This is a genomic window from Halobellus sp. H-GB7, from assembly GCF_030848585.1.
Classification (GTDB): Archaea; Halobacteriota; Halobacteria; order Halobacteriales; family Haloferacaceae; genus Haloquadratum; species Haloquadratum inordinatus.
On record NZ_JAVDDW010000008.1, the window covers coordinates 1 to 114,059 of the forward strand.

Below are 114,059 nucleotides of genomic sequence, written 5' to 3' on the forward strand. Positions count from 1 at the left end.
ATCACTACTTATACTAATCCCTATCACTCCCTCGTCGATCGTTCCAGTTCTATCGTCACGATGCTCCCTTGCGGATCGTTCTCTTCGAACGACAGGTGCCCGTTCGACCGCGTGACGATCCAGTACACGAACCACAGGCCGAGCCCGGTCCCGTGAGACAGCGACCCGATCTCGGCCTCTCCCAGCAGTGTCTCGCGCTCTACAGCGGGGATACCCGGACCAGTATCGGCGACCTGGATCCGAACTGTGTCGGTGTGGCTTTCGACTCGCAGCGTGACCCCTGGATGCGCTTGCTCCGCGTGCACAGCAGCGTTCTCGAGTAACTCCCCCACTGCCCGTTCGACGCCCGGCATCGCGACGACAGCCGTCTCCTCGGGACAGTCTATCTCGACAGTCACGTGTGCTTCAGGATACTCCTGTCGGAACTGCTGCACCTGTGTCCGGAGGTGGTCGACGAGCGAGATCGGACGCGGGGACTCCGACGTCCCGATGAGATCCAGAATGTCACGGTATGTCTCGGCGAGTGACAACATCCCTTCGCTGGTCTGTTCGATCTGTGCCGCATCCGCTGCAGTCTTCCCAGTGGCGGCCGATTGGATGGCACGCGCCTTCCCGAGGACCACGTTCATATCGTTTCGCAGATTATGTCGCAGAACTCGCGAGAGTACTTTGAGTTGCCGTTCACGCTCTTTGAGCGGCGTGATATCTGTCTGAATAGCGACGAACTCTTCGACGGTGCCGGACCCGTCGGTAGTCGGTGCGATCGTCTGATGGGCGTGATAGAGCGCGCCGCTCTTTTTTTCGTTGAGTATGTTCTCGTCCCACATGTCACCCGCCAGAATCGTCTCCCACAAGTCGGCGAAGTAGTCATCAGACATCTGTCCGGAGTCGAGCAACTTCGGCGTCTGACCGAGAGCCTCCTCGGGCGCGTAACCGGTTACCTCCTCGAATGCGGGATTGACGTACTCGATCGTGCCGTCGTGATCGGTAATGTAGATAGCGTGCCCGGCCGTGTCGATCGCGCGGCGGAAACGCCTGAGATTCTGTTCGCGATCTTTCCGTTCGGTCACGTCGCGTGCCGTGAACAGGACGAGATCGGACTCCTCGGTCGGATGCTGGAGTGGGGCCGTCCGCGCTTCGTACCACGCGGGCTGTTCGTCGGGCCGTTCGACAGGGTACTCGATGCGCTCGCTGTCGCCTGTTCGGTGTGTCGTCTCGGCCGCCTCCTGGATCGCAGTCGCTGCCTCGTCAGATAGGAGCTCGTCGAGCGGACGGTCTACGGAGGCTGCCGCCTCCTCATCCGGGAACGTTTCAGTCCCAGCGAGTATCTCGCGACACCGACCGGCCTCATCGACGAGGAAAATCGTGTCCGGCGATCCCTCGAGGACGGCTTGGAGACGGTTTTGATTTGCGCGGAGTTCGTCGTTGATCGTTTGCATCCGGTCTTTGAGGGCTGCTTCTTGGCGGACATACTGCAGCAGATAGAGAACGAGTACAACTGTGAGTATACTTACAATAAACCCCGGCACCTCGCGGAGCCCCGGTGGTGCACCTATCACCGTGAGGGCCTGCCGAATCGCCATCAGAGAGAGCAGTCCGGTGAAGAATACGAACCGCCGGTCACCGACTTGGCGTAACAGAAACAGTGAGAGAACGACTCCCAACACGCGTAACAGGAGCGACAGTAGAAGTGGTAGATTCGCATCAAACATCTCCTGAACGCTATACGCTTCTGACACAGGTGATAAAAACCCGGTGTATCCTTCGAGTCCCCTGTCGGCTGGTAGTACTACCACTGCGTCGTAAGACCAACAACGAATAGATATCTGCGTGGGCACAAATCAATATGGGCGCGGGGCGTAGCAGACGATAATGAGTAAGAAGACGCTGCCCGATCTCAACGTAACCGACGAATGGGCTGCGGCAATGGAGGGGCGAACGGTGAAAGATCGGGTGTATAAGGTCGCCACGACACTGACGTCGCCGACGACCGTCGCGGACATCGCAAACCGGGCTGACTGCACGAAGGAGGGAGCACGCTCACATCTGGAATGGTTCGTCGAACTCGGTGTTCTCGATAAAGTCGCAGCGAACCCGGCACTCTTTGTGCGGAATGAAGCGTACTTCGAGTTCCGCCGAGCAACCGAGCTCACACGCGAGTTTGAGACGGTCGAGGCGATCGGAGACGCAATCAATGCGTACCGTGATCGAGAGCAGGAACTGGCAGCGCAGTTCGAGGCGACCGCCCCGGAAGCGGTCGTCCACTCCGACGTCGAGTCCGAGGACCTAGATGATACCTACGACGCGCTGAGCGAGTGGCGCACAGTAACGCGTCGGCTTCGTGAACTCCACGAGGCAAAGCTTCGTCTCGAATCGGGGTCGAGTCCCGCATCTGCATCGCCTCTCCCCTGAAACGGAAACGATAGATGGGCCAGTCTGACGAGAAACGAAGAACTACAACCTGGAGCAGATCGATACAGCCCGGCTCGAGCCTCGATTTCGGATGAATGGTGATTTCAACAACCAGTACATCGAGACGTGGGATAGCGAGCAGTGGGCGTGCCGCTGGGACCGCCATCCGAACACGCACAATATCCTAGACTATTCACAGAGAGGTGACGACCGCGATTGGGTGGCACCGCAGTGAGACCGATCCGCTCAGTTCGGAACGGGAAGCGAGGGCAGCGGAATATCCAGGATCCAGTAGAGACGAACGTCGCCTAAGAGCGCGGCGAGAAGCACCAGGAGTCCGCCGAAGGTGAAGACCAAATACCAGAGCACGTAATGGTGGAACACATCCAGCAACAGCGCTGCCACCGGTGCGATCAGCCCCACGATCCAGAGCACGAGAAAGAGTTCTCCGGCGTTCTGTGGACCGAGGACTGGCGAGAGAATCACGCCGAGTAAGTACGCCGAAAGCGCCGTCGAGAGCCACCCATAGGGGAGCGGAAAGAGCAGTCCGAAAAGACCCTCTGGGGCGCGCTGGAGCCGTTGTTTGACGCTCACGGCGGTGTAGAGGTACTTCCCCCAGCAGATGACCCAGGCGTACTTGAGCTTGAGATAGAGCTGCCTCGTTCGAAGCCAGACAACTCGGTTGGGATCCCGATATTGCTCACCCAGGCGGGTATAGTAACGACTGGCAAATAGCCCGCCGATGACGGCGACTCCGGCTGCGAGAATCCACGGCGCGGACGAGAGCAATCCACGACCAAGTCCGGTGACGACGCGTTCGATGCGTTCGGATACTGTGGGGGGCGGCGGCTGCTGTGTGATCGAGAGATCAATTGCACGTCCCTGTCCGCCGGCTTTGTCGTCACCGAAGTAGTAGACTGCCTCCCCGGTGACGGCGTACTCGCCTGGGCTATTGGGGCGGATGAAGATCGTCGTGCCTGCCGTCTCGCCGGGGTCGAGATGTACCGTCCGGGTGAACTGACTCGACCCCGCGTCCACGTTACGGGCGCCTGAGACGGCGACACCGCTCGGTGCTTCCAGGATCAACTGCACCGTCAGCGGCTCGGAGTTCGTGACGTAATTCGTCGCGCTATACTGAAATACCGCATACTCCTCGGGACCGACCACAGTGCGAGAGCTTCGTAAGTAGATATTGACCCGCTTTGTGTCGATATCAAGTGGTTCTGCGGTCGTGTTTTCGGTGGTGTTGGCACTACTGCTCGCGTTGGCTGTGTCGTCGGCCGCCACTACCACGCCGGCGCCGAGAGAACTGACCAGCAGGAGGACCACGATGAGACCGACCCCGAAGCGGTATGTCTCTCCGGGCCGTCTTCGTGACACGTTCTGCAGTAGGTTCGTTCGGTAGTGTAAATATACCGGACGGTACGTTGTCGTTACGACGTCACCGTGATCGGGATTTGGACGCTTCGTGACTCTCTGTTTTCTGTATCGTCCCCGAAGTAGTACACCGCATAGCCAGTGATCGTATGCTTTCTAGGTTCGTTCGGCTCGATTTGGATGCGGAGCCCCTTGGACTCTCCTGGGTCAAGGACAAACGTGGACGTATACTGTCCCTGGCCGCTCTCGATTAACGCACCTCCCGTCACGGACGCCCCGGTTGGATTGAATCACACCAGCCGTTACCTCCTCAATATTTGTCAGGTACCGTCTGCTGAATATAGAGGATGTAGTCAGCTAGTTTTGGTAACCACACGTACACGTACTGAAGGAAGACCGCTTGCATTGGAGAGAGAGAGAGAACACGATCTCAAAATCCTTACATCTGTTCTTGACACATTACGACTAATGGAAGACGGTACAACTCCACAAGAGAACGATAAGCACGGATCCGAGTGGTATCGGACGCTCGTTGAGGAGGTGAACGATCTCGCAACAGTTGTCGATCCCGACGGGACGATAACCTACGTCAGTCCGGCTGTCACACGGGTCCTCGGCTACAACCCCGACGAATTGGTTGGCCAAGCAGGATATGAGTTCGTCCATCCCGAAGACCGGGAACGAAACGCCGACGCGCTGGAGACCGTTCTCTCGAACCCGTCTAAATCCGAGATTGTCGAAGTCCGATTCCGCCACGCCGATGGCTCGTGGCGCTGGATCGAAGCCACAATGCGGAATCGACTTGACGGTGACATCATCGATGGGATTCTCCTTAGCAGTCGGGATATCACTGAACGAAAGGAGTACGAGGCCGAAGCCCGGGAACTCGCCGAAGAGTACGAAGCCCTCTTGAACAACGTCGAGGATGCTATCTTTCTCATCAATGTCGAAGAAGGTGAGGATAGTGTCCGATTTGAATTCGAACGTCTCAGCCCCTCCTACGAGCGCCAAACCGGAATTACGACAGAGGAAGTGCAGGGCCAGACACCACGTGATGTGTTCAGTGAGGAGCAGGGAGCGGAGTTAGAAGCGAACTATCACCGCTGTGTCAACGCTGGCGAACCAATCTCGTACCAAGAGGAACTCCAGGTCGGCGAAGGAGCACGCTTCTGGCAGACGAAGCTTGCGCCGGTGGTCAATGATGGTGAAATCACGCGCCTGATTGGAGTCACTCGGAACGTGACTGAACGCGTCGAACGAGAGCGACAATTACGCCAGCAGAACGAGCGCCTCGAAGAGTTTTCGAGTGTTGTTTCCCACGATTTGCGGAACCCGCTCAACGTCGCACAAGGTCGTGCAACGCTCCTTGCCGAGCAGGTCGAAAGCGATCATCTCGATCCACTCGTCCAAGCGCTCGACCGGATGGAGGCAATCGTTGAGGACACGTTGACGCTTGCTCGCCAGGGCAACACGATAAGCGAAACCGAGTCGATCAATCTAACTGATCTCGTTGGCAAATGTTGGGGGACAGTAGACACGGAGGACGCGACTATCGAGATCGTCGATGAGATGACCTTCCAGGGCGATCCCGACCGGTTACGGCACGTTTTCGAGAACCTGTTCCGCAACGCTGTTGAACACGGTGGGCCGGACGTGACCATCCGTGTCGGATGTCACGATGAAACGGACATCTACGTCGAAGATGATGGGCCAGGAATTCCAGTCGAAAAACGTGAGGAAGTGTTCGACCCCGGCCATTCGTCGGCACAGGGTGGGACTGGTTTCGGGTTGACTATCGTCAAACGAATCGTGCAAGCCCACGGCTGGGAGGTGTCTATAACCGATGGGACCGATGGCGGAGCACGATTTGAGATTGAGACGGCAGAACAGAGAGAGTTCGTGTGAGTGTATAGACAAGGTCTGTCACCTATGCACCGAGAAGTGCGGTCTTAAATCGATGGTAGTGTGTACGAGATACGCGCGGGGTATTCAGCACGCACCTATGAACATCACTTGTATCTGATAGAATCTTCACCGTTCAACTGAAGCGGTAGCGCGGAGCCCCCGTCCTCAAGGAGCGCGTCAGCGCGAGTAGGGCGGGGTAGTTGACTACGCATACGTTCCACGCGTCTTCTGCTGAGTTTCAGCATCCGCGTGGAAGTCTACTCTTGAGAACTCGAGCAGCTACCCAACAGAGAGACCACCGTTTCCAGTGCTTTCCAGAAAATGACCGTCACCGTGAGCGCAACACTAGCGGTTGTTCTCACTAACTGACTATTCTACGGACCAATTCGAAGATATACGTCTTTAATCTTTCCTATATTATTAGATATATTCTAGAGGAGTGGGCTAGTGGGAAGAGAAAGCACTGGAAACACCACTCTCTCTGTGTGGGCTATAGAGCGACCGTTGAGTAAACGGCTATTCCACTCACACATCGTGGATTCGGCTATTCTACCCCGGAAGCACTGGAAACGGTGGTGTCTGACGGAGCACTGGAAATGGCGGTGAGGGGACCCGAAGAACCAAATACCAAGCACTGGAAACGGCACTCTGTCAATAAGCACTGGAAACAGTGGGTGGGTGAGGCCACCGGAAACGTCGGTCACTATGTCAGAAATAAGTTTCACGCCGGACGACTCGCTGTACCGGAACCGCGATAGTCTGTCCGAGGACTACACGCCGTCGACGATCGTCGGACGAGACAACGAGATCTCCCAGTATCACGCCGCCCTCCAGCCGGTGATCAACGGCGAACGACCGAACAATATCTTCCTCTACGGGAAGACCGGCGTCGGCAAGACGGCCGTGACGTCGTACCTGCTCGGCCAGCTGCAGGATGACTCCGAGAAGTTCGACGTCGATCTCACCGTCATCTCGCTCAACTGTGAAGGACTCAACTCGAGCTACCAGGTCGCCGTCAACCTCGTGAACAAGATTCGAACCCCAGAACACCACATCTCGAAGACGGGCCACCCGCAGTACGAGGTGTACGAGTTCCTCTGGAACGAACTCGATGACCTCGGGGGGACCGTCTTGATCGTCCTCGACGAGGTTGACAACATCGGCGAGAGTGACAGCATCCTCTATCAGATCCCACGTGCCCGGAGCAACGGGAACATCAACGACGCGAAGGTCGGGATCATCGGTATCTCGAACGACCTCGCGTTCCGGGAGAACCTCTCACCGAAGGTCCGCTCCAGCCTCTGTGAGAAATCAATCTCGTTCCCGCCGTACGACGCCACCGAACTCGAGGCGGTCCTGGAACAACGCGCTGAGGTTGCCTTCCACGAGGGCGCCCTCGGGGATGGCGTGATCCAACTGTGCGCTGCCTACGGTGCCCAGGACGCAGGTGACGCCCGGAAGGCGCTTGACCTCCTCCGGGGAGCGGGCGATATCGCCCGGGCTGAGAACGCCGATACCGTCACCACGACCCACGTGAAAAACGCTCGCGACGAATTGGAACGTGAAGAGTTGATGGACGGGATTGCTGATCTCGCCGATCACCAGCAGCTCGTTCTCTATGCGCTTACGACCCTCGAGGCCGAGAGTGAGACGCCTGCTCGGTCCCAGACCGTCTACCAGCGATATCAAGAACTCGCTGAGGTTGCCGCCCTCGACAGCCGGACGAGCCGACGCGTTCGGGACTTTCTCGCTGATCTCTCGACGCTCAGCATCGTCGTTTCGTCACAGCGCAATGATGGCCTCTCCGGCGGGCAGTACCGAGAGCACAAACTCAAACACGACGTCGAAACGGTGCTCAGTGCGATGTCTGATCTGATTGAACGCGTCGGAATTCACCAGAGTGTCCGACAGACGATCGCGGACTCTGACCGTGTGATGATTTCGACGACGTTCGATTCCTGAGTGCCTGTCAGATATAGAGAGGTACCGATAGAACTGGATAGTTCGTTGCTGATTATTCGCTCGCTCGTCGGGGGCAAACGAAAAAGCCAAAGTGATAGTCACACGAGGTACTGGGAAGTTATGGTTCTTTCCTATCATAAGCGTCCGAGGGGACCTGATTTTGATACTACTCGGTGGTCGAGTGGTACGAAGGGGCTGGCTTGTGTGGGTGATTGGATGGTTTTCATTCACCGGGCAGTCGACAGAGTACGCAGGGTGGTCTGCGGGAAGAGGTACATCAGGGAGACTACGGATCGCGTATCCACCGGGGCGGTGACGTAATGTCAAGTGTACCTAAACTATGGGCAGTGATGCTATCTCTGATGATAGTATCGTCGACATTTGTCGGTGTCGTGGCCTTTTCAGGAACTGTAGATGCGGCCACGACCACGTCACAACTGGATTTCTCCTCTATCTACAATCAAGACGTTGTATATGGAACTAAAGATACCACTGATGGAGATTTTGATGGTGGCGATCGGTCACTACCCTCCTCTTCAGCAGCCGTCGCCGAGGGACGATCAAGCGACTATGGTTTACCTGACGACGGTGTGTTCGCAGCAGAAACGGACGTTCACCCGAAATTCGACCTTGCAGATTTCAATTCAGACGATTCGAATGCGTGGCAGACGACTGGCACGGGAAGCAAAACCGCTCCAGTCACCAATGATAAGTACGAGACTGTTCACGTTATCGCATCTGCTGGTGGTGCCGGCGTAGGGAGCCCGGCAAAATTCGAAGTAAAACTGCACTACGACGATGGTTCGACGGAGACATCCCAAGAGTTCACTGCTCCCGACTGGTATAACAATTCGTATAATCCATCTGGTGTATATTTTCTCCGAAATGGGATGGATCGATATTCAAGTGCAAACGGCTACCAAAATGAAAACGATCCGGCTATCTGGGGGTATGCCGTGTCGGCAAATGCGAGCAAAACACTCACAGAGGTTACAATCAATGTAACCGAAAACCAGGCCGATGCATTCAATTTCTTCGGCGGTGCTGCCACCACTCAAACGAGTACCGAAACGAACAGTGCTCCGTCGGCGAGCGATGACTCGGCATCGACCGACGAGGACACGAGCGTGACTGTCGACGTCGTGAGCAACGATACCGACCCTGACGGTGACAATTTGGACGTGGACACCATCGTGAACCTTCCGAGTCACGGGACGGCGAAGATTACTGGGTCCAGCAGTGACAAAATCGAATTCACCCCGGGCACTGACAAGAACAGCGACGTGGACATCACCTACCGAGTGAAAGACGGGAACGGTGGTACTGATACGGCGACGTTGAGTGTCACAGTCAACGCTATCGATGACGCTCCGACGGTTCCCGACGATAGCTCCCAGAGTACTGACGAGGACAGCACGGTGTCTGTCCCCGACGGAGACAGCGCGGACTTACTGGAGCTCGCCAGTGACCCCGACGCTGGGGACACCCTCACGATTTCGAAGATCGATGGGAAGAGCTTCTCAGATGGTAAAACAGTCACGCTCGGATCTGGTGCGACGGTGGCCGTCTACAGTAACGGGAGCTGGAGTTACAATCCCAACGGCCAGTTCGAAGCCCTCGGCAGCGGCGACAGTTCTACCGACAGTTACACGTATGCCATCCAAGACACCGACGGCGACTCCAATCAGGGCACAGTGACGGTCACTATCAACGGCCGCAACGACGCGCCAGTGGCCGTCGCAAGCAGTAACGCGACCAGCATCAACGACGGCAATGCCGTCGCTTTCGACGCAACCGGATCGAGTGACGTCGACGGCGACACGCTCACCTACGACTGGGATGTCGACGGGGACGGGGCCGACGAGTATACAGACTCCGTCAAACCAGAACACACGTACACGCAGACGGGCTCGTACACGGTAACGCTGACGGCCGACGACGGGTCGGCGATGACGACCGACACGCTGACCATTACTGTCCGCGACGGGACGCCGACGAACCCGTCCAGTGGCGGAGGTGATGGTGTTTCGACAGGGTTCTCGATTGATGAACAGGATACTGAAACCACGACCAAAGATGGAGAGATGCAGGCCACTATTACTGGGTACAAAATCGGGGATACATTATCTATCCCGACCGAAAACGCAGATACGAACACAATAACAGTTGAGCAAGTAAACGTCTCCTTCGATATGGGGACAAACGCCCCGAACGATATGAAGATCCAAGCCGGAGCGAAACCACCACAAGGCGTCCCCGAATACAGTAATGCTGAGCAGACGGATTACGTGAGTATTACCATCGACGGTAATCTCGCAGACAAAGTCACAAACGGTGAAATTACAGTGCGGCTTGCGGAAGAACGGATGCCTGATGACCCGTCAGTAGTCGACATTTATCACACGAACGGCGAGACGTGGAATCAAGCTGAAAGGACGTATCTCGGCAACAATACGTATAAGATCCACACACGGAGTTTCTCGACGTTCGTTGTCGTTGTAGAGCATACAACTGAACAAACAACGACAACCGCCAACAGCGCCCAGACTATTACGTCAACGCCGACACCAACGGTGACTGAACCTGCAACATCAATTGATATGACAACTAAAACAACGTCGGCATCAACGACAACGGGAACGTCTACACCAGGGTTCGGAATTGTATTAGCATTTGTCTCGCTGCTGGGTGGGGCTCTTCTCTTACGTAGACGGTAGCCGTCATTCGTCATTCCAAAGATTGGATCTTGTGTATTAATGCAAGAAACATCGCCGGAGTGTGCTGAATCCAGGTTATGTATCTCGCACGTCATAATTGGCAGATTCCGGGAAGTTCAATCGATAAGCAGTATGGGCATCACCTGTATTGAGAGATCTCTGTGTAGGTGTGCGAATGCTTCTATGATCCAGAATACTAGAGCTGGATGAATCGGCCGGGGACAAATACGATGGTGGGCTAATGATGAATCATTGATGCTCGTGTCCCGCTCCCACCAGTCGTCTCTGCGTCGCTCATTCGCGGAGCGGCACGGCTTCGCTCCACAGTTCCTGAAACTGACGTTCGAATTCGTCGACGATGTCACTGTCGTTTACCGCAACCACGCCGATACGGTCTATGGCTCTCTGTGGATGGGGGATGTCGATGGTCGTTACCGTCTGGTCGATTATATCAAAGGATACTGAGACCTCTGGAAGTACTCTGATTCGCACCTCTGCTACGTGTTCTTCGGCGGTATCAAAGAGCGATTTCGGGGTCGTTTCGAGTACTTGCTCACTGATGAGTAATGAGACAGAGATACCTGACTGTGCTCCATCAAAAAACGCCTCAACTTCTCGTTTGAATGTCTCCCACGGAGCTGACTCATAAGGTGGCCCAACGATGGCGTGAACTGAATTCGTCGCTGTCTCCATATGTTCCTGGAGAGCTGTCTGCATCTCTTCACTGCCGAGTGTGCCAAGCCAGATGCTCGCGTCAGTCGGCAACGTTGGCAGGAGATTTGAACGGACAGAGTTAGCCACATTACGATACCGGGCCCACTCCTGTTGTAGTTCGGCGGTGCGCTCGGCAAGGAGCCTATCAACGACGGTGTCAGGCTGTTCTGCGATGTATCGGGTTGGCTCAGTCGATTGTGTTCGAATGAGCTGCCGAGCTTGGAGGTTGTTGAGTACATCATAAATACGACCCTTGGGTACGCCACTTGCAGCCGAAATGTCTGTTGCCGTCGCTGCACCGGTGACCAGTAGCGCCCGGTAGACTTTCTCTTCGTAGCTCGACAGTCCAAGTTCACCGAGTTCAGTCATCGAGGATTGTTACTGTATTCCGATAGTTAGTATGTGCGTGTCGTTTTCGATGTTGATTGGATTCCTTCTACGCGGCTTTATTGCCTTTTCTCTGCTGTGTTTCGATTTTTTGTGATGCCAGTTTCACAGCGGACCCGCGAAATCCGATGGAAAGAGTAGCTCTACTCAATGCCGACGATGATCGATCTCAACAAATCCGACGTCAAAGTTGCGGGTCCACTCGCACCTGCGGAAGAAATGGCCCACAAGTGGCAGTTGGTTTCAGAATCATCATATCCAACAGAACAGCAGCGACAGATATGAATCCATATGTGCTACTAGCCGGCGCGATTGTGTCCGAACTAATTGGAACGACCTCGCTTAAGCTCTCAGATGGGTTTTCAAACCTGCTACCGAGTCTTGGTGTCGTCGCCGGGTATGGACTTGCTTTTTATCTAGTTTCAGTAACTCTGGAAGACTTGCCCATCGGAGTCGTTTATGGAACGTGGGCCGCTCTCGGCATCGTTGGTGTCGCAGGTATCGGCGTTCTCGTGTTCGACGAGCCTCTCGATTCAGCCGGTATCATCGGTATTCTGTTTATCCTCATCGGCGTGTATTGGGTTAACATCGTCTCTAAAATGTCCGTTCACTGATTTGGCGTTTGATGGATGTCTGGCGAGTTCGGTACACCCCGCAACCTCTCTGCTACACTCTGCGTGTGATTCTCTTTCTCTCTTGCCTATACTTCAGATGAGCGTGGGCACAGGCGCCAGCCTCCGCGTTGGTTGACGAGTAGCCTGCTACCACCGCCTCCTCTACCCGAACAGTCTCCTGTGAGTAACCCGTACTTGCTGGTGATGCAGAACTCACGGCGACCGATTGCGCCAGCCGAACAAGATGTCCTCGACCATCTTGAGGCGTACGTCGATGCAGCGGACACTGACTCGATCGCACGTGAGACAGCGATCGCGTACCTCACAGAGCAGGGACTCGCCCGTGCCGATGCGAGTGACATAATCGAGCAGCTGCTCCTGAAGGGGTATCTCTATGAGGTCGGTGAGGAGCTCCGGATCCCACCACGCTGGTGATGGTTCGGGATCCGATTGGAGCGTGAGATCAGTTGTACTCTCCTTGAGCGGAACAATGATGCGGCGTCGAAACCCGTGAGCTCGTCGATCCGCTGCTCTAACTTTCCATTCTCCTGTTGATACAGTCTGTTCTCTTTACTGCTATTCCGTTCACCTACTGAATATTTATATAGCATCAAGGTATAGCCAAACACTGTATGCTATACCTACAGGGTGGTGGCAATGCCTAAAACTCGCCGTGTTGCTGTCTACCTCGATAAGGGTGGCACGGGGAAGACGACGAGCGCCGCTCACCTCGGCGCTGCACTGGATGCGGGTGGCCACGACGTCTTACTCGTCGACCTGGCTGGGAAGCAGGGCGATCTCGCCAAAGAACTCGGCGTCGACGATCAACTCCAGGCCGATATCGCCAACGAAGATGACTTCCCGAACGTCGCGACGACGATGGGGAACCGCTGGGGGGACGTCGCAGAGATGGTCGGGACAGACGAGGCGGTCGACCGACTTGTCTATCCGACCGAAACCGGGGTTGATCTGATCCCAGCTCATCCAGATCTTGATGGCCTCGATGCTGACCTCGGAAACGTCGACGACGTCGACGATCGCTACTCGCGATTCCGACGGTTCCTCGACGACTACGTCGAACCGCTGGATCGCTGGGATGTTGTTATCCTGGATATGCCTGGTCTCGCAAACAACATCACCTACAATGGCTTGTGGGCAGCGCAAAACGTCGTGACACCAGTCCTGATGGGCTCGTTCGAGTACTCACAAGCCCAGCGCCTCCAGGAAGACCTCGAAAAGATTCGCTCCAACTACGGGGAAGACGTCCGCCTTCAGATGTTGATTCCCAACCAGTTCGACCGCCGGACAAACTTACACGCTGAGAAGTTGGCGGCGTTCCAAGACGAGTTCGGCGAGTTGCTCGCACCGGAGTACGTCGTCGACTCCCAGCAGATCCGAACGGCAACAGAAGAGGGACAGACTCTCTTCGACATCCCGGATGACGAACTCCTGAAGACAGGTAAAGACGCGCGAGACGCATTCGCAACCAACGCGGCAGAACTCTACAACCGACTCACCGATGACTGACGACGACCTTGAGAAACTCCGACAAGAAGAATCGCACGGCAACCGACTCGATCGTGACGACCCCAGCGCTCAGCCAGACTTCGTCGACGCGCTTGATGAGGCGCTCGAAGCTGTCGAGAACGGCGAGACAGGAGACACGATTACGGCGTACGACCCAACGCTTGCGGCTGTGCTACGGGCGCTCGAAGAGGATGACCGCCTTGACGATGTCTTCGAGCAACTTCAGGAGGCGTACGACGGCAACTCCGGACTCGACTCCGCATCCCGAAGTGCGATCATCCGACTGGCAGTGCGTGTTGGCCTCCAAGAGGGAACTGCGGATGTGATGGATGATCTCCGGGAGGCGATCAACCGCCGGCAGTCACCGACTGTATAATATACATTTAGCATATAGGTTTCTGCTATATGTATTGGCTATAGGTATATCTATGTCCTATACAATTTGGCTATTGGTATAGTGTATATTGGGCCCCTCGGTTGTTCTGGGGGGCTAGATCCACTTCCTTCCTCAACAGAGACCGACCAGCCCTCACTCACACAGCCACTAGAAAGTCGAGCACAGTGAATTTAGCCTACGACTGGCCGGGAGCCTCCGTCCCGGAGAAGCTCCCTATCTCTACGCGCATCCGACGCGACCACGGCGTTTTATGCGTTCAGCGGAGTCAATACACGTGGATCCTGATACCGTCCGAGACACGTGGACAAACCGGCCGGGGGAATACTCCCCTTCCTACTACGCGTACTATGGTTCGGATGAGACGAGTACGTTGATTCACGATCTCCTTAGTGGCTACCTGGACCGTGACGCAGCCATCCTCGAGCTGGGCTGTGGTTCGGGCCGGCATCTTGCACACCTCGCCGATCACGGCTTCGAGAATCTCTCGGGTGTCGACATCAATGCCGAGGCATTCGACGTGATGAGGGAGCACTACCCCCGACTCGCTACGGACGGAACATTTCACTGCAGTCCAATTGAGGATATTATCACAGACTTCGACGACGGAGAGTTCGACGCGGTCTACACGGTCGAAACGCTACAGCACCTGCATCCCGATGTCGAATGGGTCTTCGAGGAGGTGGCCCGAATCACCGACAACATCCTCATCACGACGGAGACCGAGGAACCAGTTCACGAGTCCTCATCGCCCGACGTCGACGTGAATTATGTTGACGACGACACCCCCCTATACTACCGGGACTGGAGTCGCATCTTCACCTCGCTAGGGCTCGTTGAAGTTGATATGGTTCGTGGTGACAGAGACACCACGCGGACCTTTCGTGCATCCCGCTAACTGGTTGTGCCTGTTCTTCCGCGGTGAGTGAAGTACTTCGCCCTGCTCTACCTGTAAGTAAACCTAGAGAGTCGCTAGTGATTGCTCCGAAGATTTGTCACGTCCATCAGGTCGGCAAGAAGTCGCGCTTGGAAGTCTGAATCGGCGACGACAAGCTCACTCCCTGTAGACCGGGCAGTCGCCGCAATCAGCAGATCTCGCGTTGCCATCCGCTCGCCGTCATCCATCAGTTGGTCTTGCATTCGCCCTGCCTCAAGAACGATCTGCTCGTTCAGGTCAAGGGAGCGAACACCGCCGAAATCTTGTCGGACGCTGACGACATCAGTCTCGCCCGACCCGACTCGTCCGTCAACCACCTCAAAGACACAGATCGTGGACGTGAGGTACGGCTGAGAACAGTTGTCAACGTACTCAACGACGTCCGGGACGCCCTCAAGGAGATCGATAATGACCGACGAATCGAGGAACGTCACTGGTCAAAACTCTCCCGCGAACGCTTGACTGCGTCACGCGCGCGGTCTGCCTCTTCTTTGCTCCACGCGCCGATGTTGATCGGCCGCTCACTCTGCGCGAGTCGCTCCAACAGTTCGTCGAACGTCTCATTGTCTCGCTTGAGACTCTCGAGCATCGCTTTCGTATCATCGGAGACTCGGATGGATGTGCTCATATGTATACGGTCTGTATACATACACATCTACCTTACGCCGGTTTTCTGCCACTTTGGGTCTCTCGACTGTTCTTACCGTTGATCCGTGCCTGTCGTGATCAACAGCAATCTTCCTTCGAGATTTTCATAGCTTTCACGCCGGACTCTCTTTACAGCGGATGACGCACCCTCATTCAACAATGTCCATCGACCGAGATACCTTCGAGAACACGAGCGAGGACGAACTTGAGGAACTCTCCGTCCCCGATCAGGTCCTCGGATTTCTCGCCGCCAACGAGGATCGGGCGTTTAAGGCGCGCGAGATCGCCTCCCAGATCGGCGTCGACGAAGGGGCAGTCAGCACCGCGCTCTCACGGTTGAAGGATCGTGAGCTGGTCGAACACAAGGCCACGTACTGGGCAGTGGCTGATGACGCTGAGCGACTCGAGGGATACAGCGGGTACGAACGAGCAACAGCTCTGTTCAACGACCAACTGGGTGCGGAGGACAAGGATTCCTGGCGCGAGCACGCACCGCAGGAACCCCACCCGAGCGTCGAGGACGAACAGTGACCGACGCAGAGACACCGATCTTCGAGCGGGGCGACGTCGTCTACGGTGATGATCCGTTCAAGGCTGAGGAAGCCGCTCGGCCCTGGCTTATCCCCTCGAACCACGAAGGCCGTCCGTTCCACGGCGATCAGTATCTCGCGCGTATCTGGTATCATCGTAGCCCATAGATTCGCTTTCATACCAATCCCATACCTCTGCGGATCGAGGATCTCTGGACCTCCGACCGGCTACCATAATCCCGATCAGTCTACCACTGAATCACCTTCTTCACGTTCGTGAACCCAGACCGTCGAAATTCGGGTCCCCTCAACGTTCGTCACCTCAACGACGTACCCGTCGACCGCAACGCGATCGCCACGTTCTGGCGCACGGTTGAGTTGTTCGATTACCAGTCCACCGATCGTTTCGACCTCTTCACTTGTGAACTCTCCCTCGATTATGTCGTTGATTTTCGATAGCGGGACGCCCCCGTCAATGTCGAACCCCTCATCGCCACGCCGGCGAATCGAGGGTTCACGCTCGTCCATATCAAACTCATCCCGGAGGTCTCCAACGAGCGCTTCGACGACATCTTCAACCGTTGCAATCCCCTCAAATGCCCCCCACTCGTCGATAACTGCGACCATCTGCTGTTGATCTTCCTTGAACTGTCTTAGGAGATCGCTCAGTGCCATCGTCTCGGGTGCGATGACGATTTCGCGGGCGATGTCGCCGACTACCTCGGCGTCACCGTCCTCCACCTCCGCTCGGAGCACATCCTTGACGTCGACGAATCCGATCACTTGGTCGCCGTCGTCGGCATCAAGAACGGGATAGCGCGTATGACCTGCCTCGAGGATGATCGACTGGAGGTCTGAGAGCGAGGCATCGGCGGGAACGCTCACCACGTCCGGTCGTGGAACCATGACCTCCCGCACCACGATGTCGTCGAGGTCGAAGACCCGCTCGATCATCTTCACCTCTGCAACGTCAATGTCTCCTTCCTCGCCGGATCGAGTCAGCACCCGAAGGAGCTCCCGCTCGCCGAGCGTCTCGTCCGTTTCGGAGGCGGGTGGCACGCCGAGTGCTTGCGTGAATGCGTTGGCAGCCCCGTTGAAGACGACGATCCCGGGATAGAGGATGTAATAGAAGACCTTCATCGGCGGGGCGAGGAACAGGGAGAGTCGCTCAGTTTGGGCGATTGCGAGCGTCTTCGGCGCGAGTTCACCGAAGACGACGTGGAGGAACGTGATGATACTGAAGCCGATTGCGAAAGCGACGAGATGGATGAGACCTGCCGGGAGAATCGGTTCCAGTACGGGTTCGATGAGCGCCGCCACGGCTGGTTCGCCGACCCACCCCAACCCGAGCGAGGCGATGGTGATGCCGAGTTGCGTCGTCGCGAGATAATCGTCAAGGCTCACCATCACTTCTTGGAGCGTCCCCGCGCCGGAGCGTCCCTCCTCAGCAAGTTGTTCGACCGATGTCCCTCGTATCCGGACGAAGGCGAACTCTGAAGCGACAAAAAAGCCGTTCAACACCACCAGAGCCAGCGCAAGGACGACCTGCGCCAGCGAGAGCGCGACATTTACCATCGGTGGTGCTGGGAGCTAGGGTTGCTCGATTGTCGTGTGTCCATATGGGGGCCTCTCGTTCCATCTACTAAAATCATTTAAAACAACTTCAAAGCGAACTGACTGTTGTGAGTATCGAATCAGTCTTGTATCTCTCCTCATCGAGACTGCTGTTGAACATCAGCTGAACTCACTCTCTGAGGGCACCGTAAGACGGAGATCTATCCGCCTGATATTCGGCGGCAGAGGGTTTAATTCTCATATCACAACTCGGAATCAATATTTTAATGCGCACTTACTCTCTAACTCTTGCATCCCGTTTCTGTCAGAGGTTGATACTACCGCCCGATTGATGAGGGGAAGAAGGGAAACACTCGCAAGGAGAGAGTTGACGCTACACTGATAGGGTTATCGTAAGTCTTCATAGATTTCTCGCCAGACGATACGGCGAGAATCTCCGAATAGTTACGATAATCCCTATGAGTGGCTACGCTGCTGGAAGTCTCGAAGAGTTGTCCATATAGTTGGGTGTGTGACAAGAATAGCAGCCTGGAGAGCCATCTGGGGCAGTTTCCGCCGATCGAATCGGTCAAATTCACGCATCACAGCCCTGCTAAACCCTCTGTAATCTCAAATTCCAAACACGAACAATAGTTGAGACTAGCTATCTCAATGCATAGACGACATCGCGCTCGCGCGCGATGTCTTCGATTAGCTCGGCTGGAAACAGGGAAGTCAACCGCCGTCGTATGAGATCCGGGGAGAGTTGCTTGAACACATTCTCTCCCCACGCGGTCTCCAACGATAGCTTCGTCACCAGAGCGCTGCCTGTTGGTTTCTCTGCTTAACCGAACACGGATGGAGTCAAGTCTGTAGTTGGACCGGCCAGCGGACTGATCTTGAAGAGATGGCCGACGGAGCAGTCCGTTCAGCCTGTCGCGAGTCGCTCCTCGTCAAGTAGGCGAATTATTGGTGCTTGGGCCCCGAGCCGGTTCACTCTGATTGCTGCTCACGACGAGCCAGATATCCGGCCACGGCGCCGACACTTGCCGCACCAACTGCTGCACCGAAGCCGGGCGCACTGGACGAGGACGTCGGCTCCGGACCTGTCGTGTCTTCCGGTTCGGCAGCGGTCGTTAATGTTGGCGTCTGGGTCGGTGTCGGCGTAGGGGGCTCAGTCGTTAGAATCCCTTTCGACCAATAGATCCGATTTTCGCCCGGGACGAACCGCGAAAGCAGCAGCGATGATTCGTCGACCAGTGCGGTAGAGGTCCACAGTTCGGCTCCGTCTGCCGTGTCGAAGGCGTGGATCTTCCGGTTCCCGACCAATACGGTATCGCCAGCAACGCAGGGTTTCTGAAACTCGAGGCCGTACTGATTCGTCGTGACGGGAACGTTCCAGTCCCGTTGGCCGTTCGTGAGATCGAGCGCGTAGAGGTTTCCGTCGCCACTCGCGACGTAGACGCTCCCGTCTGCTGCCGCCGGAGGAGTTCCGATCTGCCCGGCCGTCTTGAACCGCCACTGCTCCTCGTAAGTCTCAAGATCCACTGCGTGGACACGAGGCCCGCTGGTGACGAGGATCGTCTCGTCCACGATGACCGGTGGAGTGAACGTCTCGCCACCGATGCCGAGAAGCCAACTCTTCTCGCCTGACTCGATGTCGAAAGCGTACAGGCCACCGCTTCTCACGGTGATGTAGACCTTCCCGTTGGCAACTGCTGGCGCCCGCTGTGGGATGTCGTGATTCATATCGTTGACCATCGTGTCCCACTCAAGCTCGCCATCCTCAGCGTCGAGCGCCACGACGGCCGCTTTCTGCCGGCAGGGATAACAGCCATAGGTGGTCTGGCCCAGAACGATGACGGTGCCGTCGGCGACTGTAACACTCGTCTGGCCCGCCAGCCCATCGACAACTCGGTTCCACTGTCGCTGCCCAGTCTCGACGTCGACAGCGAACACGTTGCCGTTGTCTGGAACCGGCACGTAGATCGTTCCGTCAGCGATTGCGGGCGTGGATTTCGTTCGACCGCCGGTGTCGAACCGCCAGACTTCCTCACCTGTCTGCTTGTCAAGAGCGTAAAGTTGGTCGGAGACGCCGTAGACGTGTTTGTCGCCGACGACGATCGAGCTGGGGTCGAGTACGTCATTTCCGGATGCGGTGTTCCAGTTTGCGAGTTGCCGAGGCGTCTCGGTCGCTGAGGGAAGTTCCGTCTTGTTGCTCGTGTTGGTTTGACTCCCTCCGTACGTCCCCCACGTCGCCCTGCGCCCCTGCTGGCTGCCTCTCGCTCGTGTGGCTGTGAGAGTACTTCCAGCACCGAACGCTATTGCACCGGCAAATCCTCTGAGAAAGTCTCGTCGTTTGACCATATGCGACTCTGGTTCATCTCGTTCTTTTAATATTTTGATACTGGCCTATTGGATCCACGGACTGCGTTGGGGTGTGTCGTCAAAACGATTGAAATGAAGCGGAAGAAGTGTTTCTGTGCAAACTCCCTCCTTCCGCTTTGTCAAACAAGCCGTGTTGATCGCACGAATACTTTCCCAGCGTGATAGACGATCGTTCTCAAAGCGCGGGGGCGTCGTCATCGACCGCCGATATTCGTTGAGACGTCACCGTAGTTTTGAGCGCGGCGGCGAACGGTTTCAACTCGTCACATTAGGTGCCAAATCGACTGTTTCAGATCTCTCTTACACTCATAGCTGTCTTGTCAATCGGTACCGCCACGCAAAGAAATTATCAGTATTCTAGTGGTTGGTATAATTTGAGATCCCGAAAACGTGTGCTTCCCCAGTCGCCATACTCTGTATAGCGATATAAAATTCATACACTTCTTCTATGGCAATATTCTCGCGCTATAGCTGCTGTATTGACTGATTACGGCAGATTAGATTCTGAGTTTTCCCACTTAACATTAGAACAGTAGTGTGCAGTGGCTATTAGTGGGTCGCCACTGTATGCGAAGCACAGATGGTAGATCTCGCTCAGAACGACGCTACCCCCGCGGATCGCGGCAGCGAGACAACGCTCCAGGACGCCGCTCGCCTGTATCTCGGAGCTCAGGACTCTGGCGTCTATGCGAGCAACGCCACGCACATCCTGGAGCGCTGGATCGGATGGGCTGAAGACCGCGGGGTGAGGAACATCGACGAGGTCTCGAAGCGACTGCTCACGAACTACGCGACGCGGCTCCGACGCCGAACCGAGAGCAATGCGATCGCCGCGTCGACGGCACAGAACTACTTCGACGTCGTCGCCGGCCTGCTGACGTACGCAGCCCGGCGCGATTGGCTCCAATCGAATCCTGCCCGCACCGAGGCTGCAGAGAACGAGCTTCCAGCTGTAGATGACGGGGGGCGAACGACGCAACAATTCTGGTCACCGGCGACGCGAGAAGAGATCGTCCGCTGGGCTGACTGGCGGGCCGAAGATGCCCTCGACCACGACTGGATGGATGGCGAGGCCGCCGTTCGAGACCGCGCACTCGTGGCGATCTTCGCCTATTCGGGCGTACGCGGCAGCGAGGTCGTGCGTGATCCACGTGATGATCGGCGCGATGGTCTCAATTGGGACAATGTCGACTTCGACGGTGCCAAGCTGGAGGTCTACGGGAAGGGGATGAAAACACAACACGCCCCGTTCCCTGAACGAGCCCGCCGGTTCGTCCGAGCGCACAAGCGACGTCAGAATCCACCAGACGAGTCGTGGCCGGTGTTTCGGACCCGACACCTTCCGACGCTCTACGGCGGCTTGCCTGACGACGTCGAGGGTGTGACGCCCGCGAACGTCCTCGACCTCTACCGTGAACACGAGATCACGCCGCCGACGCTGTCCACGTCGGGAGCACGCTCGATCATCGAAGCACTCTGCGAAGAGTCAGGCATCCGGGAAGACGGTGAAAAACTGCGTCCTCACGGAGCTCGGCGCGGCCTCGGTGACACGCTCTATAGACGCAATCCCGAGTTGGCACAGCAAGCGCTCCGGCATCAGTCGATCGATGTCACCAACGAGAGCTACCGTCACGTTCAGACTGGTGAAGTGTCGGAAGGAATCGACGACGTGCTCGAATGACTGCTACTATTTAGGGTGTCATAGAGCCCTTGTCACAGCGGTTTTTTTTTTTTATAATCTCATAGTCGAATCAGCACATTCTCTCCCCACGCGGTCTCCAACGATAGCTTCGTCAATCGAGCGCAGTCTCTTGATTTGTCGTCTTAACCGAACACGGATGCATCCGTGTTCAGTTAAGCCCGATCCGACGGTTCTGGAGGGTTTGAGTATCGGTCGATTCCGCCGTCTACACCCGGCTCAGGCAATCTCGAACCCCATAGAATATTACTGGGAGTGTTAACCGAACACGGATGGTCTTTTCACCAGACACGCTCCCGGAACAACTCGTGAGACCCCGTTAACGAGCAGGCGTAGGTCACGGTCGTTGTGCAGTGAACCCAGTCCGCTGCTGATCGCGGGCAAGTCTACTCAGTGAGAGGTAGCACGATACCGAACACAAACGGAGACAACAGTGCGACAACAACGCCAATTCCTGCGATCGCCACCAACAATGTATGTTCCCACGGCGGGATCGCCATCCCAGCAGTTTTGAGGCCAAACTCTCCGAGTTCCCCGGCTACGAACATACCAAGCCCCAATAAGAATCCGAGTTTCGTAAGCTGTGAGTATTCGAGCTTACCATATCGCCCGTGCATATAACCGAGTCCACGTTTCAATAGCAAGTAGATTTCTATTTGGAAAATCGTGGGGGCAATCACTTCCGATTCGAAATTGGACAGGGCTTTGCGCTCGGAATCCTCCTCCCTCCCTACTCACTCGTTTCGCTCGAGTGGTCAGCGCAATAGCTGAATATTCGGACAGCGTATTCTCTCTGATGAAGCGATCACGTCGGGTTGAGCTTGTTGAGCATCTGCCGGATGCAGAGTTAGATAGGGCGATTGACGAGGCACAGAAGGCGGACGAGACAGAGTGATCACTGAAACAACTGAATATGCAGCGACGTGTGGTGCAGATCCCTCGCTCCGAGTGAAACACCTCGATTCGTTCACTGGGTCTCCCACTCGTTTCAGCAGTTTCGAGGCGGAGCCCCCGGCCTCAAGGAGCGAGTGCTTCCGACCAGTCGGAAGGACGACGCGAGTAGGCCGGGGAGGAAGCCGACAACTCCGGCACAGACCACGGACTGTAGCCGCCCGTTCTCCCCAACGTTAATAAACTACCGTCTACCCATCTGACGTATGGAGGTGCGGCGCACTGTTCCAGTCAAACTCGACGTGGACAGCCACGACGCCGCCCTTCTCCGCGAAACAGTTGATGAGTTTTTGTTGGCTGCCAACTACGTCGTGGACCACGCTTGGCAGGGCGAATACAAGACGACCAGCAAGGCACAGTTGCAGGAGGAAACCTACGACGAGGTACGCGACCGGACACGGTTGCACGCGAATCTCGTCCAGAACGCCCGCAACAAGGCCGCCGACGCCGTACAGGGCGTCGTCGCTCGCTGGAAACAGGGCGAGTACGCTGGCAAACCACACTTCTCGCAACCGACTGCCGTCTACGACAAGCGGTGCGCCACGTTCCACGACGAGTACGTGTCGCTGGCGACCGTAGATGGACGTATCGAAGTCGAGTACGTTCTGCCAGACGAGGACCGTGACACACCTCACAGCCGGTATCTCGACAACGACGACTACGAGGTGACGGGCGCAGAACTCCACAACACGGACGGCGAGTGGTCCCTTCATCTTCGCACAAAGGCGGAGGTGGAGTTCGACACGCCGGAGCAGGCAACGACCGAGCACAGCACAGTCCTCGGCGTTGACCTCGGCGTGAACCAACTCGCGGTCACTTCGACGGGCACGTTCTGGAGCGGTCACGAGTTCGACCACTGGCGGCGCGAGTATGAGAACCGGCGGGCGTCACTCCAGCGGTGTGGGTCACGCCACGCCCACGAGAACATCCAGTCGGTCGGTCGAAAAGAAACGGGGCGGTTCACGATGATGCTCCACCGGATTGCCAACGGCATCATCGAAGAAGCCGCCGAGAACGGGTGTACAGTCGTCGCGTTCGAGGCGTTGACCGGCATCCGTGACCGACTGCCCGGCGCATCGTGGGGGCACAAGTGGGCGTTCGAGCGGTTATACGAGTACGTCGCATACAAAGCCGAGATGCACGGCATCGACGTAGAGCAAGTGGACCCGGAGAACACCTCACGCCGTTGTTCACACTGTGGATTCACGCACCCGTACAACCGCGACGGCGAGAAGTTCGAGTGTCTGAAATGCGGCTACGAGAACCACGCCGACTACAACGCGGCCAAGAACATCGGACTGCGGTATCTCCGCCGTAACCAAACTGGGGACGGCGGAGGCGCACCCGTAGGCGTGCGCTTGAATCGCGGGATGATGAACGCGAACGGAGAATATGAATCTCCTGCCGAAGATTCCGGCCAGAGCGGGAGTCCACGCGAAAGCCCCACCCTCAACGAAGCGAACGGCCAAGCCGTGAGCGAGTAGGGTGGGGTAGTTTACGCGGCCTCCCTCGAGACAGCTACGTGAACCCGTGGACTGTCGTTTCGATCCGTCACGCAGACATCGAGGCAACAGAAGGCCGGCTTCTCGAAGAGACAACGGACACGATCGCCCAAGAAGCAGCAGGCTATCTTGGCGTGCCGTAGCCGCTCGAGCACTTCTTGACTCCGCTGGTGGGTACGGACGGGTCTGCGACTTCCGACGAATAAAATAGTGATCCGACTGCGCTATGCCTGCGGCGTTGGTTCTTGCCCTTCGGCGAGCAGCGCTTGCAGGGTTTCCTCACCAGTTGGCAGCTGCTGAACCAGCACGCCCACACCCAGACTGACTGCGAGAAGCAGACCTGCCCACTCGGTTGGATTGCCGGCTGCGAGCGCGTTGAGCGCCCCACTCTGGGTCAGCAGTCCGAGAGCGAGCAGACCTGTTAGGAGCCAGGAGGCGGCGATCTTCGATGCCGTCACCTTGCTTAGCGGATATTTGAACACTGGATGTGCCCGGAGAAGTCCATCTTTCAGCCGCGCCCAGGAGATGCCGCGGAGGGCGTTGTATGCGAAGACACCGATGATTCCGGGGACCATCTTCACGGAATCCGAGACTGAGTTGCCATTCTCGTCGAGGATCTCGATGACCTCCTTCACCTCGACTCGAATTTTGGCCTTCTCTCCATCGAATTCCATCAGCTCGCGAATCTCTTTGTCAATGACGACGCTTCCGCGCTCGTTTATATAGGCAATTGTCTCTTCACCCATCGTGTGACCTTCGTCTCCGAGAATACTCTGAAATGTTATATCTCTAATGGATGTCCAAGTGACACTTCTGCTCACTCCTACCTGTTCTATATCAGAAAGCAGATCTTTCTGATTGAATCCGATTCCCTCAAATACAATCTGACTTGTATTGAGTAGGTCCGAATGAATCAGACCTACCCATCCCAGATCTATTCATATCGGGGGGTAAAAATGAACTTACCATTCTCGAACCTCCTCGCAGTAATGCGATTACAGAATAAAAGCACTGAATTAAACGAATCTCCTCCAGAATAATTGCTCTCTCCGTCTCTCTTGATTCATTTCTCTGTTTAATCAGAACAAGAACTATATGGCTCAATCCACTTGCTCAAATCAAGTCCACTTGTACAAAGTGGGTGGACGAAACTATGTCAGGAAACGAAATAGTCAACGCATACGTCTCGATGCCAAAGCAGATGAAAGACCGCGGAATGAATGCCGAGGGGTACAGCAGCGGCTCCGAGTATTTCCGTGCGATGATAACAGCTGGTGAGTCCACCCTTGCGGACCTTGACCCACGTATGCTCAACGGCACAGATAGCAACACACAATCGGCCGCGAGTGAACTCGATGCGATCATCCTCGAGGCGCTGACTGGTGACTTTGCCGAACTTGACGACATCCTCGAAAACGGCCTCCAGCAACAGATCTCGGAGCGACTCCTCGAACTTGCTGCCACCGAAGATTCGCCGGTCGAACAGAATGGCTTCGAATTCCGAATCAATGAGTGACGCCCACTACGGGACGGTCCGCCACGGTAGCGACCCGGACCAACCGCCCCTGGATTGGTTCGTCGAGAAGCGCCACGGCCACTCGGCCGATGCTAGCCGACGGCTTATCGAGAACCGAGTCGACCTATTCCGTGACTGGCTGTCCGATGATCTCTCCTGGATCATCTACGAGGATGATGACGACGATACCATCGCCGCAAAGCGCGACCAGTGGGGTGACGCACTCCCCCACGAGCGTGACGTGAGCTGGACGACTGGTGGTCTCCGCCCACAGGATCTCTCGATCGATCACGCGCATCTGTACTTCCAGGCACTGTCTGCGTATCCTAACTACAGAGGGTCATCTGAACTTGGCAACGTCAAAACCATTCGCCAGTTCTACGAATTCTGCCTGAAGCGCGGTCATTCGTGGTTCACAGAAACTGGTAACCCGATTGAACTCGCCCTCGACGAAGGTGGCGACAAGATCATCGGCAGCACAGCATCGCGGAACCCAGAAATCATCTCTGTGAGCGATATGAGCGAATACATCCGCTCGTTCAATCACCCGCTCTGGGAGGCACTTACCGCGTTCTTGGCGAAAACGACGGCCCGGAGAGGCGTGACCCACAATCTCGACCTACAGGACATCTACCTTGATCACCCTGCTTGTGACTGGAACACCCACCAAGCGCTCCGGCACAAAGACCGCCCTTTCCTCTATATCCCACCGGAACCAGAAGAGGGTGAATACTGGAACGAACGGAACCGGCTCCCCAAGGCCTCTAACAAAACTAGCGTCCAACGGACTATCCCCATCGACACAGAACTTCGCGATCTCCTCGTTCGGTGGCTCGCTGTACATCCAGGACCACTCACTAGCGACACTCCGCTCTTCGTCAGCCTGACCGACAACTGGGGGCAACGCATCCATCCACAGACAGTCCAGCAACGAATCAGACGACACTCTGAGGATCTTGGCTACTGGTACGAAGCCTACGACGACGACAACATCAATGTCCACTACTTCCGCCACTGGGCGACCTCGGTGCTCGATGAGCGCCTCGAGGCGACCACGAACGGAAGCCACGCAACAACCACCAAACTCCTCCGTGGCGACGAAGAGGACACGATGGACAACTACACCCACTGGTCCGACGCTCGCGTTGAGCGCTACCTCGAGGTCTGTCCTACGTTCTACGGATGAGCAAGGCGAGTGCCTCGGGACTTGACCCCAAGGTACTTTACGAGTGAACTGATGCGCAACTTGGATGTCTCAGTGTAGGTCCTGCTTTCGTCGACGTCCACTGTCCTGTGCTGTGACTCAGACTTCAAGATCACTCCACAGCCAACTTCGGGTGTCGTGATCGACTGATCATTCGTACAGAACTCACGGTGCACCGCTGCCGATTACGCGCCCGCGCGTAGTCCAGTAAAGTAAGTCAACCCCGGGGGGTTCCGATCGCCATCTACGCTATTTTACAAACGTCTAATTATCCGCTAACCCCTCGTGATTCGGGCTCTCCTGACTACCTACTCTTCGACTCGAATGCCGCAGTACCAGTATCATTACAATACGTGGACACACATCTGGTGCTATGCCCTCCAGACGTGAAGTGATAGCAGGTGTTGCCGCCACCGTGACTGCGACCGCTGGCTGTCTCGGTGATGAAGAACTCATCGCGCGGTGTTCCAGTCGAGGCGTGGGCAGCGGTTCGCAATATCTTCGAAGGATTGCTCCAATACGGGGTGAAGAACAGGTCTCTCTCGGGATACTCGTTTCCGACCAAACCGTTACTGAAGAACGGTACCACGCAGTCAGGATACGAGATAGTGATGGCGACCTCGTCGCGTCAGTTCCACTTATGAGCAATCGGGGGATGAGCAGTCTTGACCCCGAGGACTACTCCGTGTTTGGCTCCAGCAGTGGCGAACTCTACGCGGTACCGTTGGGCCCCCCACCGGTTCACGGTGAATACACGGTCTCGTTGACTGACCCGGATGCCGAGCAAATCGCAACCACAAGTGTTCGGTTTAATTGCTACGCAGAGGGCGAAACGCTTCCATAACTGAGGCGTTCGCCGTGCTGACTCAACCCTCTGTAGTGAGCAATTCCTGTGTAGCAGGGTGTCATAGAAGACTCCCCACACCCACACAGGAATCGTTCACTACAGAAGAGAGACGTATCGCCCAGCACAGGAGTCACTCTATCACGCGCTCGCGCTCGGTCGTCTGCTGCTCCAGTTCTTCCGTTTTGATGAGTTGGTCGAGACGCTGCTCAAACGCTTCGTCATCAAGTTCACCTTCCGCATACCGTCGCCGAAGCGTTTCAATTGGCGTTTCGTTCGCTTCGTCTGTCCGCTGACCGTCCTGTAGACTGTCCACAGGGGCCGCATTCGCCTGACGAACGACCCCTCGTACCAATTGTCCGGCGACCCCAAGCGTTACAGTACTGAGCAAGAGGAACAAGAGTCCTGCCGCGACGTTTCCAGATAATCCAACGACTCCGAGTACGAGTGCTGGGACACCAATCAAACAGGCGACGATGGCAGTCGCAGTTCGACCAGCGGGACTTTGGGGGGCATATTGGTGGACCAATTCAAACATAATTGTTTCGTAACTAGTTCACAACTTAACTATCTCGGAAACGGAACAAGGATTCGATCAAGAAACGAATTTAAGATTTGTGTAGAGAGGTAGGACATTGGTCAACGCGCAACCAAATTCTCACGGTCAATTCAGCTGTCGAGCCGTGAAATAAACACCGTGGCACCTCTTCTATGATACCCTGTTCGTCTGTGTGAGCAGACTGGATGCCGGGTACAACGGCAAAACTCAATTCTGTTGGGACTATACCCCAACATAGGGGAAATGCCTGCAACGGTCGTGTACCGGGAGGAAGACGAGAAACCGGACGGAAGTCGGTACGAGATGGTCGCGTGGCAGGTCCCGGTGAGCGAGGACTTCCCGGAGGGGCTGAAGTACAGCTTCCAGTATATGACGCTGGCGGCAACACGCTCCTGCGGTACGACAACGCGCCCTACCACCTAGATGTCGGTCGGCATCATCGGCACCCACCCGAGGGCGACATCACGAAGTTGGAGTTCACAGGTCTCTCCGACCTGATCGACAGCTTCCAGAACGAGGTGAACGAAATCTATGAGCAACGAACCGACTGACACCGAACCCACGCACGACGAATTCACGCCCGACCCGGACGAGGTCGAATACCCTTCGACCCTCCGCATCACGTCGCTCCCAGCGGAGCAGGCGCAGAGAGCTGCCATTGAGCGCGCTGAACGGTGGGAGCAAGGCGAGGAGGTACCGCACGTCGTCAACTTCGAAGACCGCGCACGGCTCCGCCGGCTACTCACTGATAAGCGGATGGAGCTGCTCGAAGCGGTGATGGAGCAGCCGCCCGGAAGTATCCGCGCGTTAGCCGACCGTCTCGGCCGTGATGTGCACGACGTCCACGACGATCTGCACTTGCTGGCCGAGTACGACATCATCCACTTCGAGGAGGACGGTCGCGCGAAGAAGCCGTACGTCCCTTACGACACGGTTCGGATCGAGGTCGAGTTCGGCCTACCGCGCGGCGAAGGCTCAGAATCGCCCGCATCGGCGTAGCCGGCGTTCTGGAAGGGCGTCTTCTTAGCCCTAACCCACCCTCGTGTCCAGAAACCAGGTCTCGCGACGATCTTTTCTGCCGTGTTTCTCACTACCTAGCGTGTCGTACAGAGTGTCATAGAAGACTTCCCACACAGGAATCGTTCACTATAGAGGGTGTATGCAGCAGTTGGTTGTCGTTTGTTTCTTCTCGTCAGCAACAAAATAGCCGTAGGTAGGTCTGAGAGCTTCTCATCAACGACGAGACCCAGGTCTCTGAGTACCCCTCAGAGCAATATTTTATAGAAACGAACCAGTAGTAAGAGATGTGGTCCCGCCCACGGTGAACCATTATGATGGATGACGATCTCACCTTCGAACGACACGGGGACGATCTAGGTGGCTTCCGGTACGACGAGGAGTTCGACCTCGACCAGCTCGGTCGCGCCGATGGTGACGTGATGAGCGTCTCGAACGATGACGACCACATGGACGTCATCGAGTACAACGAGGACTTCGGGATGGAGCACCACCGTATCGAAGGGAAGCCCGGGGAGGACATTCGGGACTTCCTCAACGAGTAGTGACCGACGGTCTCAATTTTTCGTTAACAGCAGTAGCAGAGTATTCGTTACTGGACGATACTTAGCGATTCGACGCCGGCTTCTTGACCAATGCGTGCTCTGTACTGAACGAATCCGATTCTGGTGTGTGACCTGCCAGACCATCTTGGTCTGAGAGTCTGCTGCACAAGTCACAACACGACTGCTAGAAATGATATACAGTCCACCAATCACCCGGGCTTAGGCGTTCCCAGCCCGATTCATACAGTGCTGCTGCACCCAGACAATGGGCTGCAGCTATTCCTGGGTATGACTGACTCCACCTCCGAACCGGCGCCGCGCCGTCCGGCGCTGAACCGACTCCGAGATGAACAACGCAGAGCACTGCAGACGTTCCGTGAGGACGGATTTGCCTCAAGACAACAGCTCCTCGAGTGGCTTCACACCTTCCAGTACCGCACGCTCGGGCGTGTGGCCGACTGGGTGTACTTTCTGCTCCCAACGAAGGACGTGACTGTCACGTGCTGTCTGAACAACGCCGCGGCGCGGAAGCGCCACCACCCACGATCGTTCCTGGATGCGGACCAGCGGGCAGCCGAACGTCGACGGCAGGCCGCCAAGCATCTCCGCCCGGCCTGTCGGAAAGCACTTCGACAGCTCCGCACACAGGCCGCCGAGTACGTCGACAATGACGATCCCGCTCCGGATCCGGACATATCCCCATATTCGGTGCTGCGCCCGGTTCTCGACGAGTATCAACAACGGCAACAGATCCGTCTACAGCGCTGGTTCGATGGCTTCGACTCAGTCTCGGAGCTCGCCGAGTGGATCCACGACTTCGACTACGACACGCTGGGAGAGATCGAGAATATCCCGGGCGGCGAGGAATTCGACTACGAGCTACTCGAGCAACGAACAGCCAGACGAGTTGCGTTGGGCGACAGCGACGCCTACGCTCGCGAGCGTGAGCAACTGGCTGCCAGATATCTGCTGCCCGCGTGCAACCGCGCCGTCCGTGAACTCGCCGTGAACGCTGGTGAAGCAACCGACCAGAACTCCTCGGAGATCTATGTCCCGTCAGGGTGATCGCCGAGTGCCAGAACGCCCACCCACATCGCCTCGTGGTCACGGATCCCGGCTCTGGACAGCTCTCTATCGAATCGGGAACCTTCCTCGACCGGCTCGAATCGCCGATCGAGGCGTTGGGGTTCGACGAACTCCAGGACGTTCCGGGTGGCAAAGAGCCCACGATAACCGGAGGAGCCGGCCAGATCACCGTGGCGCGCCTCCCCGTCGACGGCGAGCAGGCCACCCCGGTCGATCCTACCCCGGGTGTGGGTGCTGCTGATTGAATTGCCCATTTGCCAATTGGCTCGCCGTCTCGTTTCGTTCGGCCTTTAAGTACAGGGGTGACCGCCGGGAACCGGCCGGTATCCGGGGCAAAACCGCCGCAACTATCAGATATCCGAGTAGCTACGCACGCGCGTAAATAGTTATACTCTCAAGGGTGTCCCCCGTGCGGTGGGGGGCCACCGCAGGCGACCAACCGTGCGAGCGGGCGTGCTCTCGCGCCTGCATTTTATATACGGCCGAGCGGCCGCACGCGGGCGATATGAATTCCGGAAGCGTGCGCGCCGGCGCAGCAACCGCACGCTTGCGCGGGCGCTGAATTCGCACACGCGACAGCGCGTTCGTTTGTGCGCTCACGAATGTCTGCGTGTGGGCACGGATGCGTGGCCGTCGCGATGCTCGCGATCGTGCTTGCGTGTGCGCTTGTGTTCGCGTGGACGTCGTCTCCCTGTGGACGTCTGCTGAGACGATTGGAATGACGACTTGCGTGAGACGGCGAACCCCCGAAGTGCTTTGCGCTTAGGTACGATAAGAGGAGATATGGCAAGAGCCGGCCCAGGCGATACGGACGCTCTTGAGCGAGAAATCCGGTTACTGAAAAACCCGGATGGACAGTGGGCGGCTCGTGACCTCCGTGTCGGCGTGACAGCACAAGGAGGGAGTCGGCGAGCTGCACTCGACAACCTCGACGCCGTCGTCGACGCGGTCGAAGGCGATGGTGGTCATCCGCCGACTGACGATGAGATTCGCGATCTCGGTGTCGACCCCGAAGTCGCTCGGACACAAGGTGACGAGCTTTCTGACGTCCTCCAGTAGCGATGGTGACGTGGGATTTTTTCGGTGGAGATGTTTATTAGTCGTTGACTGTGCGGTTCTCTGGAGGCAGGTCGATCTTGATAACCTTTTCTGAGGAGACGGTCGTAGTGGTTCTGTCATCGTCCCCGGCTTCGAAGGTGAAGGTGCCATCCCCACCGCGTTCAATTGAGCTCTCGTTGAGTTCTATTTGGGTGGCTTGGTCAGCTGCAAGCTTCGTGGTGTTTTCTTCGCTATTCGTATTCTGATTGTGTTCCGTACCGTTGAGGCCGTAGTCGCCGGCGTCGATCGTGATGGCGCTGGAGGCGTTGAGCTTCACCGGTTCATCGATGTAGATGACCTGCTCTTCCGACAGGTTGACGTCAGCGAGGACTCGCGCCCCGCTGGACTCATCAATCGGAGCAATCGTGACGTGGCTCACATCTTCGTCTAACCCAGAGGCCCAGACCTCAAAGTGGACAGTGACATCGTCTGCAAAGTAGCTCCGAACCGTATCATTCGCCCAGGCTGTCTCGATAGCGTGATCGACCTCTTCATCGCTCATCTCTCTGGAGTTGATTACATCGACAGTGTAGTTGGCGGGCAATGCAACATCTGACGCTGTGTCGGCCGTAGGTGCGCCCATTGCGGCGACGACACTGCCTGTAACGAGGGCGAGCAGTGCGGCGACCGCAAGGACGGCAAGTTTCGTGCGCATAGTACGTAATTCTCCTCGTAGTGTGGAGTCACCACCGAAGCCTCCAAACACCGGAGGGGTGGTGCTCTCCAGGTAGACCATTAGATGAAAGACCTGAAAGTGATTGATTGGAAATGAATTGCAGAATCGGTTGGGAACCCGTTTCAGCCGGTCGTTAAGCGAGAATTAGGTAAGGACGACGACGTTGCCCATCCCCTTGCGCTTCCGTTCGGCCACCTCCTTGCTTTCGAGGGTATCCAAGGTACGGCTGACCGTGGCCTTGGACAACTCGGTTTCCTCGACGATATCCCGTTGTGGAACTTCACCACCGGCTTCAAGCACGACGGTATAGACGATTTCCTCGTTGTTGTGTAACCGATCAGCCGTCTCTTCCCACCGGGCCTCAGGGTTCGGTGTATCATATCGGACAGTACCGCTGCCGTGTCCGTCACCAACTTCTTGCCGTGTCGGTGGGTGTTCTCCGCTATTTTCGGTGGTTTGTGGTCTCGATGACTCGGTTGCTGGGACTATAGTAGTGTGATCGTGGACTAAGAGGTAGGTGCCGCTGGCACCGAGGAGAGAGGCTGCGACCGTGATGAGGGAGACATCAGTATAGGTGAAGTATTGGCCGAGTTGGGTAGTCTGTGCGCTGTTATCACCGATGGAGACCATAACCGGTGAGGGTGTGATCAGTTGGACGGCAAGCACCAAGACCGCGGCGACGAATATGGCCGCCGCAATAAGACGCTTACCGTGGAGGGCTGACAGGTCCATATGAACAGGGTTAGTGAGGACTCTGTCTAATTCGTATCGCTTTTTCGCTGTAAAACCAGGGTGAAATGCCTGTGAAACGCATTTCCAATTGTTTTCCAACCGGTTTCACGCAGCACTAATGTGTTCTTTCACCCAAGTTCAAGATACGAATGAAATCCGGTCTGTGGTCTCGTCTCACCCTGTTGGTGGTCCTCGCCGCCCTCGGTGTCGGGCTTGCTGTCCTCGGCACCGCGGCCGGTGCGACTGTCCCCCTCGCCGCCTCCGGGCCGGGCGCAGCGTTCGTCGTGTCTGAAGACAACGTCACCTTTGAACAAGGGGATCAGCAGGCTATCGTCCTTGACAATATGACCCGGATCGACAGTATCGAAATCGACCAACAAGGCAGTGGAACCTACCAGGTGAACACGGAGACCAAGGACCCACTGACGGACAGTGAACGCAGCCAAGCCAAAGCAATTGCCCGAGACAACGCGACCGTACAACAGGCACTTCAGGACTTAGACCAGTACGAACTGACCGTTGAACCGGTCCACAAACTGACCGTGGACTCTGTCCAGACTATGACCCTCACCGGCCTCAATAGTACCTCAATGGACAGTGAGACAGCTGCGGGAGAGAAGACGTTCTCCCTCACGGTTGAAGACAGTGACAAGACAGGAACAGTCACAATCGACCGCGATCCCGAATACGTCGAAGACGAGGCCGCTGTCAGGATCCGCGACCCTGCTACTGGCGAGACGTGTTACTCTGCTACAGTTGACTTGGAAAACGAGACCGTCACCGATACCACTGACTGGTGTTCGGGGTAACGCTGGTCGTCCTACAGGAAAGAAGCATTGTGGCGGGATTTCAATACTAATCGTTGATCAAGTCATCGCCCTTGGGTAAGTTACTTGCCGTGCCTCCGCCCGTGGAGCTGCTTTTCGACTTCGTCACTACTGGTCGCATCCACGGCTACTGCAACGAGGTCGTCGTGATGCTGTTCGATGACATCCGTTAGCTGGCGTGCGGTTCTGAGTTTGTATCGAACTTCTGGATCATCGACTTCCGCTGTCGCGTCCGCAAGGAGGGCGTCGATTGCATCGACGGGTGTGTCCGCCATATCGGGTCCTAGTCTGCGCCACAAAAATAACATTTGGAAAACACACTCAGTCGTGAGTGAGGACACACAGTGCTGCGGTTTGACGCAATAACTGCTCCGAGACAGCCAGATCTCTGCTCTTAGGTGTCGCGAACACTCGGTGGCAGAAACCGCGGCTCGTCACTCTCACCGTCATCGTACCACAGGACGTCGTCGCCGGCCTCGATCCCATAGCGGGCGGCGATCTCGCTGGGGATCGTGATCGTGTAACTGCCGTTGGCCTCCTGGACGGCACGCGTGTCTGCGAACAACTCCGTGAGGGACTCCGACATATCCTGTTCCTCGTGTGGAACCCACTTGATCCCTGTTAAGACAGTAGATCCCTGAGGCATCCAATGGGTCTGTAATGGACTCTCCGGTGATTCTCCGATTTCATAGTCTTTGCCTCCTGTTGTGGGTGTATGCTGCTTTCCACCAGCATTCCCACGTCCCGACCACGAGCAGGTGATTCGCGATGATGGACTGTGTCCGATTGCAAGACGGCGGCGCCTCCTACCGCCTCACGGTTCCGGCACGGATGGTCGAGGCGTGCGGGCTCGTGGCCAAAGAGACCGAAGATGCGTCCGTCGCAGAATCGGAACTCATCGTCGACGATCCGATGGTGCTGCTCGAACTCGACGAGTCGGAGGGAATGCTCACGGCGCAACTCCCCGAGCCGCCGGAGGATCCTCCCGAACCTGAAGCCGCGGAACCGACGCTGACCGACGTCGAACGGAAAGTCCTCGAGCAGGCCGACAGCCAGGCGGACTGATGCGCACGGAGATTCCGGTCCCGATTCAGAGCCTGCCGGAGTATGGCTTGCGACTACGCAGTCAGCGCGGGTGGGCGTTGCATCGCTTCCCGGAGCCTGATCCGTCAGATCCGACTGCGGCGATCCCGGCGTGTGTGGCCAACGACGACCCAGGCGCGTTGATCTCGGAGGACCCGGCGGACTACTTCCGCGCGAAACTGGATCTGACGATTCGCTCCCGGCGGTACTCGCTGTGTTCGCGGCCGTCTTGCTTCGGGCGCTTGACGGCCGTGGATGGGGTGAGTTGGGACGAGGCGGCGGCCGGCGATCGGGCTGGGCCAGCAGTCGTGCAACAGCACGAAGCTGACTGAGTCCTTCCGGTTCTTCTCTCGAAGCTGCTGATGCAGACTCAAATCGCAAGACAGTGCCGATTATGAGTCATTTTGAAGCCGTTTTGCTACTCCTTGGTCGTAGAGTCGTATGTAGCGGCCTGTCTGTTTCGCTGCATTCGGTGCTCTAAGCTACTGTCGAGCTTGATGCCTTTCGTCCCACTGCGCGCCTAGATCCGATACAATTGTCTTGTGATGTTCTCTTGCGGACACTCGCCCCGATTATGAATGGACGACCTTGGTGAATCCCTCAATCGGTGATATATTTCAGCAGTCCTCTGAATACACAGTGCGAGTCGGGGATGCGTTGGATTTGAGATTACCCTTCTGTAGACTGGTACTTCCCAAACGCGTACTCTAAAGCGAACAGAACTATCCCCATCGTGAGTGCTTGCAAGACATAGAATTCCTGACCCAGCAGTAAACCAACTATGAGAACGCCAATAGCCGCTGACGCTCCCAAGAGGATTGCATAACGAACCCGGGAGAGGTTCCTGGCCCATTGGTCGGCTTGGTAGAAATACTGTCTCACAGCAGTCATACGTCAGTTGTAGTGTGTCTCGGTAAATAGGCTATGAAAGTTGTCAGCTGGGCCTGCCGGTGATAGACTCACAGTAGTGGCCAGTTTAGGCCTATGTTGTAGACATATCAGATTAGCAGATTTTCCCCCGCTTGCCCGGTTTGAAGTCAGCCTCGCGGAGCGCGTGCAGCGTTTCGAGACCGGTGAGCCGGAACCCAGCGGGGTCGCCGAGGTGGTAGGGGAGTTCGTGTTTGAGGGCGGCCCAGAGGTTGTGAAGTACCTCGGGGTCAAGCCCCGAGGCACTCGCCTTGCTCATTTGTAGAACAACTGTGCAGCACCGAAGTAGATCGCTCGAGCCAACCGGTTCGAGGAGTGGCACTTCCCCTGAAAGGTATGTTTGAGCCGGCGTATGGCCGTCTCAATCTTCCACCGGTGTCAGTACTGGTGGCCAAGCCCCACTTTCACGCTTAGACACGAGGAAGTATATTGATGGAGTTCCTTGATTACCGATGGAAGATCAACTGCCCACCACGAACTGACCTAGGATGAATTTGAAATAGCCAATTAAAACTCACATATGCCCGAAACATCGATTCAGCGGCCGAATACAGCCCCACGGTGGCCAGCCTATATTATGTTTTGTGGATTGATTTGTATCTTACTAGGAATTGCTGGTCCCTTTATGGCCCCTCAACATCCGTTAATAGTCGACGCTTCGAGCGTAATTGGGTATATTGGGTTGTTTCTGGTACTGACTGGGTTTCTTATCCACATCTCTATCGACTAGTCTGGGAAAGAGGAAAATAGCGGACGCAGAGAACCAACAGCACTCAACAGAGCCTATGTATTAGGTGACCCCCCACGACCTGGAGGCCGTGACATCCGCCCACCGGATGGTTGGCCTGCCAAGGCAGGGCGTCCCGGTTCCAACCCGCACTCAGAGAGAACCGGCGAGACACCGGGGTAGTCTCTCTTTCGCTCTCGCTATAGGACAGTGGCCTGGTCACGCAGGCCCCGTCGGAATCGGTGTCACTGCCGTGTGATGAACAGACTGAGTTCGCCACTACTTCTTGTCTGTTGGGGACTGACTTTTCACAGATTCCGTAGCAGTTTCCAGTACGTTGAGCTACAACAAAAACGTTCGATTGGTCATCCAGACTGGCCTCAATACGGTGGTTTTCTTCGCCAGAGTGTCCGCTCAACCTCCGCCTGTTCGCTCCTCGGTTCCGACTGGAGTCGGAACACTCGTCACTCACGGGAAAGCAGGGGTATGCGCTCGTATCTCTATCACTATCTCAATTTCGTGCAGTCGTAGTCGAAGGTGACTTTGCTCGAACCGCATACACACTTGACGTACGATCTATGCGAGTCATCATAGTTGGCGCGGGACGCGTCGGTCGTAGCCTCGCCGAACAACTGGTGGACCGGGGCGAAAGTGTCGTTATTATCGATACCGACCAGCGAGCCGTTGAAACAGCACGGGGTGCTGGGTTCACTACCCATCACGGTGATGGAACTGATACGAGTGTCCTTCAGAGTGCTGGAATTGAGAATGCTAAAACTGTCGCCGCAACGACGGCCAACGACGATGTGAACTTGCTCATCGCGCAGCTCACAAACTCTAAATTCGATGTCGAGACTATCATTGCTCGCGTGAATACGCCAGATAATGTCGAAGCGTTCGAGGAGCTTGGCGTCCGCGCAATCTCGGCGAGCGATGCGATCGCTCAGGAGATGGATAACGCGATTGAGCGACCTGCACTATCGGAATGGATGACTGATCTCGGCCGGGATAAAGACGTTCAGGAGATCGAAGTTACGGCGGAGTGGTTGATTGGGAAATCAATCCGTGAACTTGATGAGTGCCTTCCGGATGGTGTCCTGGTCGCGCTCGTCAGCTGTGATGGTGATGCACAGATTCCCAAACCAGATCTGACGCTGCAGCACGGTACCCGCCTAACATTCGTTGGTCAACGGGATACTGTTCGCAGCGCGATTGCACAGTGCCACCCTCAGTGAGCGTTCGCTGAGGATGGAAACACAACGAGGAGTCTCCCTTTTCGCTTTACTGGACCCCTCGATAGAGGATGTACACGACGAACACCCCGAGATATGCAATCGCAAGCGTCTCGGTGACGAGAGACCGATTCAGAACGATAATCAAACCAATAATGAGGGGACCAAGCAACAGCAGCGAATCGAAGATGCGGTCATCGGCACCAGCTTCGAACACAGAGGAAAGAACCGGAAGACTGTCCAGTTTCATTGGTAGAGTCCTCCGCGCTTGAAGATTGTTCGGAGCATCACGAGTACGGGAATGATCTCGAGCCGCCCGATCCACATATGGAAGAGAAACACGATCTTTCCAATCGTCGGGAGTGACTCAGGCCCCGTAATTCCCGACGAGAGACCCACGTTCCCCTGTGCGCTAGCTACCTCGAACACGACGTTGGCGAGTGAATACTCTCCTGACGGGAGCGTGAGAAGTAGTATGAAGGTACCGACGACCAGGAAGGTAATCCAAAGGACGACGATGATTGCTGCCTCCATAAATTCGCGGCTCGCTTCATCCTCATTCAGTCGCCGGCCGTTAATTTGCAGTCGGCGCACGGCAGTCTCGGGGTAGAAGACATCCGCAATCTGATACCGAATTCCCTTCGCGAGCGTCAGTCCACGAATGAGTTTGATGCCGCCGGCAGTTGATCCAGCAGCACCACCAACAAACATCCCGAATGTGACCGTCAATTGAGCGTACGAGGGCCACCGGCCAAGTGCAACATTGGTCGAATCGACAGCCGTCTGGAATCCGGTACAGGTGGCAGCCGAGACGAACTGGAACAGGCCATAGCGCAAAGCAGCGAAGGGTGTCCCATAGGGACCAGCGTAGTAGAGGAAGCCCCACAACAACGCCGACCCAATACTCATATAACCAAATACCCACCGCGTCTGAAGATCCGAATAGAAGTTTCGGAGATCTCCTCGGAGGATGAGATAATGTACCGGAAACGCGATGCTGCCCAGCAGCATAACCGGAATCAACACGAAGTCGATCAGGGCGCTATCGTAGGTCGCAATCGAGTTGTCTGTAATTGAGAACCCACCGGTTGCGAGGCCGGTCATCCCGTGATTGATCGCCCCCCAGATCGGCATCCCCGCGAGCCACAGCGCGAGGATAGAAACGAACGTGAACAGAATGAAAATCCACCAGATCGTCCTAACCGTCGAGACAATGCTTGGGTGAATCTTCTCCGAGCGAGCCTCGCTTTCATAAAGCGTCAGTGACCCGCTCCCAGGGCGTGAGAGGATCGCTGTCGTCAAAACGATTACTCCGACCCCACCGACCCATTCGGTGAACGTCCGCCACCACTGGAGTGTGCGTGGGAGCACTTCCTCATTATCGGTCATCGTGAGTCCTGTACCCGTGAAGCCACTCATACTCTCGAAGACGGCGTTGAGCGGCTCGGTAAACGCTGCCAGAGTCGCTGTCTGAGCGGGTGTTGTAAATCCTGATACGCCGAGTTGGACGCTCCAGGCAATCAACAGGAATGGCAACGAGCCGAAGAGGCCAACGGAAAACCATCCTAACGCGGCGACAATCATCCCGTGGAACCGGCTCGGTGCTTCAGCGTCCTTGAATCGTCGAAAGAGCAGCCAGCCAATTCCTAACGGAATGATAGCGGAGACCAGCAATGCCGGGAGCGCATAGTACTCTCCCCAGAGGAGAGGTACAGCGAGCGAGACTAGCATCAGCCCGCCAAGCGCTTCCAAGATGCGACCGATATCTCGGCCGACAGTTGCAATGGCTCCGTTCATTCGTTCTCCGTATTTGCGATCAGAGTTGCCGAGATGTTCTCGGAATTCGACATTATCAGCCTACTGGGAGTGATCTTCATAGTGCCCAAAGATGTCCGTAACCTCTGGATCAGCACCGACACCAGAGTACACTGTCAGCAGGTCGCCTTTCTTGATGGTTGTATTCCCGCGAGGAGTGATCGGGTGATCATCGCCTTCACGTTCGATCGCAACAACGAGCATCTCGGCAGTAATCAGTCCCTCCTGTGTAGCTTCTTGGAGCGTCTTCCCTGCGATAGGTGCCTCTTCGGTGACCTCGATTTCGAACACCTCTGCATTTTCACCAATACGCATATAATCGACAATTGCCGGCCGCGCTACAGCCCGGTAGAGATACTCAGCAATGAGCTGTTGAGGATTTTCCATTGTGTTGACACCAATCTGTTTGAACAACCCCATATGCTCCGGGTTGTGGACGACCGAGAGGATCGCAGGAATTTCGAACTCTTTTGCGAGCAGGCAGGTCATCACGTTAGTTGCATCTTGATCAGTCGTCGAGATGAGTGCGTCAGCCCGCTCAGCACCAGCATCCTCTAGCGTTTCTTTTGTTGTGGCGTCAGCATTCAATACCAAGCAATCAAACTGATCTGCCGCCTGATTCGCGCGCTTTTCATCGCGCTCGATAGCGACGACTTCGTTTCCAAACTGCGTCGCAATATCAATAAGCGGTGTGCCAATATCTCCGGCGCCGATGACGATGATGTACATAGTGGTTAGACCTCCAATCTCCGCATCAGTGCTTCACGAATTGACATCGGAGATTCCTCCTCTCCGCGTGCCATCACGACCGTTTGCGATAGTTCTGCGCCGATTTTCTCCGGGAGCGATCCAAATACAGCCTGCGAAACCGTCCCCGAACGTGTCGCACCGACGCAGACCGTGTCGTATTCCTGAGCGACCTCGATAATAGCCTGTTCGGTATCTTCGGCAACTTCCACTTTGGTATCGTACGACATATATTCAATTCCGGCGCGTTCAGCTAACTCGGCAATCACTGCTTCACCACGCTCAGTTGGCGAGAGGTCTTCATCACTGTCGTTCTCGGGAGATTGCACATTAAGCAGCGTCAACGAGGCATCATCAGCTGCAGAGACGAATTCGGCAGCACGCCGGGCTGCGACCGGCGCGTGTGGGCCCTCGCCAGCGAGCGCAATAATATCCCCTTCTCCGCGCCCACCTTCGGATCCGAGCTTTACCAGCGTCGCATCACACGGGGCACGTCCAATGACAGGATCGATTGTCGATCCGAGGACGTGTTCACGCCGACTTCGCGTCCCTTGCCAGCCAAGAAGGACGTGATCGGCGTTTTCTTCTTCAATCACATCCAGAATGACGGACCCAGCACTTCGCCCCGCAATTGCCCGGGTTCGGAGCCCGATATCGAGTTCAGATGCGATATCGCGGGCAGAATCAAGCAATGCCTGCTGTCGCTCAACCCGTTCCTCCTCGAATGTTAGATCCTGAGAGAGCGACGTCTGGGGTGGAACCTCAATGACGTTCACGGCGATTACCTCGGCGCGTTCGTCTTCGTGAGCGTGTGCGCTCGCTGCTGCCATTTTGAGGAGATCGCGTTCGGTCTCCGGATTCGCGACCGGGACGACGACGCGATAGCGACCTTCGCCGCCTTCCATTGCTTCTGGTTCAGGAGCAATTGCTTCACCGACCAAGCTCGCACTGAGTGCCCGATTGCGTGCATATCCGAAATACCAGAGCACACCGAAGACGACGATAACAGTACCGATAGCCTGGACAATAAAGTTCATTTGTACCAGAATCACAAGACAGGCCACGAATCCCAGAATTGGCACAATAGGATACAGACCTATCGGGATCTTGAACGACGGATCGTACGCATCTGGGTTTGCCCGGCGCAACACGACGACAGCAACGTGGACGAGGGCGTACGTCACGAGGTACATAAAACTCGCCACCTCGGCGAGTGTTCCGACCCCAACGCCGACCGCGATCAGGACGAGCGTGATAATTCCCGTAACCGTAATCGCCCGGTACGGCGTCCGGAACCGTTCGTGAACCTCGTTGAGCCAGTTGACGAGGATCCGATCACGACCCATCGCGAAGTTGACTCGAGCAGCTGAAAGAATGCTGGCATTCGCACTCGAAACCGTCGCAAGCACAGCTCCGACGATCATTACCAGCGCTCCGATTGCCCCCATAAATTCGGTCGCAACATCGGCAACCGGAATCTGGGATGTCGCAAGAGCTTCAATCGAAAGCGTTCCCGTCGAAACGAACATCACGCCCACGTACATCAGCGTCGGCGTTACCACGGCTGCGATCATCGCGAGCGGAAGGTTTCGGCTCGGGTTTTTGATCTCCTCGGCACTCGTCGCAATGACCTCGAAGCCGATGAACGAAACATAGACTGTTCCGATCGTCGCTGCAACTGCGGGCCACCCATTAGGGTTGAATTCACCGAGCGTCGGCCCACTGATGATACCCAGAGCGAGGAAGGCGAGAATAAGTCCAACAAGCGATAGGACGATGACGTTCTGGAGCGCACCGGTTTCTTTGACGCCATAGTAGTTGACGCCAGTCAGCAACGCTGCCATTACGAGTGCTGCGACAGTAATGCCGATCTGCCCCCAGCCAGCAAGGAACCCAATGTACTGGCCGAGTCCCGGCAGAAGGTATTGGCCGAAGCCAATCATATAGAATGCTGAAGCGAACGTCAGCCCAGCCCACATCCCCCAGCCGACGATACTTCCGAAGAATGGGCCGAGCGCTCGATTGACGTAGTAGTAACTGCCGCCTGCTTTCGGCATTCCGGTCGCCAATTCCGAGAGGGAGAGAGCCGCTAACAACGACACCAACCCTCCACCGAAGAAGGAGACCATACTAGCGGGACCGGCCTGCTCGGCAGCGATGCTCGGGAGAACGAAAATCCCTGCACCAATCATTGTCCCGAGACCGATCGTGTAGGCCTCGAGGAAGCCGAGATCACGGGCGAGTTCTTGCTCGGTCTCACTCATACGATACCACCAGTGTTACGCGCGTCGCTACGTGTATGCATATTCAAATTAGCTCTCCGATCATTTGTTTTCGGTCTCTTCTGGGAGTGCAATAACGGGCAGATCTGCCTCCGTGATCAGTTTGAGCGCCGTGTCACCGGACAAGAACTGGACGAGACGGTTTCCACCACGAGGACGAAACGCGATAGCGCTGGCATCCACATCCGCTGCGACGTCGAGGATCGCAGCAACGACATCTCGACGGTATGCAGTTTCGGTGTCAATCTCCGGGATGGTTCCACGAAACGCACCATATGCCTCCGAAGCCCGTTGTTCAGCCTGTTCGAGAGGGAGCTTGTCGGGAACTCCTTCTCCTTTCTCGATTACGTGGACGACGGTTACGTGGCCATAGTCATAGTCATCGAGTATCTGGGCCGTTTCACGTGCATCCTCTTCGTCTACAACCGGGACGAGAAGACGCTTTGTCAGTGACTTTGTCATCGCTTACTCCCCCGTCTCAGACTGGGAGATGTGCTTATTGCCACAATGAGGGCAGACAGATGCATTTTTATCGAGGCGGGCCCCGCAGGAATCACAGCGAATTTGTTCCGAATTATGGACATCTCCGAGGTACGCCCAGTGCAGTGATTCTGCTCCATCTGGCTGCGATTCTCGGTGGACGTGGTATAGTGAGACAATATCCGTGTTAACTCCAGGACCATCCGGATTCGGTGGATGCTTACGCACGAGTGCGTACACTCCATAGTTCTCAATTTGGAGGACCTCTCCAGCCGCGGTCGCCTCAATCTCCTCTTCAATGGGGACACGAAGCGCGTCAATACGGCGTTCAACGTACGAGAGAACGGCTTTCAGCTCAGGGAGTTCTAACGAGTCGATCCGTTGGATTAGCGCCTCAGGTAAGGTATCCGGTACCTCTGGTTCATCGTGCGGATCACTCATACTCACATCACCATTGTTCAAAAGCAACCTGGTGCTTGTCTAGTGCACGACGCAAACCGTGTGAGTACTGCCATAAGTACGGTTTAGACGTACTTTCGGTGAAGGAAGCAAGTTGGCGGATGGTTCTGTGGCTCGGACTAGCCCGTGTACCGATCCCAATTGACGTTGCAGCAAGCGTGAACTGTGAGACCATATTGGTTGCCATACTACGATAAGATAAATATTCTCCGCTTTTACAAACGATTCAGTAGATGAAGTGGAGAAATATTTCTATTCGTTCTTCTAGTGTGTTACGGATTCTATCGCGGGTATAGCGGACTTCTGGCTATCAAAATCTTGCTAGAATCGGAAACTGTGCCAGAAATTAATCAGACACCAAACGGTAATTTAAAAGACGATACGGACCTAATCCTGGAGTATAAATATGTCTCTTCAGATCGATACCGTCGACGAACGAATTCTGTATTATCTGTCGCAGGAGGCCCGCCACACATCTGCACCCGATATCGCGGAGAAAGTCGATGTTTCAGCGCCGACTGTGCGGAATCGAATTCGTCGTCTCGAAGAAGCGGGCGTAATCCAAGGATATCATACCGATATTAATTATCAGAAGGTTGGAGGACGGCTCACAAACCATTACGTCTGCAGTACGGGATCTCGTGACCGGGAGGAGATGGCCCAACGAGTCCTCGATGTACCAGGCGTGATAAATATCCGAGAGATTATGTCTGGCAAAGGCGATCTCCGGATTACAGTTGTTGGGACAGATACCGACGATCTCACGCGAATTGCACAAGAAATTACATCACTTGGTATCGAGATTGACGACGAGGATCTAATCCACCGAGAGTATTTTCGCCCCTATTCCCCCTTCGGCCCCCGTGATGAAGAGTTGGCATCACCAGTCACTGGTGTTGCAGGGCTTGCTGGCGATACAGATGTCATTGAAGTTATTGTCAGAAAAGAAGCGCCAATTGCGGAAAAGACGCTCCAAGAAGCGAACGAAGAGGGACTCATTCCTTCAGATGTGTTGGTCGTCAGAATCAATCGTGATGAAGGGACTATTACGCCAACAGGACAGACCGTGATTAAAGAGAACGATTTTGTTACAATCCACTCCCGGTCCGGGGTTACTGAAGAGACGTTGACTACGTTCACTGGCCAGTGATCCGTTACAGTGGTAGCGAGGCGAAAGCCCATCCCTTCACAGTAGATGCCGAAGTTCGGAAGGGAATCACTCGGTGACCTCCTCCACGGCCTTCAGGCCGTGGCATCCGGCCACTGGATGACCGGCCTGCCGAAGCAGGACGTGACGGTTCCAACCCGCACTCAGAGGGAACCAGCAGCAGACCGGCGAAACTCTCGTTTTCTCTCTCGCTGTAGGGCTGTGGCCCGGTCACGCAGGTCCCATCGGAATCGATGTCATTGCCGTGTGACGAACAGACCGCGTTCGTCACTGCCCCTTGTCTGTTGGGGGCCAGCATCTCACCGATTCCGTAGCAGTTTCTGGTAGGTCGGGCCACGGCAAAACTTTCGGTCGGTCACCCAGCCCGACCACAGTCCGGTGGTTTTTCCCACAGAGTGTCCGCTTGGTCCCCGCCTGTTCACTCCTTGGTTCCGACTCGGCGTCGGAACACTCTCGCCTCGCGGGCGGGGTTTTCGCCTCGAATAGCAGATAAGTGAGGTAACGCTTGGAGAAACAAATGATTCAACTCTTGCGATAGTTTACCTGTCTTAAGGGAAAGGTAATATGGGACCTTCGTCATCTCGTACTGCCCGAATTGCGGGTGCTCTAGAGAGAGGCCTCAAAAGATCTGTCTTCATCGGTATCCGAGGGATGCTTGTGGCCGGGACAGTGGCGGTTGGCTGCCTATTCATCGGCAGTGTGCTCACTGTCATAAATAGCCCGCTGGCACCAGATGCCTTTTTATCTATCGAGAGTGATCCATATTTTTATCTCTCAGCAGCTATCGTCTCGATATTCATCGTCCAAGCGACCGGCTCGCTGATCTTGTATAAATTCCTCACCGGTATCGAGGACCAGCGGTCTCAGTTCGTTATTTTAATGAGTTATATCGGATTGGGTTCTGGAGGGGCAGCCCTCCGGTTTACTCTCCCACAGTCGATCGAGTTTATCCTCCACCTTCTGTGACCAGCAAGAGTGTTTCTAGTCAACTACCACGGGCGCAGTGGACCGTGTTATAGGCTGAACAGGCGCAATACCACGGCGTTCACGCCGTGGATACGCGCCGTCACTTGGGAGAGCATCAACGTTCGACAGCACTCTGAGTTTCAGAATACTGGCGTGTAAGTGACAGGCAACCCTACTAACGGGTAGGAATCGGTCGGAGCGGATTCCGAACCGTCCTATGGAGGCGGCCTGTCCGCCCGCGTAACGAGGTCAATAGTGGGCTCGCCGCGGTCGTATCGGGTGATTCTCGGTGTTCACGGGTCAGCAGAGCGTCTGAAGGAACTGAGTGTTGGAACCTGTTCCATCAGGTCTGCCAATAGGAACGAGTGAGGAGTACAAAGACAGGGAATATCTCTAGTCGGCCCACCCACATCAGGAATACCATCAAGAGTTTCGAACTCCGGGGGAACGGCAGAAAGCTGTTCATCGGTCCGACCAATCCTATGCCCGGCCCGACGTTGCCCAACGTCGCGGCGACTGCACTTGTCGCTTCGAACGCTGTCAGACTTTCACCTGAAATGCCGATGGTGATTATTATGAGAGTCCCGAGGGCGAAGATAACGAGATAGAGGACAGTAAACGTGAAAATCCCTCGAATCGCTGTCTCATCGATAACTTGACTTCCAAGCCGAACAGGCTTGACGACTTCCGGATGGGCCGCAGTAACCAGCTCCCGGCGAAGCGCTTTCAGCATTACGATCCACCTGATTACTTTGATACTACCGCCGGTACTCCCCGCTGAGCCGCCAATGAACATCGCGAACAAGAGAACGAACTTGGTCTGTTGTCCCCAGAGATTGAAGTCCATACTTGCGTAGCCAGTCGTCGTGACGATAGATGCAATCTGAAAGGCTGCATGCCGGACGGCCGGCTCAACGCCTCCTGTGAGCATCTCGCTCCCAAAATTCGTGAATAGTAGCCCTGCAACGAGTGCGGTGAGGATACCGATAACGCCAATATAGCCCTTCACTTCGACATCGTTCCTCACGGTCTGGAGGTCGCGGTTCCAGAGATGCCAGAACAATGCAAAGTTCGTCCCCGCTGCGATCATAAACGGAATAATGAACCACTGGACAATTGCGGTGAACGCCTCAATCGATCGGGCTTCCGGTGAGAACCCGCCTGTCGGCATCGTGGTGAAGCCGTGTGCGATCGCATTGTACAGCGTCATCTCGGGGGCTAGTCCCACACGGTGAAACGCGTATAGTCCGACGATTTCGAGGATTGTAAGACCGACATATAGTCCCCAGAGTGCGCGTGCTGTTTCAGCGATTCGGGGGGTAAGTTTCTCAAGTCCAGGGCCAGGAGCTTCCGCATCCATCAGCTGGGCTCCGCCAACGGAGAGTTCTGGGAGAATCGCGATCGCAAGAATGACGATTCCCATCCCTCCAAGCCACTGAGTCTCCTGTCTCCACATCATCAGTGCGCGGGAATGGTTCTCGAAGGAGATACTCCCCATAACTGTGGACCCCGTGGTTGTGAATCCACTCATCGTCTCGAACAGCGCGTTAACTGGGAAACGGAGTGTCGAACTCGCCCCATAGGACGTGAAAGCCCCTTCGATCACGTAGGGGACCGCACCAACTACGCTAACTAGGAGCCACGTCAGCGCCACCATAAGGAACGCTTCGCGCGGTCCGAGAGCATCTGCAGGATCGTTATGCGTCTGTTCCAGCCCCCAGCCCACGCTAAACGCAATAACGATCGTCGCGAGAAATGTCGAGAGCCCACGGCCATAATAAAGCGAGAGTATGACAGGAAACAGTAACGGAATGGTGAGCCACTTTATAACACTCCCTGTTAGACTAGTAGCTGCCCGCCAATCAGCTCGTATTCTTGATATCATTACTCAATTGACTTGCCGTCTGCATCCAGTAATGAACCCGACTTTCCTGTCCACATATCTATAACTAAATTGAAGGTTTGAAAATATGTAAATTTTAATATAATTTCACTAATCAACGTGTATTTTTGTGTAGAGCCTGAGCGACACTGGATTTGGGCCTGTAAGCACCCAATCTCTGATTGTCTGAGCCACATCCCGAATTACTCTTGATTCCATTGGCTCACTCAGAGGAATTAGTCCTTCGCTCTTGTGTAGCAGGGTTACTGTCGGGTTGGATGTATTTCAGCCGTCCCAGCCGCCATACTCCGTGGCAAACTCACGTCCGGTGCACTCGTCAGGAGTCAACCCAAACAAGCGGAACTCAACGTCCTCGAAGGGAATCCCCCAGACACCGAGATCAGGCGGGAACTCTGCGTTTGCGGCTAGGCTGGCGTATGCTTGCTCTGTGTCGGCGTCCTCGATCTCGTAGATCTCGCCCGTCACAACGACACTCCGCCAGATCGCGGGGTCGTCTGCGTCTTGCTCGTACACTGTGAGACAGACGTTCGGGTTGGATTCGATCGCTTCACTCTTCCGGCTGCTGTAGCCGCCACCCCACTGCATCGGAAAGACCATCTCTTCTGCATCGTAGCCGAAGGAGATCGGAATCGCATACGGTTGTGTGCCGTCGACCAGTGCCAGCACGCCGATGCCATTTCGAATGAGCACTTCATCGATTTCCGTGTCGTCGAGGCGTCTCACTATATCAGAGATCCCATTCCACTCGCCTAAAGATTTCTCGCCGACTGGCTGGTTGCGGGTCTGGCGCCGGGGTGCTGTGGGCGAGAAATAGGTGCATAATGGTGTTACACACGCGAGAGAGGCATCCACGACCAGTGTAGCTTCAAGCCTGAACGTGTGAGTTCTCGTGGCTGATATTCATACCAAATACGAGGAACTTCTCTGACGCCGTGCAAGATACAGGGTGCGAATTGACCGCTGACTTTTTGTCAGATAAGATATATTTTTATGAACAGTCTGCTGAATACAGCGTGCGTATGTTGCAGAGCGATTCGCCCTGAATCGCTTGTGAAGTTGATATACATAGTTACCGTCGAGGCCTATTACAAAATGTGGGCCGGGGGTGCAAGACGTAGAGGTTTGATGCAGTGCGACGGGAACGGCCCACGAACGGAACGTGCCCTATCCAGGCAGCTGGACGGCCATATTCAACGCTTGTGGGAGCAGGACACTGATGAAGATCTGGGTCCACATTGCGAACGTCGTCGGGTACGTTTTCGTGTTTTTGACGTGTGAGAGCGTTTCCTGAGCCTCTTCGTATCGCTCTCGATCATCGATGTTCGAGAGCTTGGCGTCATACGGGTCGTCTACGGCCTCCTTGAGTTCTTGCTCTAGCGACCGAATTTTCTCTTCTTTTTTCTGTTTCATAATCGAATGCGTCCGGTACATTGAATAGGCGATTGTCACCACGCCGACAATCCAGACAGCCGAGAGCGCCACTTGGAAGACCGGACCCGGCGGTGGATACGGTGTGGACAGAAACTGCGAGAGGAGCACCGGCGTGTGCGTTTGCAGGAACCAGAGGAGCAGGATTGCCGTGTAGATGTAGTACGAGCGTTTGAGGAGTTCCCCGACCGGTTCGAACCCACCCAGATTCCGGGGGTCATAATAAAAGAGGCCGAAATCAGCTTTCGCAATCCGCCGTGGGATGACGAGATGCACAGCGACGTAGGAGATCCCGAGTTCGAACAGGATCGGGATGATGATGAGCGGAAAACTGACCGTCTGTGCGTACAGCACCAGGCCAATGCCACTGATATCGAGAAGCCGGGGAATTCCCATCACGAACACGAGGAATGTGTAGTAGATGATGAGTGTAGCGACGTATCCTATGACTCTGATCCGGAACGAAACGAGTCCGTCAAACTGACTCCGAATCGATGGGTCGATATCAAGATCGCCGTCGGCGATTCCGAGATTGATCACGGCGTCGGAATAACTGCGGTGGATATACCTGAGTCCGATGACACCAAGAATTGTCATCGCCGGGATTGCTAGTGAGTTCGGCTGTGCGAGCCACGAACTCTTGCCGGAGACGAGGTAGTTGTACACGTCAAACAGGCCATACTCGATGACGAGTCCGACTGCAACTAACAGGTACGGTGGATAGAAACTCGGTCCGGGGAGTGCTTCTGAAAGCCTGCCGAACCCAAACTTCTCTGCGATAATTTCAATCAGTAACCGGTCTCGATACGTCTCCTCATCGGTCATAGTCTGGAGTTGATATCCCAGTTATATATACCTAAGTTCTCTTGTAGTGTACTTGATCCGAGGATTTATCGATATCCCGGGAGACGACGATTAGACATTGAATTGTTATTTCTCGACTCTTGTATAGTCGGTTAACTGTAAAGTTGCAGGTCGCACCCAGCGTGATTGTCGGTTTACACTTATTAATAGTGCTGCATAGATGCTATATCGGTCACGCCCTTCCTGTCTCAAACAAGCCAGGCATCACCACTGCGACCGGGAGGATGAGCACCGTGATACCCAACAGCAATAGCGGCCCGAACTGTGGATCAATGCCGAGAACCGATGCGACCGCTGTCGCGATTGGGCGTGTCTCGTTCTCAAGGCCTTGGCCAGCGATCCCAGTCGATGCGATCGCGATGCCGGCCGTGATGAGGGCTGGCGGGCCACCCGCTTTCAGCGCACGGACGGGCCGATTTGAGGGACCCTGCTTAGACATCTACGATGACTTCCTGGTAAATTGGCAGACTCATTGTACAAATCAATTGATGAACTCTCGGGCAAGCGGGTACTCCCACGGCGTTCAGAAGATCGTTGATCGTTGCGACGAGTGTGAAGAGGCTTGTCCGAAGCCACGTCAGGCCGGCAGCGAACAGTAACACCGTCCCCAGCAGGCCGACGATATTGGCGAGTGGTCCGGGGAGGGGAGACCACGAGACCATCTCCCCGCCAACTGTCATCGTATCGGCACCCAAGAGGAACGTCAGGAAGGCGGCGAGACTGAGAAGCAACACTGAGACGGGCCAGTTCAATGCATTTCGGGCGTTCGCTTTGATGAATGTGTGATATGCGTGAGTCGGTCGATGCTCAGTGCGTCTTGGAAGTAGAGTAGTTCAATCGTCCGCTGCGGACTCGGCAGTCTCTGTGGTCTTAGCGTCAGTATTTCGAGCGAGGTCCTCGACTAGTGCATCGACAGCGTCGTCGATATCTGCAATTTGGTCAGTTTGGTCGTCGATAGTGTCTGCGATTTCTGCAGTGGATGATGCGATTTGATCGGCTGCGGCCGTCGTCTGGTCGACCATACTGGCAACTTCCTCCGTCGATGCCGCTTGCTGATCAGTTGCATTGGCAACCTCAGTGATACCCTCGCTGACCTCCGACACGGCCCCGTGGATGTCGTCAAGAATTTCGACGGCTTCGTCAACCGTTGCGATTCCATCCTCAATGCGGGCGTTGTTTTCTTCGAGTGACTTCACTGCGCTCTGGGTGTTCTCCTGCACGTCGTAAACCATTTCTTCGATCTCGCTGGCGTGCTCCTGTGATTCTTCAGCGAGTTCTTTGACCTCGTTCGCGACGACTGCGAACCCCTCGCCTGCGTCGCCGGCTCGCGCGGCCTCAATGGAGGCGTTCAATGCCAATATATTCGTTTGGTCTGCAATATCGTTGATTACCTCTACAATCTCGTCAATTTCGACGACACTATTCTGAATCTGTCCAACGTCGTCAGAGACGTCAGTGGCGGCTTGCTGTATCTCGGCCATCGATGCTTTGACTTCCGAGGCGGCGTCCTGCCCGTCGTCAGCGAGCTCTTTCGCCTGTTGACTGGCTGCTGAAACCTCTTCCGAAGAGGAGGCGATTTCTTCGACGGCTGCCGAGAGGTTGGAGACTTCCTCGGCAACCTCTTCCATTCCTTCGTACTGCTCGGCGGTTCCATCCCGAATTTCACCGATACGCCTGGCAATTTCGACAGATGACTCGTGTAATTCTGCCAGAGAGGTTTGGACTTCGCTCGCACCCTCGTGATCGTATCCTTCTTCTGCGTCGATGCCTTCCTCAATGTCGTCGATCTCTGTATCGAGATCGTCCCCGATGTCGTCGGAAATCTGTTGGTCGAGTGCTGCCGAAGAGCTCCCGTCATTCGACATAGTCATAGGTGGAAAGGATGTCTCACTGATCAACCTAGGCCTGCAAGAATCAGATATGAAAATTCTATCTGCCAGTGATCTCAAATTAAGCTGCTATCTCTCAAATCTGCCGTTTGGCTGTAGCTGCCTCAAAGTCGGCCTCGCGCAACCCGTGGAGTAACTTATCTAGTCCAGGTCAGGGATGCGCCCAGCCTGGAGGTTATAATCCGATGGGGGCCGGCCGAGGAAAGGTGACTGAAGTGGTCATTTCAGTTTTGTCAAGATTAAGATATTGATATGAGCACTGTCCAATATGGATTCAGCACTCGCCTCCTCCGTAGCTGGTTGTAGTGTGATGACGACTGACGGTGTCGAACTCGGTACCGTAGAGAACATCACAGTCAACGTCAAGACGGGAAATCTTGAGCACCTCCGTCTTGATCCGGACGGTCAGCAGACTCGCGGCTTCAAGCGAAACGACGAGGGACAGCTCCTCATTCCGGCTGATCGAATCGAAGCAAAACATGATTACCTGCTCATTGCTCCACCACGATCAGAGTAGAAGCAGTCAGTCCAAATTTGCCTTCTCAGGAGATCGCAGTCAGGCGCGTGAGTGGGTTCTAGATGTCGCTATCGCTGGAAAGTGGGCGGTGTTCTGATCGTCGATCGCCAGTTAGCGAGCCTATTCAGGATGATCAGCACCTAACTGTTCCACGTCACGACTGATGACAACGAAGTGTTCAGTGTGCCCCTGATCGAGACGCCTGATATTGATCTCTACGGGGAACGTCGATCCATCACGACATCGGTAGGTGCTGTCCACTCGTTTGCTTTCTCCGGGCCGCATTTGTTTCCAGAGTGATGTCGCTTCGTCCGGTTCAAGTTCTGTGTCAAGATCCCACACGGCCATATCAGTCAGTTCTGCTTCACTGTAGCCGGTCCGCTCGCTGAGCTGCGGGTTAGGATTGGTGACATCCTCCCGCGCCTAAAGACGCGGGCCTCCCACCCGGTGTTGGCCGGGCAGGTCAATCCTGAAGGTTGGGAGTCTAAGGTTTGCTGGACAGTCAGCAGTGGCTTTGCCACGAAGCCGTTACTCGTACCCTGTAAAGGGCTTCGAGCTACCTGTTGTTTAACGACTGTCGGCGTGGGCGGCTTACCTTTTGATTTCGGCTACGAACCGTGGCAAACACCGAGTCAACTGCCAGTTCTCCACGCACAGTGCGTAGTACGTGGCTTGTGACTTAAATCGTCGGATTCATCTGGTGGCTGAAGCCACCAGTATTTTCCTCGAATCTCTATAAGCCGACGGAAAAACTAGTTCGGCGACGGCTCAGTCGTTTCGGGTGGGAATCTCACCGGCCGGCACGATTTCACATTCGGGTAGATCAGCCAGCACGTCTTCGGGGCCTGGCGGGGCGTACACCGCAAGCAGTTGCAGCGTCTCCCAGCCGGTGTTTGTGGTTCCGTGCTCGACGCCCGCCGGAATGTAGATCATCTCGCCGGGCCCAACCTCCTTCGTTTCACCGGCGACGGTCTGCTCGCCTTCGCCGCTGATGAAGTAGAGGATCTCGTCGCTGTCGGGGTGAGTGTGGATATCGTGACCCTTGCCGGGTTCGAGGTTTACCACGCCGGCACTGAGTCGTTCCGATCCGTTCACGTCCGGGGTCGCCATCCACTTCAGGGTCCCCCAGTCGAACAACTGTGTCGAGACGTCTCCGCTACTGATGAAGTTCTCTTCTGGCATTACTACGAAATGCTATGTGTTGCCAGTGAAGTATAATTCTACCGACGGTTAGGGACCTGATCCGGATTTTTGACCAGTGTGAGTCTAGTTACGAGCGATAGGTAACGAGACTTATTAGTCAAGGTCATAGCTCATTCCATCGAGATAACTCAATCTTGCTTTTTCACCACAATATTCAATATCTGTCCGTCGGTTGGTATCAATTGGCTATGAAGTTCACACGTGAGGAGTCGCTCACACGACTCGAAGCAACGGTATCGGGTGGCGAACCGATCATCGGTGCGGGGGCGGGGACGGGCATCTCTGCGAAGTTTGCCGAGCGCGGCGGTGTCGACTTGCTCATCATCTACAACAGCGGCCGTTACCGGATGAACGGTCGCGGATCGCTGGCCGGTCTCCTACCCTACGGTGACGCCAACGAGATCGTCGTCGATATGGGCCACGAGGTCATCCCGGTCGTCGAGGATACACCTGTTCTGGCGGGCGTCAACGGGACAGATCCGTTCCGCGAGATGGACGTGTTCATCGAGGACCTCAAGCGGCGGGGCTTCTCGGGCGTCCAGAACTTCCCGACAGTTGGCCTCATCGACGAAGATAGCCAGTTCCGTCAGAACATCGAGGAGACGGGTATGGGCTACGACAAGGAGGTCGATATGATCCAGGAGGCCGCCGAGCAGGATATGCTGACCTGTCCGTACGTCTTCAGCGAGGCGCAGGCCCGCGAGATGGCCGAGGCTGGCGCGGACGTCATCGTCTCGCATATGGGCCTGACCACTTCCGGGGACATCGGCGCGGAGACAGCGCTCGATCTCGAAACGGCGGCCGAGCGCGTGCAGGCTCACCACGATGCCGCCAAAGACGTAAACGACGATGTGATGGTCATCTGCCACGGCGGCCCGATTGCCTGGCCTGACGACGCCGAGTACGTCCTCAACAACACCGAGGGTGTGGTCGGTTTCTTCGGCGCGTCCAGTCTCGAACGCCTCCCCACCGAAGAGGCCATCCAGAACCAGGCCCGCGAGTTCAAGGAGATCGAGTTCTAGTATGGCCGTCGTTATCATCGGCACGCTGGACACAAAGAGCGAAGAACTCGGCTTCGCCCGCGACGTGATCAAAGCGCAAGGCGTCGACGTTCACATCGTCGACGTCGGCGTGATGGGAGATCCCGCATTCGAGCCGGACACGTCAGCGAGCGAGGTGGCTGAAGCCGCCGGCACGACGCTGGATCACCTCCGGGACAATGCAGACCGCGGCGAAGCGATGGAAGCGATGGGCGACGGTGCAGCTGCTGTCGCCGAACAACTCCACGATGAGGGCGTCCTCGACGGCGTCCTCGGCCTCGGTGGGTCGGGTAACACCTCCATCGCGACGACAGCTATGCGGGCGCTGCCCGTCGGCGTGCCCAAACTGATGGTCTCAACGATGGCTTCGGGCGACACCGAACCCTACGTCGGGTCCCGCGACATCGCGATGATGTACTCGGTCGCCGACATCGAGGGACTGAACCAACTATCCCGACAGGTCATCGCCAACGCCGCACTCGGGGTAGTCGGGATGGTTGCCAACGAACCGGACGTCGAGGTCGAGGACCGACCGACCATCGGAATGACGATGTTCGGCGTCACGACGCCCTGCGTCCAGGCGGCCCGCAAGATCCTCGAAGCGAAGGGCTACGAGACCATCGTCTTCCACGCAACTGGAACCGGGGGCAAGGCGATGGAGTCGCTGATTGAGGAGGGCATCATCGACGGCGTGCTGGACGTCACCACCACGGAGTGGGCCGACGAACTTGTCGGCGGTGTTCTCAGTGCCGGCCCTGAGCGACTCGATGCCGCGGGCAAGGCGGGCATCCCGCAGGTGGTCTCGACCGGGGCACTCGATATGGTGAACTTCGGGCCGCGTGAGTCCGTACCCGAGGAGTTCGAGGGGCGGCAGTTCCACGTCCACAACCCGCAGGTGACACTTATGCGGACGACGCCCGAGGAAAACGCCGAACTCGGCGAGATCATCGCCGACAAACTCAACGCTGCGACCGGTCCGACCGCGCTCGTCCTGCCGATGGCGGGCGTCTCGATGATCGACGTCGAGGGCGAGGACTTCTACGATCCCGAAGCCGACGCGGCGCTGTTCGACGCCCTGCGCGAGAACCTCGACTCGGATGTCGAACTCGTCGAGATGGACACCGACATCAACGACGAGGCATTCGCGGAGACACTCGTGGAGACACTGGATGGGTATATGCGCGCGGCGGGTCTCGGTCCCGAGACGTAAGATCGGCCTGTACGGCCGCGATCACGTCCGACTCGGTCACCACTGATAGCTCCACGACGAAGACTGCGCATTCGGACTCGTTGTCGTCATCGTCTCGTTCTTCAGCTGAGACGGACACGTCTGGCGTCTTCTTGTCGCTGTGTCGGACAGCGTTGTGCAACAGGTTGCGACGCACCGAGGTGGCTATCTCGTCGGCTCGGGCGCTTGTGACTTCTCCCACGAGTAAAGTCGTTGACTTTCTCCTTGACCTCGTGTAAATGGCAGATACGGAGTCTCTCACCGCCGACAAGAGCTCTTCTCGAAAGCCCTAATTGTATACTCGAATCCCAAAGGACAAACGTCGCTCCCCCCTACAAACAGTTATGAGCGAGTCAAAAGACACGGACGCCGGGCCAAAAATATCAGTTGCAGTCGTTGATAAGACACACGCGAACGAGATCCCGGACAATATTGACTCAGAACTGTATACGACAACCAGACCAGAGTCATCGTTGGTTGAGTTTACCGTCGACCCTGACAGTGAGCTGGCAGAGGCACTCAGGCGGAACGGATTCGACGTGTGAAATAATATACTGGTGAGCGCTTTCTGTTGAGGTGGACTCGTCGACGTTCTTCCCGAGTGGCGCTTCTGACCTGGTTCTTGTCCACAGCAGGATCTCACCCAGTACAGGTCAAATCTATCCGAATCAGATCAGGGTCCGCCTGCAAGACATTGCGGTACGTGCAGCAATCAGAACCGCTGTACCACGAGAAACGGTCGGAAGACTCTGGACGGAGAGCTGACCTGGCTGTAACATAGTTCGGTTGGGATAACTTGAGTATGATACCGCACATTATATCCGAACGGCGTCGTTCGATAGGCTGAATGGTCTCACTGTTGCTGATCGCTGGAATCGCCGTAGCAGTGTTCGTGGGGTTCAATATCGGCGGTTCATCGACAGGCGTAGCATTCGGGCCGGCGGTCGGTTCGCGTCTCACTCGGAAAGCGACTGCCGCGGCGCTGTTCGTCGGGTTCTCATTCCTCGGTGCGTGGACCGTCGGTCGAAAAGTCATCACGACTATGAGCAGCAGTATCGTTCCAGCGGTCCAGTTCACGCCTATCGCGAGCGTCGTCGTCCTGTTCTTCACTGGACTTTCGTTGCTCGTGTCGAATCTGTACGGTGTTCCGGCCTCGACGTCGATGACGGCCGTCGGAGCTATCGTCGGACTGGGCCTTGCATCGGGGACGCTCAACCAGGCGCTGATGTTCGTCATCGTCTCGGCGTGGATTGTCGCACCGCTGTTGAGTTTCGTTGTCGGACTCGTGATCGGACGGTACATCTATCCGTATTTCGATCGCTACGTCGCATTCACGGAGTTCGATCTTCACTTCATCCAACTCGATCGCTCGGGGATGATTCCACGCCCGTACTTGAACAACAATGCCACCCTGCAGGACATCGTCGGGTCGCTCTCGGTAATTCTCATTGCCTGCTATATGGCCTTTTCTGCGGGCGCCTCGAATGCGGCGAACGCTGTCGCCCCGCTTGTTGGCTCGGGCGGGTCGCTCACGGTTGATCAGGGAATCCTACTCGCGGTGGCGGCTTTCGGGGTGGGCAGTTTCACCATCGCTCGCCGCACGCTGGAGACGGTGGGCGACGACATTACCGAACTCCCGATCCTCGCATCACTCATTGTCTCCGTGGTGGGCGCGACGGTCATCACGATGCTGTCCTACCTCGGCATCCCTGCGAGTCTCGCAGTGAGTACGACCTCGACGATCATCGGACTCGGCTGGGGGCGAGCGAGTCGGGCGGCGACACTGGCGGAGCTAGCGACGCCGAAACCCAGGCCTGCGGCGGAGGACGTCGAGATCGCCACGGGGGCGTTGGCCACGTCACGGGCCGAGGAGGTACCCGCTAGTCCAACGATCGGGGATATCGCTCGACACGAAGCACCGGCGGAGAAGCCAGCGGAGTTACCGGAGGTGCCAGAGGTTGGTGAAAAGGGGTCGGTCGACCTCGATCAAAAGAGCCTCTTCGACCCAGCGGCGGCCAAACGCATCGTTTCGATGTGGGTCTTGACGCCCTCGCTGGCGGTGGGCGCCTCCTACCCCGTGTTTCTGATCTTGTAGTGTGACTCGCTAGGATCTCTTCGTGAAGCAGTTACCGCTCAGAACCCATATTGCTAGTAGTTGAGACGATAGTACTACTTGTACGTCTTCATTCCGAAGGCTCGCACGGGAACGCAGCACTTCCATTCAACGAGGTCCAGCAGTCGAGGTCCCCTTGAGAATAGATCCGTGGCTATCGTTGTAGAATCTGTTTTCCTCACGACACCAACAATATTGCTAGCAGCAGGGTTTCGACGCGAGATCCGACGACCACAAAATTAGACTTGTCTAATCTCTATTTTTGATACAAACTACTATATATTTTGCCGCACACCGACTAGCCGACAATGAATGACACGGGACAGTCGCAACCGAAGTACAGCGTCTCACGCAGAAGAGCCATTACTGGGGGTACAGGACTTCTCGCCGCTAGCCTCGCCGGATGTACTGGTAGGTCCAGTAGCAACGATACCGAACCTACGAACGGCTCAGGAAACGATGGCGCGAATGGCGACGGCCCTGCCGTCGCAGTTGCGTCCTTTTTCAGTTTCTACGACTTTGCTCGGAATATCGTCGACGGGACGCCCATCCAAGTGAACAATCTCGTTCCGACCGGATTGCACGGTCACGGGTGGGAGCCGAACGCGAGCGTCACGAAAGACATCATCGAAGCGGATGCGTTTCTCCACGTTGGTCCGGGATTCCAGCCGTGGGCCGACCGTGCGATTCAGACGCTCAAAGACGACGACGTCGACACGCAATTGATCAACGTCCGCGAGGGCGTCGAACTGGTCGAGCTCGCGGCGACTCTGGACCCCGAGGAGGAAGGCGTCGGGAAGCAACAGGGTAAAGATCCGCACTTCTGGCTTGATCCCGACCGGGCGAAGAAATCGGTCGACAACATCGCCGATGGATTCGCTAGACTCGCTCCCGACCAGGAACGGTCGCTTCAGGCGAACGCCGAGACGTACAAATCCGACGTCCTCGAACAAATTGATCAGGACTACCAGGCCATTTTCGACGCGGCAGACCGAGATGTGGTGCAACTGGCGGCGCACAACGCCTTCCAGTACATCGGCGTCACGTACGACGTACAGATGGTTCCACTTGTGACGAACCTCGCAGCCAGTGGCGACGTCAAGCCCTCGGACATCGCCGATGCGAAGGGAGTCATCAAGGAGAACGATATCCAGTACATCGCCAACGGTGTCTTCGAGTCGCGGAAGCCAGCGAAGCAACTACTCGATGAAACACAGGTAGAGGGGTACCTTCCTGTTACCCCGTACGCGGGGGTCCGAGAGGACTGGGTCGAGAACAACTGGGGGTACAAGGAAATCGCCTACAACATCAATATGCCCACGTTCGAGGTTGTGCTCGGCAACAAACAGCCCGAGGAAGCCGGTCCCGATGGCTGGGCAGACGAGTGGATGAACTTCGAGTGAACCTCTAATGCGCACACAAACCTCTGCGAGCCCCACGAGTTCGGGAACGGCAAGCAGCACCGAGTCGGCCATCGAACTATCCGATGTCGACTTCGGATACACCTCTTCCCCGGTGGTCGAGGAGATCTCTCTTCGGATCGACCCCGGCGAGTACGTTGCGGTCGTCGGTCCGAACGGGTCGGGGAAATCGACGCTGATGCAGTTGATGTTAGGGTTGCTCCGACCGGACGAGGGAGTTGCTCGGCTCTTTGGCGAACCCTCACATCAGTTCGACGACGGCGAGCGGATCGGCTACGTCGCCCAGCATGCCAGCGCCTCGAAAGAGATGCCGATCACCGTCCGCGAAGTCGTAAAGATGGGTCGGTTCCCGCATGTCGGCTTTGGTCGCCTCTCCAGTGAGGACTGGGATATCGTAGATCGGGCGCTTGATACGGTCGGTATGGCGGCGTTTTCCAATCGTCGTGTGACACAGTTGTCGGGCGGTCAGCGCCAGCGGGCATTCATCGCCCGTGCGCTCGCCAGCGAGGCCGACCTGCTCGTCCTCGACGAGCCGACTGTCGGGGTCGATATGGAATCAGTTGAGGCGTTCTACAATCTCTTGGATTCACTGAACAGCAACGGTATCACGGTCCTGCTCATCGAACACGACTTGGGCGCAGTTACCGAACACGCCGACCGCGTCATCTGTCTCAACCGGGAGATATACTTCGACGGATCAGCCAACGAGTTCGTCGAGAGTGACGCCCTGGCTCGCGCATTTGGCACCACAGCGAATCTGCTGGGTGGGTCTCGATGACTTACCTATCTGTTGTTCCGCTTCAAGCGGGGCTGTTGGACGGTGTGTTCGGTCCATTTTACTGGTTCCTGAATTACTGGTCGGAGGTTATGTCGTGGGTTGCCGGCCAGACAGGCCTCGAAATACTCCAGTACGGCTTTATGCACCGGGCAATCTTGGTCGGTCTCTGTATCGGGGTGATGGCACCCCTGATCGGGACGTTCCTCGTTCACCGGCAACTGGCGCTGATCGGTGACGCACTCGCCCACACTGGCTTTGCTGGTGTCGCTGTGGGATTATTCCTCAACGCGGTCCTCGACCTCGGCGTCTCGCCATATCTGACTGCAGTGGTCGTTTCGATGATCGCGGCCCTGTTTATCGAACTCATTTCGGAGGCGACAGACGCTTACAATGACGTTTCGATGGCAATTGTGCTCTCGACGGGCTTCGCGTTGGGGACGGTCCTAATCAGCATCAACGCCGGTGGGCTCGCCGTCGGCGTGAATCAGTTCCTCTTCGGGAACCTCGCGACGGTCTCGCAGGACAGTGCAGCGATACTCCTGCTGTTATTCGTCATCATCATCGGCGTGGTCGGACTGACGCGCAACCAATTACTGTACGTCACCTTCGACGAGACGGCAGCAGCTGTGTCTGGCCTCTCGGTCAGTTGGTACAACCGCATTATGGTGTTGCTGACAGCGATGGTCGTGGTCGGCGCAATGCAGATTATGGGGGTCATCCTCGTGGCCGCGATGCTCGTCGTGCCTGTCGCTGGCGCGTCACAGGTCTCTCGGAGCTTCAACGAATCGATACTCGTGTCGGTCGTACTCGCCGAACTGGCCGTCGTCCTCGGCATCGGTGTCTCCTACTATGCCGAGGCGACTGCTGGGGGCGTGATCGTCCTGCTCGCAGTCGCGATCTACGTGGCCGCCGTCGTGCTCGGAAAACTACAGGCGGCCACCGGTGAGGAAGACACCCCTGAGATGGGCAGCATCGACGTAAGCGACGCCAAACCGAGTGACGACTGACGGCCGCTTCCACAACGAGCCTGTGCGGTGACTCGCGAAGTGAACCTCGGTTGAGATAAGCGTAGCTGTTGACCAGCTCGAAGTTCTGAGGGCAGCTTTGCGGTGGCGTTGTTTCTCTCACTGCTGCCACAAACATCTTCAGGTATTATATCACTCCATTGACCCGAGTGAGGCCAATATGCGTATCCAGCCCGCCCATCCGAAATCTGTTTTGATAAACCGGGTGAAAAACTTCGGATCTTTTGCGCGTCCAGCCCGAATCAGAACTGTGGAGTACGAAATCGGGCCGGAGGAATCGGTCAGCACAGCCGTCGTACGCGCGGTGAGTGCAGTTGTTGGCTGTGAAACACACTCTCTCCGACCGCTGGCGGATGTAATCGATCCGACTGCGTTAGATACGTTGTTCGACCCGCAGTACGACGGTACACCTCGGACAGGCGGACGCCTCTCGTTCGTGTACAACGATTGTTGCATCACGATTGACAATGGTGAGTATCTCACTCTCCAGTTGCTCGAAGACCGTATCTGCGATGAACGCGATCACAAACTCTCTGACAGTTGCGTCCGCTGACGGAGTAGCTAACAGTCGCTCGTCGGGGGATTACTGCTTGGGATCACGGGCGGTCAACAACCCCTGTGCCATAAGTCGCCGGGCGATAACGACCAGGCCATTCCCGAATCCTTCACCGAATATCGCTTGTTCCTCCTTAGTGTCGGGCATAAGCGAACTCACAAGAATCGTCGAGCGGTCGATCAGAAGGAGCCGGCCGATCGCCGTCTCGTTTTCAGTAGCTTCCTCGCCGTGTAGCCACTCGAGGCCAGAGATGAACGTCGTAGCGCCCGGCACGGCCGTCTGGATCTGCTCTTGAATCGACTCCGTCAGCGCGCCGATGAGAAGGTCGACCCCGTTACCGACGTCGTTGAGTCTGGCAACGAGATCCTCGGTCAGCAGTGACTCGTCGCCGACGACGAGAACGACCTCATCGGCCGCGTCCTCGATGAGTTGGTCCGTCCGATTTTCGATCGCGTCCCGCCCAGACATCGCCCATATCTGCTGGACAGGCGTCTCGTCGTCCTGCTCGATGATTTCGACCGTGTCCAGCGCATCGTGGAGTCGCTCGACGCGGTCTTCGTACTGGTCGCGCAGGGTCTCGGTCGCCTCGTCGAGCGGAACCGCCCGGAACTGCTGCGGGCTCGAATGCTGGATCTCGACGAGACCTTGTGCCTCCAGTACTCGAATCGCGTCGTATACCCGTGTTCGCGGAACCTCTGTCATCTCACTCAATTGCTTCGCTGTACCCGTGTGGAGACGGGACAAGCCAACGAAGCATCGCGCCTCGTATTCTTTCAAGCCGAGTTGCTGGAGGACTTCGATTCCTTCCTCCAGACTATTATTATTGGTCATGTGTCCCAACCTCACGGGGGAGTGCCCCAGTGACTCTCTGATAATTTACTCCCGACACGGATAGGTATTGTCACTCCTTTCATAACGGCTAGTGCGGATGCGACGTGATACGGGCAATATAAGCGTCTGAACTCGCCGCATAGATTGCCCTCTAGAATTTGTTGTGATGAATCTAGTTACAGCAGATAACTCCAGATTTCACCGCGTGAGAGCACAAATAAACGGGAGATTAGAATAGTCACCCGTTTAATCACAAAAGAGATATACGGGGTGGAAGCTAAACTCTTCATCGGCACGCAGTCCAGTTCTGTGTCCCAACTACCGTACTGTTGCGTGTCGGCCCGGCCGCTCTCCGTGGCTGGGCTCACAATGACCCACATCGATGAGCAATGATCCAGTCGAAGACCCACAGACCGCCGCGATCGAGCAACTCGAACGGTTCGGGTTGAGTGCCTACGCCGCACGGACGTTCGTCGCGCTTGCGAGCCTCGGCACGGGGACAGCCAGAGACGTCAGCCAAGTGTCGGAGGTGCCACGCACTCGAGTATACGACGCCATCGACGAGTTACACGACCGGGGACTCGTCGATATCCTCCAGTCGTCGCCTAAGCAGTTCTGGGCGATCTCCGCCGAAACCGCGAGTCGGACGTTCGAACACGAGCTACAGCACCGCACGGAAATCCTCCGGACGGCGCTGAGTGAACTCGAACCCATCGAACGACGGGCCGAACAGCGTGGCGTCTGGACAGTAAACGGGCAGACGGCGGTTACGGAACGGGTCCTGGAGTTCTTCTCCAACGCGGACGATGAAATCGTCTATATGACCGTCGAAGGGCTGCTTACCGAGGACCTGATCGAGGGGTTAGGTGAAGCCGCAGAGCGGGGCGTTTCGATCAAACTGGCCGGGGTGTCGACGGAGGTCCAGGAACGCATTCAGGACGAGATCCCCGGCGCGACGATGTTCGAGTCGCTCTGGGTCTGGTCAGACACGTCGGCGGGACGGCTCATGATGGTCGACGGGCGAAAAACCCTCGTGAGCGCGCTCGTCAACGGCGCGGACGCGAGTCTGTCCGATCCGCGGTCGGAGACCGCCATCTGGGGCGAGGGTGACACGAACAGTCTGGTCGTGATTTTGAAGGCGATCTTCACCTGGCGACTCGACGCGGAGGAGCGAACTTGACGGAATCCAATCCGTAGATAAACCATCCATATGAATCCATACCATCAGAACCGACGTGGCCGGGTACCCGCATCAACGTACTGGCGGAATCACTCATGACTACCTCCGATAGAGGGGAAGATCACGGCTCGGTTACCGACGCGGACGGTGACATTCAGGCTGAGTACGACTGGTCGTCGGTAACCCCGAGTACAGCGGTCATCGAGACCGTCGCAATCGCGACGAACAGGGAGCCCACGGCACTCGAACCGTTGTACAAGTCAGTCGATGTGGACGCGTTAGATGCGCTGCTCGCTTCCGACGGGTTCCATTCGACTGGCAGAGTCACTACCGTTTCGTTCGCGTTCGCTGGCTATGATGTAACTGTTCAGAACAACGGGGTAGTCGTCGTCCAGCCGACCGAGCCGCGACACGAATCGGAGTAACACCGGACGAATCCGATACCGAATCATCGACTCGGAAGACTCGATGTCTCTCGTGGGAGACATTGACGTCAGGGACTCGGCAGCGACACTTCTTCAAGGAGCGAATCGAGTACTGTTTCGACCTGTTCGTCAGGGTGGTACCGGACGGCACCGGTTGTATGTTCGAACTCGACGACACCGTAGTCCGCTAACTTCGGCAGGTGGGAATGTTGGAGTTGGATGGCGAGTTCTTCACGGTCCTGCTGTGGACCGTTTTTGGAGTCGGAAGCTCGACTGGATATCTGCTCGACGAGGTCGTCGAACGTCGTGGTTCCGTTAGCCTCGTGGCGCAGGTGGTGAATGATCCGACGTCGATGCTGGTCGGCAACGAGCTGGAGACACCTGTCGAGATCGTGGTTCGTCATAATACACTACTCTCTACCGAGGTCGATCAATTATGCCGATTTTTACACGTGAGAAAATTTTGATTATGTGAGTTACACTCACTGAGTGCACATATCTGCAGTAGTAGTACATTGATCGTCGTAGGCTCTCGAAGCCTACGTCACTCAGTTAATCAAAAAATGTCTACTCGTTAAAATGTCGTTACTTGATTCAGTGGGAGAGCGTTCGTTCCGGTATCCGCTCATCAGCGGAGAGATCACATATGGTACGAAATCCGTTCCGATCGCGTCGAAAAACGCGGCGCCGAGCACGAGAAGCGGTTGACGCCGAGAAGGCGAAAAACGTTCTTTCGGAAGCCGCCGAGGAAGATGTCGAGCCAGATGCTGAGGCTGCAGAGGCACTGAGAGAGGCGGCAGCCGAGGAAACAGCCGAAGTCGCCGAATCGGCGGCGCGCCGCGCCCGCCGCCGCGGTCGAAAAAACATCACTTCCGAGGACGTTGCACAGGCGAACGAACGACATCAAGACCGCGAAGAACGTGGGCGGCGCCGATAACGACCAATCACATCCCCGCCAGGTCCTCCCGAGCGACTAAACGATGCCAGAATGCAACGACTGCGGCGCGTTCGTAACGTCACGATTTGCCCGTGTCTTCGGGGACAACGAGGACAACATCTATGGCTGCCGCGCCTGCCTGCCAGTCACAGCACTGGTCGAGGGACATGCGTCACGGGATACCTCGTGACGCCGATGAATGCTTCCGATCTCGATCGACGCCCGGTGTCGGTGCGGTAATCACCACCAATAATGACAAACCCACGCAACTTCGTTTCAGAATCAACGCTCTACGTATGCCGTGATTGTGGAGACGGCATCGAAGATCCCAACACGAACAACTGTCCTCACTGTGGTGGACCGTTGGTGAACAGTACAGTCCCGCACGATTAGTAGTGAAGTACCTCGGGGACAAGCCCCGAGGCTTCACCGTTTTGTCCAGACCGTCCAGAAACGGACGGATGGACGCAGGCGAATTTAATTCCCCTCGACCTTCCCGAGATGGGTCGGCTGGAATTCACACCCGAACGTGCGATGCGTCCGTGAGGGTCGGCGGCTCCACCCCGCCCGACAACTCCCGTCGCACCGCGCCAAAGACGCGGGTTTTGAGAGGAGTCGCATTTCCAAATTGTCTCAGTCAGCGTTGGGTTAAGATCTTTAACCCATCTTTGTGGGTTTCTGACTGTATCAACTGTACGAACCGTGATTTGGTTAATCTTTCGACGGCCTTCACCCTCGCGGTCAAGCCCCGAGGCACTCGGCCTGCTCCGCCTGTAGAATCTTGCGGAAGCTCACACATTCATCGTCGTCCTCGGGACATAGACTCGTCCGCTAAGGGTTCTCTGCGGAACCTCTGGACGGCGGCTCAACGAATGGTCGCGGGTTCGTCATACTGTCGGACAGAACTCTGTGAAAATCATCGGCACCCCGTGGGTGCCAATATGATTCACGAACTGCTGTCCGACAGTATCAGCTTGGGTCCAAAGTAGCTTTCACCCACATAATCAAAATCCGCCCCGTTATAAAATTCGAGAACACTATCCACCTGACGGCCCTACTTACTGGCGAATGACCAATCTCGTAGAGAGTATGAAAATACCAGCTTCGGAACGCGAATCTTCGGAGGTTGTCGCAGTGCTCGATAGGATTGAGGGTTGCGTCAAGGAAATCAGTCGCGGGTTTGAACGATGGGACGACCCCTACGCCCGGGGACCGGGTCTCTATTTCGTCGTTGAGCGTGGTTCAGTCGCCGAGTTCACGGACCCGATGGGGACGAACCGCTGGCCGGTCGAAGACTGTGCCAGTGTATTCGATGAAGCCGATGCATTCCTCAAGACGGCACGAGGTGTCGCCTTTTCCTGCGACGGCGCAGTTATCATCCACAACGACGGGACGATCCAAGAGGAGATGGTCCGGGTCAATCAGCTATCGACAGCTGAACGGGCACAGACCGGCGAACTTCCCTATGCGGGATGGATGGGGACCCGCCATATGAGTGCGCTGGAAACCGCGACCCGCGAGGAAGTGGTCGCGGCGATCACGCTCAGCGAGGAGGACGGACGAGTGACGACGTTCATTGACGATGGGTTCGAGGACTATCAACGGACATAGGTGACGGAGAGGGCCGTGTGAGTGACTGACCTACGATTGTGAATCCCCGCAGCCGTCGATTCGGGCTTGTTACTCACGTTTCTCGGCGGGCTGACTCTCGTCGTGGCGGCTTTGGGGTTGGCAACTAGGATTCTCACGCCTACCATCTCTGCGTCGTTGTACTCGTCGCCATCGTCACGGCTGTAATGACGCCGCCACTGCTCCGGCGTGGGCTCTGTACCTTGGGCTCTGTACCTACCAGTAGCGGTGATTTTGTCGATTGGCTCTCACCGTACAGTAGTTGCGTTACGAGAAGACATACCGTCTTTTCACGGTGGCTTCACGACCCAGTCGGCGACTGGTTTTATCGTGCTAAATGAGGATGTCTATCACGATACGCGATGGTGGGCAACGGAGCCGCTGTTCAAGTCGGTATTCTTGTTGCGACAGTTGCGGGACTCTGGATCGGGGCCCGACTCCTCGTCGACTCCGTGGTCCGGCTGGCCCGTCGATTCGGGTTGTCGGAGCTCACTATCGGCCTCACCATCGTCGCCGCCGGCACCTCCACTCCGGAGTTGGTGGTCACCGCTGACGCGGCACTGGCCGATCTGGGGGCGATCGCAGTCGGCAACGTCGTCGGGTCGAACATCTACAATCTCGCGTTCATACTTGGCGTCGTTTCGCTGGTTCGGGTCATCCCGATCGAGCGGTCGCTGGTCCACCGCGACGGTGTGGCTCTGGTCGCAAGCACACTCCTCGGTGCCGCAGTTATGTTCGACCGCACGGTGTTCCGTGTCGAGGGTACCGTACTCCTCGTCTCGTTCGTCGCCTACACGGCGTACCTGCTCCTGACTGATGCCGGCCCCTCGGACACGGATCCCGGTCCCGAGAAACAGGGCATACCGACGGCGCTGACCGAACGTGTGACGTTCCGTGGACGCGATGCGGTCCTGCTGGTGCTGGGGGTCGCCGTGGTTCTGGTGAGCGGCGACCTGATGGTGGGGGCAGCCTCCACGCTGGCGTGGGCAGCGGGTATCCCCGACTCGGTCATCGGCGGCACCATCGTCGCTGCGGGCACCTCGACGCCGGAATTCGCCGTCTCGCTGGTGGCGATGCGGCAACGACGGCTCGGAGTGTCCGTCGGGAACGTCGTCGGGAGCAGCGTCTTCAACGTGCTCGGTGTGTTAGGCGTGGCGGCAGTCATCCGGCCGCTGTCGTTTGGGTCCGTCGCGCTCGAGTCCATCGCATGGCTTATCGTCGTCACCGTGGTCATAGTCGCTGCGCTGTGGACGGGCCGACAGCTCTCGCGGCCGGAGGGAGCGTTGTTCGCTGTGTCGGAGGTCGGACGGTGGGCCCTGGGACTGCTGGGTCTGGTCGGATGAGAGACGCTCGGCCGCGATGAGCGTTCCTGCTGCAACCACAGTTTCTGTCGAGCGCGCCGTTGAATTAGGCTGCCCTACCCGAGTAAGGTCTGTTGTAAGTCACTCAGCAGCGAGCCGCGGGAGTACACCGATCTACGACGAAACCGACGTTTGTTCTTCCGGTTCCGCGGCAGGTTCGTCCTCGACGGCATCGTCGGCTCTCTCGAAGTTCGGCTCACCGTCCTTGACCGCCTTGGCCTGCTGTTCTAGCCCTGCGACGTCCATCTCGGCGGCCTTCTCGATCTCGCCAAGAATCTCCTTGATGTCGTCGAGTCCGAGGAGTTCGCGAGTTTCGGGGTCGAATTCCAGGCTGTCCAACCGCTGCCCACTGGCCGCCACATCGCTCCCAGTGAGGTGTTTGCCGTAGCGTCCGACCAGCGAGGTGAGTTCCTGCGGGAGGACGAACGTCGTCGACTCTCCCTGACCGATCGCTTCGAGCGTCTCCATTCCCTTGTCGATGATCGCACGCTCGCCCATCGACTCGGCGGATTTTGCGCGCAGCACCGTCGAAATCGCGTCGCCCTGTGCTTCGAGGATCTGGCTCTGTTTTTCGCCTTGCGCTCGAATGATGTTTGACTGTTTGTCCCCTTCGGCCTTCTCGACCGCACTCCGACGCTGGCCCTGTGCTTCGAGGATCGTCGCCCGGCGTCTCCGCTCCGCGCCGGTTTGCTGTTCCATCGCCTGCTGAACCTCCTGGCTGGGGTTGACCTCTCGAACCTCGACGGACTCGACGCGGATTCCCCATTCGTCGGTGGGTTCGTCTAGTTCCTTGCGGATGCGAGTGTTGATCTCCTGACGCTTGTTAAGCGTGTCGTCCAGTTCCATATCGCCGATTACTGCCCGGAGCGTGGTCTGAGCGAGATTCGAGACCGCCGTCTTGTAGTCTTCGACCTCCAGAAACGCCCTCTTCGCATCCATCACACGGAGATAGACGACCGCATCCGCAGTCACGGGAGAGTTGTCCCGTGTGATCGCCTCCTGGCGAGGCACGTCCATCGTCTGAGTACGCATATCGAACGTGTACGTGCGCGAGACGAACGGGGGAATGAAGTTGATGCCCGGTTCGAGCAGGCTGCGATACTCGCCGAACACGGTGAGCGCCTGTTTGTCGTAGGCGTCCACGAACCGCACCATCTGCCAGACCGTCACCACTGCAAGCAGCAGTACGAGCAGGCCGACGATCCCGAATCCAAGAGTAGAGATCTGCAGCGTGATCAGGTCATTCATATGGTCTGTGTTCAGTCCGCAACCGTATCAAGAGACGCCATTTTCACACTCGTCCGGCTTTTGATTATGTGGGAAACACGAACGCCCCCAGACTCGTGGCTCTTCAGCCGTCCCGTGTGCGCATCCGCCGACCGTATCACGACTGGTCGCGGTCGGCCGCAGACACACCGTCCACCAGAGGTGTCAAGAAGAAGCGAAGACGGCCCCGACGCGGTCGGCAACAAGCACTTACCTCGGCATCGACGGCGAGCCCATCAGAACGAAATGTTGGATTCGTCCCTAGGCCCTAACTCTCCTCTGGGAGGGTTAGCACCACGGTCGTCGTAGAATTTGCGTCCGATGTACTCGTCGCTTACGTTACCGATGATGGTCGTGAACAACTCGTCGGCCGACGCGTACGTCTCCTGTCCGACGGGTCCAATAATCGTAGAGATCGTTTCAGTTCCCTGAGCGTCGGGTGCCTCGATTTCGACCGCTCCGATACGCCTGATGACTGAATCTTGGCCGATCGGAAACGTGAGTTCCTCTTCGAGAGATGCGAGCAGGTGACTTATTTTCATAGGACAGCTAAACTACCGTTTCTCGGCCACCTCAATTGACAGCATTTTACTAATCGAGACGCTTTTTGATTAACCGAGTCACTTGGCTTCTCACCTCGTTGACGGTGACAGTGTGAATCGCCTCGGGGTCAGGCCCCGGGGCATTCGCCTCGGCCGCCTGTAACCTACCCTCCCCTACTTCGCTCGGGATCTAAGGACCCGCTCGCTCGTTGAGGGAAGGGCTTTCGCGTGGACTCCCGTTCTACGCCTCACCAGAGGCAGGAGAGTTGTACTCCCCACTCACGTTCAGCGTCCCTCGATTCAAGCGCACGTCTACGGGTGCGCCTCCATCGTCTGCGTTTTGCCGACGTTGACGAGACGCGGGAGTGATCACTGTAACTGCTGAATATGAGTAAACACCGTTCTTGCTGGATATGGAAGCCCTTGAAACTGGATTACTGCACTGCTTCACTCGCCGTCTGCTGGCACCCCTATTTGATATTCACAACTAGCGCAGACCACTCGAGCGTCTCGTTCGCACACCAGAAATCTCTGATTTCTGGGGACGCCTCCGCCTTGACTTAGGTGAATGTGGACTATTGTAACAGTGTACCAGTTGTCGCCGATCCGGGGTCGGCGACTTACCGAAATGACGTACAACAATCCTCACCATTGCCGGGTAGGTCGGCCGTTGGGTAACGCAGAGGTGGTCAATCTCGTTCGTGAGCTAAACTGCGCGGACTAGGCGCCAGTACGTCGTCCGAATACCCGACGACTGCTCCGAGCTCGATGGCCACACCGACGAGCGTCCACACAGTTATCCGAATTGGGCGCCTATCTCAGAGTATGCCAGACGACGAACGGGGCCGAGACGAGAACTCAGACGACGAACAGCGAAAACAGCCAGAGCGGAAGCGAGAGGATGTGCGCGACCGCGCCAATGAAGATCGAGCGATGAGCGGTGAGCCTGGTGGAAGGCTTGGTGACCTCGATGAGGCACTCGAAACTCAAGGCTATCCAACCACGACGGATGAACTGGTCGAGGCCTTCGGCGACTACGAGATCGAAACGCAAGGTGGGACGGAATCCCTCGAAGAAGTGCTTGCTCCAACCGAAGATCAAACGTACGACTCCGCCGATGATGTTCGAAGCCGGTTACTGGGACTGATACATCGTTGACATCCTCCTCGCGTTCACGCGGAGGAATCCCGAGCGGTGGGAGTTTCAGGTTTGGAGTCCAATCACCGGACTACCAGACCTTTCGGGCACGGGTAGTCCCACAGCATCGGACTGGTGGACCGCTGGCGGTGCCAAGCCGCCGGTACCCCTATCCTCGACCGTGTTTGGCGTCTCGGTGTTGTTTTTGCCACGGGGGCGCCAGCAGGCGTCAGCAGACTCGGGGGTATCGTCTGGTTTGCTTCGAGCAGTCGGCACGGGCACACGCTTCGAGCATATGTGTTCACCGACTGCCCTTTCGGATACTGCCTCGTTAGGTGGGCGGACAGGCCGCCTCCGAAGGACGGTTCGGAATCCGCTCCGTTCCGACCGATTCCTACCTCGATATAGGTTGGCCTGTCACTTAAACGTCACCGTGGGGAACTCAGGAAAACCGTTTGAACAGTGGTCTGTTGCCCGGTGTGACGGCGCGTATCCACGGCCTGGAGGCCGTGGTATTGCGCCTGTTCCGCGTATAATATGCGTACATACTGAAAAAAGCAAGTGAGCTAATAAGATGTATTCGAGCCACTTCCCACCCACTTGGCTCGGAGAATAGCTCCAGAAGCTGGATGCCTCGCATACCTATACAGAGTGATTCAGGGCTCGAACCGGATGACGAGGTGGTCGACTGCCAATCCATACACAGTCATCTTTCTGCCCTTTTCAGAATACCACGTATCGACGGGCTCGACGAATTCCGCCTCACAGAGCTGGTCAATGTGGTAACGCACGTTCTGGAGCGACGTCCCCGCATCTTCCGCAATCGCAGAGACGGGTTTCGGGCCGTCTCGGAGCGTCCGGAGGATTTGCTGGGCTGTCTCCGACGCGATCGCCGAAAGCGCCGCTCCTGAGCCCGTCCCGTCGACGACAATCTCAGTCCGAGTTGAGCAGGAATGCTCGACCGGTTTTCGGGTCGGTAATAGACTCGCCATTAGGCTAGCAGTGTCGGGGGCCCGTCGTTCGGATCCTGCCGAATGGGATGCGTCTGATCAACGTCGCCGCTTGCAGGGACGTGTCTCCCCGCGACAACGCGCGCGGTACACCTCCCGCAGTTTCTCTGTCTCTCATTTCAACTCACGTTTGGGGACTCGGATATATGAGATGGCAGGCGGAGTTTCTCAGCCTGAAATTCCCCCGGTGAGAGGGGCAAGACCAGACTGCAACGTGCGAGCGAGGATTAAAGACGGGTGCAAACACGGGAAGAGCCACAAGCTCAAGCGCGTGAGTGAAGCGAGTACGCGATGAGCAAGACACCGAGAAACTGCAGACTCCGCGTTATGAGTGTCAACGGCTGCTGGTACTGGAGGCCAAGGTAGCCTTCACGAAGGAGTAGTGATCCGAGGAAGGCGATGCTGAATGCGGCCGTCGTCAACAAGAGGAGGCCCAACGAGAGCGCTTGCATCGCTCGGCTATCGTGACGTCGGTAGCCCCGATACGCCTGGTAGCCGACGTAGCCACCAAGGAGTGTCGATGCAAACGCCAGCGCGACGATCAGCCACTCGACGAGAGCTGAAGCCGCCAGCATATCAGAGATTCTCCCACATCTTTGCGAAGCGATCAGCAGTATCGTCTTCGTGCTGTCCAGGGAATGTTTCGGGGTCGGCTCGCGTTACGGCAGCCTCGAAGTCACCGTCATCCAGCGATACAGACACCTCGTCGAGTGTGGCGGCGTACACGCTGTAGTGATTACCATCGGGTTGGAGTTCCGTCCGTTCTTCGAGGAAATCCTGTTTTTTGAGCCGTTCGATCCGCCGGTAGACGGTGGGCTTGGACATTTCACACTGCTCGGCGAGTTGCTGTGCAGACATTGGCTTGACACTCGTTGCGGAGAGGATCTCCCGGGCGTACTCGTCACTGAGAACATCCAGAAGGGCACCGAGGTCCGGGTCCTCACTCACGTGTTGACAGCATGACGACCGGCTGTATAAAAACCCCCACAGATTTCTGATCCAGAGAATCCGTGTGGAAACTGAAGAGAGCACACAGAGTTTGCCGGCTGACTGGGAACAGAGCCCCGCTATGTACTGATAGGGATTATCGTAACTGTTCGGAGATTCTCGCCGTATCGTCCGGCGAGAAATCTATGGAGACGTACGATAATCCCTATGAGAGCTATCTCAGGACGTTGGACAACCAACCGAGCGAGCAACAGTGATCAGTTGATCCGTCTCGACGCTAGTCCCACGGACGGTGTATCGATACTGATCACACGTCCACGACAGCGAGGTCGTGGGCCCACGGTCGAGCGTTGCAGGCCGACCGTCGATAGTCAGATCACGTTCGTCCGGATCGGGGGCATACGTGAAATTGTATTTCGCTATCGTGAGTTGACGGCCCTCGGTCGCGTACCGGAGGCCGACGCCGTGCACCCGGCCGGTGGTTCGAGTGGCGTACGTTACGCGGAACGGCGATGGGACCGTTGGGTCGGGGACCGCGATCGAGCTTTCTGCCTTGAGACGGTCGACACTACGGAACCACTCCGTGTCAGGGGTCTGTAGCCGATCGACCGAGGTGTCAGCTCCGAACTCCGGTTGGAACGTGTCTGCAGACACCTGCGCGTCGAACGTGACGTTCGTATAGGTGGTCGTAACCGATCGCTGGACGCTATCGGTTCGCCAAACCGTCTGAGTCCGGAGCGGATAGAACCGCTCCGAGTCGAGCCAGATCCGCTGTCGGTATGCCGTCTCGCTGCGATTTGTTGGGGGAGAAAGCTCCACCACGAAGGTGTCTCGGCCGTCGATCGAGTCACGTTCGATATACTGGACGCGGTAGCCGTCGGCGGCTGGCGCGGGTCGCAGACTACCGCGACGCGGCACCGTGGGAAGCGGGGCGACGTCGGGTTGCTGCGGGCGGCCTGCTGCATCAGTCAACCCAGCCGCTGCAACGATCGCCTGCAGACGGGCAGCCCTCCCTGTGGTCGGTGGACCGGTGAGGTTGATGACCGTGACACGCTCTCTATCATTGTCGTAGAGCCAGAGCACCGAGCCGTTTGAGATACGTCGTTCGTTTCGGTGAGGCCCAGTCTCGCGGAACTGGACGCGCTCGCGGTCTGTCCCTGGGACGAGGATCACATCCGCAACAGTTCGTGTAGTGGCGTTGTTCTGCTCAACAACGACAGAACGAGTTGCACTGACACTCTCGACCGATTGATATCGGTCGCTCACGTTCGCGGTGACCTGCGGTTCACTGTCAGTGACCGCCACTCCAGACGCCCACAATCCTGAGGAGAGTACAGCAGCAAACAGCAGGAGGGCGATGAGTGTGCGTCGGCTCACTGGGAGGGCATCGGTGCTCATAGGGTGCTAGTCGTACAACTACGTGCTGTGACCGGCAGTGATTAAGTCTTGCCGGTCAGCCACGGCCGGGGAAACAGTCACGAATCAGATATTTGTGCCGTCGTGCAGTAGAATTCATCCCGTGTGCTACAAGAACCATCGTCCAGAGCGATTCCCCCACAGAGCCGCCTACACCTAACGTAATGTAGTCAGAGAGACGGAGGTTCCAGAAAATGTTTTACACCGCTACCCGATGGCAACGGTGATGCCCTCCCTGACACGCCGCCGGGCCCTCCTCGCGGTTGCATCCGGGGTCGCCGCACTCGCTGGGTGTTCCAGCGAGGCTGATCCCCCGATGATCGACCCCCAGAGCGATCACAACACGATCGAGGACTACGAAGTGCGCCAGGTCCGCAACGAGGATGGTGTCGTATTGTTCGCCCACGGAGCGGAGTTGCCGACGCCGAGCGACGAAGGGCGTGGTCGGTCTGCCCGTCACGGTCGAAGCGTCATCGTCTCCGAAGACGACCTCGCCGAACTCAGGTTCGGCGACGTGCAAGAGGCCGAACGACTCCGCTCGTTCGTCACGGAGACGGACTTCGGCTCGTCGTCGGTATACCTGCTCTCGATGCCCGTTGAGGCCTGCTATGAGATCCGCCTCCAGTCGGCGACAGTCGAGTGGGACGAGCTGAAACGTGACGACCTCCAGCCGCACGCCGACTTCTGCCGAACGCACCGCCCTGCTGACGTCGAATGCAGCGTCGAGGAAACCCACACTGTCGGATTCGCGATCCGACTGCCCGTCGCCGCCGAGCAGTCCTCGGGAATGGGGCGGGGGATGTCGAGTTCTTGTCGACCCTCTCCCCGCGGAGAGTATTTCAACGCCACGGTGACGCCCGCAAGCGGGGGTGGCGGCGAATGAGGTCGCGTCGAAACGTGCTCGCCGGACTCGGAACTATCGGCGTCACCGGGCTGGCCGGGTGTGCAGCCCTGCCGTTCGGGAACGACCACTCCGACAACGAGGACGTGTCGCTGTCAACTGAGGATATCGGGTCGCTCGCGTGGCCCGAGTCGCCGTTCCCAGTCGCAGTTCCACCGAGCCTGGTGAACGCACACCGCGATCGAACCCGGGAGTTACTCGCCGCAGTTCCGTCCGACCCGTCTGTACCCAATGGGGCCGTCTCTGAGGAGGTGCAATCGGACCGCGAACGCACCGCGAATCAGCTTGATGATGAACCGGACGAGTCTTGGCCGACCGAGAAACTCTCGACGTGGCGCGAGCGGCGGAACGAGGCCGCGTGCGTTCTGGGAACCTACCGCGCCGCGACAGGCAAAGACGACGCAGAGGCGCTCACAGAACGGCAGCAGGGGGTGCGCGACGATCTCGCGTCCTTCGTTGCCGACCACGAGTACCGCGCGTCGTCACCGTTAGAAGCGGTGCTCGCACACGCACCAATAGAAGAATTGGTAGGAGACTGTCGCCGACACGTCCGTCCCGCCCCGGCGTATCCGTCCGATCCGGTCGCCAGTCCGTTCCAGGCGGGGGACGCCGTCGGACGCGTTGAACTCGCCCGTGCAACGCTCGCGGACGCCCGTCGGCTGCGGGAAGCGTACCTGGGCGAGCGCTCCGAGACGACCGCGCAGTGGACAGCACTGATCGACGCGTCGAGGCGCTTCGAATACGCGGCGTCGCGCACACGCTCGTCTGTTACCGACTTTCTCGACCGCGAGGAATCACCGTTCCGCACCGACCTCGACGGAACGGCAGGTCGGTGGTTGTTCAGACGGGCCAGCGGATACCTCGAGGCGAAGACCGAGGAAGCGCGGGAGCATCGAGACGACGGCCAATTCGCGGCCGCCGTTATCGAAGCCGGGCAAATACTGGCGGGCGTCGAGGCGCTTCGAGCGACGATCAACGGAATTCGTGACGGTGCATATCTGGGTGAAGTGACGACTGAGTCGGTCTCGCGAACGGCCGATCGGGCGCGGGAAGCAATTACCGCGATCGGAGAGAGTGAAAATCCGAGAGTGGCAGCCCAGATCGTTCGACCGACGATCGGGACCTTCGAGTACGTCACCGATCTCACCGCGGAGCATTACGCCGACGCCGTGCGTGTTGAAGGCGATTTAGCTTGGGCTGAACTCTACGCGCGCGCTGTTCCCGCCGCGGCCGAGTTCGTGGTCGAACGGCTCGGATAGCTACTCCATCAGTATCTGATTCGGATTCATCGGGGCGATACGTCGCGATGATTTGACCGTATTGAGCGAATCCTGCTTCAGGAGGGGATCCTCTACACGCGCTCTGCAATAATAACGACGCTACTGTTGTGGTGATAACGAGTCGGAGCCTTCTGCCTGCAGTTATGGGCTGCGGGTCAAGACTCTGCCGTGCTCCCCTCGTGCCCGTACATCGTCCCCGCCAAGATCAAAACGAGTCGCAGGGCATAAAAGATAGCTGCTTTATCATATATTCTAAGAAGACATATTTTCTAAGAGAGCCATAGAAAATAGCTTTACAACAGCTTTAGAATGTGTATAGATATAATAGAATTAGTATTATTAATACTATAAGACAGTAAAAATATAAATAAGTGGCTGACACTACTAATGCACGTTTGGCTCTCGCAACCGCCGAACCATTCGACCTAAGACTTGCTGGACCGCTGCTTACCCCCCTCTCTATTCTAAAATAACACTCGTACGTATGTTACCCTTATATCGCCTCTATAAAGTGTTCCCCCGCTGCTCTAACAAGTGTACAGATGTTTTCCTTCCTCGTACGTATAGTGCGATAAGGGCGAGTGGAAGCCACTAGACACACCTCGAATTGGACACGACGGAGGATAATCGGCCCTGGACGGCGATCGATCGGCGACGACTGGAACTGTTCACCAAGGCCAAACGTATATCGCGTCCGGATACGGCAGGAAGAATCCGTTGTACATTCCAAGGATGGCGTACTGTTGCAAAAAGAGAGCGCTAGAAGGCCTGATTTCCTGCTTTATGCGAATTGCTACTATCCCATCTCGCTTCGAGTCCCGTACGAGGTATTTGGTCCTCGCGAACATTCAACTATGATCGCGGTTCGTCCTGAATCAAAATAGACCACGAAAACCGGGGAAAGAAGCGGCCTGCTCCGAACATTCGGCAAGTGCGAACGATCAGACTTGCGTCGCGTTAACTTCGATAACGTTCGCTGCCCCCTCTACGATCTCCGGCAGTTCCTCGTGAAACCGATCTCCCTTAAATCGGCTCGTTGGGCCTGATATGCTGATCGCGCCACAGACGCTGCCGTTGGGATGTTTGATCGGTGCCGCGATGCATCGCAGACCCTGGAGAATCTCCTCGTCGTCGAACGCGACGCCTTCCTCACGGATCGTCTCTAACTCGTCGAACAGCTCCTCGCGTGAGGAGATGGTCTTGTTCGTCCGTTGAGGGAGCCCGTGTCGGGCGATGATGGCGTCAATTTCGTCGGCCGAGAGCTGCGAGAGAATCGATTTCCCGAGTGCGGTGCAGTGGAGGAGCTTCCGGTTCCCCGTGTAGGAGGCCGTCTGGATCGCGTTCTCTCCGCGTGCCTTGTGGAGATAGACGCCGCGACCGTGTTCTTCGACCATAAACTGCGCTACCTCCCCCGTCTCCTCGGCCAACCGCTCGACTTCTTCTTTTGCGACTTCGTAGATGTCGACTTGCCCTTTCGCGTACTCTCCGATGTCGACGAACCGAAGACTCACTTCGTAGACGCCGTCGTTCTTGACGACGAACTCGTTGGCCGCGAGCGTCGACAGGTGGCTGTGGATAGTGGCCTTCGAGCGGTCTAACGCTTCGGCCAACTCGGAGACACCCGCCCCGTCCATTTCACGCAACGCTTCGAGGATATCACAGGATATCTGTACCGCCTGTACGTGCCGGCCCGATCCGGCCTCGGTTGGGATCTTGCTCATATAGTGTGCTATGAAGAGGTTTCACTTAATTGTTCGCGAGAAGCAAACGGCTGGTCCAGCGGTGACAAACGGACGCTCAGGCCGTGATCGTGTCTGCTTTTTCGTCGAGTTCGCTGTTCTTGACGGCGGCTCCGGTCCGGCCGTCGAAGATGTGAATCTTCCCCTCGGGGAAGACGACGTGCACGTCCTCGCCTGAGGAGATTCTTATCTCGCCGTCGATGCTGGCCGTGTACGTCTGGTCGCCAATCTCGAAGTAGGCGTAGGTGACCTCCCCCATCGGCTCGACGACCTCGATTGTCGTCTGAATGGCGTTCTCCGCGTCGGCATCGGCGATCTGGATGTGTTCGGGACGAATTCCGAGCGTGAGGTCTTGACTGGCGGTTTCCAGTTCGTCTGACGTCGTCGCTGAGATCTGGTAGCTGAACTCGTCGTGTTCGAGCGTCTCACCGTCGTGTTTGACCGAGAGGAAGTTCATCGACGGCGACCCGATGAAGCCAGCGACGAACCGGTTCTTCGGGCGGTGGTAGCACTCCAGTGGCTCGCCGATCTGCTGGAGCTCGCCGCCGTCAAGGATGGCGATGCGGTCGCCCATCGTCATCGCCTCGGTCTGGTCGTGGGTGACGTAGATCGTCGTGATCCCCATATCCTGTTGGAGTTGCTGGATCTCGGTGCGCATCGTCGTCCGAAGCTTCGCGTCAAGGTTCGAGAGCGGCTCGTCCATCAGGAACACTTCCGGCTCCCGGATGATCGCGCGGCCGAGCGCGACTCGCTGCTGCTGACCGCCGGAGAGGTCTCCGGGTTCTTTCTCCAACAGCTCACCAATTTCGAGCAGTTCCGCGGTCTCTTCGACACGCTCGTTGATTTCGCCTTTCGATAGATCAGTCGTAATCTTCAGCCCGTAGCCGATGTTCTTTCGCACGGACATATGCGGGTAGAGTGCGTAGTTCTGGAACACCATCGCCATATCCCGCTCTTTGGGCTTGCGGTGGGTGATGTCGCGATCCTCGAGTAGTATCTGGCCGGAGGTCGTCTGTTCGAGGCCGGCGATACACCGCAGCGTCGTCGACTTTCCACAGCCGGATGGACCGACCAGTACGAGGAACTCGCCGTCTTGGATGTCGAGGTCGAGATCGTTGACAGCGACGATCTCGTTACCGCCCGATTCGAAGACCTTCGTCAGTTCGTTGAGTTGTAAGCGTCCCATTGTGTCACCGTGGTTCGTTGTGGCACAATTTAGGACCTCCCCTAATAAATTCACCCCTCAGCGGCGGCCTCACACGACGATCGTGAGCCGCGTCCCGTCACCCGTCCACTCGCCCGGCTCTGGCTCTGAACCGACTGCAGTGTGCTGAGAACCGTCGACAACGACCTCGTCTGGATCGGCATCCTGCACCGTGATCGTCGTCCGGGCTGCGGTGACTCCGCCGGTGTCGACCGACAGCGTTCCCGCCGCTTCCTCGACTGTGATCTCCAGTAGCTCGTCGGCGTCGACGTCGTAGAACCGCCCGCTCGCTTTCGCCTCCGCGAGCGTCGCCTCCAGTTCGAGCGCCGCAGGCGTCCCCGGCTGGATAGACTGCGTGGGTTCACGCTGCGGCACGACGCTGCCGGCACGCACGAAGATCGGCATCTCGTCGAGTGCGACGTCGATCTCGACGGTTCGTTCGCCAGCGTAGCGCTCTCCGCTCCGGTACTCGCGCCACTCTCCGTCCGGTAGGTACACCGAGCGAGTGCCGGCGTTCGTGAAGACTGGTGCCACGAGTATGTCCTCGCCGAGCAGATACTGTGTGTCCATTCGGTGGACAGCCGGATCGTCCTGGTATTCCAACACGAGGGGTCGAACGACGGGCAAACCGGTTCGTGCGGCGATCTCGGCGTACGTATAGAGGTAGGGAATCAGCCGGTAGCGCAGTTCCGCGTACTCTCTGAAGATGTCGAGGGCCTCGTCGCCGAACTCCCACGGCTCCCGTGGGGTCGTTCCGTGGCAGCGGGCGTTCGAGGAGAGCAACCCGAACTGCGCCCAGCGAGTGTAGACTGCCGTACTCGGCGTTCCGCGGAAGCCGCCGATGTCGTGGCTCCAAAATGCGATTCCCGAGAGCGACGCCGAGAGCCCGCCACGGAGGGCGGCACCCATCCCGTTCCAACTCGTCTGCGGATCGCCACCCCAGTGCATCGGGAACGCTTGACTTCCGGTCCAGGCGGAACGACCCCAGACGAGGGCTTCCTCAGGCCCGTTGACCTCGCCGACGACCTCGTATACGGCCTCGTTGTAGAGGTACGGGTATAGGTTGTGCATCGTCGTCCCGGTCTTTCCGTTCTCGAAGACGGCGTCCTCGGGCACGTACTCGCCGTAGTCGGTCTTGAACACGGACACGCCTTGTTCCAGCAGCCGCCGGTGTTTGTCTTTCCACCACTCCACTGCCTCGGGATCTGTGAAGTCCACCAGCGCCCCGCGGTAGTCGCCCTGACACGTGTGGTCCATCACGTAGGGTTTCCCGGAGCCGTCGGTGACGAAGTACCCTTCCTGGGCGCCCGCCTCGAATGCGTCGGTCTCGACAGGTACGTGCGGATGCTCCCACAGCGAGAGGCGAAAGTCGCTCTCGCGGAGTTGCGAGATCATCTCTTCGGGCTCGGGGAACTGGTCGGTGTCCCACTCGAGGTCCGTCGACTTGTTCTCACGCATCCAGAAGGGATCTAAGTGGAGGACGTCGCTGGGGATCGACTCCGCACGCAGTCGCTCGGCGACGGATTCGAGCTCCTCCCGAGACTCATACCCTAGCCGTGACATCCAGGTGCCAAAAGACCACTTCGGCGGGCGGGCGGGCCGTCCCGTGACGGCGGTGTATCGCTGGATGATGTCGCGGAACTCCGGCCCATAGAAGAATACGAACGCGAATTCGTCGTCGGAAACCGACATCGTTCCCGACGCCACAGAGGTTTTGCCGAAGTCGTAGTGGACGCGCGCCGTGGTATCGACCAAGAGCCCGTATCCGTTTGTCGAGAGGTGAAACGGGATATTCTTGTACGCCCGCTCGGTTTCGGTTCCGAGCGGTTCCTCGTGCCACAGATCCAGTTCGCGCCCGCGCCGGTCGAACTCGACGAACTGCTCGCCCGCACCGTAGATTTTCTCGTCCGGCGAGAGGCGGAACGCAGTACCCGTCTGCGTCACCTTTCGTGGGTTGTGGTTGATCTCCTCTTGGGTGAACCCGAGGGGATCGACGCGTTGCCGCCCAAACACGTCCGGGTCGAACCGTTGTTCCTCGAAGACGGTCTCGTCGGTGTCCGCGTCCGAGACGACGAACGACCACGTATCGAGTCCGACCGCGATTCGCAGTGCTCCCGTGTCGATCGTGAGCGTCTCCTCGACCTCGGTCACCTCGAAGTCGGGCGACTCCGAGAGCGCATCGGAGTTCAGCCGCGGGTAGTCGCTGTCGGTCGCGACCTCCGGGTTCGCCTGCAACTCGAATCGGAAGGTTCGCGGGCCGTAGATCGTCAATTCAACCGGGACAGTCCGCTGCGTGACGGTTTCGGGGGCTGCTATCTCACAGTCGAAACGGACGGTTTGGTCGCCGACGGTGTACGCCGCCACCGAGTCGACGGTAATGCGCTCGCTTGTCATCCTACCCTGGAGGGGGTCTCTCTGGTTATTAAAACTACCCCGTCCGGAGTGGGGGTTTTTGCCGTCTCCGGGCGAACGGTTGGATATTCATCGATGACTGCTCCACCTGATCTCGACACGCTCGTCGGCGAGATGGCGCTGGAATCGAAAGTCGCACAGCTCGGGACCGTTCGGATCGGATCGCTGCTGGAGGATAGTGCATTCTCCCCAGCGCTGGCACGCGAGGTGATTCCTCACGGTGTCGGCCGAGTCACTCGAATCGGTCGCGAGAGCGGACTCCCACCGCGTGCACTCGCCGCCGCCATCGCGGACCTCCAATCGTTCCTGCGCACTGAGACGCCACACGGTATTCCCGCGTTCGTGCGCGAAGAGAGTCTCTGCGGGTACGCCGGCCGCAAGGGTGCGACGGTTCCGCAGGCGATCGGCATCGCGAGCAGTTGGGACCCCACGCTCGCACGCGAGGTCGCGTCGGCCGTCGGTGACCAACTGCGGGCCGTCGGGTGTCAACTCACGCTCTCGCCGGTGGCGGACTTGGGCGTCGAGCCGCGCTGGGGTCGAATCGAGGAGACGTTCGGGGAAGACCCCGCTCTGGCGGCCACGATGACCCAGCACGTGGTCGACGGTCTGGCAGACGCGAACGTCGATGCGACGCTCAAGCACTTCGTCGGTCACGGCCGACCCGCGGGCGGGCGGAACCGCGCTCGACCGACCGCGTCGCTCAACGAGATGCGCGATGCAGACCTCGTCCCGTTTCGTGCGGGCATCGACGCCGGGGCGGCGTCCGTAATGGCCGCGTACAACACCGTCGACGGCGTCCCGTGTCACGCTAACGAGCGGTTGCTCACCGATCTGGTGCGCGAGCAGTGGGGGTTCCGAGGTACTGTCGTCTCTGACGGTCGGGGAATCGAGATGCTCGCCGACGACTACGAAGTCGCTTCGACTCGACGGGAGGCTGGCGTCCGCGCCTTGACGGCGGGCGTCGACGTCGAACTCCCCGAGACGGAGTGCTTCGGCGACCGACTCGTCGCTGCCGTTCGAGACGGCGACGTCGACGAATCGCTCGTCGACAGAGCGCTTCGGCGGCATCTCCGGCAGAAAGTCGAAGCCGGACTGTTCACCGACGACTCGCCGGAGCCCGCGAGTGCCACTGATGCGTTCGAGACAGACGCGGTCCGACGACTGACTCGGCGTGCCGCCAGACGCTCGCAGGTCCTCCTCGATAACGACGGCACGCTCCCGGTGTCGGCCGATGCAACTGTAGCACTCGTCGGGCCGAACGCGGACGCCCCGCGGAACCTCTTGGGGAATTATTCGTACGCTGGCGCGGAGAACGCCGACGGAGGCGTCGACATCGTGACGCCACGCGCGGCACTGCGGGACCGCGTCGCGGCCGTCAAATACGCTCCGGGTTGTGGGGTCCGAGCGACCGCCGAGGACGACATCGACGCGGCCGTCACAGTGGCTCGCGAAGCAGACGTCGTCGTCGCCTGTATCGGTGGGCAGTCTGGCATCGACGTCGAACGCGACTCGCCTGGGACGGCGGGCGAAGCGCTGGACCGCGCCGAACTCGGTCTCCCCGGCCGGCAGACGGAGTTAGTGCGCCGGGTGGCAGCGACGGGAACACCCGTCGTCGCTGTCCTCGTCAGCGGCCGGCCACTGGCCGTCCCCGAAGTGGTCGACCGCGCGGCAGCGACGATCGCCGCGTGGCTTCCGGGTCACGAGGGAGGCGCCGCCATCGCTGACGTGATCCTCGGGACAGATCCCGGTGGCCGACTCCCGGTGTCTGTGCCTCGCACTGTCGGGCAACTTCCGGTCGAGTATCGACAGGATTCCGTCTCTCGTGGCGAGTACGTCTTCACGCCCGGCGGTCCGCTGTTCCCGTTCGGACACGGCCAGAGCTACGCCGACTTCGAGTACGAATCACTCACCGTTTCCACGTCCGCGCTGGCACCCGAATCTCCGATCACCGCGTCGGTCGGCGTGCAGAACATCGCCGACCGGAAGGGGACGGAGGTGGTACAACTGTACGCACGCCATCGAGGCGGACACACCGTTCGGCCGACTCGTGAGCTGGTCGGATTCGCTCGTGTCGACCTCGACGCAGACGAACGTGCGACCGTCTCCTTCGAGCTGTCGGCTGCGACGCTCGGCGCACACGACGCTGACGGACGGTTCGTTCTCGAACCGGGGCGCGTCGAACTCGCTGTCGGGCGATCTGTCACAGATCTGCGAACACGCGAGTCGATCGAAGTGACTGGTGAGACGACTGTGTTGCGCCGTCGGTCGCCACTCGCTGACGCCAGTGTTGCCTTCCCGTAGTTCACCACAATCTTTAATCGGGCAATCCACGATTGCCAAGGCGATGACGCAAGACGACCAACCGGACTACCGCATTCCTCAGGGTGGCGGTGTACCCTGGCGAGATATGGGGATGGAGGAGACGCACCGACCGCCCGAACGCGACATCGAGATTACGGCGATCGAGACGATGGCTATCGCGGGCAACTTCACGTGGGGCATCGTCAAGGTCGAGACCGACGCCGACGTCTACGGGCTCGGGGAGACGTTCCGCGCGGAGGCCGCACTCGATATGGCCGGGCGGATGGAGGTCGACCTGGAAGGGGAGAACCCGCTCGACACCGACCGGATTCGCGAACTCCTCGAACAGCGGTACACAGGCACTGGCCGCATCGGACAAGCCGCCTTCACTGCGATCGAGACGGCCTGTTACGACATCAAGGGAAAACTGTTCGACGTCCCGGTGTACGAACTGCTGGGCGGGAAGTACCGCGACGAGATCAAGATCTACTGCGATACGCACGGCGGCGAGTCCCTCGGCGAAGCGAGCGAACACGAACCGACCGACGTCTACACGCCGGAGTCGTACGCCCGCGCGGCCCGGGAGGTCGTCGACGAGGGGTTCGAGGCGCTGAAGTTCGACTTGGACGTCCCGACGCACGCCGAATACGACGAAGCCAACCGACGGATGGACAACGCGGCGCTCGAACACAAGGTCAGCCTCGTCGAGGCTGTCCGCGACGAGATCGGCTACGACGTCGACCTCGGAATGGACCTCCATTGGAACTTCACCACTGAGACGGCCATTCGACTGGGGAAGAAACTGGAACGGTTCGATCTCGCGTGGATCGAAGACCCTGTCCCACCGGAGAAGACCGAATCGCAAAAGCGCGTCACCCAGGCGCTCAACACGCCGGTTTTGACCGGCGAGAATCTCGTCACGACCAGTCAGTTCAACGATGCTGCGCGCGAAGGGATGATGGACATCGCAGCCCCCGACGTGAACAAGTGCGGTGGCCTCGGCGAGTACGTCGACATCGCGACGGTGTGTGACCTGTACGGCATTCCGATCGCCTCACACAATATCTCGAGCCCGCTCGGGACGATCGCCGGCGCGCACGTCTCGGCAGCGATCCCCAACTTCCTGTGTATGGAGTGGCACTCCCGCGACGTTCCGTGGTGGAACGAGATGTGCACGCGAGTCGAGGGCTCTGGCCCGATCCTCGAAGACGGCTACATCGACGTGCCCGAGGGTCCCGGCCTCGGTGTCGAGTTGAACCGCGACCTCTGTGAGCAGTACCTCGTCGACGGCTACGATCTCATCGTCTGAGTCCACTGATGTCGAAGTACACTGTCGTCGTTACGGATCACGATTTCGCGGATCTCTCGATCGAGCGGGACGGGTTGTCGGACATTGCTGAGGTGGTCGAATTGACCGAGGGAGTCGGCAAGGAAGCCGCAAACCCACACGCGACGCTCGCTGAGGCGGACGCCGTGATCAACCTCCGCTACGACCTCGATGCGGCCGCGATCGATGCGTTCGATAGCTGTCAGGTCATCTCGCGCTACGGGATCGGCGTCGATAACATCGACACCGAGGCCGCCGCCGAGCGTGACATCCCCGTCACGAACGTCCCGGACTACTGTCTGGAGGAAGTCTCGATGCACGCTCTTTCGATGTTCCTCGCCCTCTCGCGGGGACTCACAAACTACGACTCCAATGTTGCGGTCGGGGGCTGGGACCGCGACGCCGCGGTTCCGATCCACCGGTTCTCGACGCAGACCGTCGGCGTCGTCGGCTATGGGGCAATCGGCCGCGCCGTCGGCGAGCGCGCGGCCGCACTGGGTGCCGATGTCGTCGCTAGCGACCCGTTCCTCACCCAAGACGACGTCGCAGACGACCCCGCGACCTTGCTGGAGTTCGAGGAAGTGCTGGCACGGTCAGATTTCATCACCGTCCACTCTCCGCTGACGCCTGAGACACGAGGTCTCTTCGACGCCGACGCCTTCGCCCAGATGGCCGATTCGGCGTACTTCGTCAACGTCGCCCGGGGGCCGATCGTAGACGACGATGCCCTCCTCGACGCGCTGTATGACGACGAAATCGCCGGTGCCGGACTCGATGTGTTCCCCGAGGAACCACCCACACCGGACCACCCGCTCCGCGATCATCCCGACGTGATTACGACGCCCCACGTCGCGTGGTACAGCGAGGAAGCCAACGAGCAGCGTCGCCACACAGTCACCGACATCGTTCGGACCGTCTTGGAGGGCGGCGAGCCTGAGAACGTCGTCAACGACTAACTCGGCTGTCTCTCTCTTCGACGTCGGCGCTCTTTGTCGGTCCGTCTCTCCTGCCTCCCCGATCGCGACGCTCTGACACAGAGTACGCGACTCAGAATGTCGAAAAAACGCAGCGCCTGACCGATTCAGGCTTTTCCTGTCGCCGTAAGCCCTTCCACGACCTTCCGCTGGAAGAACAGCATAAACAGGATGAGCGGTATCACGGACATAAACACGGCCGCCGAGATCGTACCCCAGGGGTACTGGAACTCACCTTGATAGAGCGCGATGCCGACGGTGATCGTCCGCATCGAATCCTCCGTCATAAACGTCAGCGCGAAGAGGAACTCGTTCCACGCGTAGATGAACACGATAATCGCCGCGGTCGCCATCGCCGGCGCGGACACCGGCAAGATGATTCGGAACAGCACGCCGATCCGTGACAGACCGTCCATCAGCCCGGCTTCTTCGAGCGAGTCAGGCAACTCCTTGAAGTACGCCTGGAAGATCCAGACGGCGAAGGGCAACTGGAATGCGGCGTAGGGAATGATGAGACCGAGATAGTTGTTGAGAAGCCCCCACGAGCGCGCAAGGCTGAACAGCGGAATCAGTCGCGCGATGAAGGGGAGCATCGCCGTCCCGAGGATGAGCAAGAGAACGGGAAGCTTGAACCGGAAGCGGAGCCGCGAAAGCGCGTATCCGGCGAGCGAGCCGAGCAACACGTCCAAGACGGCGGTGCCGGTCGCGACGATCGCACTGTTGAGGAGGTACCGGAAGAACGGTGCGCCCTCGATAGCTGCGCGGTAATTCGCGAGCGTCGGATTCCGCGGAATGTACTCGACGGGGAAGGTGACGACGTTCCCCGGTTGTTTGAGTGACGTAATAAACATCCAGAGGATGGGGAACACAGAGACGAGAGCAATGATGAAGATACTCCCGTAGAAGCCGACCTTCTTACCGACCCACTGGAACCGTTCGATTTCGAGGGTGTTCGAGTCGTAGCTCATCTCAGCGCACCTCCGGTTCGTAGAGAGTCCCGACGTACACCATCGCGATCGCGAGGGCGATGAGAGTGATGATGGTCGCCGTCGCCGCGCCCTCGCCGAAGTTGAGTCGGTTGAACGTCAACTGGTGATCGAACAGCACGAGCGTGGTCGTCGCTGAGGCCGGCCCGCCGCCGGTCAGTCCGAAGGGCAGACCGAACGCCTGGAACGCCGGCAGCGTCCGGAAGATGAGCGCCACGAGGAGCGTCGGCTTCAGGAGCGGCAGCGTGATGTCCCAAAACTGCCGGATCCGGGAAGCGCCGTCCATCCGTGCGGCCTCGTAGAGGTGGTCCGGGATCGACTGGAGGCCGGCGAGTAAGATCAGCGCCATGAACGAACTCGTCTTCCAGATCGTGATAAAGAGCATCGCATACAGCGCGGTGTCCGGCTTCGCCAGGAAGGGGAACGGCTGCTGAAGGATCCCGACACGAATCAGCAGGTCGTTGATGACGCCGTACTGCCCGTTGAACATCCACGCCCAGATGCGTGCGTTGATCACGGTCGGAATCGCCCACGGAAACAAGATCGCCGCCTGTGCGAAGTATTTGCCCTTGAACTCGCGGTTGAGCAAGAGTGCGAGCCCCAACCCGAGCACCAGTTCGATGGGGACGCTGACGAACGTGTAGATGAGCGACACCCGGAGGGCGTTCCAGAAGCCGTCTCCGTTGAGGAACTGATCCAGCAGCGGGCCGCTGCCGTACAGCTCACGGTAATTCTCGAGACCGACGAACTCCTGCGGATTGATTTCCAGTACGTATCCCGTATGCAGGCTCCCTACCACGGTATCGAAAATCGGGTAAAACGACACCGCGAGCAGAAAAGAGACCACTGGCGTCAGCAGGATCACTGCCAGTTCCTCTTCGGAGAACCTGAGGTCACGATACCGCTGCAGTCTGTTTTGCCGTTCCGGGCTCTCTCCGTAAGTAGCGCCGGACGAGCTTTCAACTGTATCTGCCATTCGTATGCTCTAACGAGAGTCTTTCACTATAAAACTACAGGGACACCTGCACCGACGAATCTCCGTCGCCTCCGTCAGACGAGTCTCCACTCAGTCGATCACGTTGACTGTGGGGGAGCTCTGGCAGTAATACTGTCGGACAGAACGATGTGAATATTCTTGGCCCACAGGGTACCACACTGCTTCACGGATTGATGTCCGACAGTATGAGTTGTCGATCCCCGAACGGCGTTTGACTAGGAGAAAACATTATAAACTGTGACATCCGTTGACCGAAACGCATGGCAGACAGATACCTAGAGGTAGTCGAACCTGACGACAACGTCGCGACGGCCCTCCGTGAACTCGAAGCCGGTGAGACGGTCGCGGTCGCCGTCGGCGACGAGGAGCGCACCGTCGAGGTGTCCGAAGACGTTGTGTTCGGGCACAAAATCGCCATCGAGGACATCGCCGATGGCGAGACGATCACGAAGTACGGCAAGAGTATCGGCAACGCGACGGAGGACATCCCCGCAGGAACGTGGGTCCACGTCCACAACGTCGAGAGCAACTACGGTCGCGGCGACCTCGCGGACGGCGAACAAACTGCAGCAGTGAGTGAGTGATTGAAATGAGTGAATTCCTCGGTTACGAACGAGACGACGGGAGCGTCGGCATTCGAAATCACGTCGCGATCATCTCGACGGCACCCTACGCCAACGACACGGTCAAGCGCGCAGCGGAGATAGTCGAGAACACGGTTCCGATAACCCATCCGCTTGGCCGCTGTCAGACCAAGCCCGACGTCTTCCAGACCTATCGGACGCTGCTCGGATACGGCACCCATCCGAACGTCTACGGGACAGTCGTCGTCGCCCACGCCGGCGAGATCGTCGACGGCGACGAACTCGCTTCTGACGTCGCCGAAACCGGCCGTCCGAGCGATTCCGTCAACATCCACGGCGAGAAAGGCGTGATGAACGCGCTCCAGCGGACGGTGAACTCCGCTCGTGAGATGGTGCAGGAAGCCAGCGACCAGCGTCGCGTGCCCGCGGATATGTCGAATCTGACGTTCGGGATCAACTGCGCGACGTCGGACACGACGAGTGGCCTCTGTCAGCACAAAGCGACAGCACGGGCTGCGTGGCGACTTATCGACGACCACGACGGGCGGGCGTGCTTCGCCGAAACGCCCGAGTTCTTCGGCGGCGAGCACGAGCTCGCCGAGCGTGCGGTCAACGACGAAGTCAAACAGGAGATCCTCGATCGCGTCGAGAACTGGGACCAGCGCCTGCAGGCGACCGGCTACGACGTCCGAGGCGCCCAGCCGACGCCGGATAATATGGACGGCGGCCTGACCACGATCGAGGAGAAGTCCCTCGGTGCACTCGTGAAGTCCGGTGACGGGCCCATCCAGGACATCGTGGACTACGGTGCGCAGATCCCTGACGACTCCGGGATGTACATTATGGACACGCCGGGGCACGGTGCCGAGTCGGTTACGGGTATCGGCGCGGGCGGCGCGCACTTTATGGTGATCTCGACCGGGCAGGGCCACACGCTCTCGAACGCGATTATGCCGACGATCAAGATCACCGGAAACCCCGGGAGCGCCGAGCGCGTTCCCGAGCAAACCGACGTCGACGTCAGTGAGGCGCTCGTCGGCGACCAGAGCTTCGACTGGGCCAGCGACCAACTCTGGGACGAAATCGAAGACGTCGTCAACGGGAAACTGACGATGAGCGAGGCGATGGGCGAAAGCCAGTTCGCCATTCACCGGATCGGCCCCTCCACATAATGGAGGTCGACAGGCAACGCGCGGTCGCGGTTGCCGCCGACGCCTTCCGCGCGCACGGAATCACTGACGCGGACGCAGCGCAGACGGCCGAAGTCCTCGTGAGTGCCGATGCACGTGGAAAGCACTCTCATGGGCTGTTACGGCTCCCGCGGTTCGTTCGAGGCATCGAGTCGGGGAACGTCGACCCGACGGGCTCGATCGACGTCGTCTCCGAGACGGGCGGCGCAGCTACGATCAGTGGTGGGTCCCGACTCGGCCCCGTCGTCGCAAGCGCAGCGGCTGCCGAAGCGATGGACCGTGCCGACGAGTTCGGGGTTGGCGTCGTCGGCGTCCACGACTCGAACCACCTGGGGATGCTCGGGTATTACACCGATCAGCTCCAGCGAGAGGGATACGTCGGCATCGCGATCACGAACACGGAACCGGCGATGCCGCCACACGGCGGTTCAGAGCCCGTATTAGGAACCAACCCCATCGCTATCGGCCTCCCAACGGAGCCGGTCTTCAATCTGGATATGTCGACGTCGGCGATCGCTCGCGGCACCGTCCTCCACAAGAAAGAGACTAGCGAGGAACTTCCCAGCGGAGTCGCTCTCGACGCCGACGGCCAGCCGACCACCGATCCCACCGCAGCTCTCGAAGGAACCATCCTCCCGTTCGGGGGCGCGAAGGGTTCGGGACTAGCCATCGCCGTCGAGGTCTTGGCCGGTGGGCTCGTCGGTGCGGCGATGGGCTCCGACGTCACGGGAACGTATCACACGACAGATCCCTGTACGAAGGGCGATCTGTTCCTCGCGATCGATCCCGACGCGATGGGCGCGTCGGATTTCAGTGAGCGGGCAAGCGACTTCCTAGCAGATCTGACTGAGAGAGAGCCAGCCGCTCACGTAGACGAGATCCGACTGCCCGGCCAACGCTCCGTCGAGCGCGACCGCTCGGCGACGGCAATCGAAGTCGACGAGGAACTCTGGACTGAAGTACGGGAACTCGCAGCCGACGAGTAACTCTCCTTACCCCACAACACCTCTACTATATAACAATAATTATTAATAGGGGATGTCCCAATCGTTGGGTGTATGACACGGAAGGTCACGAACCAGCGTAGGCGAACGGTTCTCAAGACGATGGCTGGTGGCAGCATCGCGCTGCTTGCTGGCTGTAGCGGTACCAGCGACTCTGGTGGCGACGGCACTGACAGCAACACCGACTCGGATGCGACCGACCAAACCGATGGAAGTACCGAGAGCGGCGGGAGTACCGAGAGTGGCGAGTCACTGGAGATGACCTACGTCTACCCCGGCTACTTCAGCAACGACGCCCAGAGCCTCGTTCCGATGTTCGAAGAGCAGGCCTCGGGCATCACCGTCGAGTCTCAGCAGACGCCGTCGAACGCGTCTTCGACCCGTAACTACTACGTCAACCAGTTCGTCTCGGGGTCGTCGTCCTTCGACGTCGGGAATATGGACGTCATCTGGCCCGCGGAGTTCGCCCAGAACGGCTGGGCAGCCGAGGTCAACGATCCCGAAGGCCACACCGAGAATATGCTCCAGACGCCGATTGACTCGGTGACCGTCGACGGGACGATGTACGGGATGCCGATCCACACGGACGCGAACGCGCTGTACTACCGGACGGACCTCCTCGAGGAGCACGGCTACGACAGTCCGCCCACGACGTATATGGAACTGGTCAATATGGCGCAGGACATTATGGACCAGTCGGATAAAGACCTCAATGGCTACATCTGGCAAGGCGGTTCCAACGAGGGACTGACGATTATGTGGCTCAACTGGTTCTGGGGGATGGGCGGTGAACTCCGTCAGGATGGGAACCTCGTGGTCAACTCCCAGGAGGGTATCGATGCCCTCGCGCACGCCGTCGATCTCATCCACGAATACGGCGTCACCCCCGAGTCTATTCCGGCGTCCTCAACGGACCAGAACCGCCAGACGTTCCAACAGGGCAATACCATCTTTATGCGTAACTGGCCTTACGCGGTTGCACTGATGAACGAGGACGGGTCACCTGTCAAAGGGAAGTTCGACGTCGCACCGATGCCCAAAGCTGAGGGCAACCCTGACGCCAAGAACTCCTGTCTTGGCGGGTGGAATCTGTTCATCAACGCCAACTCGGAGAACAAAGAGGCCGCACAGCGGTTCGCGAGCTATATGTCGTCGATGGAAGCCCAAGAGAAAATGGCGCTGGAACACAGCCGTCTCCCCGTCCGCCAGGAACTGTACTCTGACGAGTACTACGAGCAGGCCTCCCAACTGGAGACGTTCGCCAAGATCGTCGATCAGACCAGCGCTCGACCGGCGACGCCACAGTATTCGACGTTCTCGGAGATCGTCTACACCAACTGCAATGCCGCTCTCGTCCAAGAGAAGACGCCCGAAGAAGCACTCAACGACGCTCAAGAAGAAATCGACAGCGAAGTCAACAACGCCTGACTGCGACGCATTCCAGCCACCACGACGAGTCCCGAGCTATCTGTATCCGGATTTTTGTCGATACTGGCGCTCCTCGAGGAGCGATCGCTTCGCGTCTATTTGAGGGGCCATCACCGTAGCGGTCCGTACGAGTGCGAAGAAAAGAGAGCCGCAGCCTATAGGGTCTGTTTATCGAACTGGTCCGTAATCCGCCGATATGCCGCCGTCAGCGCCGTCTGCTCCTCGTCAGTGAGTTGGGGAAGCGGCGGCAGCGGCGAGCCGATGTCGAGTCCGTCGAGTTTCACGAGGTACTTCAACGCCGCTGCTGTGGGGACATCGCTCGTAGCCCCCACGAACGGTGTGACCACGGTCTGCATCAGTCGTTGGGCTTCCACGAGATCACCGCGGTCGTAGGCCTCGTAGAGATCAGTCATCACTCGCGGAAAGACGTTCGCCGGACCGGCGATGAGGCCGTCCGTTCCGACGCCCAGGGAAGCCGTCGCCAACTGGGTCGCTCCCTGGAACACGAGGAAGTCCTCCGGCGTTTCGCTGACGGCGCGGTAGTGGTAGTTCAGGTCACCAGACGTGTCCTTGAGACCGACGATATTGTCGTGTTCGGCGAGATCTCCTACCAGATCGATTCCGATCTCGTTGCCTGTCAGCGGCGGAATGTTGTACAGGAGCAGCGGAAGTGCGGACTGATCGGCGATCGTCGTGAAAAACCGTTCGAGGCCGGGTTGGGTCGTCGTCAGATAGTACGGTGAGACCACGACTGCGGCATCCGCACCCGCTTCCTCTGCAGACGAGATTTTGTCGAGTACCGCACCCACACTCGTGTCACAACAGCCGGCGAGAACGTTCGTTCTTCCGTCGGCCACTTCGGCTACCGTCTCGATGACTTGTCGGTTCTGCGCCGCCGTCAGACTCGGAAACTCACCGATCGAACTTCCCGGGAAGAGCCCGTGCACGCCCGCCTCCACGAGGCCCCGGGTAAACTTCCTGAGGGCTGTATCGTCGACCGACCGCCGTGACCGGCGGGTAGGCGTCGCCATAGGAACCACTGTTCCTGCAAGATTCATAATTACCGTACCGAGCACCACTCAGTTATAACTTGGGATGAGGTCACACACAGCCGTATCGACTTCGATGGATTAGTTCATATTTTTCACCGGGGTCATTCGGTCGTCTTCGCAACGCGAGCAGCGCTATGTCTCCAAGACTGACCGAGCGGAACGTGTACAACCGGCTGGTTGCGAGAATCCGAACGACGGCACCCAGAACGTTTGCTATAGTAGCATTTACAACTTATCGCGCATCCGATCGCACGACAGCGTATGGTCCGATGGGTGAAGGCTTGCAAATGCTACTGTAGTGCCGCCATCGCGGAGTTGTCTCCGAAGCCTGCGTAACACTTATCATTCTAATCTGCAACGAATCCGATATGAGCCAGCAAGTAGCTACAAGTCTGGATAGACAGATGCTCGTCGGCGGCAACTGGATCGGTGCTCAGGAGCGAACCGACGTCATACACCCATACGACGGCCAACTCGTCGGGTCAGTTCCGATGGCGAGCGAGGAGACAGTCGTCGAAGCGATCGATGCAGCAGCGGAGGCCTTCCACGCCACAGACCTCTCTGCGTACCAACGATACGAACTGCTCTCTGAAACAGCCAGACTCGTCGAAGAGCGCGCCGACGAAATCGCTCACATCCTCACCAGCGAGCAAGGGAAACCGCTGACGGAGGCCCGTGGTGAGGTCGACCGCGCCGTCCAGACGCTCGATCTCTCGGCCGAGCAGGCCAAGCGTCTCTTCGGTGAGTTCGTCCCGATGGACGCCCAGAAAGGCTTCGCACGGGATCATTGTTTCACGCAGCGTGAACCGATGGGCGTCGTCGCAGCCATCACGCCGTTCAATTTCCCGCTGAACCTGATGGTACACAAGATCGGCCCCGCACTCGCGGCCGGCAACAGCGTCGTCGGGAAACCCGCGACGAACACGCCGTTGTCCGCCATCGCATTGTTCGAGTGCCTCGACGACGCCGCCGACGCCATCGACGCTACGGTCCCTGATGGACTGTTCAACATCGTAACCGGGTCGGGTTCAACCATCGGTGACGTGATCCTCGACCACGACGCTATCGAAGCCATCTCGTTCACCGGCTCGACACCGGTCGGAAAGTACCTCGCGAACAACAGCGGAATGAAGGAAGTGACGCTGGAACTCGGCGGCAACGATCCCACGATCATCTGGAGCGATACGGACATCGAAGCGGCGGCCGCGCAAGTCGTCGGTGGGGCGTGCTCGAACGCCGGCCAGGTCTGCAACAGCGTCGAGCGCGTCATCGTCCCCGAGGAGATCGAAGCAGAGGCCATCGAGGCCATTGTCGAAGCGGCAGAGGCACTCTCGGTCGGCGACCCTCTCGAGCCTGGAACCGATGTTGCATCGATGGTCGACGACGAACAGTTCGAGAATCTCGTCGACCTGTTCGAAGAGAGCGTCGAGGCCGGTGCGACCGTCGAGTGCGGCGGGAACTACGGCGGCGACCTTGGCCCGCGGACCTTCGAACCCACTGTGCTCTCAGACGTGACTCCCGATATGCCCGCGGTAAAGGAGGAGACGTTCGGTCCGCTCGTCCCCGTCGTCGTCGTCGAGGACTTCGATGCCGCTATCGAGGAGGCCAACAATACGAATTACGGACTCGAAGCCGGCCTCTTCACCCAGGACATCGACCGGGCCAAGCGAGCGGCTGACGAGATCGATGCGGGCGGCGTCAACATCAACACTGTCAGTGGCTTCCGCACCGATCATATGCCGTACGGTGGATTCAAAGACTCCGGTGTCGGAAAAGAGGGAATCAAATACGCCGTCGAGCACTTCTCTCGGGAGAAACTCGTCGGATTCCATCAGGGGTTCAACGGGTAGTTCTCGCGGTCGCTGTCACTCCAGGGAGACCCAGCTATCTGACTCGGCGGCCTCGTACACGGCCTCCATCGCGCGCATATCGACGAGGCCGTGATCGCCGTCTGGGTAGATCGATTTCGACCCCCGGATACGGTCGGCAAAGTAGTCGAATTCCTCCAGCATTTGATCCACTTTCTCCACTCCAATCGTCGCCCGGCCGTCACCGCGTGACACGTGCAGCTGCCGCGTCTGGTCCTGGAAGAACGCCGGTTCCACGCGGACCTGTCCTTCAGTGCCAGTGACAGTGATTCCCGACGACTGACGCGCGTTGTGACTGGCATAACACTGCGCGTACACCTCGTGTGGGAACTCGACTGTAAAAGCAACCGTCTCGTCGACCCCGTCGAAGGCGTCGTGCGTGCTCGAGGTGTTGCCCGTGACGGAAACGGGCTCTGCATCGAGCAGGAATCGGGCCGTGTTCAGCGGATAGATCCCGATGTCGAACAGCGCGCCGCCGCCAGCCAGCGCTTCGTTGAGACGCCACTGATCGGGGTTGGGATCGATCCGGTCGAGCAGCCGTTGGGACATATTTCCAGTCACCGACATCGGCTCGCCGATATAACCGTTCGCGATGAGTTCGCGAGCGCGCCGAACCGTGGGCTCAGTATGCATCCGGTACCCGATCATCAACTCGATGTTGGCTTCGGCAGCGGTCTCTCTGAGTTCGACAGCCCGTTCGCTGTCCCGTTCCATCGGCTTCTCACACAAGACGTCCTTGCCGAACTCGGCCGCCGTTTCGACGTACTCTAGGTGTAGGGCATTCGGGGTGACGATATAGACGGCGTCGTATGCATCGCGTGCTGCCCCGCCGTGGAACTCGTCGTAGGTGATTCCGAGCGCCGCGCCGTCGGTTTCGGCCGCGATACGTTCGGCCTTTGCAGACGAACTACTGACCAGTACGGAGGGCTCACACAGGTTGGATTGTTCGAGCGCAGGGAGAGCCCGACCCTTAGTGAACCACCCGAGACCGACGACGGCGAATCGAACTGGTTCGATATCTGTCGGATCGACCGTCTGCCAGTCACGCTTGCAGCTGTTCGCGAGAAGGCTGTCGAGGTCCATAGTGGTCCAACTCTTTCTGGTGTGATAAATGATTGTCCCTCGAACCGTCGGGCGCTGGAGGGGTGAAAGCCGCGCTGGGGCAGCGCTGTCGCTGCGGAGCGACCATCAAACGCTGTCGCACAGTAGTCTGCAGATTTATAGTAGTCGGCTCAGAGAGTATTTGTATGTCGTTGAACAACGTCTTACTCGCAGTCGGCCCCGGAGACAAAGACCGTATCGAGCAGATGGCACAGACGCTCGTCGATATCGCCGGGCCTTCTGATGCAACTGTCCTTCTCGCACACGTCTTTACGCAAGACGAATTCGACTCGACGCTTGAGCGAATGAATATCGAGGACAGCGCGGACGTCCCAGCCGATACTGTCGCACGTCAACACGCGACGATAAAAACGATCGCAGAGAGACTCGACGACGAGGATCTCACGTACGAGATCAAAGGTGCTATCGGATCACACGGTGACGAGATCATCCGCCTTGCGACTGAGGCCAATTCGGACCTCGTCATCGTAGGGGGACGGAAACGATCGCCCACAGGGAAGGCTGTCTTCGGATCAACGGCGCAAGAAGTGATGCTTTCGGCACCATGTCCTGTCACTTTCGTCCGCGGAGATTGATATAAACAATAAATAGTAAATTGTAGTAAACATCTAATACCCTCGTTATGAAGCTTTTCAGATCTATTTCAGGTATTTAAGCAACTAACATAATATTTTTGTATAATTTACTAAGCTGTCATTACAAGTCCGGAGGCCCTGTCCACTTAGGCCAATTTGAGGAATGAACAGGTCGTAGTGTCAGGGACAAGGCTTGCAGAACTGTGCAGCGAGCACTTCACGGCGTATATCAGAAACGGGCCAACGCCGCATTCTATGGAATGCGGGGCATCGCTGTGCATCCTATAGCGGCGTAGTGATGTTTTTGATGCAGGCGGACGATTCATAGCTATGCGCCTCGTTCGTGCACCCAAACTCCTTGGGGGTGTGACAGTCCTCGTCCTCGCGATCGTCCTCGCCGGACGCGTTCGACGCCGGCAGGTGTCTGCCCTTCGAATCGAGGACCTGCGGCGGGCGGCAGCAGTCGGACGCGAGCAGCCAGTCCCGACGAGCGAGATCAACGACCTGCCGGATCCCGTTCGCCGCTACCTGTCCAGTGCGCTCCCGACCGACCATCCGTGCATCGACTCAGTTCGGCTCGAACAGGCTGGAGAGTTGCGTCTCGGCGACGCGTCCTCACCCTGGAAGTCGTTCACTGCGACACAGCACATTACGGTCGATCCGCCGGGATTCTTCTGGAACGCGTCGATCCGTCTTGCGCCGCTCGTTTCGGTGGCCGTCCACGATCTGTATCGGGACGAAGACGGGTCTGCGAGCGTCTCCCTGTTCGGTGTCGTTCCGGTCGACGGCGCCGAGCCGAGTCCGGAGTTGAACGAGGCGGAACTGCTTCGGTATCTCGCCGAGGCGGTCTGGTATCCGACGGCGTTACTTCCGAGCGAGGGCGTCACTTGGGAACCGATCGACGACAGTACGGCGACGGCGACCATCGAACACGGGGACGTCTCTGCATCACTCGAGTTCTCGTTCAACGAGGCCGACGAAGTGACTCGAGTGTACGCCGAGGAGCGGCATCGACGAGTGGACGACGGATTCGAACCGACACCCTGGTCGGGGTACTGGTACGATTACCAGACACGGAACGGGATGCGGATCCCGATGGCGGGCGAAGTCGTCTGGCATCTTCCCGAGGGAGATCTGAACGCCTGGCGAGGACGTGTCACGAATGTCAGCTACAACGAGTGGTGATCGGGAGCGATCGGTATTCTCGACTGACGGGAATTTCATCCAAAATACAAGGCGGATACCCCGAGGCTTGACCTCGGGGAGGAAACCGACACTACCCTTCACAAACCACGCCCGATGGCAAGACTGACTCCCCAATTTCAATATGTATCTTTAAGTATCTCTACCATTTCTAATGAAGTATGGAGGTTGTTCGGAACATCCAAGTAAAACTCGACGTTCCCCAAGAGGACTCTAAAGTTCTCGATGAGACGTTCGATCAGTTCCGACAGGCGGCGCAACACGTCGCTGACCACGGATGGGACGACAACCCCCACAACATCACGGACACCAAGAACACGCTCCACAAAGAGACGTACTCTGACGTTCGTGACGAACTCTCCCTACAATCCAGCCTCGTTCAATCAGCCCGTAATCTTGCGGCCACCGCACTCGGGAACTGCAAAGACCGCAAGTTCGATGGCGAGAAAGCCAGTAAGCCCGAGTTCCGAGGGAGCGTCGTCGTGTACACGGCCGAACCATTACGTACAACGACGACCACGTTTCCCTCGCTACGACCGACAAGCGCGTGACCGCTGAATACGTCACACCGGTCAACGAGGAAGGAACGCCGTTTGAGCACTACTGGACTGACGAATGGGAGAAAGCCGAAGCAACGCTCCACAAGCGTGATGGCACGTACTACCTTCACGTCGCTGTGAAGAAAGACGTTGAACCTGATTCTGATTCTTGCGACGAACAATCCGAGAACGGAGTGGTTCTCGGTGTGGATTTGAACGTGGATGGGTACGTCGCCGTCACCAGCACGGGAGCGTTCTTCGGTAACGCAGACTCCCTCAATCACCGACGCAACGAGTACGAGCGTCGGCGTGGCAACCTACAACAGACAGGCACTCGGTCAGCGCACCTCACCATCAAAAGCATCGGGTCACGCTTCGCCCGGTGGAGCGCCGACTACCTCCACCGTATCTCCAAAGCAATCGTTCAAGAGGCTGTGAAGAACGACTGTACGGCGATTGCGTTCGAGAACTTGAAGCATATCAGGAAGCGCATCTCGAATGCCAGTAAGTTTCAGCAGTGGGCATTCAAAGAACTCCAACGTCACGTTGAATACAAGGCTGAAGAATACGGTATCGCCGTGGATGACGTGAATCCCGCGTACACGAGTCAACGGTGCAGTCACAGCGAGTGCGGGTTCACGCACGAAGATAACCGCGACGGTGACGATTTCGAGTGTCTGAAGTGCGGGAAGCAGTTGCACAGCGATTACAACGCCGCTCGAAATATCGGGTGGCGTCTTATCCAGCACTGGCTCAAGTCTGGTGCTGGACGAGCCACGAGTCAACTGGCTCTGAAGTCAGGGACGTTGAACGCGAACGGTCGATTCCGACCTACCGAGTTACTCGGTTAGAGCGGGAGTCCACTGACAAGCCTCGGGGCTTGACCCCGAGGCAGTTGACCCGATAGTTTTGAGCTTCACGGACATCTCACCAATATGAATAACGACCCTCTTCCGGACGAACGCGACCGAGAGCGCGGGAACGATACCACTCTCGCCATCCGGACGACTGATCTGACCAAGCGCTTCGGCGACCACGTCGCCGTCGACCACCTCGATCTCTCTATCCCCCAAGGACACGTTTACGGCTTTCTCGGGCCGAACGGTGCCGGCAAGACGACGACGATGCGGATGCTGACGACCTTGTTGCCTCCGAGAGAGGGAACTGCCACGATAATGCGAACGCCACTCACCGACCGCGAGGCGGTCACGAGACATCTCGGCTACCTCCCGGAGGACCCGCCAGTCTACGAGGAACTCACGGGGCACGACCAGCTGTCGTACGCGGCCTTCCTCCACGATATCCCGGACGACGTCGGCCCCGAGCGTATCGAGGATCTTCTGGCCCGCTTTGATATGACCGACGACGCCGACCGGCGCATCTCGACATACTCGAAGGGGATGCGTCAGAAGATCGGGTTGATACAAGCACTGCTCCACGGGCCGCGGTGGTCTTCCTCGATGAGCCGACGAGCGGTCTCGATCCCCGGGCCGCTCGGACGGTGCTCGACGTCATCGGAGAACTCGTCGAGGGCTCTCAGAGGGGGAGCTCACCCGTCGAGGCGCTGTTCGAGGAAGCCGGCGAAGTCGGCGGTGAACGCGTCGACTTCGTCCCAGTCCGTATACTCGTAATCACGCGACGTGTCCACATCACCGGTCGCATCCTTGGCAATACGCTTCAGCAGCAACCGCTTGAGGAACCCGTACTTGGAGTAGCGCAGTGCGCCACCGAACAAGCCAATCTTATCGGGATGCCAGTTGGAGCGCTCAAGCAGTTCATCCACGTACTGGGCGGCTTCGGCTTGCCGCTCTGGTTCGTCAACTGCAGAAGATAACGATAGTTGGAAGAATCCTGTGGGTCGCACGTTCAGAATCTCGTTGTTCGAATCGACGAACTCGCGGATAGCTTCGTGATGTTTCCCGATGTGGATCGATGACCCGACGAGGATTGCATCGAACGTCTCAAAGTCCAAATCGGCCGGGAGTGATTCGACGTCGACCGTCGTCACGTCGTGTCCACGTTCCAGCAGGGTATTTTCGATCCGGGCGGCGACCTTCGCGGTCTGTCCCTCACCCGTCCCAAACAGTACGAGAATTGGTGCCATACCCTCGGATTCGTCTCCTATCGAGTAAAAAGTATGACTCGATTCAGACGAGATAGCCGCTATCAACGCTCCGTTACCTCACTCCGTTTCGTTACACGGCAGCCAATAGATTGGTGTTACTTTACTTCAGTCAATCATACCGCGCGATGGAGAGCACATAACAATCCCCGAGTGAGCCAACGATGGGAGCGTTGGGAGATCCAACGAACTAATGACAGGACCAACAGACCCAGATACGCGTGCAGAAGAGATCGTATCCTCACTTACCGATCGCGCTGAGGAAAGTGAACGTTCCCGTCGGAGCTTCCTGAGTCGATCCGTGCTCGCCGGTGGGACGCTGCTGGCGCTTGGTGGTGGCGTCGGGACCGTCCTTGCACAGGACAGCGATGACGAAAGCGAAATGAATGGCGGAGGTATGGCGGCCTACGACGACGTCGAGGGCACCGACATAGACGTCCTCAATTACGCCCTGTCGCTGGAACATCTCGAGAACGCCTTCTACCGGACTGCTCTCGAAAAGTTCGATGAAAACGCCTTCGCCAATGCAGAGATGCTGCAGGACCACAGCGAGGTGTACAGTAGAATCGAAACGATCAGTCAACAGGAGGCGTCCCACGTAGAACTCCTCACTCAGGCGGTCGAACTCCTGGGCGGGACTCCCACTGAAGAGGCTAGTTACGATTTCGGGTTCGATACTGTCCCCGAATTCCTCGAACTCGCGCAAGTAATCGAGAATACTGGTGTCGCAGCCTACGCCGGGGCAGCCCCCTTTGTCGAGAGTCCGGATCTGCTGTCGGCCGCACTTTCGATCCATAGCGTGGAGGCACGCCACGCCGCACTGTTGAATCAATACAACGGAGCGTCGCCGTTCCCAGATACTTACGATCCAGCACAGTCACAGGAGGACGTCTTGAACGCCGTCAGTGGATTCATCGATTCTGGAGACGACGAGACGCCGACGCCGGGCGATGACGACGGCACGACGACGCCTGATGATGGAACGACGACACCAGACGGCAACGAGACGATGACTCCCGATGGTAACGAAACGATAACACCCGACGGAAACGGGACGATGACGCCGAATGGAGGAAACGAAACCTAACAGGAAGGCATACGAACTAGCGTAGCCTGCCGGAGGAGCATTGTACAGATTCCAGCCTCCGCTGGTCTCTGACTATCCGGCAGCTCACTTCAAACCTCACGACAGCTGTTTCGCCTGATCCAAGCCCGATAGCCTGTGTGAGGTGGGGTATAATCTCTCGTAGGTCAAATTCGCTGTTTTGTATCAAACCAATGACCTAGGACGACGACCTCGGCTCTGGACAGATTAAGCAACTTCCGTCCGCACGCTGTGTGTACGGAAAATATTAGCCCTTCGAAATTCTCTCCCAAAACAATGCGGCGTCGCACGCTTTTCGGACTTACCGCCAGCGCCGGAGCCCTCGGTGTCCTCGGGGCGGGCGTCAAGATCACCGAACAACCTTCCGTGCCACCAGCTACGCACGCTGACGAGCCGGTTCCCCCAGTCGGTGAACGAAAGAGCCCCGTTGTGGCCGCGGACACGACGACCGCGGGGCACGAGACATACGGCACTGTTCGACAGGACGCGTCGGTCCTGGATCTCGAGTCTCCAAGTCGCTACGCTCTTGTCACCCAGTATCGACTCATCCCGGGGTCAAACTACAACGCGGGCACGGAGTGGAAAACGGACTCGCTAACGGTCGAACACAGGTGGCGTTCGGGGTCGCTTGTCTCTCACTCCGGAGACGTGGTGTCGACAGACACTGGCGATGCCGACTCGAATCTCTATTTGCACACCGATCGATCGACGGGACGATACCGGTGGCAGCTGACCTTCGAGGACGCGATTGGGGACGCCCGGACCTACCGTTTCGCCACTGTCATCAACCGTGCGCAGAATTCTACGGCAGGGACCGTCCTCGTCGACACGACGTTCGGTGGGGGATTCACGAAGGGATTTCTCGGCGCTTCAGAACGCGATTTAGCGGCGGCTCGCCTCGTGATGCAGCGCCCGAACGAGTAGCGACAGTCAGCCACGCGAGAGCGAATCATAGACGGCTTCCCATACCTACACAGGAGTCGCTCAACACCGGTCACCTATTGAGCAAATCGGCGGATGCACGACTGGTTACCAGACTTCTTGTATGACAGCCACAGAGAGTGGTCTATTGCAACCGTCCTACGAATTTCGGTCAATCCAAGAACAGAAGTCGTCAAAATTCTGCGCACCTGCATCTTCGGCAATCGCTCGAAGAGTTCCGATTCGGAGTTCCTCGTGGAGTGGCACAGTTACCTGTCGTCGGTCTGCTTCATTCGTCGGGTGCGCGTAGTACAGTTGAGCGTGATCACCAGTCGTTCGACGCCACTCGAATCCACCAACGTTGACTAGGACTTTGACCACCTCTCGTCCGGAGAATGTCCGTCTCCCCATCTATTTCAGGACGTCCGGAGGTTCCTGATCGCCCGTCGTATTATCCTCTGGGTCGATTCCCATCTCTTTGAGTTCCGCGTCTGTCGGTTCGTGTCCAGCTGCGCCCGTACGAAGGGCAACAGCGTCATCGAGGTTTTCCAGTGCCGCAGATCGTGACGGACCCTGTGTCGTCACTCCTGTTTCGACATCTTTTGCGATCCATCCGTCGTCCTCACGCCAGAGACGGATCTCATCCTTGTGATCGTCGCCGTCCCGCGTTGAGGTTGCCATTACGAATGGTATACGTGATGGACGGAATAAGTATTTGGTTCAGGCCAGTTCGGAGTCTCTGACGCAGACGCTACATTATTAGAAATCTGTCCGCCGGCAATCCCGATGAGAGACAACAGATGGATGTCTCGCAGTCTTCGATCAAGGTACCGCTCTGTTGCTCGTCACCTCGTTGGCCCGTATCGCCTCTGGTCTGAACAGACCGTACCTCGCCTCATCTCTCCATCAGACCCCATGATTCCAACGGGGACCCCCGTTCTATACTAGTTATTTTTTGCCGTAACGGATGTGCTATCTTCGATAGAGCGTTTCTCGGACGCGGAAATTCGGGTGTGCGGCAATATTTCACCAATAGGGATCTGTTACGTCATCTCCTCAGTTTGCCGTAATCCCTCACCTCAGGAGCTTGCGGCAAATCTTCATCGAGCAATACGAAGAGAACTACAGGCTCCCGCCACGGCAGTCGGGTGAGTAATCACCCACGTTTGTCAGTGGACATCAAGACAGATATCATATTCTCATCCCGTTTCCGAATCTGTTCTCCATAAGCACTCAGTACATCCTCTGTACTGATTCGATGGAAATTCTGCTATTCCCAGCGAGCGTGAAACAAGTATGGGGCGCAAGAGACCGAGAATCGCTCCGTGCCACAGAGCACGTTGTACTGATTGGTCCGAGTGCGTAAGAAGCCGAATTCTGGGCGCTACAGCCCGGCTGCCGCGCTAGTGGTTAGGGGAAGTTATGGAGGTGGCGTCCGATATGAGAGTATGTCTGAAGATCGCCGCAAAGAGATCGTCCGTCACCTCAGTGAGGACGATCTCAACCGACTCCTAGCGGAGTCGACTGATGAGAAACTCACTGAGCGGCTGATCTTCATCAAGCGTCTCTACAAGGGAGCGACGCTGGAGGACGCTGCCGACGATGTCGGCAGGTCCTCCGGGACAGGAACACGCTGGGCCCGCCGGTGGAACGAAGGTGGTCTCGGTCTCTTGATGCCGAACTTCGGGGGCGGCAGGCCCCCGAAGCTCGGCGAGGACCAACGCGAACGCCTCTTGGAACTCCTTCGTGACGGCCAGCCGTGGAAGAAACAAGAAATACAGCACCTCATCAACGAAGAATTCGACGTAGAATTTCACCCGGTCTACCTGAGTGCCTTCCTCGATAAGCTCGGTCTTTCCTACGCAATTCCGCGGACTAAGCGCCCATCACGCGCGGAGAACGCTGAAGAGGTTCTCGACGAACGCGTCGCTGACGCGTTCGACGAGGAACCTGACGACGCTCCGCACAACAAACGCGACGGAGACGAAGAGAAAGGCTGGGTCGTTGACGAGGAAATCCGGACGGACGGCGGAACCGTCCTTGGATTTCTCGACACATCCCATCCGCAGCCGTGGGATAACTCACAGCGACTCTACACCGTGGATGATCCCCACATTACTCGACCGCTGGTGAAGTTAGACGAACCAGCGGTCGGGTTCTATGCACTCAACGGCCACAGCGTCGTCAGCTTCCCTGAAGATCAGACGAAAGAGCGGATCTGCGAGTGTCTCGAAGGGGTCCGCGAGCAGAATCCGGGCCAGCGGATTCTGCTCGTCTTGGACAACTTCTCTTCGCACGTGTGCGAGCACACACGTAGGCGAGCCCACCAACTCGGCATCAGTCTCGTGTTTCTCCCGGTTGGCTCTCCGGATCTCAACCCAATCGAGCAGGTCTGGAAGAGCCTCAAGTGGGAAGCATCACCGCTAATTGTGGAGAGCGCGGCAGAATACCGCGCTCTCCTCACTGAGCTCTTTGAGCAACTTACAACTCAGCTGAGTTTCGCAGCCTCGTGGATCGACAAGTATCTCGGCGGATACCTCCAGAAGTTACGCTAGGTACTACCCGCGGCAGCCGGGAAAGCCCGTATAGGTGACTCTCTGTTTCACGCACCAGCGTCCCGGAGTGACAAGCTATGTATCTTGGAATTGACATCCACAAACGGTACGCGCAAGTGGCAGTAATGAACGAAGCTGGAGAGCTCGTCGAAGAGGTTCGCGTCGAAAACGCGAACCTCGACGACCTCGCCCAGCGATACGCTGGAGCTAAAGCCGCTATTGAGGCCACCAGCAATTACTACCACATCTACGACACGCTGTCGGAGCAGCTGGACGTAACCGTCGCTCACCCGAAGAAGCTGAATCTAATCGCTGACACGGACAAGAAGACTGATCGCGTCGATGCCAAAGAGTTGGCGCGGATGGTTCGGTTGAATTCGGTGCCGGAAAGTTACGTTCCAACCGATGAGATCAGGGAAGCCCGCGCACTCGTGCGCGGGCGACAGAAGTTGGTCGAGAACCGTACCGAGTACGCGAACAAGATCCACGGACTGCTGTCGGATCACGGCATCACCCAGAAAGTGAAGCCGCTGAGTGTGAAGGGGCGAGAGTTCCTGCGGGAACTCTCGCTCCCGACACCGTGGGATACGTTGTTGGAATCGTACATAGAGATGATCGAGACGCTGACCGACGAGATCGCACAACTCGATGAAGCGATCGAAGAGCGAGCTGGGTCTCTGAAGGAGACCCAGCTCTTGATGTCGATTCCTGGCGTAAGTTACTACTCAGCGTTGATGATCTACGCCGAGTTGGGCGAGATCGACCGGTTTGACCGGGACAAAGAAGCCGTGAGTTACGTGGGATTGAACCCGGTGATACGCGAGTCTGGCGACTCGCGTTTCGAAGGGGGAATCTCGAAACGCGGATCAGGACGTGTTCGATGGATCCTCGTCCAGTGTGCGCAGACAGCAGTTCATACCTGTAACGACGAGTATCTGAGCAGTTTCTACGATCGGTTAGCAGGGAAAAAGGGTTCACAGAAGGCAATCGTCGCAACGGCCCGGAAGCTGCTCGTGTCAATATACCATATGCTCGACAGAGATGAGGTGTACGATCCACCGGGGGTGAGTTCCTGAGCACCGCCGAATCGGCGGTGCTCAGAGGCTGGCAGAGCCAGCGTGAGCGACAGCTATAGATAATCACGTTCCGACCGCCTGTCGGCTGGTTCCTCAGCTATCTCTTCGCTGTGTGTCGGTTTTCCGTCGATTATACCGATCTACGACCCGTCCGTCCAAACAACTATACTCTCGGCGGTGGATTGCCCGGTTAGCAGAATTTCCATAGGTGAGAGATTCCCGGGGTGAGAATTCTCTTCTATGACTGCCTGACACGAACCAATCGTCGGAAAAGTACTTGTCGCGGCCGCATCGTCATTGCGTAATGCGCCCTCCAGTATCCCGTCGCGAACTATTGGCTGTGAGTTCTCTCGCCGGTGTGAGCTGTCTCGCCGGCTGTCAAGGGTGGCCGACTCCTAAGCGTGCGAGGACAGCGACTGGCACCGACACTGACGGCGACGACAACTCCCTCGGGCTCGCGTACTCAACGAGTCGTGGATCGTTTCCGAGCGAGGAGGACTCCCACAGCGGGTGGGTCCACATCGTGAGCGACGGCGAGTCAGCGGATTTGACGTTTGATGTACGGTTCTGTAGTGCGTTGGGAGAAGTCGAACCGGAACTGACCCATTCGAACTCGAATGAGTTCGTCTTACGATTCAACGTCACGGCTGGATTCAGGAGTGAAACGTCGTCCAGTGGACAGACCGAAGAATCGCAATGCAGTGCTGTAACTCACCTTGTCGGTGGAGCCAATGTGCCGAGTGACTGGGAAACGCTCATTGTCGCGGTGAACGGTGTCGAAATCCAACGGATCGAGCGGTCGGGAACGATGCCAGAACTTCGGCCACTCCCGGATCCAGTGCGCCCCCGATAGACGTCGCCAGTATTGGTCGCTATTCGTCTTTTGTGTGCTATGGGTGGGATCTGAGACTGCTACATTCACCTCTTCTCCTCGACGGATCTTGCGTCAATCTCGTTCTTTTGGATATGGACACTCCACTTTGGGTTGTTCAGAGATCTGAAGCGGAGGCATATGACGGCCTATTTACAGGGACTTTATTTCTTCGCAGTTTCAGTGTTTCACACAATGGCCACCTACGAGGCATTTGATGAGAATGTCGAAGTCAACGGGAAGACGGTACTGACTGTTATTGAAGAAGCGATGGGGAAGTTCTCAGCGCACTATCGGCAACACGCAATCAACGCGCTTGCCGAGGAAGGAATCACTGACCCGACTCCTGATGAATGGTATCCGCAGCAGGCGTGGCTGAACGCCTTCGAGACCATTGCGACAGACCTGGAACCGCACATATTGGATCGACTTGGAGCACAAATCCCGGAGGTGGCCGATTGGCCCACTGCTATCGAGACGATTTCGGAAGGCCTTCGCTCGATCGACGACGCATATCAGCGGAATCACCGTGGCGGCGACATTGGATACTACCAGTTCTCCCGAACCGACGATCAATCAGGTGAGGTCGTCTGTTATAATCCGTACCCGTGCCCGTTCGACCGCGGACTCATCCGCGGTGTCGCCCAACAGTATGCGACTGTCGATGAGTTCGTCTTCATCGAAGAGACGGGTGACGCTTGCCGCCGAGAAGGAGCCGATGCGTGCACCTACACCGTCCACTGGTGAGAGCTGCGTGATCTCTTTACTCGTAGGCTTCGAGTGCTTCACGGAGTTCTGACACCGATAACCCAGATGTGAGCGCGACGATTTCTTGCAGATCTTCGTAAGTGTCACGGAGGTCTTGAATGCGTTCTGCCTCGTGACCTCCCCTCTCGGCTGGAAGTTGCCTTTCAGCCCGTTGCAACGTGCGAAGTGACGCCTGGATCTCCCGGTCAATGTACTGCTGGAAGACATCCTGAATGATAAACCAGACCTCGCGCTCGGCCTCGAAGCGAACACGCCGACCGCCTCCATCTGACGATCGACGATGAATAAGGCCGAGCCGGCTCAACTTGCGAGTCACGTTACTGACCGTGGATTTGGCATAGCCGGTCGCTTCAACGAGAGTCGGGATCGAGAGCGGCTCTTCAGCGAAATATAAAACGCCGTAGATGCGGCCGGCGCTTCGGCTCAGTCCGTATACTTCCGCAGACTGCTCCATCGACTCGATAACGCGCTCACGCGCTTGGGCGACGTCCTCGCTACTCATAGATCAATAGTGGCTCCGGTACGGTGCTGGATACGCCGGGAAGACATATCTCGCTATTGTAGTTCGTTAGTGTTAAGTTGTTTGATTCGTTTGTTCGAGATGAACCGAACAAAGTGAACGAGTAAGCCGATACACACCATCCACTATGTCAAGCGCCTTTCCACGGCAATCGTCAGTTGAACACGTCCCCGACAAGCGGACTGATGTCGTGGTTCCAGACGGGGAGTCAGTAGAGATACTCCAAGCCATATCCTCAGAAACTGCTCAAGCAATCATCTGCCGCCTCGAAACGGAGCCACTAACCGCATCAGATGTCGCTGAAGCGGTGGATACATCCATCCAAAACGTTAGGTATCATCTCTCCCGGCTTTCGGAGGCTGGATTGGTCGAAGGTGTTGATACGTGGTACTCTGAAAAGGGCAGAGAGATGACTGTCTACGCCCTCACGACTGAGGAACTCGTCGTGCAGTTCGGGAGTCGTGACGTAAGGAGTCGTTGACCTGCCCGATCTGTGGCGCGTAGTTTTCCACCCGGCATACCAACTTTTCCTCGAACGAGAGATACGACTAGCGATGGATAGTGAGCCCCTTGTATCAAGCGGACGCCCCGCAAGAAGATGGGCGCTCTGCGCAGGCAGCTATATGTTCATCTGTGCAACAGTGGTGGGTCTCGTCCTTTCCGACATACTCTCGCTATTCACAGAAGTGATTAGCCTCTCGACAGCGTACTGGCCGATCATCGTAGCAAGCCCAGCGTTCGTGATCGGAGCAGTCGTCTGGTGGGTGATCGTCGAACGGCGAGCGCTGTACACGTATTTCCCCGGGGCCCTCTTCGGCCTCACCACGGCGTTGGTCACGGGGATTCTGTGGACGACTCAATTTATTCGGGTCTGGGGCTTCGAGATGGTACTGGTGCCTGAAGTCGCATTACTCATCGCGATCGTCCTCGGGGTTGCTGCCATCGCTGGAGTATTCACGTCGGTTCCGCTGATGTACGCACGGCGTCGGTCTTCATCGAGCTGACGAGCGTCAGTGTGAGATATGCACAGCGCGCTTTCTGTGCTAAGCGAGCCACCACTCACACGGCCAACTGCCTCAGAGTCAAGTGGTTCGAGACGGTTTTGACATCTCATCACACAGAGTAGAGGCCTTTCGTTCTATCCGTGGTCTGCGACGTGCTGAGCCTTTTTTCCGAACTGTTCGAACGTTTCATCGAGGAGTTCGTGGGCCCCCGAGGACAGCGCATATATTTCTCGCTCCTCAATCACGGGAAGATGCCCTCCAGACGCGACTTCCTCCTCGGTGTTGGCGGCGTGGCCGGTTCGGTCCCCCTCGCCAACACGACCACTGCTTCAGCCGCCGCGACCACCGCTCCAACACGCACCTGGACGCGCACCTACGCCCCAGCAACGGCCGTCACGAATGAGGGGCGTGCGCTCGTTCGTGACATCGTCCCGATGACAAACGGCGTCGCACTCGTCGGCCTCGCTGGTGGTTCTGACCACTATCACGGCTGGATTGGACGCGTGGACGCAGCGGGCCGTTCACGCTGGCATTTCCTCGATGAGACGGGACAGAGTACACTCCTCGCGGGGACTCCATCGAGGGACGACGCCGATGGAATCGTTGCCGCCGGCGGTACCAACCTCACAGCGAGTCACCTAGCACCCAGACACGCTGATCCGTACGCTCTTCGCGTCGGAGCAGACGGCGACGTCTCGTGGACACACACCTATCAGCCAAGTGCAGCAGATGGACGAGCGACCGCAATAGCAAACGTGACTGATGGATACGTCGTCTCCGGCAACGAGACTGTCGGGAACGACGAGCGACTGTGGGCAGCCCACCTCGACTCTCACGGCACTCGTAGCTGGACGTGGCACAGCGAGCGCGCGGGCAGCGTCAACGCGATAACTAGCGTCCCGGGGGGTGTCATCATTGCTGGCTCGACCGGGCCAGTAGGCGCCGATTCGCCTGCCCCCAGTGGTCGACAGGAGGTCGCCTGGATCGGCAAACTCACCAACAGCGGGAGCCTCACTTGGCAGTGGCACGTCGATCACAACGCGGGAGAGCGCATCGAAGACCTAGCGCCCGCCCCGAACGGAGGCGTGGTCGCCGTCGGGCGCCGTGGCTTCAGTGCTGACGATCGGGGTGTCGGTTGGCTGGTCGCGCTCGATAGCGACGGACAGAAAAGCTGGGAGCAGACCTACCCACAGGACGGATGGAACTGGCACCACGGCATTGCGTCGGTCGACACCGGGTACGTTCTCGTGGGGACGCGGGCGGCGGAGCCAGACACGGATGCCGACGCTCGCGGTGCGTGGCTACTTCGCGTCGATGCCGAGGGACAGGTCGTCTGGGAGCACCAGGCCGAGCCCGGGACCGGGGGGTTCGCTGTTCAGCCCCTCGAAGACGGTGGCCTGCTCGTCGGTGGCGCAGCGTCTACCGATGGACACGCGGGTGAAGTAGCCTGGTTGGCGAAGGTCGGCGGTGATCCTACATCAGGAACGACAGCAGAGGACGTCCTTTCTCTACCCACACTCCCAGACTGGACGACGCCGTTGGTCGCCGGCACTGTTATCGGTGCGCTCGGGGCACGTGCTGTGGCGTCCTGGCGGCAGTCGTAGGGGTTTTTCAGCCACTTCTGGGCAGAAAGCCTATACTAGACGCATCAAGAACACGAGATATGCCAACCTGCAACAACTGTGATGGGTTCGTCACACAGCGCTACGTGAACGTGTTCGCCCCCGGAGACGCGGAGACGGTTCGTGTCTGCCCAAACTGTGAAGATCTCGTCCGAGATGGCAACGGTGTACGGGAAGCACGAAGCAAGCGGAAGTAAATGGTTCGAGAAATATTCGGGTATGCCATCGAACGGTAGGTGAAAGAGGACATTGTCGAATCCACCCCGTCTATAGAGTGACCTGGGCAAGTTCCGAGCGGACTCGGAAGGAGTAGCATTATCGAAAGCAGTGGTGTCGGGATGCAAGCCCGGCAATATACCGAGCAACCAGGTAGTGGGGCTCGGATCTGTCCCTTTCGGGACATTCTCTAGGCTGTTTTCCACACGGGAATCATTTTCTGTTTCACTCGGCGTAATGTCAACAAGTGGTAACAATCTGACTCCGTTTCCCGCCTCTGATCAAGTCCATCCACAGCTACGGCCCCCAGCGGCGGCTTGAAGGTCCCCCTCTGTTTCTTTCCCGGCTCGTTGAGTGGGGGTCGTCGGAACACCTGCCCTTCTGTCAACTACTGAGAAAGAAAGCACTGGGTGTCGCTCCCTGCACCTAGAGAGATACAAACTATTATCGCGGATGAGATATGTGAGGGAAGTGTGATAGAGTTGCAAAACGCCACAGCTCTCACGAAGGCAGGTACGTGTCTGTGAACCTGCTCTTTCTGGGACACGTTCTGGCGTTCGTACTTGCCGCTCTCGGATGTTTTGTGAGCCTCAAGCGTGTCCAAGCTATTGCGCACGATGGGACCCGCCGTGGACTTACGGTGTTTCTCCTCACCAGTGGGCTTTGGGCTGGGGCGAATCTCGGATATCTTGTCGCTGCTTCCCCACTAGCAAAACGGGCGTTCTACGTGTTTGGACTCGTCGTAGGACTCATCGCCGTCGCCGCGTGGTTGTCCTTCTGTGCTGCGTACACGGGGCGCTCACCGCGGCAACTGCCGTACGCCAGACTCGTGAGCGGTATCATTCTCGTACTCATCGCGGTGAAGCTCACCAACCCACTCCATCACCTGTATTTCACCGCTGCGATGGTTGCGACACCGTTCCCTCATCTCGAAATCCAGCACGGAATTATGCATTGGACTGTGCTCGGTCTCGCGTATGCGCTGTCCTTTGTCGGGTTCTATATGCTACTTGAACATTTCCACTATGCTGGAACGGACACGCGCCCGCTTGCCGTGTTGGTTATGCTGACCGCACTGCCAGTCGGTGCGAACATCATCGGGGTGACGAGTCCGTGGTTGCTTGCGATAACGTACGAGCCAATTGGCGTTGCAACTTTCGCGCTCGGCGTCGTCTTCGTCTATTTCGACCGGTTTCAGAGAGCACATCGTGCAGGCGAAATCGACGATGCGGTTCTCTTCCTCGACCAAGACAACCAAATCCGCGACTATAATCAGACCGCCTGTGATCTGTTTCCCCAATTATCCGGTACGACCGGGAAGTCACTGGAGACGGTACTCCCGATGATCGACGGAAACGAAACACCTCCTGAAACAGTCACGCTCACCCGTGACGGAGACACGAAATACTATCGTATCGCGTCAGCGCCGTTTATTGCTGGCAACTCAGAAACTGGCCGTTCAATTGTGATTTCTGACGTTTCCGAGGCGGAGCAATATCGTCGGGACCTCGAACGGAAAACAGAACAACTCGAAGTGCTGAACCGCATTGTTCGCCACGACATTCGAAACGATATGACTGTTATTCGCGGCTGGGCGGAAACACTCGAAGGGCGTGTCGATGACGAGGGACGAGACGCGCTCGAACGAGTGCTTCGGGCTGCTGATCATACGATGAAACTGACAAAAGATGCGCGTGATTACATCGAAGCGATTGCTGGCGAGCAGCAGCCGGAATTG

The 114,059-nt window shown here is 57.5% G+C and carries 109 protein-coding genes and 2 pseudogenes (1 of these 111 running past the window's edge); 66 read left to right on the forward strand and 45 right to left on the reverse strand.

Going from position 1 to position 114,059, the window contains the following annotated elements; translation table 11 throughout:
- Positions 1-23: 23 nt before the first annotated feature.
- On the reverse strand, positions 24-1,583 hold the full coding sequence (locus RBH22_RS12885) for a PAS domain S-box protein (RefSeq protein WP_306677710.1): 1,560 nt from the start codon (positions 1,581-1,583) through the stop codon (positions 24-26).
- Between the two features lie 289 nt (positions 1,584-1,872).
- Here RBH22_RS12885 and RBH22_RS12890 point away from each other — a divergent pair, with 289 nt between their 5' ends.
- Positions 1,873-2,412 (forward strand): hypothetical protein, encoded by a 540-nt coding sequence (locus RBH22_RS12890; protein WP_306677711.1) that lies wholly within the window; start codon positions 1,873-1,875, stop codon positions 2,410-2,412.
- A 246-nt stretch (positions 2,413-2,658) separates the two neighbouring features.
- On the opposite strand, the gene RBH22_RS12895 is transcribed toward RBH22_RS12890, so the two are convergent.
- Entirely contained in the window at positions 2,659-3,792 is a 1,134-nt protein-coding gene (locus RBH22_RS12895; protein ID WP_306677712.1) for a hypothetical protein, read from the reverse strand.
- 402 nt (positions 3,793-4,194) lie between these two features.
- On the opposite strand from RBH22_RS12895, the gene RBH22_RS12900 reads away from it, so the two are divergent.
- The 3 genes from RBH22_RS12900 to RBH22_RS12910 all read left to right on the forward strand — a co-directional run bounded on the left by RBH22_RS12900 (position 4,195) and on the right by RBH22_RS12910 (position 10,373).
- A complete protein-coding gene (locus RBH22_RS12900) occupies positions 4,195-5,694 on the forward strand; it encodes a PAS domain S-box protein (protein WP_306677713.1) in 1,500 nt (499 codons plus the stop codon).
- Positions 5,695-6,399: 705 nt separating this feature from the next.
- Complete coding sequence (locus tag RBH22_RS12905; RefSeq protein ID WP_306677714.1) at positions 6,400-7,656, forward strand: orc1/cdc6 family replication initiation protein; 1,257 nt, start codon at positions 6,400-6,402, stop codon at positions 7,654-7,656.
- A 320-nt stretch (positions 7,657-7,976) separates the two neighbouring features.
- Positions 7,977-10,373, forward strand: coding sequence for an Ig-like domain-containing protein (locus RBH22_RS12910; RefSeq protein WP_306677715.1), 2,397 nt, complete (start codon positions 7,977-7,979; stop codon positions 10,371-10,373).
- Between the two features lie 294 nt (positions 10,374-10,667).
- Here the strand turns inward: RBH22_RS12910 and RBH22_RS12915 are convergent, their stop codons facing one another.
- The gene (locus RBH22_RS12915) at positions 10,668-11,456 is read right to left on the reverse strand and encodes a helix-turn-helix domain-containing protein (RefSeq protein ID WP_306677716.1); all 789 of its coding nucleotides are present in this window, start codon (positions 11,454-11,456) and stop codon (positions 10,668-10,670) included.
- Between the two features lie 299 nt (positions 11,457-11,755).
- Between RBH22_RS12915 and RBH22_RS12920 the strand changes: the two genes are divergently transcribed.
- The 5 genes from RBH22_RS12920 (at position 11,756) to RBH22_RS12940 (ending at position 14,907) form a co-directional block, all read left to right on the forward strand.
- Positions 11,756-12,088, forward strand: coding sequence for an SMR family transporter (locus RBH22_RS12920; protein ID WP_306677717.1), 333 nt, complete (start codon positions 11,756-11,758; stop codon positions 12,086-12,088).
- Between the two features lie 204 nt (positions 12,089-12,292).
- Positions 12,293-12,523 (forward strand): hypothetical protein, encoded by a 231-nt coding sequence (locus tag RBH22_RS12925; protein WP_306677718.1) that lies wholly within the window; start codon positions 12,293-12,295, stop codon positions 12,521-12,523.
- A gap of 222 nt (positions 12,524-12,745) precedes the next feature.
- A complete protein-coding gene (locus RBH22_RS12930; protein ID WP_306677719.1) occupies positions 12,746-13,615 on the forward strand; it encodes a ParA family protein in 870 nt (289 codons plus the stop codon).
- Complete coding sequence (locus RBH22_RS12935) at positions 13,608-13,991, forward strand: hypothetical protein (RefSeq protein WP_121571050.1); 384 nt, start codon at positions 13,608-13,610, stop codon at positions 13,989-13,991. Before RBH22_RS12930 ends, RBH22_RS12935 begins: the two co-directional genes overlap by 8 nt.
- 295 nt (positions 13,992-14,286) lie before the next feature.
- The gene (locus tag RBH22_RS12940) at positions 14,287-14,907 is read left to right on the forward strand and encodes a class I SAM-dependent methyltransferase (protein ID WP_306677720.1); all 621 of its coding nucleotides are present in this window, start codon (positions 14,287-14,289) and stop codon (positions 14,905-14,907) included.
- 74 nt (positions 14,908-14,981) lie between these two features.
- Here the strand turns inward: RBH22_RS12940 and RBH22_RS12945 are convergent, their stop codons facing one another.
- Complete coding sequence (locus tag RBH22_RS12945; RefSeq protein ID WP_306677721.1) at positions 14,982-15,380, reverse strand: PIN domain-containing protein; 399 nt, start codon at positions 15,378-15,380, stop codon at positions 14,982-14,984.
- The gene (locus RBH22_RS12950) at positions 15,377-15,574 is read right to left on the reverse strand and encodes an antitoxin VapB family protein (RefSeq protein WP_306677722.1); all 198 of its coding nucleotides are present in this window, start codon (positions 15,572-15,574) and stop codon (positions 15,377-15,379) included. The genes RBH22_RS12945 and RBH22_RS12950 overlap by 4 nt, the downstream gene beginning before the upstream one ends.
- A 179-nt stretch (positions 15,575-15,753) precedes the next feature.
- On the opposite strand from RBH22_RS12950, the gene RBH22_RS12955 reads away from it, so the two are divergent.
- Both RBH22_RS12955 and RBH22_RS12960 read left to right on the forward strand, forming a co-directional pair.
- Positions 15,754-16,125: a helix-turn-helix domain-containing protein gene (locus RBH22_RS12955; RefSeq protein WP_306677723.1), complete on the forward strand. Its 372-nt coding sequence runs from the start codon at positions 15,754-15,756 to the stop codon at positions 16,123-16,125.
- Positions 16,122-16,292, forward strand: a complete 171-nt coding sequence (locus RBH22_RS12960; protein ID WP_306677853.1) for a hypothetical protein — start codon at positions 16,122-16,124, stop codon at positions 16,290-16,292. The genes RBH22_RS12955 and RBH22_RS12960 overlap by 4 nt, the downstream gene beginning before the upstream one ends.
- Before the next feature lie 75 nt (positions 16,293-16,367).
- Here RBH22_RS12960 and RBH22_RS12965 read toward each other — a convergent pair whose 3' ends face one another.
- Both RBH22_RS12965 and RBH22_RS12970 read right to left on the reverse strand, forming a co-directional pair.
- Positions 16,368-17,699, reverse strand: a complete 1,332-nt coding sequence (locus RBH22_RS12965) for a hemolysin family protein (protein ID WP_306677724.1) — start codon at positions 17,697-17,699, stop codon at positions 16,368-16,370.
- Between the two features lie 972 nt (positions 17,700-18,671).
- Positions 18,672-20,045, reverse strand: coding sequence for a PQQ-binding-like beta-propeller repeat protein (locus tag RBH22_RS12970; RefSeq protein ID WP_306677725.1), 1,374 nt, complete (start codon positions 20,043-20,045; stop codon positions 18,672-18,674).
- Positions 20,046-20,646: 601 nt separating this feature from the next.
- Between RBH22_RS12970 and RBH22_RS12975 the strand changes: the two genes are divergently transcribed.
- Together RBH22_RS12975 and RBH22_RS12980 are read left to right on the forward strand one after the other, a co-directional pair.
- The gene (locus tag RBH22_RS12975; RefSeq protein ID WP_306677726.1) at positions 20,647-21,747 is read left to right on the forward strand and encodes a tyrosine-type recombinase/integrase; all 1,101 of its coding nucleotides are present in this window, start codon (positions 20,647-20,649) and stop codon (positions 21,745-21,747) included.
- A 1,175-nt stretch (positions 21,748-22,922) separates the two neighbouring features.
- Positions 22,923-24,200, forward strand: coding sequence for a transposase (locus RBH22_RS12980; protein ID WP_306677727.1), 1,278 nt, complete (start codon positions 22,923-22,925; stop codon positions 24,198-24,200).
- Positions 24,201-24,442: 242 nt separating this feature from the next.
- On the opposite strand, the gene RBH22_RS12985 is transcribed toward RBH22_RS12980, so the two are convergent.
- Positions 24,443-24,964 (reverse strand): hypothetical protein, encoded by a 522-nt coding sequence (locus RBH22_RS12985; protein ID WP_306677728.1) that lies wholly within the window; start codon positions 24,962-24,964, stop codon positions 24,443-24,445.
- Positions 24,965-25,371: 407 nt separating this feature from the next.
- Between RBH22_RS12985 and RBH22_RS12990 the strand changes: the two genes are divergently transcribed.
- From RBH22_RS12990 to RBH22_RS13000, 3 genes are all read left to right on the forward strand, one after another.
- Positions 25,372-25,734, forward strand: coding sequence for a hypothetical protein (locus RBH22_RS12990; protein ID WP_306677729.1), 363 nt, complete (start codon positions 25,372-25,374; stop codon positions 25,732-25,734).
- Positions 25,727-26,920: a hypothetical protein gene (locus tag RBH22_RS12995; protein WP_306677730.1), complete on the forward strand. Its 1,194-nt coding sequence runs from the start codon at positions 25,727-25,729 to the stop codon at positions 26,918-26,920. The genes RBH22_RS12990 and RBH22_RS12995 overlap by 8 nt, the downstream gene beginning before the upstream one ends.
- 391 nt (positions 26,921-27,311) lie before the next feature.
- On the forward strand, positions 27,312-27,782 hold the full coding sequence (locus RBH22_RS13000; protein WP_306677731.1) for a hypothetical protein: 471 nt from the start codon (positions 27,312-27,314) through the stop codon (positions 27,780-27,782).
- Between the two features lie 133 nt (positions 27,783-27,915).
- Here the strand turns inward: RBH22_RS13000 and RBH22_RS13005 are convergent, their stop codons facing one another.
- Positions 27,916-28,098, reverse strand: coding sequence for an SHOCT domain-containing protein (locus RBH22_RS13005; protein WP_233560698.1), 183 nt, complete (start codon positions 28,096-28,098; stop codon positions 27,916-27,918).
- 486 nt (positions 28,099-28,584) lie between these two features.
- Here RBH22_RS13005 and RBH22_RS13010 point away from each other — a divergent pair.
- The 6 genes and pseudogenes from RBH22_RS13010 (at position 28,585) to RBH22_RS13035 (ending at position 32,048) form a co-directional block, all read left to right on the forward strand.
- Positions 28,585-28,892 (forward strand): annotated as a pseudogene (locus tag RBH22_RS13010) (DUF6516 family protein).
- Positions 28,873-29,340, forward strand: a complete 468-nt coding sequence (locus RBH22_RS13015; protein WP_306677733.1) for a transcriptional regulator — start codon at positions 28,873-28,875, stop codon at positions 29,338-29,340. The pseudogene RBH22_RS13010 and the gene RBH22_RS13015 overlap by 20 nt, the downstream one beginning before the upstream one ends.
- A 332-nt stretch (positions 29,341-29,672) precedes the next feature.
- Positions 29,673-29,903, forward strand: coding sequence for a hypothetical protein (locus RBH22_RS13020; RefSeq protein ID WP_306677734.1), 231 nt, complete (start codon positions 29,673-29,675; stop codon positions 29,901-29,903).
- 288 nt (positions 29,904-30,191) lie between these two features.
- Complete coding sequence (locus tag RBH22_RS13025) at positions 30,192-30,968, forward strand: hypothetical protein (protein ID WP_306677735.1); 777 nt, start codon at positions 30,192-30,194, stop codon at positions 30,966-30,968.
- Positions 30,969-31,003: 35 nt separating this feature from the next.
- Complete coding sequence (locus RBH22_RS13030) at positions 31,004-31,234, forward strand: hypothetical protein (RefSeq protein ID WP_306677736.1); 231 nt, start codon at positions 31,004-31,006, stop codon at positions 31,232-31,234.
- Positions 31,235-31,772: 538 nt separating this feature from the next.
- A complete protein-coding gene (locus RBH22_RS13035; protein ID WP_306677737.1) occupies positions 31,773-32,048 on the forward strand; it encodes a type II toxin-antitoxin system HicB family antitoxin in 276 nt (91 codons plus the stop codon).
- Positions 32,049-32,085: 37 nt separating this feature from the next.
- Here RBH22_RS13035 and RBH22_RS13040 read toward each other — a convergent pair whose 3' ends face one another.
- Both RBH22_RS13040 and RBH22_RS13045 read right to left on the reverse strand, forming a co-directional pair.
- The gene (locus RBH22_RS13040) at positions 32,086-32,823 is read right to left on the reverse strand and encodes a hypothetical protein (RefSeq protein WP_306677738.1); all 738 of its coding nucleotides are present in this window, start codon (positions 32,821-32,823) and stop codon (positions 32,086-32,088) included.
- A gap of 84 nt (positions 32,824-32,907) precedes the next feature.
- Complete coding sequence (locus RBH22_RS13045; RefSeq protein ID WP_306677739.1) at positions 32,908-33,495, reverse strand: transcriptional regulator; 588 nt, start codon at positions 33,493-33,495, stop codon at positions 32,908-32,910.
- Positions 33,496-33,680: 185 nt separating this feature from the next.
- On the opposite strand from RBH22_RS13045, the gene RBH22_RS13050 reads away from it, so the two are divergent.
- A complete protein-coding gene (locus RBH22_RS13050; RefSeq protein WP_306677740.1) occupies positions 33,681-34,304 on the forward strand; it encodes a hypothetical protein in 624 nt (207 codons plus the stop codon).
- Positions 34,305-34,384: 80 nt separating this feature from the next.
- Here the strand turns inward: RBH22_RS13050 and RBH22_RS13055 are convergent, their stop codons facing one another.
- Complete coding sequence (locus tag RBH22_RS13055) at positions 34,385-34,597, reverse strand: hypothetical protein (RefSeq protein ID WP_256546686.1); 213 nt, start codon at positions 34,595-34,597, stop codon at positions 34,385-34,387.
- Positions 34,598-34,716: 119 nt separating this feature from the next.
- Positions 34,717-34,908 carry an AbrB/MazE/SpoVT family DNA-binding domain-containing protein gene (locus RBH22_RS13060; RefSeq protein ID WP_158599412.1) on the reverse strand — a complete coding sequence of 64 codons (192 nt, stop codon included), beginning with the start codon at positions 34,906-34,908 and terminating at the stop codon, positions 34,717-34,719.
- 182 nt (positions 34,909-35,090) lie between these two features.
- Here RBH22_RS13060 and RBH22_RS13065 point away from each other — a divergent pair, with 182 nt between their 5' ends.
- The gene (locus RBH22_RS13065) at positions 35,091-35,387 is read left to right on the forward strand and encodes a hypothetical protein (protein WP_306677741.1); all 297 of its coding nucleotides are present in this window, start codon (positions 35,091-35,093) and stop codon (positions 35,385-35,387) included.
- Complete coding sequence (locus RBH22_RS13070; protein WP_306677742.1) at positions 35,387-35,737, forward strand: hypothetical protein; 351 nt, start codon at positions 35,387-35,389, stop codon at positions 35,735-35,737. The genes RBH22_RS13065 and RBH22_RS13070 overlap by 1 nt, the downstream gene beginning before the upstream one ends.
- A 671-nt stretch (positions 35,738-36,408) precedes the next feature.
- Here RBH22_RS13070 and RBH22_RS13075 read toward each other — a convergent pair.
- Positions 36,409-36,591, reverse strand: a complete 183-nt coding sequence (locus RBH22_RS13075) for a hypothetical protein (protein WP_306677743.1) — start codon at positions 36,589-36,591, stop codon at positions 36,409-36,411.
- 1,031 nt (positions 36,592-37,622) lie between these two features.
- On the opposite strand from RBH22_RS13075, the pseudogene RBH22_RS13080 reads away from it, so the two are divergent.
- Positions 37,623-38,294: pseudogene (locus tag RBH22_RS13080) on the forward strand (TrkA family potassium uptake protein); the annotation flags it as partial.
- A gap of 46 nt (positions 38,295-38,340) precedes the next feature.
- Here the strand turns inward: RBH22_RS13080 and RBH22_RS13085 are convergent.
- From RBH22_RS13085 to RBH22_RS13110, 6 genes are read right to left on the reverse strand one after another with little or no spacing between them, the layout of a single operon-like run.
- Positions 38,341-38,541, reverse strand: a complete 201-nt coding sequence (locus RBH22_RS13085; protein ID WP_256290690.1) for a hypothetical protein — start codon at positions 38,539-38,541, stop codon at positions 38,341-38,343.
- Positions 38,538-40,088 (reverse strand): TrkH family potassium uptake protein, encoded by a 1,551-nt coding sequence (locus RBH22_RS13090; protein WP_256546714.1) that lies wholly within the window; start codon positions 40,086-40,088, stop codon positions 38,538-38,540. Before RBH22_RS13090 ends, RBH22_RS13085 begins: the two co-directional genes overlap by 4 nt.
- Before the next feature lie 60 nt (positions 40,089-40,148).
- Positions 40,149-40,835, reverse strand: coding sequence for a TrkA family potassium uptake protein (locus RBH22_RS13095; protein WP_306677744.1), 687 nt, complete (start codon positions 40,833-40,835; stop codon positions 40,149-40,151).
- Positions 40,836-40,840: 5 nt separating this feature from the next.
- Positions 40,841-43,117 (reverse strand): amino acid permease, encoded by a 2,277-nt coding sequence (locus tag RBH22_RS13100; RefSeq protein WP_306677745.1) that lies wholly within the window; start codon positions 43,115-43,117, stop codon positions 40,841-40,843.
- 60 nt (positions 43,118-43,177) lie between these two features.
- Entirely contained in the window at positions 43,178-43,597 is a 420-nt protein-coding gene (locus tag RBH22_RS13105) for a universal stress protein (protein WP_256290696.1), read from the reverse strand.
- Between the two features lie 3 nt (positions 43,598-43,600).
- Positions 43,601-44,056 (reverse strand): zinc ribbon domain-containing protein, encoded by a 456-nt coding sequence (locus RBH22_RS13110; protein ID WP_306677746.1) that lies wholly within the window; start codon positions 44,054-44,056, stop codon positions 43,601-43,603.
- A gap of 424 nt (positions 44,057-44,480) precedes the next feature.
- Here RBH22_RS13110 and RBH22_RS13115 point away from each other — a divergent pair, with 424 nt between their 5' ends.
- The gene (locus RBH22_RS13115) at positions 44,481-45,224 is read left to right on the forward strand and encodes an Lrp/AsnC family transcriptional regulator (RefSeq protein WP_306677747.1); all 744 of its coding nucleotides are present in this window, start codon (positions 44,481-44,483) and stop codon (positions 45,222-45,224) included.
- A 675-nt stretch (positions 45,225-45,899) separates the two neighbouring features.
- Positions 45,900-46,208 carry a hypothetical protein gene (locus RBH22_RS13120; RefSeq protein WP_306677748.1) on the forward strand — a complete coding sequence of 103 codons (309 nt, stop codon included), beginning with the start codon at positions 45,900-45,902 and terminating at the stop codon, positions 46,206-46,208.
- A 343-nt stretch (positions 46,209-46,551) separates the two neighbouring features.
- On the opposite strand, the gene RBH22_RS13125 is transcribed toward RBH22_RS13120, so the two are convergent.
- From RBH22_RS13125 to RBH22_RS13145, 5 genes are all read right to left on the reverse strand, one after another.
- Positions 46,552-48,093: a TrkH family potassium uptake protein gene (locus RBH22_RS13125; protein WP_306677749.1), complete on the reverse strand. Its 1,542-nt coding sequence runs from the start codon at positions 48,091-48,093 to the stop codon at positions 46,552-46,554.
- Between the two features lie 282 nt (positions 48,094-48,375).
- The gene (locus RBH22_RS13130) at positions 48,376-48,834 is read right to left on the reverse strand and encodes a pyridoxamine 5'-phosphate oxidase family protein (protein ID WP_306677750.1); all 459 of its coding nucleotides are present in this window, start codon (positions 48,832-48,834) and stop codon (positions 48,376-48,378) included.
- A gap of 441 nt (positions 48,835-49,275) precedes the next feature.
- Positions 49,276-50,364, reverse strand: a complete 1,089-nt coding sequence (locus RBH22_RS13135) for a hypothetical protein (RefSeq protein WP_306677751.1) — start codon at positions 50,362-50,364, stop codon at positions 49,276-49,278.
- A 211-nt stretch (positions 50,365-50,575) separates the two neighbouring features.
- Positions 50,576-50,842 carry a hypothetical protein gene (locus tag RBH22_RS13140; RefSeq protein WP_306677752.1) on the reverse strand — a complete coding sequence of 89 codons (267 nt, stop codon included), beginning with the start codon at positions 50,840-50,842 and terminating at the stop codon, positions 50,576-50,578.
- A gap of 394 nt (positions 50,843-51,236) precedes the next feature.
- Complete coding sequence (locus RBH22_RS13145) at positions 51,237-52,301, reverse strand: methyl-accepting chemotaxis protein (RefSeq protein ID WP_306677753.1); 1,065 nt, start codon at positions 52,299-52,301, stop codon at positions 51,237-51,239.
- A 259-nt stretch (positions 52,302-52,560) separates the two neighbouring features.
- Here RBH22_RS13145 and RBH22_RS13150 point away from each other — a divergent pair, with 259 nt between their 5' ends.
- A complete protein-coding gene (locus RBH22_RS13150; protein ID WP_306677754.1) occupies positions 52,561-52,809 on the forward strand; it encodes a PRC-barrel domain-containing protein in 249 nt (82 codons plus the stop codon).
- A gap of 768 nt (positions 52,810-53,577) precedes the next feature.
- Here the strand turns inward: RBH22_RS13150 and RBH22_RS13155 are convergent.
- Positions 53,578-53,991: a cupin domain-containing protein gene (locus RBH22_RS13155; protein ID WP_306677755.1), complete on the reverse strand. Its 414-nt coding sequence runs from the start codon at positions 53,989-53,991 to the stop codon at positions 53,578-53,580.
- A 209-nt stretch (positions 53,992-54,200) separates the two neighbouring features.
- Between RBH22_RS13155 and RBH22_RS13160 the strand changes: the two genes are divergently transcribed.
- The 8 genes from RBH22_RS13160 to RBH22_RS13195 all read left to right on the forward strand — a co-directional run bounded on the left by RBH22_RS13160 (position 54,201) and on the right by RBH22_RS13195 (position 62,170).
- Positions 54,201-55,034, forward strand: a complete 834-nt coding sequence (locus RBH22_RS13160; protein WP_306677757.1) for a phosphoenolpyruvate hydrolase family protein — start codon at positions 54,201-54,203, stop codon at positions 55,032-55,034.
- A 1-nt stretch (position 55,035) separates the two neighbouring features.
- Positions 55,036-56,262, forward strand: a complete 1,227-nt coding sequence (locus RBH22_RS13165) for a Tm-1-like ATP-binding domain-containing protein (RefSeq protein WP_306677759.1) — start codon at positions 55,036-55,038, stop codon at positions 56,260-56,262.
- Between the two features lie 362 nt (positions 56,263-56,624).
- Complete coding sequence (locus tag RBH22_RS13170) at positions 56,625-56,825, forward strand: hypothetical protein (RefSeq protein ID WP_256289382.1); 201 nt, start codon at positions 56,625-56,627, stop codon at positions 56,823-56,825.
- A 302-nt stretch (positions 56,826-57,127) separates the two neighbouring features.
- Positions 57,128-58,375, forward strand: a complete 1,248-nt coding sequence (locus RBH22_RS13175; RefSeq protein ID WP_306677761.1) for an inorganic phosphate transporter — start codon at positions 57,128-57,130, stop codon at positions 58,373-58,375.
- A 326-nt stretch (positions 58,376-58,701) separates the two neighbouring features.
- Positions 58,702-59,796 carry a metal ABC transporter substrate-binding protein gene (locus tag RBH22_RS13180; protein WP_306677762.1) on the forward strand — a complete coding sequence of 365 codons (1,095 nt, stop codon included), beginning with the start codon at positions 58,702-58,704 and terminating at the stop codon, positions 59,794-59,796.
- Positions 59,797-59,803: 7 nt separating this feature from the next.
- The gene (locus RBH22_RS13185) at positions 59,804-60,592 is read left to right on the forward strand and encodes a metal ABC transporter ATP-binding protein (protein ID WP_306677763.1); all 789 of its coding nucleotides are present in this window, start codon (positions 59,804-59,806) and stop codon (positions 60,590-60,592) included.
- Complete coding sequence (locus tag RBH22_RS13190; protein ID WP_306677764.1) at positions 60,589-61,599, forward strand: metal ABC transporter permease; 1,011 nt, start codon at positions 60,589-60,591, stop codon at positions 61,597-61,599. The genes RBH22_RS13185 and RBH22_RS13190 overlap by 4 nt, the downstream gene beginning before the upstream one ends.
- A 178-nt stretch (positions 61,600-61,777) precedes the next feature.
- On the forward strand, positions 61,778-62,170 hold the full coding sequence (locus RBH22_RS13195; protein ID WP_306677766.1) for a HalOD1 output domain-containing protein: 393 nt from the start codon (positions 61,778-61,780) through the stop codon (positions 62,168-62,170).
- 30 nt (positions 62,171-62,200) lie between these two features.
- Here the strand turns inward: RBH22_RS13195 and RBH22_RS13200 are convergent, their stop codons facing one another.
- Complete coding sequence (locus RBH22_RS13200; protein WP_306677767.1) at positions 62,201-63,004, reverse strand: helix-turn-helix domain-containing protein; 804 nt, start codon at positions 63,002-63,004, stop codon at positions 62,201-62,203.
- A gap of 382 nt (positions 63,005-63,386) precedes the next feature.
- On the opposite strand from RBH22_RS13200, the gene RBH22_RS13205 reads away from it, so the two are divergent.
- Both RBH22_RS13205 and RBH22_RS13210 read left to right on the forward strand, forming a co-directional pair.
- Complete coding sequence (locus tag RBH22_RS13205) at positions 63,387-64,184, forward strand: helix-turn-helix domain-containing protein (protein ID WP_256289389.1); 798 nt, start codon at positions 63,387-63,389, stop codon at positions 64,182-64,184.
- Between the two features lie 95 nt (positions 64,185-64,279).
- On the forward strand, positions 64,280-64,609 hold the full coding sequence (locus RBH22_RS13210; protein WP_306677768.1) for a HalOD1 output domain-containing protein: 330 nt from the start codon (positions 64,280-64,282) through the stop codon (positions 64,607-64,609).
- A 68-nt stretch (positions 64,610-64,677) separates the two neighbouring features.
- On the opposite strand, the gene RBH22_RS13215 is transcribed toward RBH22_RS13210, so the two are convergent.
- The gene (locus RBH22_RS13215; protein WP_306677769.1) at positions 64,678-65,013 is read right to left on the reverse strand and encodes an ArsR family transcriptional regulator; all 336 of its coding nucleotides are present in this window, start codon (positions 65,011-65,013) and stop codon (positions 64,678-64,680) included.
- Positions 65,014-66,680: 1,667 nt separating this feature from the next.
- On the opposite strand from RBH22_RS13215, the gene RBH22_RS13220 reads away from it, so the two are divergent.
- Together RBH22_RS13220 and RBH22_RS13225 are read left to right on the forward strand one after the other, a co-directional pair.
- Complete coding sequence (locus RBH22_RS13220) at positions 66,681-67,157, forward strand: diadenylate cyclase (RefSeq protein WP_306677770.1); 477 nt, start codon at positions 66,681-66,683, stop codon at positions 67,155-67,157.
- A 380-nt stretch (positions 67,158-67,537) separates the two neighbouring features.
- Positions 67,538-68,518 (forward strand): calcium/sodium antiporter, encoded by a 981-nt coding sequence (locus RBH22_RS13225; RefSeq protein WP_306677771.1) that lies wholly within the window; start codon positions 67,538-67,540, stop codon positions 68,516-68,518.
- Between the two features lie 132 nt (positions 68,519-68,650).
- Here RBH22_RS13225 and RBH22_RS13230 read toward each other — a convergent pair whose 3' ends face one another.
- Complete coding sequence (locus RBH22_RS13230; RefSeq protein ID WP_256289394.1) at positions 68,651-69,784, reverse strand: SPFH domain-containing protein; 1,134 nt, start codon at positions 69,782-69,784, stop codon at positions 68,651-68,653.
- Positions 69,785-70,038: 254 nt separating this feature from the next.
- On the reverse strand, positions 70,039-70,344 hold the full coding sequence (locus RBH22_RS13235) for a hypothetical protein (protein WP_306677772.1): 306 nt from the start codon (positions 70,342-70,344) through the stop codon (positions 70,039-70,041).
- 825 nt (positions 70,345-71,169) lie between these two features.
- On the opposite strand from RBH22_RS13235, the gene RBH22_RS13240 reads away from it, so the two are divergent.
- The gene (locus RBH22_RS13240) at positions 71,170-71,502 is read left to right on the forward strand and encodes a hypothetical protein (RefSeq protein ID WP_306677773.1); all 333 of its coding nucleotides are present in this window, start codon (positions 71,170-71,172) and stop codon (positions 71,500-71,502) included.
- A gap of 635 nt (positions 71,503-72,137) precedes the next feature.
- On the opposite strand, the gene RBH22_RS13245 is transcribed toward RBH22_RS13240, so the two are convergent.
- The 4 genes from RBH22_RS13245 to RBH22_RS13260 form a co-directional block, all read right to left on the reverse strand.
- Positions 72,138-72,473 carry a winged helix-turn-helix domain-containing protein gene (locus RBH22_RS13245; protein ID WP_306677774.1) on the reverse strand — a complete coding sequence of 112 codons (336 nt, stop codon included), beginning with the start codon at positions 72,471-72,473 and terminating at the stop codon, positions 72,138-72,140.
- Between the two features lie 281 nt (positions 72,474-72,754).
- The gene (locus RBH22_RS13250; RefSeq protein WP_306677775.1) at positions 72,755-73,066 is read right to left on the reverse strand and encodes a hypothetical protein; all 312 of its coding nucleotides are present in this window, start codon (positions 73,064-73,066) and stop codon (positions 72,755-72,757) included.
- 1 nt (position 73,067) lies between these two features.
- Positions 73,068-73,439 (reverse strand): winged helix-turn-helix domain-containing protein, encoded by a 372-nt coding sequence (locus RBH22_RS13255; protein ID WP_306677776.1) that lies wholly within the window; start codon positions 73,437-73,439, stop codon positions 73,068-73,070.
- 219 nt (positions 73,440-73,658) lie between these two features.
- Entirely contained in the window at positions 73,659-74,837 is a 1,179-nt protein-coding gene (locus RBH22_RS13260) for a sigma-E factor regulatory protein RseB domain-containing protein (protein ID WP_306677777.1), read from the reverse strand.
- A gap of 244 nt (positions 74,838-75,081) precedes the next feature.
- On the opposite strand from RBH22_RS13260, the gene RBH22_RS13265 reads away from it, so the two are divergent.
- Together RBH22_RS13265 and RBH22_RS13270 are read left to right on the forward strand one after the other, a co-directional pair.
- On the forward strand, positions 75,082-75,738 hold the full coding sequence (locus RBH22_RS13265) for a hypothetical protein (protein WP_306677778.1): 657 nt from the start codon (positions 75,082-75,084) through the stop codon (positions 75,736-75,738).
- A complete protein-coding gene (locus RBH22_RS13270) occupies positions 75,735-77,015 on the forward strand; it encodes a hypothetical protein (RefSeq protein ID WP_306677779.1) in 1,281 nt (426 codons plus the stop codon). The genes RBH22_RS13265 and RBH22_RS13270 overlap by 4 nt, the downstream gene beginning before the upstream one ends.
- A 962-nt stretch (positions 77,016-77,977) precedes the next feature.
- Here the strand turns inward: RBH22_RS13270 and RBH22_RS13275 are convergent.
- The 3 genes from RBH22_RS13275 to RBH22_RS13285 all read right to left on the reverse strand — a co-directional run bounded on the left by RBH22_RS13275 (position 77,978) and on the right by RBH22_RS13285 (position 82,373).
- A complete protein-coding gene (locus tag RBH22_RS13275) occupies positions 77,978-78,757 on the reverse strand; it encodes an IclR family transcriptional regulator (protein WP_256289403.1) in 780 nt (259 codons plus the stop codon).
- Between the two features lie 76 nt (positions 78,758-78,833).
- Positions 78,834-79,961: a sn-glycerol-3-phosphate ABC transporter ATP-binding protein UgpC gene (gene ugpC / locus RBH22_RS13280; protein WP_306677780.1), complete on the reverse strand. Its 1,128-nt coding sequence runs from the start codon at positions 79,959-79,961 to the stop codon at positions 78,834-78,836.
- Positions 79,962-80,030: 69 nt separating this feature from the next.
- Complete coding sequence (locus tag RBH22_RS13285) at positions 80,031-82,373, reverse strand: TIM-barrel domain-containing protein (protein ID WP_306677781.1); 2,343 nt, start codon at positions 82,371-82,373, stop codon at positions 80,031-80,033.
- 93 nt (positions 82,374-82,466) lie between these two features.
- Here RBH22_RS13285 and RBH22_RS13290 point away from each other — a divergent pair, with 93 nt between their 5' ends.
- From RBH22_RS13290 to RBH22_RS13300, 3 genes are read left to right on the forward strand one after another with little or no spacing between them, the layout of a single operon-like run.
- Positions 82,467-84,692: a glycoside hydrolase family 3 N-terminal domain-containing protein gene (locus RBH22_RS13290; RefSeq protein WP_306677782.1), complete on the forward strand. Its 2,226-nt coding sequence runs from the start codon at positions 82,467-82,469 to the stop codon at positions 84,690-84,692.
- A gap of 43 nt (positions 84,693-84,735) precedes the next feature.
- Positions 84,736-86,001 carry a mandelate racemase/muconate lactonizing enzyme family protein gene (locus tag RBH22_RS13295; RefSeq protein WP_306677783.1) on the forward strand — a complete coding sequence of 422 codons (1,266 nt, stop codon included), beginning with the start codon at positions 84,736-84,738 and terminating at the stop codon, positions 85,999-86,001.
- An 8-nt stretch (positions 86,002-86,009) separates the two neighbouring features.
- Positions 86,010-86,975 carry a C-terminal binding protein gene (locus RBH22_RS13300; RefSeq protein ID WP_306677784.1) on the forward strand — a complete coding sequence of 322 codons (966 nt, stop codon included), beginning with the start codon at positions 86,010-86,012 and terminating at the stop codon, positions 86,973-86,975.
- Positions 86,976-87,100: 125 nt separating this feature from the next.
- On the opposite strand, the gene RBH22_RS13305 is transcribed toward RBH22_RS13300, so the two are convergent.
- Together RBH22_RS13305 and RBH22_RS13310 are read right to left on the reverse strand one after the other, a co-directional pair.
- Positions 87,101-87,961, reverse strand: coding sequence for a carbohydrate ABC transporter permease (locus tag RBH22_RS13305; RefSeq protein ID WP_121570701.1), 861 nt, complete (start codon positions 87,959-87,961; stop codon positions 87,101-87,103).
- Position 87,962: 1 nt separating this feature from the next.
- A complete protein-coding gene (locus RBH22_RS13310; RefSeq protein WP_306677785.1) occupies positions 87,963-88,955 on the reverse strand; it encodes a sugar ABC transporter permease in 993 nt (330 codons plus the stop codon).
- Between the two features lie 281 nt (positions 88,956-89,236).
- Here RBH22_RS13310 and RBH22_RS13315 point away from each other — a divergent pair, with 281 nt between their 5' ends.
- The 4 genes from RBH22_RS13315 (at position 89,237) to RBH22_RS13330 (ending at position 93,182) form a co-directional block, all read left to right on the forward strand.
- Positions 89,237-89,560 (forward strand): UxaA family hydrolase, encoded by a 324-nt coding sequence (locus RBH22_RS13315; protein ID WP_121570703.1) that lies wholly within the window; start codon positions 89,237-89,239, stop codon positions 89,558-89,560.
- 5 nt (positions 89,561-89,565) lie between these two features.
- On the forward strand, positions 89,566-90,732 hold the full coding sequence (locus RBH22_RS13320) for a UxaA family hydrolase (protein ID WP_256289411.1): 1,167 nt from the start codon (positions 89,566-89,568) through the stop codon (positions 90,730-90,732).
- Complete coding sequence (locus tag RBH22_RS13325; RefSeq protein ID WP_306677787.1) at positions 90,732-91,736, forward strand: Ldh family oxidoreductase; 1,005 nt, start codon at positions 90,732-90,734, stop codon at positions 91,734-91,736. The genes RBH22_RS13320 and RBH22_RS13325 overlap by 1 nt, the downstream gene beginning before the upstream one ends.
- Before the next feature lie 72 nt (positions 91,737-91,808).
- The gene (locus RBH22_RS13330) at positions 91,809-93,182 is read left to right on the forward strand and encodes an ABC transporter substrate-binding protein (protein WP_306677788.1); all 1,374 of its coding nucleotides are present in this window, start codon (positions 91,809-91,811) and stop codon (positions 93,180-93,182) included.
- Positions 93,183-93,337: 155 nt separating this feature from the next.
- Here RBH22_RS13330 and RBH22_RS13335 read toward each other — a convergent pair whose 3' ends face one another.
- Positions 93,338-94,240, reverse strand: a complete 903-nt coding sequence (locus tag RBH22_RS13335; protein WP_306677789.1) for a dihydrodipicolinate synthase family protein — start codon at positions 94,238-94,240, stop codon at positions 93,338-93,340.
- A 362-nt stretch (positions 94,241-94,602) separates the two neighbouring features.
- Between RBH22_RS13335 and RBH22_RS13340 the strand changes: the two genes are divergently transcribed.
- On the forward strand, positions 94,603-96,084 hold the full coding sequence (locus RBH22_RS13340) for an aldehyde dehydrogenase family protein (protein ID WP_306677790.1): 1,482 nt from the start codon (positions 94,603-94,605) through the stop codon (positions 96,082-96,084).
- Between the two features lie 15 nt (positions 96,085-96,099).
- Here RBH22_RS13340 and gfo6 read toward each other — a convergent pair whose 3' ends face one another.
- Positions 96,100-97,185, reverse strand: a complete 1,086-nt coding sequence (gene gfo6 / locus RBH22_RS13345; protein WP_306677791.1) for a D-xylose 1-dehydrogenase Gfo6 — start codon at positions 97,183-97,185, stop codon at positions 96,100-96,102.
- Positions 97,186-97,349: 164 nt separating this feature from the next.
- Between gfo6 and RBH22_RS13350 the strand changes: the two genes are divergently transcribed.
- From RBH22_RS13350 to RBH22_RS13370, 5 genes are all read left to right on the forward strand, one after another.
- Positions 97,350-97,799 carry a universal stress protein gene (locus tag RBH22_RS13350; RefSeq protein WP_256289417.1) on the forward strand — a complete coding sequence of 150 codons (450 nt, stop codon included), beginning with the start codon at positions 97,350-97,352 and terminating at the stop codon, positions 97,797-97,799.
- 330 nt (positions 97,800-98,129) lie between these two features.
- Complete coding sequence (locus RBH22_RS13355; protein ID WP_306677792.1) at positions 98,130-98,984, forward strand: DUF6544 family protein; 855 nt, start codon at positions 98,130-98,132, stop codon at positions 98,982-98,984.
- Between the two features lie 179 nt (positions 98,985-99,163).
- On the forward strand, positions 99,164-99,553 hold the full coding sequence (locus RBH22_RS13360; protein ID WP_306677793.1) for a hypothetical protein: 390 nt from the start codon (positions 99,164-99,166) through the stop codon (positions 99,551-99,553).
- Positions 99,550-100,392 (forward strand): transposase, encoded by an 843-nt coding sequence (locus tag RBH22_RS13365; RefSeq protein WP_306677794.1) that lies wholly within the window; start codon positions 99,550-99,552, stop codon positions 100,390-100,392. Before RBH22_RS13360 ends, RBH22_RS13365 begins: the two co-directional genes overlap by 4 nt.
- Positions 100,393-100,476: 84 nt before the next feature.
- The gene (locus tag RBH22_RS13370; protein WP_306677795.1) at positions 100,477-101,172 is read left to right on the forward strand and encodes an ABC transporter ATP-binding protein; all 696 of its coding nucleotides are present in this window, start codon (positions 100,477-100,479) and stop codon (positions 101,170-101,172) included.
- On the opposite strand, the gene RBH22_RS13375 is transcribed toward RBH22_RS13370, so the two are convergent.
- Positions 101,091-101,645, reverse strand: coding sequence for a flavodoxin domain-containing protein (locus tag RBH22_RS13375; RefSeq protein ID WP_306677796.1), 555 nt, complete (start codon positions 101,643-101,645; stop codon positions 101,091-101,093). The genes RBH22_RS13370 and RBH22_RS13375 overlap by 82 nt on opposite strands.
- A gap of 211 nt (positions 101,646-101,856) precedes the next feature.
- Here RBH22_RS13375 and RBH22_RS13380 point away from each other — a divergent pair, with 211 nt between their 5' ends.
- Complete coding sequence (locus RBH22_RS13380; RefSeq protein WP_306677797.1) at positions 101,857-102,750, forward strand: ferritin-like domain-containing protein; 894 nt, start codon at positions 101,857-101,859, stop codon at positions 102,748-102,750.
- A 669-nt stretch (positions 102,751-103,419) separates the two neighbouring features.
- Positions 103,420-103,692 carry a hypothetical protein gene (locus tag RBH22_RS13385; protein WP_306677798.1) on the forward strand — a complete coding sequence of 91 codons (273 nt, stop codon included), beginning with the start codon at positions 103,420-103,422 and terminating at the stop codon, positions 103,690-103,692.
- Positions 103,693-103,848: 156 nt separating this feature from the next.
- Here the strand turns inward: RBH22_RS13385 and RBH22_RS13390 are convergent, their stop codons facing one another.
- The gene (locus RBH22_RS13390) at positions 103,849-104,100 is read right to left on the reverse strand and encodes a type II toxin-antitoxin system HicA family toxin (RefSeq protein ID WP_306677799.1); all 252 of its coding nucleotides are present in this window, start codon (positions 104,098-104,100) and stop codon (positions 103,849-103,851) included.
- Positions 104,101-104,370 carry a type II toxin-antitoxin system HicB family antitoxin gene (locus tag RBH22_RS13395; protein ID WP_306677800.1) on the reverse strand — a complete coding sequence of 90 codons (270 nt, stop codon included), beginning with the start codon at positions 104,368-104,370 and terminating at the stop codon, positions 104,101-104,103. It abuts the gene before it with no gap.
- 767 nt (positions 104,371-105,137) lie between these two features.
- Between RBH22_RS13395 and RBH22_RS13400 the strand changes: the two genes are divergently transcribed.
- The 3 genes from RBH22_RS13400 (at position 105,138) to RBH22_RS13410 (ending at position 108,938) form a co-directional block, all read left to right on the forward strand.
- Positions 105,138-106,244 carry an IS630 family transposase gene (locus RBH22_RS13400; protein ID WP_306677850.1) on the forward strand — a complete coding sequence of 369 codons (1,107 nt, stop codon included), beginning with the start codon at positions 105,138-105,140 and terminating at the stop codon, positions 106,242-106,244.
- A 77-nt stretch (positions 106,245-106,321) separates the two neighbouring features.
- On the forward strand, positions 106,322-107,320 hold the full coding sequence (locus RBH22_RS13405; protein WP_306677801.1) for an IS110 family transposase: 999 nt from the start codon (positions 106,322-106,324) through the stop codon (positions 107,318-107,320).
- 1,066 nt (positions 107,321-108,386) lie between these two features.
- Complete coding sequence (locus tag RBH22_RS13410) at positions 108,387-108,938, forward strand: hypothetical protein (RefSeq protein ID WP_306677802.1); 552 nt, start codon at positions 108,387-108,389, stop codon at positions 108,936-108,938.
- Positions 108,939-108,954: 16 nt separating this feature from the next.
- Here RBH22_RS13410 and RBH22_RS13415 read toward each other — a convergent pair whose 3' ends face one another.
- Positions 108,955-109,461, reverse strand: coding sequence for a MarR family transcriptional regulator (locus tag RBH22_RS13415; RefSeq protein WP_306677803.1), 507 nt, complete (start codon positions 109,459-109,461; stop codon positions 108,955-108,957).
- 145 nt (positions 109,462-109,606) lie between these two features.
- On the opposite strand from RBH22_RS13415, the gene RBH22_RS13420 reads away from it, so the two are divergent.
- From RBH22_RS13420 to RBH22_RS13435, 4 genes are all read left to right on the forward strand, one after another.
- On the forward strand, positions 109,607-109,960 hold the full coding sequence (locus RBH22_RS13420) for a winged helix-turn-helix domain-containing protein (protein WP_306677804.1): 354 nt from the start codon (positions 109,607-109,609) through the stop codon (positions 109,958-109,960).
- Positions 109,961-110,102: 142 nt separating this feature from the next.
- Positions 110,103-110,483 (forward strand): hypothetical protein, encoded by a 381-nt coding sequence (locus tag RBH22_RS13425; RefSeq protein ID WP_306677805.1) that lies wholly within the window; start codon positions 110,103-110,105, stop codon positions 110,481-110,483.
- A gap of 251 nt (positions 110,484-110,734) precedes the next feature.
- Positions 110,735-112,087, forward strand: coding sequence for a hypothetical protein (locus RBH22_RS13430; protein WP_306677806.1), 1,353 nt, complete (start codon positions 110,735-110,737; stop codon positions 112,085-112,087).
- Between the two features lie 757 nt (positions 112,088-112,844).
- Positions 112,845-114,059, forward strand: the 5' portion of a protein-coding gene (locus tag RBH22_RS13435; protein WP_306677807.1) for an ATP-binding protein. It continues 483 nt past the right edge of the window; only the first 1,215 of its 1,698 coding nucleotides appear in the window; the start codon lies at positions 112,845-112,847; the stop codon falls past the right edge of the window.

Excerpts from the sequence above, each read along its gene's own strand:
- RBH22_RS12885 (WP_306677710.1), bottom strand. The coding sequence starts at position 1,583 with ATGGCGATTCGGCAGGCCCTCACGGTGATAGGTGCACCACCGGGGCTC.
- RBH22_RS12890 (WP_306677711.1), top strand. The coding sequence starts at position 1,873 with ATGAGTAAGAAGACGCTGCCCGATCTCAACGTAACCGACGAATGGGCT.
- RBH22_RS12905 (WP_306677714.1), top strand. The coding sequence starts at position 6,400 with ATGTCAGAAATAAGTTTCACGCCGGACGACTCGCTGTACCGGAACCGC.
- RBH22_RS12910 (WP_306677715.1), top strand. The coding sequence starts at position 7,977 with ATGTCAAGTGTACCTAAACTATGGGCAGTGATGCTATCTCTGATGATA.
- RBH22_RS12915 (WP_306677716.1), bottom strand. The coding sequence starts at position 11,456 with ATGACTGAACTCGGTGAACTTGGACTGTCGAGCTACGAAGAGAAAGTC.
- RBH22_RS12920 (WP_306677717.1), top strand. The coding sequence starts at position 11,756 with ATGAATCCATATGTGCTACTAGCCGGCGCGATTGTGTCCGAACTAATT.
- RBH22_RS12925 (WP_306677718.1), top strand. The coding sequence starts at position 12,293 with ATGCAGAACTCACGGCGACCGATTGCGCCAGCCGAACAAGATGTCCTC.
- RBH22_RS12930 (WP_306677719.1), top strand. The coding sequence starts at position 12,746 with ATGCCTAAAACTCGCCGTGTTGCTGTCTACCTCGATAAGGGTGGCACG.
- RBH22_RS12935 (WP_121571050.1), top strand. The coding sequence starts at position 13,608 with ATGACTGACGACGACCTTGAGAAACTCCGACAAGAAGAATCGCACGGC.
- RBH22_RS12950 (WP_306677722.1), bottom strand. The coding sequence starts at position 15,574 with ATGAGCACATCCATCCGAGTCTCCGATGATACGAAAGCGATGCTCGAG.
- RBH22_RS12955 (WP_306677723.1), top strand. The coding sequence starts at position 15,754 with ATGTCCATCGACCGAGATACCTTCGAGAACACGAGCGAGGACGAACTT.
- RBH22_RS12965 (WP_306677724.1), bottom strand. The coding sequence starts at position 17,699 with ATGGTAAATGTCGCGCTCTCGCTGGCGCAGGTCGTCCTTGCGCTGGCT.
- RBH22_RS12970 (WP_306677725.1), bottom strand. The coding sequence starts at position 20,045 with ATGGTCAAACGACGAGACTTTCTCAGAGGATTTGCCGGTGCAATAGCG.
- RBH22_RS12975 (WP_306677726.1), top strand. The coding sequence starts at position 20,647 with ATGGTAGATCTCGCTCAGAACGACGCTACCCCCGCGGATCGCGGCAGC.
- RBH22_RS12980 (WP_306677727.1), top strand. The coding sequence starts at position 22,923 with ATGGAGGTGCGGCGCACTGTTCCAGTCAAACTCGACGTGGACAGCCAC.
- RBH22_RS12985 (WP_306677728.1), bottom strand. The coding sequence starts at position 24,964 with ATGGGTGAAGAGACAATTGCCTATATAAACGAGCGCGGAAGCGTCGTC.
- RBH22_RS12990 (WP_306677729.1), top strand. The coding sequence starts at position 25,372 with ATGTCAGGAAACGAAATAGTCAACGCATACGTCTCGATGCCAAAGCAG.
- RBH22_RS12995 (WP_306677730.1), top strand. The coding sequence starts at position 25,727 with ATGAGTGACGCCCACTACGGGACGGTCCGCCACGGTAGCGACCCGGAC.
- RBH22_RS13000 (WP_306677731.1), top strand. The coding sequence starts at position 27,312 with ATGCCCTCCAGACGTGAAGTGATAGCAGGTGTTGCCGCCACCGTGACT.
- RBH22_RS13015 (WP_306677733.1), top strand. The coding sequence starts at position 28,873 with ATGAGCAACGAACCGACTGACACCGAACCCACGCACGACGAATTCACG.
- RBH22_RS13020 (WP_306677734.1), top strand. The coding sequence starts at position 29,673 with ATGATGGATGACGATCTCACCTTCGAACGACACGGGGACGATCTAGGT.
- RBH22_RS13025 (WP_306677735.1), top strand. The coding sequence starts at position 30,192 with ATGACTGACTCCACCTCCGAACCGGCGCCGCGCCGTCCGGCGCTGAAC.
- RBH22_RS13035 (WP_306677737.1), top strand. The coding sequence starts at position 31,773 with ATGGCAAGAGCCGGCCCAGGCGATACGGACGCTCTTGAGCGAGAAATC.
- RBH22_RS13040 (WP_306677738.1), bottom strand. The coding sequence starts at position 32,823 with ATGGTCTACCTGGAGAGCACCACCCCTCCGGTGTTTGGAGGCTTCGGT.
- RBH22_RS13045 (WP_306677739.1), bottom strand. The coding sequence starts at position 33,495 with ATGGACCTGTCAGCCCTCCACGGTAAGCGTCTTATTGCGGCGGCCATA.
- RBH22_RS13055 (WP_256546686.1), bottom strand. The coding sequence starts at position 34,597 with ATGGCGGACACACCCGTCGATGCAATCGACGCCCTCCTTGCGGACGCG.
- RBH22_RS13060 (WP_158599412.1), bottom strand. The coding sequence starts at position 34,908 with ATGTCGGAGTCCCTCACGGAGTTGTTCGCAGACACGCGTGCCGTCCAG.
- RBH22_RS13065 (WP_306677741.1), top strand. The coding sequence starts at position 35,091 with ATGATGGACTGTGTCCGATTGCAAGACGGCGGCGCCTCCTACCGCCTC.
- RBH22_RS13070 (WP_306677742.1), top strand. The coding sequence starts at position 35,387 with ATGCGCACGGAGATTCCGGTCCCGATTCAGAGCCTGCCGGAGTATGGC.
- RBH22_RS13075 (WP_306677743.1), bottom strand. The coding sequence starts at position 36,591 with ATGAGCAAGGCGAGTGCCTCGGGGCTTGACCCCGAGGTACTTCACAAC.
- RBH22_RS13085 (WP_256290690.1), bottom strand. The coding sequence starts at position 38,541 with ATGAAACTGGACAGTCTTCCGGTTCTTTCCTCTGTGTTCGAAGCTGGT.
- RBH22_RS13090 (WP_256546714.1), bottom strand. The coding sequence starts at position 40,088 with ATGAACGGAGCCATTGCAACTGTCGGCCGAGATATCGGTCGCATCTTG.
- RBH22_RS13095 (WP_306677744.1), bottom strand. The coding sequence starts at position 40,835 with ATGTACATCATCGTCATCGGCGCCGGAGATATTGGCACACCGCTTATT.
- RBH22_RS13100 (WP_306677745.1), bottom strand. The coding sequence starts at position 43,117 with ATGAGTGAGACCGAGCAAGAACTCGCCCGTGATCTCGGCTTCCTCGAG.
- RBH22_RS13105 (WP_256290696.1), bottom strand. The coding sequence starts at position 43,597 with ATGACAAAGTCACTGACAAAGCGTCTTCTCGTCCCGGTTGTAGACGAA.
- RBH22_RS13110 (WP_306677746.1), bottom strand. The coding sequence starts at position 44,056 with ATGAGTGATCCGCACGATGAACCAGAGGTACCGGATACCTTACCTGAG.
- RBH22_RS13115 (WP_306677747.1), top strand. The coding sequence starts at position 44,481 with ATGTCTCTTCAGATCGATACCGTCGACGAACGAATTCTGTATTATCTG.
- RBH22_RS13125 (WP_306677749.1), bottom strand. The coding sequence starts at position 48,093 with ATGATATCAAGAATACGAGCTGATTGGCGGGCAGCTACTAGTCTAACA.
- RBH22_RS13135 (WP_306677751.1), bottom strand. The coding sequence starts at position 50,364 with ATGACCGATGAGGAGACGTATCGAGACCGGTTACTGATTGAAATTATC.
- RBH22_RS13140 (WP_306677752.1), bottom strand. The coding sequence starts at position 50,842 with ATGTCTAAGCAGGGTCCCTCAAATCGGCCCGTCCGTGCGCTGAAAGCG.
- RBH22_RS13150 (WP_306677754.1), top strand. The coding sequence starts at position 52,561 with ATGGATTCAGCACTCGCCTCCTCCGTAGCTGGTTGTAGTGTGATGACG.
- RBH22_RS13155 (WP_306677755.1), bottom strand. The coding sequence starts at position 53,991 with ATGCCAGAAGAGAACTTCATCAGTAGCGGAGACGTCTCGACACAGTTG.
- RBH22_RS13160 (WP_306677757.1), top strand. The coding sequence starts at position 54,201 with ATGAAGTTCACACGTGAGGAGTCGCTCACACGACTCGAAGCAACGGTA.
- RBH22_RS13165 (WP_306677759.1), top strand. The coding sequence starts at position 55,036 with ATGGCCGTCGTTATCATCGGCACGCTGGACACAAAGAGCGAAGAACTC.
- RBH22_RS13170 (WP_256289382.1), top strand. The coding sequence starts at position 56,625 with ATGAGCGAGTCAAAAGACACGGACGCCGGGCCAAAAATATCAGTTGCA.
- RBH22_RS13175 (WP_306677761.1), top strand. The coding sequence starts at position 57,128 with ATGGTCTCACTGTTGCTGATCGCTGGAATCGCCGTAGCAGTGTTCGTG.
- RBH22_RS13180 (WP_306677762.1), top strand. The coding sequence starts at position 58,702 with ATGAATGACACGGGACAGTCGCAACCGAAGTACAGCGTCTCACGCAGA.
- RBH22_RS13185 (WP_306677763.1), top strand. The coding sequence starts at position 59,804 with ATGCGCACACAAACCTCTGCGAGCCCCACGAGTTCGGGAACGGCAAGC.
- RBH22_RS13190 (WP_306677764.1), top strand. The coding sequence starts at position 60,589 with ATGACTTACCTATCTGTTGTTCCGCTTCAAGCGGGGCTGTTGGACGGT.
- RBH22_RS13195 (WP_306677766.1), top strand. The coding sequence starts at position 61,778 with ATGCGTATCCAGCCCGCCCATCCGAAATCTGTTTTGATAAACCGGGTG.
- RBH22_RS13200 (WP_306677767.1), bottom strand. The coding sequence starts at position 63,004 with ATGACCAATAATAATAGTCTGGAGGAAGGAATCGAAGTCCTCCAGCAA.
- RBH22_RS13205 (WP_256289389.1), top strand. The coding sequence starts at position 63,387 with ATGAGCAATGATCCAGTCGAAGACCCACAGACCGCCGCGATCGAGCAA.
- RBH22_RS13210 (WP_306677768.1), top strand. The coding sequence starts at position 64,280 with ATGACTACCTCCGATAGAGGGGAAGATCACGGCTCGGTTACCGACGCG.
- RBH22_RS13215 (WP_306677769.1), bottom strand. The coding sequence starts at position 65,013 with ATGACGAACCACGATCTCGACAGGTGTCTCCAGCTCGTTGCCGACCAG.
- RBH22_RS13225 (WP_306677771.1), top strand. The coding sequence starts at position 67,538 with ATGGTGGGCAACGGAGCCGCTGTTCAAGTCGGTATTCTTGTTGCGACA.
- RBH22_RS13230 (WP_256289394.1), bottom strand. The coding sequence starts at position 69,784 with ATGAATGACCTGATCACGCTGCAGATCTCTACTCTTGGATTCGGGATC.
- RBH22_RS13235 (WP_306677772.1), bottom strand. The coding sequence starts at position 70,344 with ATGAAAATAAGTCACCTGCTCGCATCTCTCGAAGAGGAACTCACGTTT.
- RBH22_RS13240 (WP_306677773.1), top strand. The coding sequence starts at position 71,170 with ATGCCAGACGACGAACGGGGCCGAGACGAGAACTCAGACGACGAACAG.
- RBH22_RS13245 (WP_306677774.1), bottom strand. The coding sequence starts at position 72,473 with ATGGCGAGTCTATTACCGACCCGAAAACCGGTCGAGCATTCCTGCTCA.
- RBH22_RS13250 (WP_306677775.1), bottom strand. The coding sequence starts at position 73,066 with ATGCTGGCGGCTTCAGCTCTCGTCGAGTGGCTGATCGTCGCGCTGGCG.
- RBH22_RS13260 (WP_306677777.1), bottom strand. The coding sequence starts at position 74,837 with ATGAGCACCGATGCCCTCCCAGTGAGCCGACGCACACTCATCGCCCTC.
- RBH22_RS13265 (WP_306677778.1), top strand. The coding sequence starts at position 75,082 with ATGCCCTCCCTGACACGCCGCCGGGCCCTCCTCGCGGTTGCATCCGGG.
- RBH22_RS13270 (WP_306677779.1), top strand. The coding sequence starts at position 75,735 with ATGAGGTCGCGTCGAAACGTGCTCGCCGGACTCGGAACTATCGGCGTC.
- RBH22_RS13275 (WP_256289403.1), bottom strand. The coding sequence starts at position 78,757 with ATGAGCAAGATCCCAACCGAGGCCGGATCGGGCCGGCACGTACAGGCG.
- ugpC (WP_306677780.1), bottom strand. The coding sequence starts at position 79,961 with ATGGGACGCTTACAACTCAACGAACTGACGAAGGTCTTCGAATCGGGC.
- RBH22_RS13285 (WP_306677781.1), bottom strand. The coding sequence starts at position 82,373 with ATGACAAGCGAGCGCATTACCGTCGACTCGGTGGCGGCGTACACCGTC.
- RBH22_RS13290 (WP_306677782.1), top strand. The coding sequence starts at position 82,467 with ATGACTGCTCCACCTGATCTCGACACGCTCGTCGGCGAGATGGCGCTG.
- RBH22_RS13295 (WP_306677783.1), top strand. The coding sequence starts at position 84,736 with ATGACGCAAGACGACCAACCGGACTACCGCATTCCTCAGGGTGGCGGT.
- RBH22_RS13300 (WP_306677784.1), top strand. The coding sequence starts at position 86,010 with ATGTCGAAGTACACTGTCGTCGTTACGGATCACGATTTCGCGGATCTC.
- RBH22_RS13305 (WP_121570701.1), bottom strand. The coding sequence starts at position 87,961 with ATGAGCTACGACTCGAACACCCTCGAAATCGAACGGTTCCAGTGGGTC.
- RBH22_RS13310 (WP_306677785.1), bottom strand. The coding sequence starts at position 88,955 with ATGGCAGATACAGTTGAAAGCTCGTCCGGCGCTACTTACGGAGAGAGC.
- RBH22_RS13315 (WP_121570703.1), top strand. The coding sequence starts at position 89,237 with ATGGCAGACAGATACCTAGAGGTAGTCGAACCTGACGACAACGTCGCG.
- RBH22_RS13320 (WP_256289411.1), top strand. The coding sequence starts at position 89,566 with ATGAGTGAATTCCTCGGTTACGAACGAGACGACGGGAGCGTCGGCATT.
- RBH22_RS13325 (WP_306677787.1), top strand. The coding sequence starts at position 90,732 with ATGGAGGTCGACAGGCAACGCGCGGTCGCGGTTGCCGCCGACGCCTTC.
- RBH22_RS13330 (WP_306677788.1), top strand. The coding sequence starts at position 91,809 with ATGACACGGAAGGTCACGAACCAGCGTAGGCGAACGGTTCTCAAGACG.
- RBH22_RS13335 (WP_306677789.1), bottom strand. The coding sequence starts at position 94,240 with ATGAATCTTGCAGGAACAGTGGTTCCTATGGCGACGCCTACCCGCCGG.
- RBH22_RS13340 (WP_306677790.1), top strand. The coding sequence starts at position 94,603 with ATGAGCCAGCAAGTAGCTACAAGTCTGGATAGACAGATGCTCGTCGGC.
- gfo6 (WP_306677791.1), bottom strand. The coding sequence starts at position 97,185 with ATGGACCTCGACAGCCTTCTCGCGAACAGCTGCAAGCGTGACTGGCAG.
- RBH22_RS13350 (WP_256289417.1), top strand. The coding sequence starts at position 97,350 with ATGTCGTTGAACAACGTCTTACTCGCAGTCGGCCCCGGAGACAAAGAC.
- RBH22_RS13355 (WP_306677792.1), top strand. The coding sequence starts at position 98,130 with ATGCGCCTCGTTCGTGCACCCAAACTCCTTGGGGGTGTGACAGTCCTC.
- RBH22_RS13360 (WP_306677793.1), top strand. The coding sequence starts at position 99,164 with ATGGAGGTTGTTCGGAACATCCAAGTAAAACTCGACGTTCCCCAAGAG.
- RBH22_RS13370 (WP_306677795.1), top strand. The coding sequence starts at position 100,477 with ATGAATAACGACCCTCTTCCGGACGAACGCGACCGAGAGCGCGGGAAC.
- RBH22_RS13375 (WP_306677796.1), bottom strand. The coding sequence starts at position 101,645 with ATGGCACCAATTCTCGTACTGTTTGGGACGGGTGAGGGACAGACCGCG.
- RBH22_RS13380 (WP_306677797.1), top strand. The coding sequence starts at position 101,857 with ATGACAGGACCAACAGACCCAGATACGCGTGCAGAAGAGATCGTATCC.
- RBH22_RS13390 (WP_306677799.1), bottom strand. The coding sequence starts at position 104,100 with ATGGGGAGACGGACATTCTCCGGACGAGAGGTGGTCAAAGTCCTAGTC.
- RBH22_RS13395 (WP_306677800.1), bottom strand. The coding sequence starts at position 104,370 with ATGGCAACCTCAACGCGGGACGGCGACGATCACAAGGATGAGATCCGT.
- RBH22_RS13400 (WP_306677850.1), top strand. The coding sequence starts at position 105,138 with ATGTCTGAAGATCGCCGCAAAGAGATCGTCCGTCACCTCAGTGAGGAC.
- RBH22_RS13405 (WP_306677801.1), top strand. The coding sequence starts at position 106,322 with ATGTATCTTGGAATTGACATCCACAAACGGTACGCGCAAGTGGCAGTA.
- RBH22_RS13410 (WP_306677802.1), top strand. The coding sequence starts at position 108,387 with ATGGCCACCTACGAGGCATTTGATGAGAATGTCGAAGTCAACGGGAAG.
- RBH22_RS13415 (WP_306677803.1), bottom strand. The coding sequence starts at position 109,461 with ATGAGTAGCGAGGACGTCGCCCAAGCGCGTGAGCGCGTTATCGAGTCG.
- RBH22_RS13420 (WP_306677804.1), top strand. The coding sequence starts at position 109,607 with ATGTCAAGCGCCTTTCCACGGCAATCGTCAGTTGAACACGTCCCCGAC.
- RBH22_RS13425 (WP_306677805.1), top strand. The coding sequence starts at position 110,103 with ATGTTCATCTGTGCAACAGTGGTGGGTCTCGTCCTTTCCGACATACTC.
- RBH22_RS13430 (WP_306677806.1), top strand. The coding sequence starts at position 110,735 with ATGCCCTCCAGACGCGACTTCCTCCTCGGTGTTGGCGGCGTGGCCGGT.